Source organism: Nocardia sp. NPDC046763 (assembly GCF_040645495.1).
Lineage (GTDB): Bacteria > Actinomycetota > Actinomycetes > Mycobacteriales > Mycobacteriaceae > Nocardia.
Map to the genome: position 1 here is coordinate 340,667 of NZ_JBEYYI010000003.1, position 114,412 is coordinate 455,078.

Sequence of the window (114,412 nt, forward strand, 5' to 3'; positions counted from 1 at the left end):
GAGCGAGGCGGTGCGGCGGCACCACACAGCGTTTGCCATATATTCGCTCATTGGGCCGCGACCATCTCGCCGTGAGTCGGTGCGGCACTGCGGCGCAAGAGCGACACACGGGGCAACCCATTGAGTTTCATCACATGGCACTTGTGGGCCACCCTGCCCCAACACTTCTCGACCACGTCGAGCCCGTCCCCTTCGATAGTCCAGGCCTTCCGCGGATCTGGCAAGGACGCTGGTCAGGCGTGTTGAATCTTGTAGCGGGGAGGTCGCTCGTGGCGGAAGATCCACGGCAGTAGGGCCGGGGTGGTCGCTGCGAAGCCCCTGAGCCACCAGGTCGGCGAAGGTGCGCGCCAGGGGAGCGAGCGCCTCCCAGCGGCGCACCGCCCACCCGACCGTCAGCGGGGACGGGAAGGGCAAGGGCAGGAACCGCACCGGTCTGTCCGCAGCGGCGTCGTAGCGAAGCGCGGGCACGAGGGCATGACCGAATCCCGGTGCGGCCAGCGGGACCGCCGTATTCCAGCCGGCGGCACCGGCATCGGCCGGGGTGATCCCGAGGCGGGTGAGCGCGGCGTCGAGATGAACGCGGGACACGGGCCGTGCACGCCGCCTGCGCGCGGCGCCAGGTGTGTTTACTGGCATCATGTCACTGTTCGCTCGAATGGTTTCCGCCGGTGCGCAATTCGCGAACCGCCGTGGCGTCTATGCCGGGCGTCGATCCACGAAGGTCCATGTCCGCGTCTATCGGTGGTCGCGGGGGAGGCTGGGTGGGCACCTGCCCGGTCGCCGTGGCGCGCGGATTCTGCTGCTCGATCATGTCGGGGCGAAGAGCGGTGTGCGGCGTGCGTCGCCGGTGATCTACGTGGAGGCCGGGGACGCGGTGGCGATCGCGGCGTCCAAGGCCGGCCAGCGCGTTCATCCGGCCTGGTTCCACAATCTGAAGGCCAATCCGGACACCGTGATTCAGATCGGCGGCCAGGTGCTGCCGGTGCGGGCTCGGGTGGCCGATCCGGGCGAACGGGACCGGCTGTGGCCGGAGTTCGTCGCGGCGGTACCGGATTTCGCCTTCTATCAGCGGCAGGCGGGACAGCGGGTGATACCGATCGTCCTTCTCGAACCCAGGTGACGCCGGCACGACCCGGCAGGTGTGGAACATGGTTGGTCGGCCTGCTGGGGCCGGGTCTGGCCTAGGCTGCTCCGGGTGAGTGCCGCCGCGTCGCGAACGATTGCCTTGCCGCACTGCCGGGTGAGCTACGCCGAGTACGGTGCGGGAGCTGGAATACCGGTCCTGTACTGCCACGGCGTACCCGGAACACATTTGGAGGGTGAGGCTTTCGACGCGGCCGGGATAGCGGCGGGAATTCGCGTCATCGCGGTCGACCGGCCCGGAATGGCGGAATCGTCGCTGCCCGCGGGGGATCGGGTGGCGGACTGGGTCGGCACGGTGGCCGCGCTGGCGGATCGGCTGGGGCTGGGGCGATTCGGGGTCGTCGGGGTGAGCGGCGGCGGGCCGTTCGCGCTGGCCGTCGCGGCCGGGCTGCCCGGCCGGGTGACGGGCGTGGCGCTCGTTTCCGCGCCCGCGCCGTTCGGTGAACAGGCCGAAGCCGCGGACCTCGATCCGGTGGCGCGCCGGCGTCGGCGCGGGCTGAATGTCCTGCGGCGGGCCCCCTTTCTGGTGCATCCGATGGCGATGGAGATGTCGCTGGTGATCCGTCGGCGGAAGGGGGTCGCGGGATTGGTCGCGCAGATGTCGGACGTGGATCGCGAGCGGGTCGAGGGCGATCCCGAACTGGCCGGCAAGCTGGAGGCCAATCTGCGGCGCAGTTTCGAGCAGGGCAGCCGAGGCTTCGCGACCGACATTCGCCTGGTCTTCATCCGTGAATGGGGATTCCGGCTGTCCGACGTGACCGTGCCGGTGCAGGTGTGGCACGGCGAGGCCGACGGTAATGTCCCCGCCGACGATGCCCGGCGGCTCACCGCGGCGCTGCCGGACGCGCGGCTGCACCTCGTGCCCGGCGCGGGCCACCTGCTGTTCGTCGACCGCCCGGCCGACATCCTCGCCTCCCTCGAAATCGGCAGGGCGCCGTGACCCGGCGGTCGTCGGGCACCGGTGCAATCGAGATGTGTTGGCGCCCTATCCCAGTGCGTGAGCGGTGGTGTAACCGAGCAGCGCCGCGCCGAGCCCCGCAATGACGCTCACGGCGACATTGAGCGTGGCGTACAGATACGAGCGCTGCTCGGCGAGACGAATGGTCTCGTAGCCGAACGTGCTGTACGTGGTCAGTGCGCCACAGAATCCGGTGCCGACGAGCGCGTAGGTGGGCGACGACACCGCGGCGCCGGTGAGCGAGCCCAGGATCAGGCAGCCAGTGAGATTGACCGTCAGTGTGCCCCAGGGGAAGACGCTGTCGTGGCGGGTCTGGATGGCGCGGTCGGCGAGATACCGTGCCGGGGCGCCGACCATCGCGCCGAGAATGACGAGCAGCGCGGTCATGCGGTGGCCTCCCGGCGTCGGGCGATCGGGTGGGTGCAGGCCGCGCGGGTGAGGCGGACCGCGGCCAGGGTCGCCAGCAGCGCGCACACCAGGGTGGCGGCCATGTAGGTGAATGCCGTTGCGACCGTGCCCGGTTGCAGCAGTCCGCGGGTCTCGTTGGCGTAGGTCGAGAAGGTGGTGAATCCGCCGAGGATGCCGACGCCGAGGAACGGGCGCACCAGCGGGTGTGGGGTGACGGTCTCGGTGACGATCACCATCAGCACGCCGATGAGGAAGCAGCCGGCCACATTGGTGAGGAAGGTGGCCCACGGGAATCCGGCGACCGGGGTGGGCCACTCCACCGCGAGCCCGTATCGGGCCAGCGCGCCGAGCGCCCCGCCGATCGAGATCACGGCCAGGATCGCGCCGTGCGATCGCGACAGTTCCTGTTGTTGCCCGGGTTGGTGCAGATCGACATCGGGGTCGATCGGCTCGAAGGTCTCGACTTCGAAGGTCTCGATATTGTCGGTCGAATCCAGCTCACTGCTCACACACGTCTCCTACTCCAGCGCACCCCGAGGGTGTCATGGTGGGGTAGGGACTGTTGGCGGTCGGTGGCCGCGGTTGTTCCGTGAGTCCGGAGCGGCGAGCCCCACCGCCGCATCACCGGACAGGATAGCGAGCCTGCTCCGGACTCCGCTGACGATGTGGGTGAGATCACGATCGCCGCGGGAGAATGGCCCAGCTGCGGGCGGTGAAATCGACGACTCGGAGCGCCGGGGTTCGCACGCGCCACCACCTCACCGAATCCGAGCGCGCCAACCTGCGCATGGCCCGCTCCCGGGTCGCGGTCCACACCGCCTCGCTGGGCGGTCACCCCTACCGCGCGTAGGGCCTCGCGGCCGCGGGCGACGTCCGCGGCCACGGCGGGACGGAGTCTTCACAGCGGTTTCTCAGCGGCCGGTCGGCACAGTGTCGGCGTGACAAACCATGTGACACTTCCCGATTCGGCCCGGGCCGGGCTGCCCGTCAAGGTTCCGCAGATCACCGCGCTGTTCTGGGTGATCAAGGTGCTCTCCACCGGAATGGGAGAAACCTTCTCCGACTTCCTCGTCAAGCATCTGCCGCCGCTGCTGGCGGTCGGTGGTGCGCTGGTGCTCTTCACCGTGAGCCTGACCGCCCAGATCCGCGCACCCCGCTATCGCGTCTGGACCTATTGGACCGCCGTGGTCATGGTGGCCATCTTCGGCACCATGGTCGCCGACATCGTGGATTTCGTGGTCGGAATTCCACTGGGCGTATCGACCGTGCTGTTCCTGGCCCTGCTCGCTGGCGTGCTGCTGCTCTGGTACCGCGTCGAGGGCACCCTGGACGTGCACAGTATCGATACCCGCCGGCGCGAAGGCTTCTACTGGACCACGGTCGTGGTGACCTTCGCGCTCGGCACCGTCGCCGGCGACTTCACCGCCGCGGCACTGCATTTGGGCTACCTGGTGTCGTCGGTGCTGTTCGCCGTCGCGATCGCGGTGCCGGCGGTGGCCTGGCGCTGGGGCGGGATCGATCCGGTGCTCGCCTTCTGGGCCGCCTACGTGGTCACCCGTCCGCTGGGGGCCTCGGTGACCGACTGGCTCGCCTCCGACCGCAGCGACGGTCTGAACCTGGGCACCGGCTGGGTCACCCTCGCCGCGGCCGTCCCCATGCTCGTGCTCATCGCGGTGCTCGCGCGCCATCCGGACCGGGTGCGGCCGGCCGGCGCGCACCCGTGACGTCGGGAAGGGCTGCAGCGCTGAGGGTTCGGGAAACCTGCCACGGTGTCGAATCGACGCGCGGCAGGTTTCGGGGCTGTTCGCCGATTCTTCAGGGCTGTTCGCCGATATTGCCGATGACCTGGTTGAGGTGGGCGCGGCCGTCCTCGAGCCGGTAGGTGACGCCCGCGATGGCACAGCGGCCGGCGTCGACCGCATGCGAGATGATCTGCGAGCGCTCCATCAGCACGCGGCTGGTCTCGGCCACGTGCCGGGCCTCGAGCTCGTCGACGGTGCTCAGGCCCTCACGGCGGCCGAGCAGGATCGACGGGGTGATGCGTTCGACGAGGCTGCGGATGAACCCGCCCGGGACCGCCCCGCCGTCGAGCGCGTCGAGGGTGGCCTTGACGGCACCGCAGCTGTCGTGGCCGAGCACCACGATCAGCGGGACATTGAGCACCTGCACGCCGTACTCGATGGAACCCAGCACCGAGCTGTCGATGACGTGCCCGGCCGTGCGGACCACGAACATGTCGCCGAGGCCCTGGTCGAAGATGATCTCGGCGGCAACCCGGGAATCGCCGCAGCCGAACAGAATGGCGGTGGGGTGCTGGCCGCCGACCAGTTCGGCGCGGTGACCGGCGCCCTGGCTGGGATGGACCTGGGTGCCCCGCATGAAACGCTCGTTGCCTTCGCGAAGAGATTTCCAGGCGCCGATCGGATTGGAGTGAGGCATATGTCCGATTCTGCACAGTGGTGATCGAGCGCGCCTACCCACCCCGTCCGTTCGTGTTCCGGACGCTCGGTCCGATGACGCGCGGATTTCGACGGGTGCGCGACCATCATTGCGTCTATTGGTTTGCGCAACAAAGGGATTCGTGACGCATCGAGACCGGTGTGTCGCCTGGCGTGGCGCGGTGAAGGTTTACCCACCTCCGCGATATCCATTACAATCTCTTTGGTTTCAGTCCCGTTCGGCCCGGCCGGACGCGGTGGAGTTGTTCGACGTTTTCGGCGCGCGGGATTGGAGACTGTGATGACGGTGTCGGCCGTGACCGATTCACCCCTCGACCATGGCGCGATTCGCGTGCGGATCGATGCCGCCCTGCACGAATTCCTCGACCGGAAGGCCGAATCGGCGGCGGCCTGCCGGCTGCCCGCGGACGTGGTCGGGGCGGTCCGCTCCTTCCTGTTCGCCCGCGGGAACCGGATCCGGTCCCTGTTCTGTGTCCTCGGCTGGTACGCGGGCGGCGGGATCGACCTGCCGGACGCGGTGGTGCGGACCGCGGCCGCGGTCGAACTCCTGCACACCGCCACGCTGATCCACGACGACCTCCTCGATGATCGCGACACCCGCGACGGGCGGCCCACCGTGCATCGCATCGCCGCCGACCGCAGCCGGCGGGTCCGGGACGGGCACGCGGCCGAGCGGTTCGGTGCGCGCAGTGCCATCGTCCTCGGCGACTGCGGCCTGGGCTGGGCCCAGGAGCTGCTGCACGGCGCCGGACTCTCCCCGGCGCAGAGCGCGGCGGCCGCGGCGGTGCTCGACACCCTGCGCACCGAGGTGAACTACGGCCGCTACCTGGAACTGGTCACCAGCGGCCGCCCGACCTCCGATCTGGATCAGGCGCTGGAGATCCTGCGCTATCGCACCGTGGCGTGCATGGTGGAGCGGCGCTGCACGTCGGCGCGGCGCTGGCCGACGCGGATGCGGACGTGATGGGGGCGCTGACCGCCTACGCCTGCCCGCTGGGGGAGGCCGCGCGGCTGCAGGACGAACTGCGCAACGTCTTCCACGATGTCGAACCGGTCGGTCACGCCGGCCTGCGGGATCTGCGCGAGGGCAGGCACACCGTCCTGCTCGCCCTGGCCCTGCGGCATGCCACCCCCGAGCGCCGCGACCACCTGATCGGGCTCGTGGGCAATTGCGCGCCTGGACGAGTCCGGCGCCGCGCTCTGCCGCGACATCCTCTCCGTCACGGCACGTTTCGAAGTGGAGCGGATGATCCGGCAGCGCCGGATCCTGATCGGGACCGCACTCGACGACACCCGGATCCCCGAATACGCGGTGGCGGGGCTGCGCACCGCCGCCGATATGATCATCGGCTGAGGCGCGGACGGCGGCCGCCTCGCAGCACGCGCCGCGCGCGAGTTCGCCGTTCTGGCTCGTTGCCGTCGCGGAGACCGGTTCCTCTGTTACCGTGGCGAGGCCGGTCCCGGGATCGGCTGGAGCACAAGAGAATTGACTGGTTATGACGCATGGCGGCATTGCCGACGGGGCACACGCCGTGGGTGGGGAATCACGCGTGCCGCTCTACTCACCCGAGTTCGCGGCGGATCCGCACCGTATCTATCGTGAGCTGCGGGCGCGGTTCGGAACGCTGGCGCCGGTGGAGCTGGCGCCGGGAGTGCCGGCCACGCTGGTGATCGGGTACCGGACCGCACTGCGAATCCTCAATGACCCGGAGCATTTTCCCGCCGATCCGCGCGTGTGGCAGCGCACCGCGCCGCCGGACAGCCCGGTCATGCCGATGCTCGAATGGCGGCCCAATGCGTTGCGCAGCAGCGGATCCGATCACCGGCGGTACCGGACGGCCAATGTGGCCGCACTCGACGCGGTGGATCCGCACGCCCTGCACGCCACCGTGGAACGGGTCGCGGTACCGCTGATCAACGCGTTCTGCGCGGACGGGAGCGCGGATCTGGTGTCGCAGTACGCGTTTCCGCTCGCGTTCCACGTGATCAACGCGCTGCTGGGCTGCCCGCCGGCCATCGGGCAGCGCATCGCGGCCGGTCAGGCGGCGATCTGGGAGGGCGTCGACGCCGAGGCCGGAAACCAGATGATCACCTCGGCCGTGCTGGAGCTGGTCGTGCTCAAACGTGCCCAGCCCGGCGACGATGTAGTGTCGCGGCTGATCGCGCACCCGGCGGAGCTCACCGACGAGGAGATGATCCACCAGATCGCCACCCTCTACGGCGCGGGCATCGAACCCGAGCAGAACCTGATCGTCAACACCCTGCGGCTCATGCTCACCGACACCCGGTTCGCGGGAAGCCTGCTGGGCGGCAGCATGTCCACCCGCGGCGCTCTCGACGAGGTGCTGTTCACCGACCCGCCCGGCGCCAACTACTGCGTCAGCTATCCGCGACATCCGATTCTCGTCGACGGCGTGTGGCTGCCCGCGCATCAGCCGGTGGTGGTGAGCATGGCGGCCTGCAACAACGATCCCGCGGTCGGCGCGCGCGAATTCACCGACAACCGCGCGCATCTCGCGTGGAGCGTCGGACCGCACGCCTGCCCGGCCCGGTCACCGGCCTACCTCATCGCCCAGGACGCCATCGACCAGTTGCTCGACGCACTCCCGGAACTGCGGCTCGCCGTGCCCGATGCCGAATTGATCTGGCGGCCGGGGCCTTTCCATCGCGCGCTGAGCCAGCTCCCCGTCGTTTTCCCGCCGGCCCTGCCCATGCACGTGAACTGAGGAGAACACCATGACCGCCGAACCCATCACCCTCGACCCCACCGGCGTCGACACCCAGGGCGAGATCGAGCGGCTCCGCGAGCGCGGGCCCGCCACTCTGGTGGAGCTGCCCGGCGGGGTGCGCGCATGGTCGGTCACCGATACCCGCCTGCTCGAACGGCTGCTCACCGATGCCCGCGTCTCCAAGGACCCGCGTCAGCACTGGCCCGCGTTCATCAACGGTGAGGTGCAGTCCGACTGGCCGCTGTTCGCGTGGGTGGCGGTGAACAATATGTTCACCGCCTATGGCGCCGACCACCGGCGACTGCGCAAGCTCGTCGCGCCCGCCTTCACCGCGCGCCGCAGCGCCGCCCTGCAGCCGCGGATCGAGGCCATCACCGCGGAACTGCTCGACGCGCTGGCCGCTCTGCCCGCCGGTGAGGTGATCGACCTGCGCGAGGTGTTCTGCTACCGGCTGCCCATCCGCGTCATCTCCGAATTGATGGGCGTCCCGGATGAAATGCTGCCCGACCTGCGAGTCTGCGCGGACGGGCTGTTCGACACCACCCTCGGCGCGGAGGAAGCGGCGGCCCACTACTTCGAGCTCTACCGCCTGCTCGGCGAACTCGTCGCCCGCAAGCGCGCCGAGCCCGGCGACGACCTGACCAGCGCGCTCATCGCCGCCCGCGACGACGAGGACGGCTCGCGGCTGGCCGAGCAGGAACTGGTCGACACCCTGCTGCTGGTCATCAGCGCCGGCCACGAGACCACCATCAACCTGCTCGACCAGGCCATCACCGCCGCCCTCGGCCACCCCGATCAGCTGAAGGCGCTGCGCGCCGGGGAGGTCGCCTGGCCCGAACTGGTCGAGGAGTCATTGCGTTTCGAGACCGCGGTCGTGCACGCCCCGCTGCGGTTCGCCGTCGAGGACATCGACTACGAGGACGTCCACATCGCCAAGGGTGACCCCATCATCGTCTGCTACGCCGCCCCCGGCCGTGACGCGAAGGTGCACGGCGACACCGCCACCGAATTCGACCTCACTCGGGAGAACAAGAGCCACATGGCTTTCGGTCACGGCGTCCATCACTGCCTCGGCGCGCCCCTGGCCCGCCTGGAGGCGAATATCGCGCTCCCGCAGCTCTTCCACCGCTTCCCGGATCTGCGCCTGGCCGTCCCGGTGGACGAACTCCCCGCTCTGCCCAGCTTCATCTCCAACGGGCACGCCTCGCTGCCGGTCCGTCTCACGGCCGACCGGTAGTCGGCGCAGGCGGCGGTGTCAGGGCACGATGACGGCGCGGCCGCGCAGCGTGCCCGCCGCCAGCCGCCGATAGGCTTCCGGGCCTTCGTCGAGACCGAAGCGCTCGGTCGCGATCTCGAGGACACCCTCGTGTGCGAGATCGATCAGCTCGATCAGCTCACTGCGTGAGCCCCAGTACGGGGCGGTGACCGCCGCCTCGTACGGGCTGATGCCGAATCCGACTCGCGCCGCCGACTTTCCGTCGCCGAGGCCGATGAGGGCCACATCGGAATCCACCCCCGCCACCGCCATCGCGATGTCGACGGTCGGTTGATAGCCGACGAAATCCAGCACCAGGCTCGCCCCGGCGCTGCCGGTGATCTTGCGGACGTTCTCGGCCGCCCGGTCGTTCGACAGCACCGCCTCGTGTGCCCCAACGGATTTCGCGAACTCGAGCTTGTCGTCGGAGACGTCGAGGGCGATGACGCGCGCCGGGGTCAGGTGCCGCAGCAACTGGATCGCGACGTGCCCGAGGCCGCCGCTGCCGATCACCACGGCCCACGAACCGGCGCGCACCTTGCCCAGCGACCGCTTGATCGCGTGGTACGGGGTGAGCCCGGCATCGGTGAGCGGCACCGTCGCCACCGGATCGAGGTCCCCGATCGGCACCAGATGCCGCGGCGAATCGACGATCATGTACTCGGCGATCGCACCCGGCGCGCCCAGGCCGGGCGGGAAGATCCCCAATTCGGCGGCGCGCGAACAATAGTTCTCCAGACCCTGCGCGCAGAACCAGCAGGCGCCGCACCCCCACGGGCCGTACACCACGACATTGGCGCCCAGTTCCAGCCCACGCACCCCGGCCCCGACCGCGGCCACCGTGCCCGCCCCCTCGTGCCCGAGGGTCAGTGGCAGCTCGAACCCGAATGCCTCTGCGGGCCGGGACATCACGAAATCATCGGAGTGGCACACGCCCGCCGCGGTCACCTGCAACAGCACCTGTCCGGGGCCGGGTTCGGGCGTGGGTATCTCCCGGACCTCCGGTTCCTTGCCCACGGTGACGTACTGCAAAGCCTTCATGGCGACTTCCTTCCGGTCGAGCGGCTCGGTCGTGCACGGTCGGGCGGGGCGGCAAGAACTCGGGCTGGTCCGGTCGATCTCGCGGAGGGACGCGCGGCCTCAGGGGAAGAAGCGGGCGATGGCCGGTCGGAGGCGGGCGGATTCGAAATCGTCGGTGGGCATGGCGAGTTGCTCGAGGACCAGGCCGTTGACGAGCGTGAGGAGGTCGGCGGCGGCGGCCTCGGGGTCGGTGGCGCCGGCGCCGCGGAGTTCTGCGGCGAAGGCGGTGCGCTGGGTGGCTCCCCATTCGTCGAGGCTGGCCCGGAGGTTGGGGCGGCGGGCGACTTCCAGGAAGAACTCGTAGCGGGCGATCGCGGCGTCGCGGTCCCCGGCCAGGGTTCCGGTCACGTAGTCGACGAGGCGTGAAATCCGTTGGGGGACATCCACATCGGGCAGGCCGTCGAACAGGGCGCGGACCTCGTCGATCTGCCGGGCGGCCAGTTGGCGCAGGGCTTCGTCGAGCAGTTGGTCGAGTGTGCCGAAGTAGTAGCGGGCGTTGCCGTGGGTGGTTCCCGCCTCCGCGGCGACGGCGCGGTGGGTCACGGCGCGGGCGCCTTCGCGGGCCAGTAGTCGGATCGCGGCCTCCAGCAGGGCCTCGCGGCGGGCGGCCCCCCGGGCCATCCGCGGCTCGCGCACGGACGTCGTCATGGGGGCCATCGTACCGTCGACCTCGATTCACAAAACTTCTCCAAATGGAGAAAACTTGAGGTACGGTGTGCGCGGTAGACACAACCGGTTGGCAGCGGAGGACAGCTATGACCAACACGATCATCACCGGGCGGGTACGCACGCTCGATCCGAACACCCCGGAAGCCGAGGCACTCGTGCTGTCCGGCGGACGCGTTCTGGCAGTGGGGGATCGCGACACCATGCGGGCGGCCGCGGGACCGGACGCCCGGCACGTCGAGGCCGGCGACGGCGTGGTGCTGCCCGGCCTCATCGACACCCACCCGCACGTCATGCACTTCGGGATGCTGGCGGGCGGGCTGGTGGATCTGACCGACGCGGTCGATCACGCGGACATCGTGGCGCGGATCCGGGCCAAGGCCGCGCACACGCCGCCGGGGCAGTGGATCATGTGCACGCCCGTGGGCGAGCCGCACTACTTCATCCGCCGTTCCGAGCGGGATCTGCTCGAGCGCCGCCTGCCCGATCGGTGGACCCTCGACACCGCGACCGACGCGCATCCGGTCCTCATTCAGGCCTGGGCGCCCCGCATGCCGAATGTGGTGGCGTTCAACACCGCCGGGCTGCGGGCCGTCGGGCTCACCGCGTTCATCCCGGACCGGGTCTGCGATGTCGAGATCGACAAGAACGACTCCGGCGACCTGACCGGGATCCTGCGCGGGCCGGTGACGAACTACTACACCTACGACCCCTTCTGGGGTCAGATCCTCACCAAACTGCCACCCCCGGACATGGCGAACGCCGTCGCCGGGACGACGGCGGAAATGGCCCGTTACTCGGCGCAAGGTGTGACCAGCGTGTACGAGGGTCACGCCCTGGAACCGGAACACCTTGCGCTGTACCGGCATCTGCGCGCCACCGATGCGCTGACCCTGCGTGTCCAGGCGACACTGGATGCCGAGTCGGTCATCTTCTATCCGTTCGATCCGCTGACCGGCGCCGAGTTCGACGACCGGCTGCACCACCTGGCCGAGCTGGCCTCGGATCTCGACGACGATCTGCTGCGCGTCGACGGTCTCACCCTGAGTCCCGGCGGCCCCTGCTTCTCGGGCTACTTCGCCACCTACGAGAAGTACTCCGATCCGTTCGGCCGACCCACGCGCGGTGTGCGTTTCGTGTCGCTGGAGAAGGAGGAGGCGTTCGTCAGGTTCTGCGCCGCCAACGACATTCGCGCGAACCTGTGCCTGGGCGCCTACCGTGAGCACGACGACTTCCTCGACATCGCCGAACGCGTTGTGCGCGAACACGACTTCCGCGACCGGCGCTGGATTCTGCAGCACGCCATGACGATCACGCGGCGGCAGGCCCGCCGCTACGCCGACCTCGGCTTCCAGGTCACCACCAGTGCGGGCTTCGCGTGGGGGAAGGGCGCGATGTACGGCGAGCGGATGGGCGAGCACGTCTGGCGCGACCTGGAACCGCTGCACCGGTTGACCGAATGCGGCCTGGATCTGGCGGGCGGATCGGATTGGGGACCGAAGAACCCGTGGGAGCAGATCGAACTCGCGCACACCCATCGGTTCGCCGGCAGCGACCACCGCAATGACGGACCCGACCAGAAGGTGTCCCGCGCCGACGCGCTGCGCATGTGGACCACGGGCGCGGCGAAGGTGCTCGGCTGGCCCGGAATCGGCTCTCTCGCACCGGGAAACCACGCCGATGTGGTGATCGTGGATCGCGATCCGGTGACGTGCCCGATCGACGACCTGCGGGACACCCGGGTGCTGCGGACCTATCTGGGCGGCACGGTCGTCCACGACAGCGGCGATCTCGCCGCGCCGGCGGCCGCCGAGACGCAGGGGGTGCACGCGTGAACGCCCAGGCGACGGATCGTGTGCTCGCTCGGATCGACGGTCTGCGTGACGAATTGGTGGCCGCGCTCGCCGAGGCCATCGCCATCCGCAGCGTGAACCCCACCTACCCGGACCAGGACTACGAGGACCTGGCCGGCGGCGAATCGGCGGTCTCCGGGCTGCTGGCCGGGCTGTACCGGCAGGCCGGGGCGGAGACCGAACTGTTCGGCAAGGCCCCGGGCCGCGACAATGTCGTCGGGGTGGTGCCCGGGCGCGGCGGCGGGCGGTCACTGATCTTCAACGGTCATGTCGATGTCGTTCCGGCCGACGACACCGCGCAGTGGACGCACGACCCGTTCACCGCCTTCGTCGACGACACCCACGTGTGGGGCCGAGGCTCGGTGGACATGAAGGGCGGCCTGATCGCGCAGGCGTTCGCCGCCATGGCATTACGGCAGGCCGGGGTGCGGTTGCGCGGCGACCTGATCCTGCAGGGCGTGGCGGGCGAGGAGAATCTCGAACACCACATGGGGACCTCCGCGGTCCTCGAGCGGGGCTTCACCGCCGACGCGGCGATCATCGCCGAACCGACCGGCGCCCGCGTTCCGCTGACCGTCATGCCCGCCACGCCCGGCGTGCTGGTCATGCGCATCTTGGTGACCGGGCGTTCGGCGCACGCGTCGATGCGGTCCCACCTGCGGGCCGGGCATCCCGGCGAACCGGTCGCCGCGAGCGCCATCGACGCGGCCCTGCGCATCCACGACGGGTTGCGCCGACTGGAGGACGAGTGGGTGGCGAGCCGGGTCGATCCGCTGTTCGACAAGGGCCAGTTCACCATCGGTCTCGATGTGATCGACGGCGGTGCGCGCGGCAGCCGCAATGTCGCGTTCATTCCCGACGAGACCACTCTCGACTACGCGATCTTCTATCCGCCGGCGGTGCCGGTGGCGGAGATCCAGTCGGAGATCGTGCAGACGGTCACCGGCATCGCGCAACAGGACCCGTGGCTGCGCGCCAACCCGCCGCGCATCGACTGGCCCATGCACTATCCGGGCGGGCGCACCAACGAGGATCATCCGTTCACCCGGACGGTCTGCGCGGCTCGTGAACGGGCCACGCTCGACACCGCCTTCGCGGGTGTACCCGACGTGCGGCCGTTCCCGTCGGCCACCGATCTCACCTGGTTCACCGCCGCCGGCATCCCCGCCGTCGGACTGGGGCCGGGTCGACTGGTCATGGCGCACGCGGTGGACGAGCGGTGCGCGATCGATGAACTCGTCTGTGCGGCAAAGACATACGCGGTCGCCGCGATCGACTGGTGCGGGACGGATTGAACGCCCCCAAGCCCCGCCTCGTCGTCGGCATCTCGGGGTCGAGCGCGCCGCAGCTGGGCATCACCCTGCTGCGCGCGCTGGCCGAATCCCGGGCGGTGGAAACGCATCTGGTCATCTCGCACGGGGCGCGGCGCTGCATCCGGCTCGAAACCGGTTCGAGCGTCGAGGAGGTGGCAGCGCTGGCCGATGTGGTCCACCACCCCGCCGACCTGGCCGCCGCCATCGCCTCGGGGTCGTTCCGGACCCTGGGCATGGCCGTGGTGCCGTGTTCGGCGCGCACGCTCGCGGCCGTGGCCACCGGACATGGCGACAACCTGCTGGCCCGGGCGGCGGATGTCACCCTCAAGGAACGCCGCCCCCTGGTGCTGGCGGTGCGCGAGACACCGCTCAACCTGATCCACATCCGGAACATGGAAACCGTCACCCTCGCCGGAGCGACGGTGCTGCCACCGGTGCCGGCCTTCTATCACCGGCCCCGGACCATCGACGACCTGCTCCGGCAGACCGCCGGCAAGATCCTCGACCAATTCGGCATCGACCACCACCTTTTCGCCCGCTGGCACACTCCCGAAGGGGACCGATGAACCACGCCCGCACCGATTTCCGAGCATTTCTGGACACCCTCACTGCCGCTGGGCTGATGCATGGCATCGACGAGCCCGTCGACTGGTACCTCGAGGCCGGCGCGATCAACCGCCACCTCCTCGAATCCGGGCTGCCCGGACCGATCTACAGTCGCGTGAAGGATTCGATTCCAGGAATGCGCTTGGCGGCCAACATGTTCGCGACCTTCCCTGGGGTCGCGATCGCGCTCGGCCTGCCCGCCGACACCGATGTGCACGACATCATCGACTGCTATCGCGAACGATTCGGCCGCACCACCGAACCCGTCGTCGTCGCCGAGGGGGCGTGCCAGCAGAATGTCCTGCTCGGTGACGACGCGGACCTCACCGGACTGCCCGCCATCCACGGCCACCCCGGTGACGGCGGCCGGTATCTGGGTACCTTCGGCGTCAGCGTCACCAAGGACCCCGACAGCGACTGGACCAACTGGGGCATCTACCGCGGCATGATCCACGGGCCCCGAGCGCTCGGCATCACGCTGCATCCGCAGATCAACCACGGCGGCCGGATCATGGCCGCCTATCACCGCGAAGACCGGCCCATGCCGTACGCCATGTTCTTCGGCGGTGACCCGATCTACACGATCCTGGGCGGTCCGGGCGCGCCGCCCGGAGTCTCGGAGGTCGACATCGCGGGCGGAATGCGCGGCCGCCCAGTCGAACTCGTGCGGTGCAAAACCGTCGATCTCACTGTCCCCGCCGATGCCGAGATCGTGGTCGAGGGCACGGTGTCCCCGGGCGACGTCCTGCCCGAGGGGCCGTTCGCCGAATACCCGGGCTACCTGGTCTCCGATCCGGCGCCGGCCCCGGTCGTGCGCGTCACCGCCGTCACCTACCGGCACCGGGCGATCCTGCCGACGTGCAGCATGGGCATCCCGATGGACATGGTGTTCCCGCAGATCCAGATGGCGGCGAACTTCAAACGCGCCCTGCTGCAGGCCAGACTGCCCATCGACAAGGTCGGTGTGCCCCGCGCCGGCAATGGGATGGCCGTCGTCGTCTCGACCGACACCCCGATCGCGGGACTCCCGCAGCGCATCGCCGCCACCATCTGGTCCGACGCCGCCGGCAGCAAACTCACGCCCTACGTCATCGTGGTGAACACCGACGTCGACCCCATGGACACCGACGCCGTCCTGCACGCGGTCGTGGCCAAATGCCATCCGGCACGGGACATTCACGTCTACCCCGGCTTCTACAACGCCCCCTTGCAGCCCTACCTGCCGCCCGGCCCGCACCGCGCCCTCGGGTCCGGCGGTGCGAACGTCCTGCTCGACTGCACCTGGCCGATCGACCTTGCACCACAGGACATTCCACAACGAAGCGACTTCGCGACCAGCTATCCGGAAGACCTGAAACGGCGGATCGAACACCGCGTCGCCGCATGGAACCTCACCCCGATCGACCTGCGCGGAAAGAACTGAGGGGGTCGGTATGAGCACATTCGTGCTGATTCACGGTGGGAGCCATGGCGCGTGGTGCTGGTACAAGATCGTGCCGCTGCTCGAATCCCGCGGGCACACGGTCGTGACACCCGACCTGCCGGGCCACGGCAGGGACCGCACGCCCGCCCGGGGCCTGACCGGTGCCGCGTATCTCGACCGCGTGCGATCGGTCCTGAATCCGCTCGCGGACAAGGCGATTCTGGTCGGCCACTCGATGGGCGGTGTCACGGTGAAGGCGGCCGCGGAACACTGCGCGGACCGGATCGCGGGGGTCGCCTACGTCGCCGCCGACGTGGTCGCGGGCGGACAGTCCCTTGCCACCGATCCGGCCCTGGCGGACATCCTGGTGACGCTGGGTCCCCACATCTCGGCCGACTCCGACGCCGAGACCTTCGAGATCGAGCCCGAGGCGGCCACGCGATTCTTCTACAACGACTGCGACGCGATCGATATCGCCCTCGCGCTCCGGCTGCTCACCCCCGAGCCGACCGCGACCATCACCAGTCGCATCGACCACACCACCAGCCGATACCTGGCCCTCCCACGATTGGGAGTGATCACCTCGGAGGACGCGCTCCTTCCCGCCGATGTCCAGCAGACCCTCTACCGGCGTGACGGCATCACCGACACCGTCTCGCTGCCCACCGGGCACTCCCCATTCCTGTCCGCGCCCGCCGAGCTGACCGCACACCTGTTGAATTTCGCGGATCGGGTGGGATAGCTCGCCGATATCTTGATTCGCCGGATTCGGGGGCGCAACGCACAGCGCCGATCACCGCACCTGGAATGCTGGTCATGACAAGTTCCCCTGTCGAGCTCGGCTCCCGGTGTCTGCCGATGCGCATGGGACAGCAGCGTGGGCCGATGAGTTTCGGCGAGTGGCGCGGTCGGTAGAGGGGAATGACGAACCGCCGCCATGCTGGTGAGATGTGACGGGTCGATGGCCGGACCATCACCGCGCTTTCATCGGCAGGCGGCGCCGAGCTGGGAGGTTTCCTCGAGTGTCGAATGCTATGTCTCGTGACGAGTTGTGGGCCATGGCTCATGCCGAACGTGCGGCGCTGGCCGATGATCTCGCTGATCTGAACGATCGGCAGTGGGAAGCGCGGTCGCTGTGCGGACAGTGGACGGTGGAGGAGGTCGTCGCGCACCTCACGGCGGCGGCGAGTACCGGCCGAATCCGGTGGCTGGTCAGCGTTTTCGGGGCTCGCTTCGACTTCGAGGAACACAATGCCCGGCGGCTGGCCGAGCATCGGGGCGCGACTCCCGCGGAGACGTTGGACCGGTTCCGGGCGATCATCACCAGCACCACCGCGCCGTTCGGGCACCCGGCTGCCTGGCTCGGTGAGGTGGTCGTCCACGGCCAGGACATCCGCCGTCCGCTGGGACTGCCGCGCGAGCCCTCGATCGAGGCCGTCACCGAGGTCGCCCGGTTCTTCGCCAGCCGGGACTTCACCGTCCGCAGCCGCAGCGTGATCGAAGATCTGCGGCTGGAAGCGACCGACGGACCCTTTGCCACCGGAACCGGCCCCCTGGTCAGCGGAACAACCATCGCCTTGACCATGGCGATGGCGGGGAGAGCCGCCTATTGCGACGACCTCACCGGGCCCGGCTTGCCCACGCTGCGCAGCCGTCTCTGAATCGGTCCCGGACCGGCCACGCTGTCACGCTCAGGGCCTGAGGACGATCTTGCCGTGGGTGTGGCGGCGTTCGAGTTCGGTATAGGCCTCGCGGACCTGTGCCAGCGGGTAGACGTTCGCGATCGGGACCTCGAGGCGTCCGTCGGCGATCAGGCCGGCGAGCTCGGCGAGCACCGTGCCGCCGGGCCCGGCCTCCGCCCCGCCGTCGGTCTTCACCCCGTACTGCGCGGCTGCGGCGTAATCGGCGATGGTGTCGATCCGCTCGGTCGTGACGCCGAGGGCGAGGGCCAGCTCGACGTACCCGTTGCCGAAGGTGTCGATGAAGGCGTCGACACCTTCGGGGGCGGCGGCCTTGATCCGGTCCGCGACGTCGTCGCCGTACGCGATCGGGATCACGCCGTGGCGCTGCAGCCACGCGTGGTTGCTCTCGCTCGCCAGGCCGATGACCGTGGCCCCGGCACGTCGCGCGAGCTGGACGGCGAGCGAGCCCACGCCCCCTGCGGCCCCGGAGACGACGACGGTCTCGCCCTGTTCGAGCTGAACGGAACGCACTGCGCCCCAGGCGGTTACGCCCGCGACGTACAGGCCGCCGGCCACCTCCCATGGGACGCTCTCCGGCTTGCGGGTGAGGTTGGTGGCCTCGACGAGGACCAGCTCGGCCTGGGCGGCCCGGTTCTCCGAGAATCCGATCACCTCGTCGCCGGGTGAGTATCCGCCGACACCGGCGCCGACCTCCTCGATGACCCCGGCGAGATCGCTGCCCTGCCCGGACGGGAAGGTCGAGGGGAACATGTCGGCCAGCGCTCCCGTGCGGATGACCGCCTCGCTGGGGTTGATGCCGGCCGCCCTGACCCGGACGAGGACCTGCCCGTCACCGGGCATCGGGCGTTCGATTTCGTCGACCCGCAGCACGTCGATTCCGCCGAACTCGTTGTACCTGACTGCCTTTGCCATGATCTTCGATTCTCCTTCGGGTGGACTCGCCTGACAGCACCCCGGGCGGGCTTGCCTCGTCAGCGCCCGGATACGGAGTCAGCTTTCATTTCGCAAGTAGTTGTGCGGCAAGGCGTTCGGTGGCGTCCTCGGCGGTCGGTGGCCGCCCGAAGACTTCGGTTTGCCGCGTCGTGTCGGCGACGTACTGGCCGGTGTCGAACCAGCGAAGCATTGCGGCCATGTCTTTCAACGACGGCACGAACGGTCCCACGAGCGCACCGGCGGCACGGGTGACCAGCGGCGGGACCGCCCTGACCTTGATCGTCCGATCAGCGGCGCGACCCAGCAGCTCGGCCACTTCGGTGATGCTGGTGGGACGATCCCAGCCCAGGTCGATGCGTTCGCCGGGATGCAGGTCCGCGTCGACGGCGGCGGCGAGCTGGCCGGCGAGATCGGCGGTCAGCACGAAGGTCAGCGGTGTGCGGGCCTTGCCCATCCACAGAATGCGGCCGCTGGTGAGGGGGTTGCCGCCGATGGTGGCGATCTGATCGAGGAAGGCTCCGGGGCGCAGCGCGACGAACGGAACACCGAGGCGTTCGAGTGCGTCCTCGGCAAGTTTCTTGTGCCAGAAGTGCGGAACATCGGGAGTGCGGTCGCTGGTCAGGATGCTGGTGAGCACGAACCGGCGCACCCCGGCCTGCGCAGCGGCAGCGGCCAGGTTGGCATTGCCGACCGTGTCGATCTCGGTGGCGTTCTTGTTCGAGCCGGTGTATCCGGCGGCGGTGGTGATCACCGCATCCGCACCTTCCATGGCGGCGAGAAGGGAGTCCGGGTCGAGCATGTCACCGCGGGCGATCTGTACGCCCCGAGCTTCCAATCCGGTGGCATCGCTGGCGGGGCGGACCAGCGCGCGCACATTCTTGCCGCGGGCCGAGAGCTCGCCGACGACCTGGGATCCGAGATGACCGGTGGCGCCGACCACGAGGACGGGGCCGGCCGCATTCGATGACGCGGACATGGCGGCTACTCCCTTCCCGCCGGGCTGAGTTCGAGAACGGGAATGGTGCGCACGCCGGCGGTTTGACGTTCGTATTCGGCGAAGCCCGCGTACCGCCGCGCTTGCTCGGCGTAGATGCGATCGCGCTCAGCGCCGGGCACTTCGCGCACGGTCACCCGGTACGCCCGGGTTCCGCGTTCGATGCGGCCGTCACCGGCAGCGGTCAAGTTGTAGTACCAGTCGGGATTGGTGGGTGCTCCGCCCCTGGTCGCGAAGACGTAGATGATGTCCGGTTTCGTGTCGTCCGGGAGGTACATCACCGGGCTGACGTACTCTCGTCCGCTCTTGCGGCCGCGATGATGCAGCAGGACGATCGGTGCACCCTCGAACACTCCGCCGACCTTGCCGTCGTTCGCTCGAAACTCCGCGATCGTCTGTGCGTTCCAGTCGAGCGCCTCACTCATATCGAACTCCTGTCGTTCACGGTCCCTGGCGTGCGCCGGGATCGAGTGGTGGTGGCCCGGCCGGCCGTTGGCGGCGACAGTGCGAACTGCCTGCCGAACGGCGCGGCCCTCATCCACTGTTTGTTGCTATGTAAACAAATCCACCGTAGGCCGCTAAAGAGTTACATGTCAACAAAATGGGCAATCCCGGGTAGGCTCCCGGTCATGGATGAGGAGTCGCTGAACGAGCGGGAGACCCGCGCCTGGGTCGCGTTCCAGCACATGCGCATCGAGATCAATGTGGTGCTCGCCCGCATGCTGGTCCGCGACTTCGGGCTGACCGAGGCGGATTTCGTGATCCTGCTCAGGCTGTCCAATACCCCGGGGCACAGGTTGCGCGCCCGCGACATGGCCGCCGCCCTGCAGTGGGAGCGAAGCCGCCTCTCTCGCCAGGTCTCTCGGATGGAGACTCGCGGCACGGTCGAACGCGCACCCAGTCAGGGTGACGCCCGCGGCTACGACGTCGTGCTCACCGATGCGGGCAGGGCCGCATTCCAGGCCGCCTGGCCTTCCTATGTGGCGGGCATTCGCCACTGCTTCGCCGACGTGCTCTCCCCGGAACAACTCGACGCCCTCACCGGCATCGCCCGGACGATCGACCGCCACTTCACCGCGGAGCACTACCCGGGCGGACTCGACGACCCGGCCAAGGTTCCCGGCGCCCACGCGACACCGGCCGGTCTCGAGCACTACACGGCGGAAGAATCGCTCGAATCAGCTTCCTGAGGACACGATGGTGTCCGTCCCCGTGCCCCGATTGTCAGCGGGCCGAGCTCGTTTGGACCGAGCGCCTGACTCTGTGCCCGCGACATTTCGGTGCACGCCGAACCTTTTCGGCTCTAGCGTGATGATCATGTTGGATCTTCCGGTACCGCCGGTTTCGCCCGGCGAGCATGGTGTGGCGTGGTTGCGTGCGCAGGTGGCGCGGTTCAGTGATGGGGACGAGCATTCCCGGCGCCGCGCGATCGTGGAGCGTGAGTTGGCGGCGGTGGACGCGGTTGCGTTGCGTCGCGGGCGTGGGCATTACGTCGCGGAATTGGCTGTGGCGCTGGGTGTTCGGGTGTCGGTGGCCGATGTCGAGGCGGTCGCGGAGTGCTATCAACCGCATCGGCCGGTGAGCGCGGCCGCTGATGCGGCGGTCGATCGGCTGGTCGCCGCGTTCGGGGGAGTCGCCGACGAGGTGACCGCGAATCGGATCGGGATTCTGGTGCAGGCGTGCTCGGCGACAGCAGCGCTGATCGCCGGTGAGAATCCGCCGGTGCCCAGCACTCGTCGCCTCGATGAGACGGGTGAGCTCATCGAGGTCGATCTGACCGGCCGTCCCTTTGGATCCGGTCGCCATGCTTGCCCGGGCCGGGTGCACGCGCTGTCCTTGGCCGCGGCGGCGGGCCGCTTCCATCAGCTGCACTATCGGGACGAGCCGCTGCTGCTGCCCAATGTCTGGGATTTCGCCACGGCGGCCGCGCTGGTCGCGGACGGGTACCCGGCGATCGGCACCACCAGTCTCGGCGTGGCCGCGGCGCACGGACTGCCGGACGCGGCCGGGTCGACGCTGCGTGAAACTCTGGCGCTGGCAGGCGTACTCGTGCGGCTCCCCGTCCCGGTGACCGTCGACATCGAATCGGGGTTCGGCGCCGATCCGCGTGAACTGGCCGCGCGACTGTGGGACCTGGGCGTGGCCGGGGTCAACGTGGAGGACGCGGCCGGCGATGCCCGCGCACACGCCGACCTGGTCCGTGGACTCAAGGACGGTGCGCCCGGACTGTTCGTCAATGCCCGCGTCGACACCTACTGGCTGGGCCGCGACCACGACACCACCCTCGATCGCGCGCACCGCTACGTCGACGCCGGCGCCGACGGCATCTTCGTGCCCGGCGTCATCCGCGACGACGACATCACCGCGCTCGTCCGAGCAATTCCCGTGCCGCTCAACGTCCTTGCCCAACGCCCACTCGCCGACCTGGCGAGCCTCGGCGTCAAGCGCGTCAGCACCGGCTCCCTCCTCTACCGCGCGGCCCTCGACGCGGCCGTGACCGCCGCACGCACGGTCCGCGCCGGCGGCCGAGTCGAACCGGCGACAACCTATCGAGACATCGCCACCCTGATACCCACTCCGCCGGAAGAGGATTGAACCGCACCCGCCGCAGAACGATCGCGGACCGTGAGAGCTGATTGGCCTCCAGCGGGTGAACTGGGGTTATAGTGTTTGCCACGCAGTCAGGGGTGTGCCGATTGGCTTGGTCTATAGTCGAAGGGTGACCCCGGAGCTGCGCCATCTGCGGTATCTGCTCGCCGTGGCCGAGCACGGGAGCTTCACGCGCGCTGCCGAGGATCTGCATGTCTCACAGCCCACGCTCTCGCAACAGATTCGGCAGCTCGAGCGGCTGGTGGGTGCGCCACTGCTGGATCGGACCGGGCGTGCTGTCCGGCTCACGGACGCGGGGGAGGTGTATGCCCGCCACGCTCGGCTCGCGCTGGCCGAACTCGATGCGGCCGATCGGGCTGTGCACGATGTCGAGGATCTGTCGCGCGGCCATCTGCGGCTGGCCTACACCCCGACCTTCGCGGCCTATCTGATCGGGCCGCTCATCGCCGAATTGCGCGCCCGGCATCCCGGCATCACCCTCGACATTCGCGAAACAAATCAGGACGTGATCGAATCCGGGCTGCTGGCCGACGATATCGACGTCGGGATCGGGTTCGCGGGCGGGCACCTGCCGGGTATCGAGGCCGCCACCCTGTTCACCGAGACGCTGAGCCTGGTCGGCGCCGATCGCCGGACTCGGCGTTCGCGCCTGCCGGCCGCGAAGCTCGCCGAATACGATCTCGCCCTGCTCAATCGGGAATTCGTCACCCGGCTGCACATCGACGCCTATTTTCGCGAGCAGGGTGTGCGCCCGCGAATCCTGGTGGAGGCCAACTCGATTCACGCGGTCATCGAGGCGGTTCAGCTCACCGCGCTCGCCACCATCCTGCCCGACGGCATCGCCCGCGACCATCCGCGCCTGACGGCCGTGGCGCTGGATCCGCCGCTGCCAACCCGGGTCGCGGTGCTGCTCTGCCGCGAGAACGCCTATCGCACCGCGGCCGCGCGCGCCTTCTTCGGGCTCGCCCGGGACTGGAGCGCCGGCCGGTCCGTGTGAATCCCGCCTGCCGGTCAGACGTTCTGCCGATGGACGGCATCGGCGCGATCTATACCCGCCGGTCATGGTAATGGCGAGGGTGAACGGGACGGGGCCGGCCGATTGACGATCGGTGTTGTGTCAACAGACACTCGGAGACCAGCCCGTCCTGGAAAACTCCTTCCGCCATGCGAAATCGAGGATCTACCCATGCTGGTTCCCGACGACACCGCCCGGCTCGTATCGCCGGTGGGTGACAGTGCGATCGCGGCGAATCCCCGCCCGGCGGACGCGGCCGGCGTCGCCTTCGCGCCCGGCCTGAGCACCCGCCTCTACAACCGGGACCTGGCTCCCACCCGACGTGCCGGCCGGCGCTGGTCGGGCTACAGCATCTTCACCCTGTGGGCCAATGACGTGCACAGCCTGGGCAATTACGGCTTCGCGCTGGGGCTGTTCGCACTCGGTCTGGGCGGCTGGCAGATCCTGCTGGCGCTGGGCCTGGGCTCGGCGCTGCTGTTCGTGCTGCTGAGCATCACCGGGTTCATGGGCTACCGGACCGGCGTCCCGTTCCCGGTGATGACCCGCATCGCCTTCGGTGTGCGGGGCGCGCAGATTCCGGCGTTGCTGCGCGGTGGTGTCGCGGTGGCGTGGTTCGGAATCCAGACCTACCTGGCCTCGCTGGTGCTGCGCGTGCTGATCATCGCGCTCGTGCCCGGAGCGGCGGATTGGGACCGCAATTCGATCCTCGGGCTGTCGACGCTCGGCTGGATCGCCTTCGGATCCCTATGGGCCGTACAGACTTTCCTCGCGCAGCGGGGACTGGAGATGATCCGCAAGTACGAGGCGTTCGCCGGACCGGTCATCCTCGTCACCATGGCCGCACTCGCGGTGTGGGTCTTCACCAAGGCGGGCGGCTCGATCGCCCGGTCGGTCGACCACCCGCTCACCGGGTTCGCCATGTGGCACGAGATCTTCGCCGGGGCGGCGCTGTGGGTGGCCGTCTACGCCACCTTCGTGCTCAATTTCTGTGATTTCACCCGGGCATCGAAAAGCCCCGGTTCGATTGTGCGGGGCAACTTCTGGGGCATCCCGATCAACGTACTCTTCTTCGGTGCCATCGTCGTCGTCATGGCGGGCGGCCAGTTCAAGATCGATGGCCGGGTGGTCGAGAGCCCCGCCGACATCGTGCACGCCATCCCGAATACCGCCCTGCTGGCGCTGGCGTCGCTGGCGCTGCTGGTCCTGACCGTGGCGGTGAATCTGATGGCGAACTTCGTCGCACCGATCTACGCGCTGACCAACCTGTTTCCCCGGAAGCTGAACTTCGCCCGCGCCGGACTGGTCAGCGGCATCATCGGGCTGGTCATCCTGCCGTGGAATGTGTACAACAGCCCCGCGGTCATCGAATACTTCCTCGGCGGGCTCGGCGCGCTGCTCGGCCCGCTGTACGGCATCATCATGGCCGACTACTGGCTGTTGCGTCGCGGCCGCATCGACGTCCCCGCGCTCTACAGCGAGGATCCGGCGGGCGCGTACTTCTATCGGGGCGGCGTCAATCCGCGCGCCCTGGGCGCCTTCGTCCCGGCTGCCGCCGTGTCGCTGCTCATCGCGTTCATTCCCGCGCTCGACGCGGTGTCACCGTTCGCGTGGTTCATCGGCGCCGGATCCGGGGCCCTGATCCATCTCCTGATCGCCGACCGCAAGGCGGCGTTCGAGGACATCTCGGGCGAGCCGATCGCCGTCGAGTGCACCCACTGAACCCACTATCCGGGAGGTAATCCGAGATGCGGATTCTCGTCGTCAATGTCAACACGACCGCGTCGATGACCGACGCCATCGCCGCCCAGGCCCGCGCGGTCGCGGCCGAGGGCACCGAGATCGTCGGTCTCACACCGAGATTCGGCGCCGAATCGGTCGAGGGCAACTTCGAGAGCTACCTCGCGGCGGTCGGCGTGATGGACGCCGTCGTCAACTACCCGGAGCCGTTCGACGCGGTCGTGCAGGCCGGTTACGGCGAGCACGGGCGCGAGGGCCTGCAGGAGCTGCTCGACGTCCCCGTCGTCGACATCACCGAGGCCGCCGCCATGACGGCGATGCTGCTCGGCCATGCCTACTCGGTCGTGACCACCCTCGACCGGGCCGTGCCGATGATCGCCGACCGGCTCAAACTCGCGGGCCTGGACGCGCGCTGCGCGTCCGTTCGCGCGAGCGGCCTGCCGGTGCTGGCCCTCGAAGAAGATCCGGCGGCGGCGGTCGTCGCCGTCGTCGACCAGGCCGAGCGCGCGGTCCGCGAGGACGGCGCCGAGGTCATCTGCCTGGGCTGCGGCGGCATGGCGGGCCTGGACCGCCGCATCGCCGAGCGCTGCGGCGTGCCCGTCGTGGATGGCGTGAGCGCTGCGGTCAAGCTCGCGGAATCGCTTGTCGCCCTGGGCCTGTCGACCTCCAAGGTGCGGACCTTCGCGGCGCCGCGCCCGAAGGCGGTCACCGGCTGGCCGCTGTCGGGAGCCGCTGCCGAGCTCCTGTCCACCCTCCGCGCCTGACGCTCGCGCGGTATCGTTCCGGCGATATCGCGGGGAATGTCACGCGTCCGTGCGCTGCTCAAATGGGTCATTGGCATGAAAGCGGCTCCGCGCGCGAGGCATTCAGAGTGAAACGTGCGTAACTCACCGGTAGTGTGAATCCCCGTGACCCGATTGTTATCGGGTTCGATTCAGACTATTTGGAGATCGATGACTTCCATGAAGTACACAAAGTTCGTGGCCACCGCATTCATTGCCGCCGCCGCGACCGGTATCGCCGCGGGCACCGGTTACGCCGTCCCCGTCGACCCCGCTCCGGCGGTGGAGCAGTCCCCGTCGGCGCTGAACGGCAGCCAGCAGGGCGTCGACTACAGCGTGGCGCTCACCGACGCGAACGACATCGTCACCCGGGTGACCGGCGGCCAGTTCACCCTGGATGCGGCCAGCCAGACCGTGTTCCTGAAGAACCGGGCCGGCGATGTGGTGACCCAGGTGCCGCTGAACGGCACGCTGGCGGGCAAGCAGTACGGCCTCACCGCCGCCATCGACACCGCGGGCACCCAGCTGACGCTGACCCCGGTTTCGGCGCCGGTGTCGACCGCCAAGGACATCGACTCGCAGGCCGACTTCTTCGGTCAGCTGCAGCACGCCGCGCTGGGCGGCATCATCGGCGGCATCCTGGGCGCCTTCCTGTTCGGGATCGGCGCGATTCCCGGCGCGATCATCGGACTGCTGATTGCCGGCGGACAGCCGCTGATCGACTCGGGCTCGGCCTATTTCAGCGGGCAGCCCTGAAAACGCTGATTCTCGGCGGCACCCGGGAAGCCCGGGAACTCGCCGATATCGCGTCGGGCGAGCGAGGATTCGACATCGTGTCCTCGCTCGCCGGGCGCGTGCGCGACCCCGTGCTGCCGGTCGGCGAGGTGCGTGTGGGGGGCTTCGGGGGCGTCGGCGGACTGCGGGAGTGGTTGCGCGGCAATGGAATCGAGCTCGTGGTGGATGCCACGCACCCATTCGCCGGGGGAATCACCGCCAATGCCGCGGCCGCGGCCGCGAGTCTCGGGATACCGGTGCTGCACGTGCGGCGGCCGGGATGGACCGAGCAGGCCGGGGATCGGTGGATGCGCGTTCCGGATCTGGCGCTCGCGGCGGAAGCCGCCGCGGCCCTGGGGAAACGAGTCTTCCTCACCATCGGCCGCCAGGGCGTGGCCGCGTTCGCGCACTCGGACGCGTGGTTCCTGATCCGGGCCATCGACCCGCCCGACGGGGCGATGCCGGTCGATCACGAATTGCTGCTCGCCCGTGGGCCTTTCAGCGTCGCCGACGAGACCGCACTGCTGACCGGGCAGCGCATCGACGTCATGGTGACCAAGGACAGCGGGGGAGCGCTGACCGAGGCCAAACTCATCGCCGCGCGCGAGCTCGGCATACCGGTCGTGATGATCGACCGGCCGCCACTGCCCGCGGGCGCGGAGCAGGTGGAAACGGTTGCGGCGGCCTGGGATTGGCTGCGCGCCCGGCGTGGTCCGGCACACTGAGCCGACCGACCCCGCTCGGAACCAGGCTGACCGGCCCGGCTCGGGATCGGGCCGGCCGATCCCTGTTCGGAGCAGCGGCCCCTCGGCCCCGGCTCAGGACAGGCGGCTGGTGCGGTCGAGCAGCTCCGGCAGCCGATCGAACCACTCCAGCACGGCGCGCTCGTAGCGGATGCCGAAATCGAGGGTGGCCCGCTCGTAGGGTGACATGCGCTGCTCGTCGTGGCCGGACAGGTAGCTGGACAGGCGCTGCTCGTGGACGGTGCGGCCGGCGGCGACGATGCGTTCGAGCCGCTCGGGATCGATGAACTCGCCGAACGAGAGGGTCAGCAGCAGCGGCACCCGGATGGTCTCCGCGCCGGGATCGCGGGCGATCCATTCGGCGAAGGCTTCCCGGCCGTCCTCGGTGATCCGGTAGGGGGTGCGGTCGCGGGCGCCCGCCGCACCCTTCTCCACGAGTCCGTGCTGGTGCATGGTGGCCAGTTCGCGGTAGACCTGGCTCTGGGTGATGGTCCAGAAGTCGCCGATGCGGTCCTGGGCCAGCGCCACCAGATCCCACCCGGACAGTTCGCCCTGGTGGAGGAATCCGAGTAGGGACGCGGCCGTCGAGTTGAGCGGGCGTCGAGCATGGTCTTCAGGCACCGGCACTCCTTCCAGCCTACGTTCTACATTGGAATATTAGTCGCCGTAGCGGCGCGACGTGAACACCCGGGGTCCACCGGCCGCGTCGAACACCGTGGTGGTCGACGCGCCGATGATCAACAGGGTCCGCATGTCCACCTCGGCCGGATCCAGCTCGGCCAGCGTCACCACCCGCACCGACTCGGCCGGGCCGCCCACATCGCGGCCGATCACCACCGGCGTCTGCGGCTTGCGGTGCTCGAGCACGAGATCGCGCATGGCCGCCACCTGCCAGGTGCGCTGCGACGACGCCGGGTTGTACACGGCGAACGCCATGTCCGCCGACGCCACCGCCGAAATCCGTTGCGCCACCGTCTCCCACGGCTTGAGCCGATCCGACAGCGAGATCATGGCGAAATCGTGCCCGAGCGGCGCGCCCATCCGGCTGGCCACCGCACTGGCCGCGGTCACGCCGGGCAGCACCCGCACCGGCACCTCCCGCCACTGCGGATCCGCTGACTCCTCGATCACCGCCGCCGCCATCGCGAACACACCCGGATCGCCCGACGAGACGACCACGACCTTCGCGCCCTGCTTGGCCATGTCCAAAGCCATTCCGGCGCGCTCGGATTCGACCCGATTGTCACTGGCATGCCGCCGCTGCCCCGGCCGCACCGGCACCCGATTCACATAGGTGGTGTACCCGACGATGTCGGTCGCCTCGGCCAGCGCCTGCCGAACCTCCGGTGTGGTCCACACCTCCGCGCCCGGACCGAGACCCACCACGACGACCTCGCCGACCTGTCCCGATTGCGTCGCGCGGGGTTCGGCCCCAGTGCTGGCCGCCGCGGGGGAGTGGGCGGCCGCGGCGCGGACACCGTCCGCGACTCGGCTGCCGGCGGCCGTGGCCCGCAGCCGGCCGTTGGTCGCGGCAGCGATACCGGAATCCGTAGTGGCACCGATTATTTCGGAGGACGCGGGCGCGCCGTCGGGTGTCAGTGCGATGCGCGTGGCGGGTTCGGGGCCCGGCACGATCGTGATCGCGAAGTAGGGGACGCTCGCTTCGTCCACCTCCGCGGCGCGCAGCACGCGCTGGCGGGACGAGCTGGCGCGTTCGACGTAGTAGGCGTCGGCGAGGCGGCCGGAGTCGGAAAGGGCCTGGCGGACACCGGGGTAGGTGCGGCCCAGCTTCATGATGGCGGCCGCGTCGGTTTCGCGCAGGCGGCGGGTGAGTTCCTCGGTGGGCATGGTGCCGGGCAGGACGGTGAGGACCTGGTCGCCTTCCACCAGAGGGGTGCCCAGGGCGGCCGAGGCGGCGCTGACCGAGGTGACGCCGGGGATGATCTCGGTGTCGAAGCGGTCGGCCAGGCGGCGGTGCATGTGCATGAACGAGCTGTAGAACAGCGGGTCACCGGCCGCGAGCAGCGCGACGGTGCGGCCCGCGGCGAGATGGCCCGCCAGCGCCGTGGCCGCGCGCTCGTAGAATTCGTCGATCGCGCCCTGGTAGCCGCCCGGGTGGTCGGTGGTCTCGGTGGTCACCGGGTAGACCAGGTGCTCCTCGAGCTGACCCGCACGCATGTACGGGGCCGCGATGGCGCGGGAGATGCTGCGGCCGTGGCGGGCGCTGTGGAAGGCGATGACATCGGCCTCGCCGATGATCCGCGCGGCCTTGACCGTCACCAGTTCCGGATCGCCGGGTCCGAGCCCGACACCCCAGAGCTTGCTCATTCTTGTTCGCTCGCAATCGCATTGAGGGCTGCGGCGGTGATGGCGCTGCCGCCGCGCCGGCCGCGCACGGTCAGGAATTCGACGCCGCCGTATTCGGCCAGGGCCTGCTTGGATTCCGCGGCCCCGATGAACCCGACCGGAATGCCGAGCACGGCGGCGGGCCGGGGTCCACCCGCGTCCAGCATGTCCAGCAGATGGAACAGCGCGGTCGGCGCATTGCCGACGGCCACCACCGCACCATCCAGCCGGTCGCTCCAGAGTTCCAGCGCCGCAGCCGATCTGGTGTTGTCCATGCGGGCCGCCAACTCCGGTACCCGGGGATCGTCGAGCAGGCACAGTACGTCGTTGTCGGCCGGCAGCCGCTTGCGGGTCACGCCCGAGGCGACCATCTTGGCGTCGCACAGGATCGGCGCGCCGACCTGCAGCGCGGCCCGCGCCTTGGCCACCACATCGGTACTGAACTCGACGTCACCGGCCAGATCCACCTGCCCGCAGGCGTGGATCATGCGCACCACCACCTGCGACACGTCCGCGGGGAACCGGGCCAGATCGGCCTCGGCCCGGATGGTCGCGAACGAGCGCCGATAGATCTCGGCCCCGTCTTTGAGGTAGCTGGCACGCACGTCGGACATGGTGTCCACCCTAGATTTCGCCGTCGGGGCCGCGCTGAGCGGGTCGCGTGCCGACACCTCGCGACCGGGTTCGAGCCGCCTCACGACGGGGTTCGGCTGCCACAGTGGACCGTTCACGGCCGGGCCGGATCACGTGCGGGGCCGTTCGAGCAGCCGGGACATGACGATATTGCTGCGAGTGCGCCCGACCCGCGCGTTCTCGCGAATACGCTCGACGGTCGCCTCGATCTCGGCCATATCGGTGGCCATCACATGCACCAGGGCATCGGCCTCACCGGCGATCGTCCACACCCCGACCACCTGCGGGATGGGTTCGAGGCTGCGGCGCAGTTCGGCGGGGGAGATGTTGTCGCGGTAGAAGACTTCGACATACGCCTCGGTGCGCCACCCCAGCGCGGCCGGGTTCACCACCGCGGTGAACCCGGTGATCTGCCCGCCCGCCACCATCTTGTCGACCCGGCGCTTGACGGCGGGCGCGGACAGGCCGATCTCGGAGCCGATGTCCTGGAACGAGGCGCGCGCGTACTTGAGCAGGTGCGCCAGGATCCGCCGGTCCAGGTCGTCCATGCTCGCCCCTTCGCAATGATGCGCACGCACGGGTGTGTTGCGCAACGAATCGCCGTTGGCACTGATACAAACGCAACGATTCGCTATTTCGAGCACAACGGTACGCCACTTACCTTCAGGACAGCCCCGTCCGCGCCGCTTCCGAGGGAGTCTCGTTGACGTCCGTAGCCACGCTGCCCGCCCGTGATCCCGCCGCCCGCCGGCCCGTTCCCCGCCGCTACCTCATGTGCCGCCCGGAACACTTCGACGTCACCTACGCCATCAATCCGTGGATGGACACCTCCGACCCGGTGAACCGCGCCCTGGCCCTGGCCCAGTGGGACGGGCTGCGCGCGGCGTACGAGGCGCACGGGCATCGGGTCGAGGTCATCGAACCGATTGCCGGACTGCCCGATATGGTGTTCGCCGCCAATGGCGGACTCGTCATCGGGGACCGGGCGCTCTCGGCCCGTTTCGCCAATCCCGAACGCGCACAGGAAGGCCCGGCCTTCCACGCGTGGATGGCGGCCCGTGGATTCGCCGCCGTGGCCGCCGCCCGCGAAACCAATGAGGGCGAAGGCGATTTCGCCATCGCCGCCGACCGGATCCTCGCCGGGACCGGATTCCGCAGTGCTCCCGGCGCGCACGAGGAGGTGGCGGAGTTCTTCGGATTACCGGTCGTCTCGCTGGATCTGGTGGATCCGCGGTTCTATCACCTCGACACCGCGCTCATGGTGCTCGATGACACCATCGCCTACTACCCGGGCGCTTTCAGCGGGCCCAGCGCCCGGCTGCTGGCCGGCCTGTACCCGGACGCCATCATCGCCGACGAGGAGGACGCGAATGTGCTGGGCCTCAACGGCGTCTGCGACGGCTACCACGTCTTCCTCACCGAGAAGGCCGTCGGCCTGGCCGAGCAGCTGCGGGCCCGCGGCTACCAGCCGGTCGGGATCGATCTGTCGGAGTTGCTCAAGTCCGGCGGCAGCGTGAAGTGCTGCACGCTCGAATTGCACAGGGTCAGAACGGCAGCCGGGTCCGGAACGGACTGACCCCCGGATCGTTGAGCGGGTGCGCCAGGATGAGGAAGCGCAGCAGCATCACCGCGCCGGTGATCTGCAACAGCGCCAGCGGGATCTCACCGATGACCGCCGTGCCCGCCGACACCCACACATCCCCGGCCTCGGCGGTCAGGATGTCGAACCAGGCGTCCACGAGCAGCAGGAGCCCGGTGCCGAAGGCGGGGAGCAGCAGCACCACCCGATGCTTCCAGCCCAGGTAGGCGGTGGCCGCCATCATCAGCACCAGGGCGATGTCGAACCCGATCCAGGCCAGCGACCAGTTCCGCGCGTGATACTCCGCCGGCAGCGAGAACCCCAGGTAAACGATCCACGGAATCAGCGCGAGACAGCCGCCGACCATGAGCGCCAACCGAACCCGCCGATGCACCCGCACCACCTCCGGCCGCGGCAGCCACCGCTCGGGCGGCAGCCGCAGCCGCCGGATCAGCTCCCGGCGCTCATCGTCCGACATCGCCGCGATCTCCTCATCGCTGAGCTTCGGCACAGCCATGACCGCCTCCCGTCTCCGATACTCGCCGCTGCTCCGATCAACCCACTGTGCACCAACATGCGCGATGAGCCGCACCGGCATGCCCGGGCTTCGCGGCAACTCGGCCTGCGGGGGCATGCGGGCCGGACGTGCGGTCTTTCTCGGCGACGACGACCTCGGCCTACCGGGACGGGACTATCCGGTAGCCGTCGACCGTGGCGATGACGTCGGTGACCGCGCCCTTGGGACGGCCGCAGCCGCGGTCGCAGCCGGACCAGTGTTGGCGGCCAGCGGCGACGACCTCCCCGGCGTCCAGACCTTCGCGTGTGAATTGTGGTGCGCCGGTGGGGACTACGCGACCGGTGTCCACGGCCTCGGCGGCGTCGGAACGGACGTCGGTGAGGGATTTCGCACAGCCGGGCCTGCCTGCGCAGGCGCTGACCAGCAGCCACGGGGAGTTCACGTCGAAGATCAGGCCCATCGGGGCGAGGACGCGGACCACCTGCTCGGCCGCCCATTCGTCGAGATCGGTGAGGACCAGGCTGCGCCACGGGGTGAGGTAGACGGGACGCTCGACGGCGGCGATGAATTCGGCGGTACGGGCGGGCAGCGAGCCGAGGCGGACGCCCGCGCCGAGTGCGACGCGGGCGTCGTCCTGATTCAGCCAGCCGATCGGAATGTCCTGGCGCACCGGCAGTTCGAGGGGGTCGCCGGACGCGTCGAGGCCGGGCCGGATGGTCAGCAGGTGATCGGTCAGTCGGGCGCCGCCGTCCGGGATCTCGTGCAACCGCCACTGGCCGTCGCGCAGCTCCAGGAAACCGTGCGCTGCAGCGAGCATGAGATCCACCGCGTCGGCAGGGGATACGCGGATACCGGAGTCCTTGCCTGCCAACAGGAGTGCGTAGGTGTTCTCGTCGAGCGCATGCACACCGATATCCCCGCCCAGCCCGCTGACATCGCCGCGACCGTCGTCGAGGGTGAACAGCACCCGGCCGGGCAGGTCGGCCAGCCGCGGATGCGCGCGCAGACCTTCATCGAGCGCCGGAACCAGCGGATGCACATCGGTCCACCCGCCGACCCGCCCGGACAGCGGAGAGGCGACGATGTTCCGTACCCGATCATGCGTCGCGCTGGGTAGCAGGCCCGCGTCGGTCAACCGCTCGGTGAGCGCAGCCGCATCCCGAACCTGCCGGAACTGCACGTTGCCCCGAGAGGTGAGCTCGATATTGCCGTCGCTCAGATCGACCGCCGCGGCGGCCAGGGTCTGCACCTGGCCGGGGGAGAGCTGTCCGCCCGGCACCCGGATGCGAGCGAGGGGACCATCGGCTGCTTGGTGCAGGCGGAGCACGCCCGGGCAGGAATCGGGATCGGTTCGCGTCATGACGCCCCCAGCCTACGGAGGATGCCGAGGTCGGGCACCTGCGGGCCGGGAACAGGACAGACCAGCTCTCCTGAGTATCCACATCTAGAGATATTGCGATCTGAGCATGGATTGCGCGCAGGTCGGTCCGTGGCCAACCAGAAGCATCGATCACGGAGCCGCGGTTGGTCTTTCGAGGAGGGGATGAGCGCGGCGCGGAGTGCGGGCCCGGGACAGCAGGATTCCGGGGTGTGTGCCCCGGAATCGTGGTGGGAGGTCGGATGGGTCAGCACATGCGGCGGGGTTCGATGGCCTTGGGGGCGCCCCGGCGGCGGGCGAAGGCGGGGGTGGTTTCCCAGGTGTCGTTGAGAAGGCTGGGGACGTTGTGGTGGTCCACGTGGTCGCGGTGGACGGTGGTGGTCATGACCGTGATGCCGAACAGGATGGTCGCGGTGCAGATGATGCCGGCGAGCATGGCCCACTCGCTGTGACCGGAGCCGGCGGCCGTGAGGGCCATGGCCAGCGTTGCGAAGGCAACCAATGAGCAAAAGTACCCCGACCAGGCAGCAAAGCGGTTCCGCCTGACCCATCCTGGAGTGGTTGGCATACGGGCAGCGTACGTGTGGCCCGGTTGGTCTCGCAGGCGTGCGGAGGAGCCTTTGCCGCACTGTGATCCGGGGCGCGATACCGGGCCGGTGCCGCCGGCGCGATAGCATCGGCGAGCTCGTCGAACGGAAGAATCCGGTGCAATTCCGGTGCGGTCGCGCCACTGTGACAGTCAGACCTTCCCGGCGGGCGCCGAACCGTGCTGGGCGCGTCACCCTAGGAAGGCCTGAAACCTGTGATCCTGCTGCTGTCCACCTCCGACACCGACCTGCTGAGCGCGCGGGCGAGCGGCGCCGAGTACCGGCTCGCCAATCCTGCGCGCCTGCTGCCGGAGGACCTGCCCGCCCTGCTCGACGGGGCCGAGCTGGTGATCGTGCGCATCCTCGGCGGCAAACGCGCCTGGGAGCCGGGGCTGGAGACGGTGCGCGCCAGCGGGATTCCGCTGGTCGCCCTCGGCGGTGAGATCGCGGCGGACGCCGAGCTCATGGAGTGCTCCACGGTGCCGGGCGGCGTGGCCGCCGACGCCCACAACTACCTGGCGGCGGGCGGCCCGCGAAACCTGCTGCAGCTGCACAACTTCCTGTCCGATACGGTGCTGCTCACCGGGCACGGTTTCGAGCCGCCGGTGGAGATGCCGAGCTGGGGTGCGCTGGAACGGGATTCGCGCCCGGTCGCGGCGGATGCCCCGACGGTGGCGGTGGTCTACTATCGCGCCCAGCATCTGGCCGGGAACACCGGCTATATCGACGCGCTGTGCTCGGCCATCGAGGACAAGGGCGCGCGGGCGCTGCCGGTGTACTGCGCCTCGCTGCGCACCGCGGAACCGGAACTGCTGGCCGAACTGCGCACGGCCGACGCGCTCGTGGTGACGGTGCTCGCGGCCGGTGGCACCAAGCCGGCGACCGCGTCGGCGGGCGGGGACGACGAGGCGTGGGATGTGGGCGCACTCGCGGATCTGGATGTGCCGATCCTGCAGGGCCTGTGCCTGACCAGTGGCCGCGAGCAGTGGGAGGCCAATGACGACGGCCTGTCCCCGCTGGATGTGGCAACGCAGGTGGCGGTGCCGGAGTTCGACGGGCGCATCATCACGGTGCCGTTCTCGTTCAAGGAGTTCGACGCCGACGGGCTGTCGACCTATGTGCCCGATTCCGAGCGCGCGGCGCGGGTGGCGGGCATCGCGGTGCGGTATGCGCGGCTGCGGCACATTCCGGCGGACCGGAAGAAGGTCGCCCTGGTGCTGTCGGCGTATCCGACCAAGCATGCCCGCATCGGCAATGCGGTCGGCCTGGACACGCCCGCCAGCGCCATCCGGCTGCTCACCGAAATGCGGCTCGCCGGTTACGATCTCGGCGCGGCGGGGGAGATCCCGGGCCTGGAAGAGGCCGATGGCGACGCGCTGATCCACGCGCTCATCGCCGCGGGCGGACAGGACCCGGACTGGCTCAGCGCCGAACAGCTGGAGGGCAACCCGATTCGCATCGGCGCGGACCTGTACACGCGGTGGTTCGAGACGCTGCCGGAGGATCTGCGCACGGCCGTGATCGAGGCGTGGGGACCGCCGCCGGGCGAGCTCTATGTCGACCGGTCCGCGGATCCGAAGGGCGAGATCGTCATCGCCGCACTGCGTTTCGGCAATGTGGTGCTCATCGTGCAGCCGCCGCGCGGGTTCGGGGAGAATCCGGTGGCCATCTACCACGACCCGGACCTGCCGCCGAGCCACCACTACCTGGCCGCCTACCGGTGGCTGGCCGCGCCGGAGGGCTTCGCCGCCGACGCCGTGGTGCACCTGGGCAAGCACGGCAATCTGGAGTGGCTGCCGGGCAAGACCCTCGGCATGTCGGCCTCGTGCGGCACCGATGCCGCTCTCGGCGACCTGCCGTTGATCTACCCGTTCCTGGTGAACGATCCGGGCGAGGGCACCCAGGCCAAGCGCCGCGCCCACGCCACGCTGGTGGACCACCTGATCCCGCCCATGGCGCGCGCCGAAACCTACGGTGACATCTCGCGTCTGGAGCAGCTGCTCGACGAGCACGCCAATATCTCCGCGCTCGACCCGGCCAAGCTGCCCGCCATCCGCCAGCAGATCTGGACGCTCATGCGCGCGGCCAAGATGGACCACGATCTGGGGCTCACCGAGCGGCCGGACGAGGAGTCCTTCGACGACATGCTGCTGCATGTCGACGGCTGGCTGTGCGAGATCAAGGACGTGCAGATCCGCGACGGCCTGCACATTCTCGGCCGGGCCCCGGCGGGGGAGGCGGAGGTCGACCTGGTGCTGGCCATGCTGCGCGCCCGCCAGCTGTGGGGCGGCGAGGTCAATGTCCCGGGCCTGCGAGAAGCGCTGGGGCTCAGCGAATCCGGGGACGAGGTCCGCGAACGGGTGGATGCGTTCGAGAAGCTGGCGCGCGAGCTGGTGCTGACCATGCAGGAGGTCGACTGGGATGTCGACTCCATCGACGCGGTCAGCGAGACCCTGCTGGGCAGCGAGCTCGCCGACGCGGCCGCGATCACCGATGTCCCGGCTCGCCTGGCCGAGGTGCGCAAGGTACTGGGGTTCGCGGCGACCGAGGTGGTGCCGCGGCTGCGACAGACCGGCGTCGAGATCTCGCGAATCCTGCACGCGCTCGACGGCGGCTTCATTCCGGCCGGACCGAGCGGGTCGCCGCTGCGTGGCCTGATCAACGTGCTGCCGACCGGCCGGAACTTCTACTCGGTGGACCCCAAGGCGGTGCCGTCGCGGCTGGCCTGGGAAACCGGTCAGGCGATGGCGGATTCGCTGCTCGCACGGTACCTGGCCGATCACGGTGAGTACCCGCGCTCGGTGGGCCTGTCGGTGTGGGGCACCTCGGCCATGCGCACCTCCGGCGACGATATCGCCGAGGTGTTCGCGCTGCTGGGCGTGCGGCCGGTGTGGGACGAGGCCAGCCGCCGGGTCACCAGGCTCGAGGCCGTCTCGCTCGAGGAGCTGGGCCGTCCGCGCATCGACGTGACCGTGCGCATCAGCGGCTTCTTCCGCGACGCCTTCCCGCATGTGCTGGCGCTGCTGGACGACGCGGTGCGATTGGCCGCCGAGCTCGACGAGCCCGCCGAATCCAACTATGTCCGCGCCCACGCCCAGGCCGACCTGGCCGAGCACGGGGACGAACGCCGGGCCACCACACGGATTTTCGGTTCCAAGCCGGGCACCTACGGTGCGGGCCTGCTGCAGCTCATCGATTCCAAGAGCTGGCGCACCGACGACGATCTGGCGCAGGTGTACACGGCCTGGGGTGGTTTCGCCTACGGTCGCGACCTCGACGGCGCACCCGCCGCGGACGACATGCGCACGGCGTACCGGCGGATCGCGGTGGCGGCCAAGAACACCGACACCCGCGAGCACGACCTCGCCGACTCCGACGACTATTTCCAGTACCACGGCGGCATGGTCGCGGCGGTGCGCGCGCTGACCGGCAAGAATCCCGAGGCCTACATCGGCGACAGCACCCGCCCGGACGCGGTGCGCACCCGCACCCTGTCCGAGGAGACCACCCGGGTGTTCCGGGCGCGCGTGGTGAATCCGCGCTGGCTCGAGGCCATGCGCCGCCACGGCTACAAGGGCGCGTTCGAAATGGCCGCCACCGTCGACTACCTGTTCGGCTACGACGCCACCACGAATGTGGTCGCCGACTGGATGTACGAGAAGCTCGCGGAATCCTATGTTTTCGACGAGACCAATCGAAAGTTCATGGAACAGTCGAATCCCTGGGCGCTGCACGGTATTGCGGAGCGGTTGCTGGAGGCGGCGGAGCGGAAACTCTGGGAACAGCCCGAGAGTGACACCCTGGATCGGCTGCGGCAGATCTACCTGGAAACCGAAGGCGAACTGGAGTAATCGAATTCGACCGGTCCGTTCGATCGGTCGCGGCGTGCCGGGGTGACGCGCAGGACAAGGGCGGACAACCCCGGCACCTCGGTCTTCCCCGCGCTCGTCCTTGGGGGATCATGAGAATCGTCCCGGTGTCGCGTTCGAGGCGGACTTCGTACTCGTCGCCAGGCACCGGGTCACCCGCTGACGTTCCAAAGGCGTTCTCGGGTCAGATAATTCGATGTGGAATTTCCCCGATTCGCCGCACCCTCGCGTATGCGTAATCGAGTTGCGGTGTTCCGGCGCATCCCGGTGGATGCGCCTGCTGGGCCCTGCGGTGAATCGGCTCTTCTATCACAGGGAACCGTCATGAGAATTGCCAGAATCGCCGCTACCACTTTACTTTCCGTCGCCGCCCTGTGCGCCGCTACGGTGACCGCGCACGGTGAACCCGCCGTCGCCGCCCCCGGAATCAGCGGTGCGGACCGGGGTGTCGATTACTCCATCGCCCTGGCCCAGGACCGCAGCTCGGTCACCACCACGCTCACCGCGGGTCACTTCCAGCTCACCGGCGGTACCGTGAACATCGTCGCGCCCACCGGGGAGACCATCGCGTCGCTGCCGCTGGTCTACCAGACCGCGGGCCGCACCCTCGACGTGATACCCGAGGTGAACGCGGCCGGGACCGAATTGACGGTGCGGCCGTCGGATGCGGCCGATATCGCCGCTCCGAACGGGGATGTCGCGGCCCTGCAGAATGTGGCCGACGCCGGGTCGATCGTGGCCGGGGCATTCATCGGCTGCGTCGTCGGCGCGGTGATCGGGGTGTGGTTCTTCCTGGTCGGCGCCATTGTCGGCTGCGGTGTCGGCGGACTTCTCGGCGCGATCATCGCCGGAGATCAACCGTAGCTCGAACCCTGGGCGGAACGTGCACGGCCACCGGGCGGGCCGGCGGCCGTGTCGTGCACGAAGACCGTTACGCCGGAACGATTTCGATGCCGATGGTGCCTGCGCTGCCGCGACGCACCTTGCTCAGGGTGATGCCCAGCCAGCCCTGAATGCCGTAGCGGCGCTTGATGAGATCGCGCACTCGCTCGGTGCCGGCCGCGTCGAGCACGGTCGCGCTGCCCTTCACGATCTCGCCGCGGGTCTTGCCCCGCAGATCGCACGCCTGCACCGTGACCTCGGGACTGCGGCGGACGCGCTTGACCTTCCAGCTGTCGGTGACGGTCCAGACGTAGAGGCGGCCATTGTCGAGTGCGGCCCACACCGGGGTGCCGACCGGCGTGCCGTCCTTCTTGTAGGTGACGAGATTGACGTAGTTCGCGGTGCCCACGGGCCCGAACGGGTTGTCCACGTTCGCAGCCTAGCCCGAACCGGCGGGCGACGCGGATCACGCGCCGCGCCATAGACGGGCACACGGAATTCAAGACCGCGCTGCGTGCCCGCTACGGCCGGGTGCCTGCGTGCCGAATCCCACGCCTCACCCAGTTCGGTCCGGGCAGACCCGATTCACCCGCATCGACCCGGTCGGCAATGTCGTCGTTCATGTCCAGCGCGACGAACCCCACCCCGAATACGGCGGTGCGAAGGGACTCGCAGGCCGGGCCCGGGTGATCGACAATGCCCGCATCTTCCGTGACTTCGAGAACGACGACGCCACCGCCGTGCGGATCCCGGAAACCGGTCTGCGCCGATACAGGGACACCGCCCCGGCCCGGGACAAGGCGCGGGTTCTGGCCATGATCGCCGAAATCACCGGTGCGGCAAGCGATTCCGGAGAGGGTCGACCCGGTCGGTGCCTACTGCGCCGCGGCGGCTTCGCGGGCCGCCGCGAAGTCTGTGACCAGGTCGGCGAACGTCGCGGCATGCGTGAGCGGCAGATAGTGGCCCGCGCGCGGCACGACCAGCAGTCGGCCGTTCGCGCAGGCACGCAGGAAGCGCTGCTCGCCCAGGCGGAAGTGGTCGTGACCGCCATTGATCAGGCGAACCGGCCCAGGGTAGGTTGCCAGCGCGGCAAGGGAATCGAAACCGGACAGGGCGGCGAACACATCCGGAATCACCTCGGTGGCGATTCCTCCGCGGGCGATCGCCGCGGCCACCCGCGGCGGCACCGCACGGTCGAAGACCTGCTCGCTGAGGGCCTGCCCGCCGTCGGGCCGGGACGACAGGACGCGATGCATGAGCCGGAACGGGGCCGCCAGCGCGGGCCCCGGGACCACGGTGGCGCCCGCGAGCACCACGCCCGCCACCCGGTCCGGATGGGCCGCCGTGGCCGCGATGGTGGCGACGCCACCCAGTGAATGACCCACGACCAGCGCGGATCCGCCGAGTCGATCGATGCCCGCTCGCACGGCCTCGACCGCCCCGGGCAGCGTGAAGCGCTCACCGCGGCGGGTGCCGTGGCCGGGTAGATCGATCGCCAGGACCGGGCGCTGCGGGCCGAGATGCTCGCCCACCTCCACCCAGCAGGTGCTGCTCAGCCGAAGGCCGTGGACCAGCAGGACCGGAGTTCTCGTCATGGCTACCTCCCGAATAGAAATGCAACGCTGCGTTGCGTTTCCATGAAAGCAGTGCCGGAAGCGCAACGCAACGTTGTGTTGTATTTTGAGGAGGTGACGACACCGGGACGGCGATCGGCGGGCAGGCCGCGACAAGCCGAGGCGATTTTCGGGGCGACCCTGGACCTGCTGGCGGTGAAGGGTTATGACGGGCTGACCATGGAGGCCGTGGCCGAACGGTCGGGGGTGAACAAGACGACGCTGTACCGGTGGTGGCCGGCCAAGGACGCGTTGCTGGCCGCGGCGCTCACCGACTCCGAGGTCCTGGCCTTCTCGGTGCCGGACACCGGCAGCCTGCGGGGTGATCTGCTGGCGCTCGCGCAGGCGATCGCCGGGCTGCTGACCGCCGAGGCGACCGCACCCATCGCGACCGCCGTGCTGGCGGCCGCGCCCGCGCGCCCGCACCTGGCGGCGGTCGGGGCATCGTTCTTCGCCGACCGGCTCGGCCGCGAACAGCCGGTGTTCCAGCGCGCGATGGCCCGGGGCGAACTGGCCGCGACCTGCGATCCGGCGGCGATCATGGATCTGCTCGCCGGGGCGATCTGGTTCCGGCTGCTGCTGCGCGGTGAGCCCCTGACGCCCGAATATCTCAGCGGCGCAGTCGATCTGGTGGTGGATGGCCTACCCGGGGGCGGTCGGACGCACTAGGCGGGATTCGCCCCGACCATCCGCAGCGCCAGCATCGCGTAGTCGGCGCCGATCTCCTCGGGGGAGCGGCGGTAGTTCTTCTGGTACCAGCGCGCGGTGTCCACGCACAGCGACATCAGCGCCAGCGTGACGGCATTGGTGTCGGAGACGTCGAAAGTGCCGTCGGCGAGACCGTGGCTCACGAGATCGCGGACCAGGCGGTGAATGGCGACCTGGAGGTCGACGACCTCGGACCGGTGCTCGGGGGTCAGATCGGTCATGTGGTGCAGGACCACGCGCACCGAGGCGGCGTGCTCGGCATGCCAGACGGTGAGATCGCGCACTACGGCGCTGAGATGGTCGGCGGCACTGCCGGAACCGGCGGACGCGGCCACCGCGACCTGGTGGGTCAGGCGCATGGACGACAGCGAGATGCGGTAGAGCACTTCCTCTTTGGAGCCGAAGTGCACGTACAGGCCCGCGGGGCTGAGCCCGGCGCGGGCGGCGATGTCGCGGGTGGTGGTGGCGTGGAAGCCGCGTTCGGCGAAGGCGTCGATGGCGGCCAGGAAGATCCGGCGCTGGCCCTCGGGGAAGCGGCGCTGGGTGAGCTCCAGATGCGCCACCGCGGCGGTGCCGCGAGTGCCGTCGGCGGCGGTGCCGCGAGTGCCGTCGGCGGCGGTGCCGCGAGTGCCGTCGGCGGCGGTGCCGCGGGTGCCGTCGGCGGCGGTGCCGCGGGTGCCGTCGGCGGCGGTGCCGCGGGTGCCGTTCCCGGTGATCGGCGCGATGTCGTCGTTACCCATCGAATGAGTATCTCCCAGAGAGTGTTTCATCCGATCACCGGCCGGGTGCGACGGACGCCCGGCCGGTGGGGGAGGGCCGGGCCCGTGATGATGGGGCGGACCGGGCGCGGGCTCGGGTCGGCTCGCCGGTTTGGGGGCGGGTGAACGGGGCGTTGATGGTGGTGACGTACCCGCACCGCGGCGGCGATCGCGGCCGGGGCGGTCACCAGCAGCTGTCGTGGAAACCCGACGTGCCGGCCGGGTTTCCGCGCCCAGGCCGGACCGGTCACGCCGCGCGGGTGAGGACCTGCGCGTCCGCGTCGGTGATGGCGATCGTGTGCTCGGAGTGCGCGGTGCGCGAACCGTCGGCCGAGCGCAGGGTCCAGCCGTCCGGATCGGTGACGATGCGGTCGGTGCCGCGCGCGAACCAGGGCTCGATGGCGAGGGTGAGGCCGGGGCGCAGCCGGAAACCGCGCCCGGCGCGGCCGTCGTTGGGCACGTGGGGGTCCTCGTGCATGGTGCGGCCCAGGCCGTGACCGCCGAATTCGGTGTTGATCGGGTAGCCGCCGGCGCGGGCGACCTGCGCGATGGCGGCGGACAGGTCGCCGATGGTGTTGCCGGGCCGTGCCGCCGCGATGGCCGCGTCGAGGGCCTGCTCGGTGGCGCGGACCAGGCGCGCGTCCTCCGGATCGGAGGTGCCGACAATGGTGGTGACCGCGGAGTCGGCGACCCAGCCGTCGATGCTCACCGCCAGATCCATGCTCAGCACGTCGCCGTCACGCAGCGTGTAGTCGAACGGAAGTCCGTGCAGCACAGCATCGTTGACCGAGAGGCAGACGGTGTTGCGGAACGGGCCGCGCCCGAACGAGGGGGAGTAGTCCCAGTAGCAGGAGACCGCGCCGCGCTCACGGATGCGGTCGCGCACTACGGCTTCCAGTTCCAGCAGATTCACCCCGATCTGCGCCTTCTCCCGCAGTTCACTCAGCACCCCGGCCACGAACTGCCCGGTCACCCGCATGCGTTCGATCTCGGCCGGGCTCTTGAGTTCCACCATGACAATCTCCTCGTTTCGGTATTTTTATACCGACCATAGCGGGTTGCGGTATTTAAATACCAACCGTAGGGTGGCGGGCATGGTCCGACTGCCCCTCACACCCGCCCAGCTCGAAGCCGGTCGCCGCCTGGGCGCCGCGCTGCGTGCCGCCCGTGGCGGCCGGGAGCTGCTGGAGGTGGCCGCGAGCGCGGGTATTTCGCCGGAGACGCTGCGCAAGATCGAATCGGGCCGGCTGCCCACCCCGGCGTTCGGGACCGTGGTGGCCCTGAGCCGCGCACTGGACATCCCGCTCGACGAGCTCGCCGAGATCTGGCAGCCGGGCGACGCCGCCCACCGTTCGGCCTCCTGACGCCGGGCAGCGCTCGGCCCTTTGAAGCCGGGCAGCGCTCGGCCTTCTGGCACCGAGCCGCCGATTCAGTCGGCGGTCAGTTCCACCGGCACCGCGATGACATCCACCATCGCGCCGTTGCGCAGCACCGTCACCGGCAGCGAGCGGCCGATGGCGTCGGCGAACAGCTGGCGCTGAATTCCTTGTGCGTCACGGATTTCGGTGCGCGCGACGCTGAGCATCAGATCCCCGCGCCGCAGTCCGGCGCGCTCGGCCGGGCCGCCGCGCACCACCTCGACGATGCGCAGCCCGGCGTCCTGTCCGGTGCGGGCGGCCACGGCGGTGGGCAGCGGTGCGGGCACTCCGACCACGCCGAGGTAGGCGCGCCGGACCCGGCCCTCGGTGAGCAGGGTGCTGATGATGCGGTGGGTGGTGGCATTGATCGGAATGGCCAGGCCCAGCCCGATTCCGGCGACCGCGGTGTTGATCCCCACCACCCGGCCGGCCGAATCTGCCAGCGCCCCACCGGAATTGCCGGGGTTGAGGGCGGCGTCGGTCTGGATCACGTCCTCGATCACGCGGGCGGCCCGGCGATTGCCCACCGGCACCGATCGGCCCAGCGCGCTCACCACGCCCGCCGTCACCGACCCGGCCAGCCCGAGCGGGCTGCCGACGGCCACCACCAGCTGGCCCACCACCAGGGTGTCGGCGTCGCCGAGCCGCACCGCGGTCGGCGCGCCGCCGCGGGCGCGCAGCACCGCCAGATCGGAGAGCGGATCCACGCCCACCACATCGAATCTCGATTCCAGCCCGTCGGCGAACACCACGGTTCCCTCGCCCGCCTCACCCACCACGTGCGCGTTGGTGAGCAGGAAGCCGTCGTCGGTGAAGACCACCGCCGAGCCCCCGCCGCGGCGGGTCTGCACGCTGGCGACGTGCGGTGTCACCGATTTGGCGACCGCGATCACCGTGCGCGAGTAGGAGTCCATTGCCTCGGCGTCGGGGGTTCCGAAGCCGGGCTGCGGGGTCGATGCCGCTGAGTTCGCGTTCTCGTCCATCGACGAGAGGGCAGCTTCGTCGTCCACGACGACCACCATCCCGATTACATGATTACGTTGCCTCAACCCAGGATGCGCGCGAAACGACCGTCACGACAACCGGTTCGCCGACAGCGCAACCACGCCTCGCGCAGGCGGAGGTCAGCGCCTCAGGCCAGGCGGTACCGGAGGTGGGTGACGCGGGTACCGGCGACGATCTCGGGATCCTCCAGCAGTACCGGCGCGTTCGAGAGTTCACCCAGCAGCGGGACGCCGCCGCCGAGCAGTACCGGCACGATATCGACCCAGATCTCGTCCAGCAGACCCTGTTCGAGGCACTGGCGGGCGACATTGCCGCCGCTGACGCCCACCATTTTCGCGCCGGCGATGCCGCGCGCGACGTCCACAGCCTCCTTCACGCCGCCGGTGACGAAGGTGAACGGCGCATCGGGGTGCCGAGCGATCCAATCCTCGGGAACCGTGTGGGTGACCACCACGATCGGCTTGTCGGCCGGATGCACGCCACCCCAGCCGTCGGTGAGCGTGAACAGCCGCTTGCCGACGATGTACACGCCCACGCCGTCGAGCCAGGCCCGCAGGTAGGCGGCGTCCTCGGGGGTCAGGGTGAACGGGATCTCCGGGTGCGTGCTCGGGATCGGCACCTCGCCGCTCTGGTACCAGGCGAACAGGTGTTCGAAGCCCGTCTCGGCGGGGCCTGCGATGTATCCGTCGAGGGACATGCTCGCGCCGGTGACTACCTTGCTCATTTCGCTACTCCTTCTCTGGGAACGATGCGGCGGTGTTCGCCGTCTCTGCGAAGAGGTCGGAGTCGGGGGCGGCGGATCGTCGCATCCGCGCGAGAAATTCCTTCGCCCTAGGTCGCCTGGCTCACCGAGGACATGTGGAAGTCCGGGATTCGCAAGGGCGGCATGGCCGTCCGGGTGAACCAGTCCTTCCATTCGCGCGGCAGGGTGATCTCGGTGCGGCCCGCTTCGCTGACCCGGCGCAGCAGGTCCAGCGGGCTCTCGTTGAAGCGGAAGTTGTTGACCGCCGCGGTGACCTCACCGTTCTCGACCAGGTAGACGCCGTCGCGGGTGAGGCCGGTGAGCAGCAGTGTGGCCGGATCGACCTCGCGGATGTACCACAGGCAGGTCAGCAGCAGACCGCGTTCGGTGCGCGCGATCATGTCCGGCAGGGTGGCTTCGCCGCCGCCGCCGGTCATGAGCAGGTTCTCACCCGGCACCGTGACGGGTGCGTCGAATTCGGCGGCCGTGGCGCGCGGGTAGACCAGCGACTCGATGACGCCCTCGCGGATCCAGTCGGTGCGCTGCGCGGTCAGGCCGTTGTCGAACACCGAGAGCGACTCCGACGACGACACCGTCGCCACGAACGGCCGGTACTCCAGCCCTGCCGCGCTCGGATCCGAGGACAGGGTGAGCGGAATCCCGGTCAGCCGCTCTCCGATTCGGGTGCCGCCCGCCCGCGAGAACGCGGTGTGGCCCTCGTGCGCGCCGCGGCCCTCCATGGACCAGGCCATGTAGATCATCAGGTCGGCGACCGCCGAGGGCGGCAGCAGCGTCTCGTAGCGGCCCGCGGGCAGGTCGACGTGGCGCTTGCTCCAGTCGAGGCGGCGCGCCAGCTCGGCCAGCAGGCCGGGGGTGTCGACGTCGGCGAAATCAGTGGTGCCGGTGCCGACCCAGGCGCTGGCCAGCTCCGCGCCCGCGCCCCGTTTGCCATTGATCTCCACCGAACCGGTGGGCTGCACCCAGCGCCGCCGCAGACCGGTGGAGGTGCCCAGCCAGGTGGAGTGCATCTGGTGGTGGGCGAAACCGTAGAGACGGTCGGCGCCGTCGAAGCCGGCGGCGAGATCGGTTGCCAGCGTGGTGAAGACGCCGATGTCGGTGGTGGCCGGGTCGCCGTCCCAGTCGAGCAGCTTGTCGAGGGTGTCGGCGTCGACGGCGTCCGGGTCCAGCAGCGGCATGGCGTCGCGCGCGGGTTCGGCGGTGCGGGCAGCGGTTTCGCTGGCGCGGACCACGGCGTCGATGTCGGCGGGATCCACGCTGGTGGAGCTCACGCTGCCGACCCGGGCGGTATTCGGGCCGTCACGGAACACCGAGACGACCGCCCAGTCCCGCGAGACCGAGGAACCGTTGGTGGTCATGGAATTTCCGGCCCAGCGCAGCGACGCCTCGTGGGCGTCGGTGACGATCACCATGGCCTCGTCCGCGCGGGAGGCCCGCAGCGCGCGGTCGACGACCTCGGGGGCGGGGAGCACACTCACCGTGTCGGTCCTTTCCTACTGTCCGGCTTCGGCGCGGGTATTGAGAATATTGATGCCGCGCACCAGGACCGAGGGGCAGCCGTGCGAGACCGCCGCCACCTGACCGGGTTGCGCCTTACCGCAGTTGAACGCCCCGCCCAGCGCCCAGGTCGAGGATCCGCCGACCGCTTCCATCGAACCCCAGAAGTCGGTGGTGGTGGCCTGGTAGGCGACATCGCGCAGCTGCCCGGCCAGCTCGCCGTTGCGGATACGGAAGAAGCGCTGACCGGTGAACTGGAAGTTGTAGCGCTGCATATCGATCGACCACGACTTGTCGCCGACGACGTAGATGCCGTTCTCCACCCGGGAGATGAGCTCGGCAGTGCTGGTGTCGCGGTCCGGATCGGGTTGCAGCGACACATTGGCCATGCGCTGGATCGGCACGTGATGTGCGGAATCGGCGTAGGAGCAGCCGTTGGAGCGCTCGAGACCCAGGCGGGGCGCGAACGCGCGATCGAGCTGATAGCCGACGAGCACGCCGTCGCGCACCAGGTCCCAGCGCTGCCCGGCCACGCCCTCGTCGTCCCAGCCGACCGTGGCCAGGCCGTGCTGCTGGGTGCGGTCGCCGGTCACGTGCATGATCGGGGTGCCGTACTGCAGTGTGCCCAGCAGGTCGGGGGTGGCGAACGAGGTGCCCGCGTAGGCGGATTCGTAGCCGATGGCGCGGTCGTACTCGGTGGCGTGGCCGATGGACTCGTGGATGGTCAGCCACAGATTGGTCGGGTCGATGACCAGGTCGGTGGGACCGGCCTGCACGGTGGGGGCCTTCACCTTCTCGGCCAGCCACTCCGGCATCCGCGCGAGTTCGCCCGCCCAGTCCCAGGTTCCGTCCGCGCCGGTCACGTACTCCCAGCCGCGCCCGGCCGGGGCGGCGAGGGTGCGCATGGTCTCGAACACGCCCGCCGACGGGTCGACGGTGATGGCCTCGAACTGCGGGTGCAGCCGGACCCGCTGCTGGATGATGCGGGAGCCGAAGCTGTCGGCGTAGAAGGTCTGCTCCTTGACCTGCAGCACCGATGCCGTCACGTGATCCACGCCGTCGGCGGCCGTCAGGCGGTCCGAATAGTCCAGCAGCAGCGCCACTTTCTCCGGCGTCGGCACCTCGAAGGGGTCCACCTCGTACACGGAGACGTACTCCACGCCGTCGTAGCGCGGCTCCGGGGCCAGTTCGACGCGCTCGCGATTGAGTGCGCGCAGGGTCTGCGCCACGGTGACCGCGCGGCGCGCCACCTCGGCGGTGGTGCCGGTGGTGAGGTCGGCGTGCGAGGCGAAACCCCAGGTGCCGTCGACGATCACGCGTACCGCGAACCCGAGATCGGTGCTGTCGGACACCGATTCGACGCGTCCATCGCGCAATCGGATGGACTGCTGCACGAGTCGATGCACGCGCAGGTCGGCGTACTCGGCGCCGGCCGCGCGTGCGGCGCCGAGCGCGGCGTCGGCCAGCGCGGACAGCGGCAGCGCGCGGAACTGCTCGTCCACGACCTTGGTAGCGATGCTCACCCGCACCACGCTAGAGGCCGACACGCCGGGCATTCAAGAAACGACTCACCTCGAACCGAATTCATTCGCCGCAAAAGTGCATACGCTGCAACGATGCACGAAGTGTGAACCAGCACAGCCTGAAACGCCGCGCACGACAGCCGGACATGCCACGTTTTGCTGACCCGATGCCGTACTGTCTGCCCGCGTGCCGCCATCCGCACTCCGCGATCGCAAACGGGAACGCACCCGCCGAGCCCTGCTCGAAGCCGCCGTCGAACAGTTCGAGAGCCGAGGTTATGAGGCGACCACCGTCGCCGATATCGCGGCCGCCGCCGAAGTCGGCACCCGGACGTTCTTCAACTACTTCGCCAGCAAGGAGGAACTGCTGTTCCCCGAGCCGGACGAACGGGTGCAAGCCGCCGTGCGCGCCATCGCCACCCGCCGTGCCGGGGAACGTCCCGTCGAGGTGCTGCTGCGCGCCCTGCGCGCTGCCGGTGACAATCCCGGCGACCACCTCGGCGACACCCTCGCCGCCCGCATCGCCGTCCTGCGCGCGCAGGTTTCGCGCACCGTGCCCGCCGTATCGGGTCGCGCCGCCTACGCCCAGCTCGCCTCCCAGCAGGAGATCGCGCGCCAGCTGCGGGCCGCCTTCCCCGAAGAACTCGACGACGTCGGCGCGGCCGCGCTGGTGGGCGCCGTGGTCGGAGCCGTCTCGGGCGCGCTCACCGTGCTGTTCCAGCGGCCCGGCCTCGAGGACGGCGAAGCGCTGCAGCGCAAGATCCAGGAGACCACCTCGAAGGTGCTGGCCCCGTGGCTGACCCAGCCCGAGACCGCCGCGCCGCGCGAATTGCCGGGGGAGCAGACCGCATTGCTGTCCGACGGGCCACTACGCCAGGAGCCCGACGCCTTCCGGCCGGTGGCCACCGTGCACCGGCTCGGCCCGGAGTCCTTGCAGCGCTCCGCCTTCGACGGCGGCAGCCCCCGCTCGCTGCCGGGCGGCCACCGGCCCGCCGAGGACGCCCGCGTCTGACCGTTGCGGGTCCGGGGTCAGCCGCCGAACTGCTGCCAGCCCAGGCGGATCACCATGGCGACGACCACCACCAGCAGGACGGCGCGGACGAAGCCCGCGCCCTTGGCCAGCGCCATGCGCGAGCCGACCACGGACCCGGCCACATTCGCCACCGCCATGGACAGGCCCAGCGCCCACAGCACGTGCCCGGTGCTCGCCAGGAAGATCAGCGAGCCCAGGTTGGATCCGCAGTTGATGACCTTCGCCATGGCGGCCGCGCGCACGAACTCGGTGCCGAGCAGGGTGGCGAAGGTGATGATCAGGAAGGTCCCGGTGCCGGGGCCGAGAATGCCGTCGTAGAGCCCGATCAGGCCCGCGGCCAGGGCGATCACCAGGATCGTCTTGCGGCGGGTCGGCGGATGGGTGGCCATGGTGACGCCCACCGAGGGGCGTACGGTCACGAAGATCGCCACGCCGACGAGCACGACCATCACGATCGGGACGAAGTACTTCTTGTCGATCAGCGCCACCGCCGCGGAACCGCCCGCGGCCGCGATCGCGGCGATGACCGCACCCGGGATCAGGACCTTCCAGCGCATCGGAACCCGCCGGGCGAAGGTGAGGGCAGCGGCGCTGGTGCCGGAGAACGCGGCGATCTTGTTGGTGCCCAGGGCCGTCTGCGGGGCCAGGCCGGGCAGCACCACGAACAGGGTGGGCAGCACGATCAGGCCCCCGCCGCCGACCACCGCATCGACCCATCCGGCCGCCGTCGCCGCGGTCAGCAAGACCGCCCAATCCGCAAGGCTCACAGGGCGACCCAACCAGAAACCCCGCAGCAAGATCAAACGGTTGAGTGCCGGGGGCGAGCCGACCCGAGACCACCCGCGGGCCCGACCGTAGGGTGGACGGGTGCGCCGGTTCAGTTTGTGGCTGCGCGGCAAGCCGCTGATCACCGATTCCGTGGTGGCGCTGCTGCTGCTCACCATCGATGTGCTCGCCCTGAGCAACAGTCATCACAAGCCGACCTACCTGGTCTTCAGTGTGCTGCTGCCGCTGCCGATCGTGTTCCGCCGCACCCACACCCGCGCCGCGGCGCTCGCAGTGGTGCTGCTGTCCATCGCGACCTCACTGGTGCACGGGGCGGTCGGCGACACGTCCGTCCATCCGGCGCTGCTCGGGCTGGGCATCATGCTCTACACCCTGGTCGCGTATGTCGGCCGCCGCCAAGGTCTGCTCTACCTTGGCATCCTGCTGCTCGACAGCCTCATCTCGGCGGCCACCATCGGCAAACCGTCGGGCACCGACATCGCCTTCACCGCCCTCTATTACGCGCTGTGCTGGACGCTGGCCGAATTCGTCGGCGCCCGCCACGCCTACGACGCCGAGGTCGCCGCCCGCCTCGCCGTCGCCGACTACGACCGCGAACGCCGGGCCCACGATGCGGTCGCCGCCGAACGCACCCGTATCGCCCGCGAACTGCACGACGTGGTCGCGCACGCGGTCAGCGTCATCATCGTGCAGGCCGACGGTGCCCGCTACGCCCTGCGTCACGACCCGGACACCGCCGAACAGGCGCTCGCCACCATTGCCGGCACCGGTCGCGACGCCCTGCGCGAACTGCGCCGCACCGTCGAACTGCTGCGCACCGAGCATGCGCCCGAACAACTTCCGCAGCACGGCACCGCCGGCATCGCCAAGGTCGTCGACATGATGCGCAGTGCGGGCCTGGACGTCTCCCTCGAACTCAGCGGCGAACTGGACACCGTCACCCCCGAGGTCAGTCTGGGCATTCACCGCATCGTCCAGGAATCGCTCACCAACACCCTCCGCCACGCCGGCCCCGACCCGCACGCCGAGGTCCGCGTCACCCGCCGCGCCGCCGACGTCCTGCTCGACATCACCGACTCCGGCGGTGCCCCCGTGGAGCCCGCGACCAGCCCCGGCGGCTGCGGATCCTCCAGTGCCCCAACCACACTCACCGCCCTCCCGCCCCCGTCCCGCATCCCCGGCAGCGGCCTCGGCCTGGTCGGCAAGCGCGAACGCATCGCCGTCCTCGGCGGTACCCTCACCGCGGGCCGAAACCCCCACGGCGGCTGGACCGTCCGCGCCACCATCCCCCTGGACCGTGACGTCCCCGACTGATCGCCCCTCACCTGCGACGACCGGAGCGTGCCGCGATCGGCCCCGGCCCGCGCACACCACCGCACCGGGCGGCCGGATAGGTTGTGAGGGTGCCGATCACCGTTCTCGTTGTCGATGACCAGGAGCTCATGCGGGCCGGACTGCGGATGGTGCTCGGTGCGCACCCCGACCTCGAGGTGGTGGGGGAGGCGGACAACGGGGCCACCGCCATCGCGCGGGCGGGGGAGCTGCGGCCCGATGTCGTGCTGATGGATGTGCGGATGCCGGTGACCGACGGGGTGACCGCGACGGCGCGGATCATCGAATCCGGGTGCGGGAGCCGGGTTCTGGTGATGACCACCTTCGATCTCGACGAGCACGCACTGGGCGCGCTGCGCGCCGGGGCCAGCGGCTTCCTGCTCAAGGACACGCCGCCGGAGGATCTGATCTCCGCGATTCGCAGTGTCGCCGCGGGGGATGCGGTGGTCTCGCCCAAGGTGACCAAGCGGCTGCTGGACCGCCTCATCGCCGAGGACCCGGCCGCCGGGCGCGATCCCCGCGTCCTCGACGTGCTCACCGCCCGCGAACGCGAGGTCCTCGAACACATCGCCGCCGGACGCTCCAACGCCGAGATCGCCGGTGCGCTGTTCCTGTCCGAGGCCACGGTGAAGACCCACGTCGGCCGGGTGCTCACCAAACTCGGCCTGCGCGACCGGGTTCAGGCCGTGGTGCTGGCCTACGAGACCGGGCTGGTGCGGCCGGGCAGCGCCTAGCGGGTGTGACCGGCGACGCATCCGGGAGAAAATCCGCGGCGTCGCGCGTTGCACGGGTAGATCGATCGAAAGGATCGCCCGATGCCTGCCCTCTTGTTCCTCGCCTGGTTCGTCGCCGAGATCGCCACCCTCGTCGTGGTCGGCCACTTCATCGGCGTGTTCCCGACCATCCTGCTGCTGCTGGCGGGCTCGGCCGTGGGTCTGGTGCTGGTGCGCTCGCAGGGCCGGCGCGTGTTCCAGAGCTTCCGCCGCGCGGCCCGCGGTGAACTCGAACCCAGCGCCGCCGTCGCCGACGGTGCCCTGGTCGCGGTCGGCGCGGTCCTCATGTTCGTGCCCGGCCTGCTCACCACCGCCCTGGGTCTGCTCGCCCTGCTGCCCTTCACCCGCTTCCTGTTCCGCCCGGTCGTGGCCGCCTTCGCCGCCCGCCGCCTGAGCCGCGTCGCCACCGCGGTCGGCCCCTACGGCTACCGCAATGTCGTCATCGACCCCGACGGCGAGGTCATCGACGCCACCGTCGTGACCGAGTACTACGACGACGGCCAGGGCAACGGGTACAAGATGATCGACCCCCGCTGACCCACACCGCTCTCCCTCACCCCGGTGCGTCCCGGCCTCGGAGCCGATCGCGCACCGGGGTGATGACATTCCCGAGCAGGAGTCGTGGGGGCCGTCCGGCGACGAGCGGCTAGAGGTCGAAACGAGCTCGCAGCGCCATTCGCACATTCTCGAGCGTTGCTGGATCGAGCATCCCGATCTTCTCGAGGAACAAGGACGCGCTGAAGGTGGCGAGCCGGAAAACAGCCACGGCCTGATCGGTGCCTGCGATCGGAACGGTCAGTAGCGCACGGGGATTGGGGGCCTCGCGGGTGGGTATCACCATCGCCACCGCGATGAGGCCGCCCCGGACGACGTGTGGCACCGAGTCGAGTACGACGACCGTGTGCACGATGTCGCGGATACCGCTCAGCTTCCAGATCTCACCCTGGATGCCGGGGACGTCACTCATCGGCGGCCCAGGCCTCGGATGACGCCGCTTCGGACGCTTCCGCAAACACGTCGGCCTCGGTGTCGGGCGTCAGTGCGGCCAGTTCCTCGGCCACGAGCATGCGGCGAGCGGCACGATAGAGGAAATCCGATACGTTCGGCTGTTGCTTGATCAGCTCGGTCACACGATCATCGGGAAGTGAGACGGAGATCTTCATGCCACGAAGGTAGCACCAAGGTACTACCGGGGTGGGGGTCTCCGGTGTGCAGTGCGGTTGTCGGCGCGGCAGGCGCGTCGGGCAGACTGGAGACCCGTGAGTACCCAGTTGCTTGTCGGCGGTCGTGTCTACAGTTCGAGCAATCCTGACGCGACGGCCATGGCCGTCAGTGACGGCACCGTGGTGTGGGTGGGGTTGGACAAGCCGGGGCGGGCATTGCATCCGGACGCCGAGATCATCGAGCTGGACGGGGCGTTCGTGGCGCCCGGGTTCGTGGACCCGCACGTGCACGTGACCGCGCTGGGGCTGAAGCTCACGGGACTCGATCTGGCACAGGCCCGTTCGCTGAGCGAATGCCTGCAACTGGTGCGGGAGTTCGCCGCTGCGCACCCGGACGGGGTGATCCTCGGCGAAGGCTGGGACGAGACCACCTGGGCCGACGGCCGGCCGCCGGCACGCGAGGAGATCGACGCCGCCGCGCCGGGACGCCAGGTGTACCTGGCTCGCGTGGACGCACATTCGGCGGTGGCCTCCACCGCACTGCTGGCCGTGGTACCCGGCATCACCGAGGCGACCGGGTTCACCCGCGGTGAGCCGCTGCGCGCGGACGCCCACCATCGCGTGCGCGGGGCCGCGCTGGGCGCGCTGAACCGGGCACAGCGGAATGCCGCCCGGCAGGTCGCGCTGGACGCGGCGGCCGCCAATGGTGTTGTGGCCGTGCACGAATGCGCGGGACCCGAGATCTCCGGCGTCGACGACGTGCGGGAACTCCTCGAATTCGGGCACGGCGTCGAGGTACGCGCCTACTGGGGACAGGCCGTGCGCACCGCCGACGAAGCCCGCACGCTGGTCAAGGAACTCGGCGTGCACGCCCTCGGCGGCGATCTGTTCGTGGACGGGGCGCTCGGCTCGCACACCGCGTGGCTGCGCGAACCCTATGCCGACCGCGACACCACCGGCACCGCCTACCTCGACACCGAGGCCATCGCCGCGCACGTGTTCGCGTGCACCGAGGCCGGCATCCAGACTGGCTTCCACGTCATCGGCGACGCCGCCATGGACGCGGTCGTCGCCGGATTCGAGCGGGTCGTGGGCGAGCTCGGCGGCCCGGCCGTCGCCTCCCGGGGGCACCGCCTCGAACACGCGGAGATGATGACCGCCGACCAGATCGAGAAGCTCGCCGCCTGGGGCGTGATCGCCAGCGTCCAACCGGGATTCGACGCCGCCTGGGGTGGCCCGCACGGCATGTACGCCACCCGCCTCGGCGCCGAACGCGCCGCCACCCTCAACCCGTTCGCCGCCATGGCCGCCGCGGGCATCTCCCTCGCCATCGGCTCCGACGCGCCGGTCATCGCCCTGAACCCGTGGGAGGCCATCCGCGCCGCGGTCAACCACCGCACCCCGGGCCATCAGATCTCTCCGCGGGCCGCCTTCGCCGCGGCCACCCGCGGCGCCTGGCGCGCCGGCGGCGTCCGCGACGGCGTCGCCGGCACCCTCGTCCCGGGAGCCCCTGCCTCCTATGCCATCTGGGACGCCCGCGAGCTCGTCGTCGCGGCCGCCGCGGATACCGTGCAGCGCTGGTCCACCGACCCCCGCTCCCGCGTCCCCGGCCTCCCGCCCCTCACCCCGGACGCCACCCTGCCGCGCTGCCTGCGCACCGTGCACCGCGGAGTCACCATTCATGAAGCCTGAGCCCGACTCCGAGAACCGCACCGCCGCACAGCATTCCACCGGACCGGCCACGCCGGATCCCGGAGCTCCCGAGGCCGACGGTCCCGGCCCCGAAGCAACTACCGGCTCGGGACCATCGGCCGCCGGCAATGCGGACACGGTCTCTCGGACCGGCACATCCGACGAGGATCAGGATCCCGTGGCGGCTTCAGGGGCCGAGCGTGACGGAGATCGCGCCGTCGACGCGGCATCGGAAGGCGATGAGGGCGAGGGCATTTCGACGGTCGCACGGGCCGTGGTCGCGTCCGCGCCGGAGTCTCGGCCCGGGGTGGCGGCGCGAGCGATCGCAGTAGCGACGGCGTGGCCCCGGCTGACGCGTTTGCTGTCTGCGGCCGTGGCGGGGCTGCTGCTGTACGCGAGCTTCCCGCCCCGGACGCTGTGGTACCTGGCTCCGGTCGGGATCGCCGTGCTGACCCTCGCCGTACGCGGAACCTGCCGGGCGCGTGGGGGATTCGGGTTCGGGTTCATGGCCGGACTGGCGTTCTTCCTGCCGCTGCTGCCGTGGACCGGGATCTACGTCGGTCCGGTGCCGTGGATCGCCCTGTCGACCGTGTGTGCCGTGTATGTAGGACTGTTCGGGCTGCTGACGCGGTGGGTGGCGACGCTGCCCGGATGGCCGCTGTGGGTGGCGACGGTGTGGTCGTTGACCGAGTGGGCGCGGGCCAGCTTCCCGTTCGGCGGGTTCCCCTGGGGGAAACTGGCTTTCGGTCAGGCCGACGGGTGGTATCTGCCCTTCGCGATGGTGGGTGGCGCGCCGCTGGTGAGCTTCGCGGTGGCACTCACCGGCGCCGGGCTGGCATGGCTCGCGCTGAGTTTGCTGCGCCGCCTCACAGCGGATGCGGAGGATGGTGGGGAGGCGATCGCGGCCACCTCTGATTCTCCCAGATCGGGGGCTATCCGTCCCACATCCTGGAACCGGATTGTTGCTGCGGCAATGCTTGTGGCTATAGTTCCCCTCACCGGAGTGATCCTCCGGACCGCGCTGCCCGGCCCGGAGGACGGCAACCGGCCGATCACGGTCGCCGCCATCCAGGGCAGCGTGCCGCGCCTGGGCCTGGACTTCAACGCCCAGCGTCGCGCGGTTCTCGACAATCACGTCAAGCGCACCGAGGAACTGGCCCGCGACATCGCGGCCGGCCGGGCCCCGCAGCCGGACGTGGTGATCTGGCCGGAGAACTCCTCCGATATCGATCCCCTGCGCAACGACGATGCGGCCCAGGAGATCTCGCAGGCGTCCAAGGATGTGAAGGCCCCCATCCTGGTCGGCGCGGTGCTCGTCAACGACGACCGCACCACCACCAACTCGGTCATCGTCTGGAACGCCGACGCCGGACCGGGGGAGCGGCACGACAAGAAGATCATCCAGCCCTTCGGCGAATACCTCCCGTACCGCAACTTCTTCCGGCACTTCTCCGAATACGCGGACCGTGCAGGCTATTTCGTCCCCGGAAAGGGCGACGGCGTGGTGCGCGCGCAGCCGTTCACCGGCGGCGCCCCGGTCGCCATCGGTGTGGCCACCTGCTACGAGGTGGTCTTCGACCGCGCCTTCGAGGAATCCGTGCGCGCCGGCGCGCAGCTGCTCGCGGTCCCGTCCAACAACGCCACCTTCGGCCGCAGCGAGATGACCTATCAGCAGCTGGCCATGTCACGGGTGCGGGCGGTGGAACACGGGCGCGCAGTGGTGGTCTCGGTGACCACCGGTGTCAGCGCGATGATCACCGCCGACGGCGTGATCCGGCAACAGACGCCGCAATTCGAGCCTGCGGCACTGGTAGCGACGTTGCCGTTGCGGAACAACACGACATTTGCCACTCGTTTCGGGCCCGCGCCGGAGGCAATCATGTGTATCCTTGCCGCGGCTGCCACTGCGGCGGCGCTGATCAGGCGGCGGGCACAGCACCTGTGACCCCGATCGACCGGATCTGATCCCGGAGGCTATTCCGGCGTATTACCCGCGGGCACGTGTGAGAGGGCCGTCCCGCATCGGCGAGAGAGATTCGCCAGTTCATTGCCAGGGCTTGTTGGAGTCTCCACCATGTCTGTGGTCGTGCTGTTTCCTTAGGCGGGTTAAGTAATTCTCGTGAAGGTTGCTATTAGGTAACTGAACTTAATCTTCGCGCCGTCAACGCCTGTTCGTTGCGGACGACTCGAGATCACCACCGATCCACTCGGCGGGATGCTCCGAATCATAGGACGTGGATCACGTCCTACGGCTTGCGCATGCGCGCGATCGCGGGGCCATCGGGGACGGGCCGTGATCGATTTTCGGGGCTAGGGGAGTTGCGTCTACAGCGGCAGAACGGAGTTCTTTGATGAGTTCATTGGCCACCGACCATGTCGACCAATGTTCTTCGGGTGAATTCTCGGCTCAACCCTTCGCGCTCTCTCCCGCGCAGTCGGCTCTCTGGTACGCCCAGCGCATCCGGCCCGACATCCCCCTCACCATCGCGCAATACGTCGAGATTCACGGCGATCTGGACGTCGGCCGCCTGCTATACGCCATCGAGCGCTACGGAGCCGAGACCGAATGCGGGCACGTGCGCCTGCTCGAGATCGACGGGGTGCCGCACCAGCTGGTCGACTTCCACTGGCGGCCCGGCTGGGCCCGCTACGACCTGCGCGCCGAAGCCGACCCGCGCGCCGCGGCCCTCGCCTGGATGAACGAGCACGCCAGCTCACCCATCGACATCGAACGCGACCCGCTCACCACCAATGTGGTGCTGCAGGTCGGCGACTCCGACTGGATCTGGTACAGCCGCGGCCACCACATCGTCATCGACGGCTACGGCGCCATGAACGCCACCGCGCGCGCCGCGGAGATCTATACGGCCCTCGAAGCTCACGACGAGCCGGCGAACTCCCGGGCCACCCCGCTGGCCACCATCTACTCCGACGAGAACCGCTACCGCGAGACCAGCCGCTTCGTCACCGACAGCGACTACTGGCGCCAGCAGCTCGACGGGGCCGGCGAGCCGATCACCCTGTCCAGCAACGGAATGCTGCCCGCGGTGTCCGACGCCGGCCGCCGCAGCACGACCGCCGTGCTCGCCGATGATGCCCAGGCCGCCGTCGAGGCGGCCGCGACCGCGTTCGGCTCCAACAGCTCCGCGCTGTTCGTGGCCGCCCTGGCCGGTTACGTGCGGGCCGTCACCGGCACCCAGGACGTGGTGCTGAGCCTGCCCGTGTCCGCGCGCACCACCGTGGCGCTGCGCCGTTCCAGCGGTGTGGTCTCGAACGTGGTGCCCATCCGCGTGCAGTTCACCGACACCCACACCGTCGCCGACACCGTGCGCGCGGTCGAGCTGCAGATCACCGGCGCCCTGCGTCACCAGCGCTATCGCAGCGACGACATCCGCCGGGACTGCGGCTATTCGCGCGACGCCCGCGGCTTCTTCGGCCCCATGGTCAACCTCATGCTCTTCCACAGCGAGCTGAAGTTCGGCAGCCTGATGGGTTCCATCAACGTTCTGTCCACCGGCCCGGTCGAGGACCTGTCGATCAACCTGTACAACGGTCTCGGCGGTCACATCCACATCGACTTCGAGGGCAACCCGCGCCTCTACAGCGATGCCGAACTCACCGCGCACCACAGCCGGCTGCTGGATTACCTGGTCCGCTTCGTGTCCGCCGACCCGGAGACGCCGGTCGTCGACATGCCGGTGCTCACCGATCCGGAACGCGAACGCGTACTGCACGAATGGAATTCGACCCAGGTGGCCCGCCAGGAGGGCACCTTGGCCGGGCTGTTCGCCGACCGGGCCGCCGCCTCGGCCGACCGGATCGCGCTCGACTACGAGGGCGTGACCCTCACCTACGCCGCCTTCGACGAGCGCGCCAACCAGCTGGCCCGCGAACTCATTGCTCGCGGCGCGGGACCCGACACCCTGGTCGGCCTGGCCGTCCGCCGCAGCCTCGACCTGCTGGTCGGCATGTACGCCATCGTCAAGGCGGGCGCCGCCTACCTGCCCATCGACCCCGACCACCCGGCCGACCGCATCGGGGCCATCCTCGACCAGGCCCGGCCGCTGTGCGTACTCACCGCTTCGCGCGACAAGCTCGACATGCCCGGCACCGCACCGCGATTCGACATCGACACCGCGGATGTGTCGCGGCACCCGGGCCACCCGGTCACCGACACCGATCGGACTGCGCCGCTGCGTCCCGACCACCTCGCGTACGTCATCTTCACCTCCGGCTCCACCGGCGAGCCCAAGGGCGTCGGCATCACCCATGCCGCCATCGTGAACCGGCTGCGCTGGATGCAGGACGCTTACCCGCTCGACTCCTCCGACGTGGTATTGCAGAAGACCCCCGCCACCTTCGACGTCTCGGTGTGGGAGTTCTTCTGGCCCTTGCAGATCGGGGCCCGCTTGGTCATCGCCGTCCCCGACGGGCACCGCGATCCCGCGTATCTGGCCCGCATCATCAATGAAAAGGGCGTCACCACCGCGCATTTCGTGCCGTCCATGCTGTCGGTGTTCCTCACCGACACCGATGTGCGGGGCTGCACCGGACTGTCGCGGGTCTTCTGCTCCGGTGAGGCGCTGCCCGCGGCCACCGTCGCCGATTTCCACGCCGCCCTCGGCACCGGTGCCAGCGCGCCGGAGCTGCACAACCTGTACGGCCCGACCGAGGCCGCCGTCGACGTCACCGCCTGGCACTGCACTCCGGGCAGCACCGACGTTCCGATCGGCTCGCCCATCTGGAACACCCGCACCTATGTGCTGGACGCCCGACTCCAGCCGGTCGCCCCGGGCGTCGTGGGTGAGTTGTACCTGGCCGGTGTGCAGCTGGCCCGGGGCTATGTGGGCCGCGGCGCCCTCACCGCCGACCGTTTCGTGGCCAACCCGTTCACCCCCGGCGCCCGCATGTACCGCACCGGCGACCTGGTGCGCTGGCGCGGCACGGGCACCGCCGGCGTCCTGGAATACCTGGGCCGCAGCGACTTCCAGGTCAAGGTGCGCGGCCTGCGGATCGAACTAGGCGAGATCGAGGCCGTCCTGCTGGCCGACGCCCGCGTCGCGCGCGCCGTGTGCGTGGCCCGCCGCGGCCGCAGCGGGGACGAGCTTCTGGGCTACGTCGTGGCCGCGCCCGGCGTCGGCGCCCTCGACGCCTCCGACCTCACCGCCGCGTTGCGCCGGACCCTACCCAGCTACATGGTGCCGTCGTTCCTGATGGTGCTCGACAAACTACCGCTCAGCGCCAATGGCAAGGTGGACCGCAAGGCCCTGCCCGCACCCGAGGCGGGCGCCCGCCGCCCGGCCCGGCCCGTTGCCGCCCCCCGCACCGCCATGGAACGCCAGCTCACCGCCATCTTTGCCGAGGTGCTGGGCACCGACGAATTCGACGTCGAGGACAGCTTCTTCGACCTGGGCGGCAACTCGCTGACCGGCGCCCGGGCGGTCGCGCGCGTGAACGCGGCCCTCGGCGCGTCCCTCACCATCCGCGATCTGTTCGAAACGTCGACCGTCACCGCGCTGGCCACACGGCTCTCGGCCGAAGAACCGGAGAACACCTCCCCGAAACTGGTGGCCGGGCAACGGCCGCAACAGATTCCGCTGTCGCTGGCCCAGCAGCGGTTGTGGATCCTGAACCGGTTCGCCGAGCACGCGGCGGCCTACAATATGGCCTTCGCGGTGAAACTGACCGGGCCCCTTGATATTCCGGCGCTGCGGGCCGGCCTGGTGGATGTGCTGGAACGACACGAGAGCCTGCGCACCACCTTCCCCGACACCCCTGACGGGCCCTGCCAGCGGGTGCACCCGGCCTCGGAGATCCCGCTCACCCTCGATCCCATCGACGCCACGGGCGGGGACGCCGTCGCGCTGGCGAGCGAATTCGCCGGGTACGGCTTCGATCTGCGCAGCCAGGCCCCGGTCCGGGTGGCGCTGTACGCCACCGGGCCCGGCACCCACCTGTTCCTGGTGGTGTTGCACCACATCAGCTGCGACGGCTGGTCCATCGCCCCCTTGAGCCGCGACATCATCACCGCGGTCGCTGCCCGCGCCCAGGGCGTGGCGCCGCAGTGGACGCCGCTGCCGGTGCAGTACGCGGATTTCGCACTGTGGCAACGGGAACTGCTCGGCGACGAGGCCGCCCCGGCCAGTGCCCTGGCCCGGCAGCTCGCCTTCTGGCGCGCCGCGCTCGCCGACCTACCCGACCAGCTGGACCTGCCACTGGACCGCCCCCGCCCGCGGCACCGCAGCACCGCCGGCGGCACCGTCGAGTTCGGCATCTCCGCGCAGACCCGCCGGGCCCTGGCCGGCGTGGCCGCCGCACGCGGGGTCAGCACCTTCATGGTCCTGCACGCCGCGCTGGCCACGGTGCTCGCGCGCCTGTGCAACACCACCGACATCGTGATCGGCACCCCGATCGCCGGGCGCAGCGATCCGGCGCTCGACGATCTGGTCGGCATGTTCGTCAACACCCTCGTGCTGCGCACCCGGGTGGACCCGGCTGCCGGCTTCGACCGCATGCTCGCCGAGGTCCGCGAAACCGACCTCAATGCCTTGGCCAATGCCGACGTGCCCTTCGAGCGGCTCGTCGAGGTGGTCAATCCCGAGCGCTCGGCCGCCCGCCACCCCCTGTTCCAGGTGATGCTGTCCTACGACAGCAATGCCGAGCCGGACGTCGACCTGCCCGGTGTGGAGGCCGAGGTGGTGCCCCTGGCCACCGACGTCGCCAAGTTCGATCTGCAGCTGACCGTCCACGAACCCGCCGGCATCCCCGCGAAGGACGCCGGATTCACCGCCGAATTCGGTTATGCCGCCGATGTTTTCGACCGGACCACGGTGGAGACCATCGCGCGGCGCTTCGGCGCGATACTGGCCGCCGCCGTCGCCGAACCGTCCACGCCGGTCGGCGACCTGCCGCTGCTGGACGGCCGGGAGATCGCGAAGCTGGTGCCCATCATGGGTGCCCCCGCCGAGCCCAGCATCACCCTGGCCCGGCTGCTCAGCGACACCGCCGAGCGCGTGCCCGACGCGGTCGCGGTCCGCTACCTCGGCGTCGACACGACCTACCGGGAGCTGGACGAACGCTCGAACCGCCTGGCGCGGGTGCTGATCGAGCACGGCGCGGGCCCGGAGGTGGTGGTGGCGATCGCGCTGCCGCGCAGCCTGGAGAGCATCCTCGCGGTGTGGGCGGTGGCCAAGACCGGTGCCGCGTACGTGCCCGTCGACCCCGACTATCCGGCCGACCGCATCGCCCACATGCTCGCCGATTCCGGCGCCATGCTGGGCCTCACCAATGCCGAACGGCACGAGAGCATGCCGACCACCTGGCCCGGCAATCGGGGCCGCCACCGCAAGAGCTACGTCGACTGGCTGCTGCTCGGCTCCGAGCAGCTCGCGCAGGAGTGTGCGCAGTTCCCCGACACCCCGGTCACCGACGCGGACCGGCACCACCCGCTGCGCGTCGGCGGCCCGGCCTACCTGATCTACACCTCGGGTTCAACTGGCAAGCCCAAGGCCGTGGTGGTCACCAACGGGGGCATCGCCTCGCTGGCGCACGAGCAGATGCACCTGTTCAAGGTCACCGATTCGGCTCGCACCCTGCACTTCTCGTCGCCCAGCTTCGATGCCTCGGTGCTGGAGCTGCTGCTCGGTTTCGCGGCCGGGGCCACCATCGTGGTGGTGCCCGCGGGCGTCTTCGGCGGCGCCGAGCTGGCGCGCATCTTGCGCGAGGAGCATGTGACGCACGCCTTCGTCACGCCCGCCGCCCTGGCCACCGTACCCGCCGGCGACCTGCCGGAGCTGGAGGCCGTCATCGTCGGCGGGGAGGCCTGCCCCGAGGACCTCGTCGAGGTCTGGACCGCACCGGACTCCCGGCCCGGACTCCCGGCGCGGCGCATGCACAACATGTACGGGCCCTCCGAGGCTACGGTCGCCGCCACCGCAACCGGGCCCATGCTCGCGGGCCGGCCGGTGCCGATCGGCGGGCCGGTGCGCGGTATGCGGCTGTTCGTGCTCGACGGCCGCCTGCAACCGGTACCGCCGGGCGTGGCCGGCGAGCTGTACCTGTCCGGTCCCGGCCTGGCGCGCGGCTACCTGGGCCGGTACGGCCTGACCGCGCAACACTTCCCGGCCAATCCGCACGGGCGGCGCGGTGAACGCATGTATCGCACCGGCGATCTCGTGGTCGCCGACCGGGAGGGACAGCTGCGCTTCCTGGGCCGGGCCGACGATCAGATCAAGATCCGCGGCTTCCGGATCGAACTGCGCGAGATCGACCACGTGCTGGCCACGCATCCGGGAGTCACCTTCGCGCTCACCATCGTTCACCACGACGAGCGCGGAATCCCGCGTCTGGTGGCCTATCTCACCGCCGACACCGAGCTGGACCCGGCCGCGGTGCTCGAGACCGCGCGCGGACGGCTGCCCGGCTACATGGTGCCCGCCGCGGTCACCGTGCTCGATGCCCTACCGGTCTCCCCGACCGGCAAGCTGGACCGCAAGGCGCTGCCCGCACCGGAGTTCGTGGCCGCCGCGCCCACCCGCGCCCCGGAAACCGAACTGGAGCAACAGGTCGCACTGGTCTTCGGCAGTGTGCTGGGCGGCATCACGCCCGGTGCGGAGGACAACTTCTTCGAGATCGGCGGCAACTCCCTGCTGGCCACCCGCCTGACCGCGGCCCTGCACAGCGAGTTCGGGGTGGAGCTGCCGGTGCGCGACATCTTCGAGCTGCCGACGGTGTCCGGAGTGGCCGCACGGCTGGCGGAAGCGCCCCGGGCCCAGCGTGTAGCGCTGGCTGTGCGTACGCCGCGCCCGGAGCGCGTGCCACTGTCGCTGCCGCAGCAGCGGCTGTGGTTCCTCAACAGATATTCCCCCGAATCCAGCGCTTACAACATCGCATTCGTGCTGCGGATCGATGGCGATCCGGATATCGGCGCGTTGCGGGCGGCCCTGGCCGATGTGGTGGAGCGTCACGAGGTGCTGCGCACCGTCTTCCCGGAGGACGATCAGGGCGCCTACCAGGTGGTGCTGGACCTGGCACGGTGCCTGCCGGCGCTGGACGTGGTGGAGACCGACGAGGTCGGCGCGCGTCACACCCTGCGCTCGCTGGCGCGCCGCGGCTTCGACCTGACCCGCGAGATCCCGCTGCGGATCACCTTGCTGCGCACCGGAACCCGCCGGCACCTGGTTGGCATCGCGCTGCACCACATCGCCGCCGACGGCTGGTCGCTGGGCCCGCTCACCCGGGACCTGGCCATCGCCTACACCGCCCGCCACGGTGGTGCTGCGCCCACCTGGACGCCGTTGCCGGTGCAGTACGCCGACTTCAGCCTGTGGCAGCGCGACATTCTCGGCACGGAGGACGACGCCGAGAGCGCCGCCGCCACCCAGCTGGCCTACTGGCGCACCGCGCTGGCCGACCTGCCCGGGGAGCTGCCGCTGCCCTACGACCGGCCCCGCCCGGCCGAACCCACCCAGCGGGCCGGATCGGTGCGGTTCGAGGTGCCGGAAGCCGTGCAGCGCAGGCTCGCCGAGGTCGCGCGGGCACACGGCGTCAGCCTGTTCATGGTGCTGCGCTCCACGGTGGCCGTGCTGCTGCGCGTGGTCACCGGCGGCCGCGACGTGGTCGTCGGTACCGCGGTGGCCGGGCGCACCGACACCCGCCTCGACGATCTGGTCGGCATGTTCGTCAACACGCTGATCCTGCGCTCGGATGTGGACCCCGACCGCAGCTTCGCCGAACTGCTGCAGGCCGACCGCGACACCGAACTCGCCGCCATGGCGCATGCCGAGGTGCCCTACGAGCGGGTCGTGGAGGAACTGCAGGCCGCGGACGCCCGGCAGCGCCGCTACGGCGCGAGCCCGCTGCTGCAGGTCGCGCTGACCGTGCAGGACGCCCCGGTGCCCGCGCTGCGGCTGCCGGGTTTGTCGCTGCAGGCCGAGGAACTCGATATCGCGCTGGCCAAGTTCGATCTGGAGCTGCGGGTGCTGCCCGGCGCGGGCGAGGACCAGCGGGTCTTCGAATTCGTCTACGCCGCCGAGCTTTTCGACCAGGCGACGGTCGGCACCCTGGTCGAGCGTCTGGTCAAGGTGTTCGGCGCCGTCACCGCCGACCCGCACGTGCGCGTCCGCGACATCGACGCGCGTACCGAACTCGAGCACAACATGTTCACCCCGGCCTGGGGTCCCGCGCCGGAACCGCAGTGCAGCCTGGCCGCCTACTTCGCGGCCACCGCGCACCTCAATGCCGACCGGGTGTTCCTGCGTTCCGACGACATCGAGCTCACCTACCTGGAATCCGACGTGTACTCGAACCGCTTGGCGCGGGCTCTGATCCACCGCGGCCTGGGCCCGGGGGACCGGGTGGCGCTGGGCCTGGTCCGGTCGGCGGAGTCGGTGCTGACGGCGTTGGCCGTCACCAAGTGCGGTGCGGCGTTCGTGCCGGTGGACCCCAACTATCCGGCGGACCGGGTGCAGCACATGCTCACCGACTCCAGCTGCCGGGTGGGTATCAGCATGACCGAGCACGCCGACCGGCTCCACGCCGCCGGCGGCGACGACAGTGTGCAGTGGCTGCTGCTCGACGACGCCGTACTGCTCGAAGAACTCGAGGCCCTCGAGGACGGCCCGATCACCGACGCCGAACGCACCGCCACCCTGTGGACCACGGATCTGGCGTACATCATCTACACCTCCGGCTCGGTCGGAAAACCCAAGGGCGTGGCCGTCACCCACGGCGGCCTGTCCAATTTCGCCGACGAGGTCCGCGAGCGTGCGCGGGTCGACCGTGACTCGCGGACCATGCATTTCGCGTCCCCGAGCTTCGACGCCTCCGTCTACGACCTGCTGTTCGCGATCTGCGCGGGCGCGACCATGATCATCGTCCCGCCCGATGTGTACGGCGGCGACGAACTGGCCGCGTTCATGGACCGCGAACAGGTCAGCCACACCTTCATTACCCCGGCCGCGCTGGCGACCATCGACCGGGACCGCTGGCCGCTACCGCACCTGCGCGCGATCATGGCCGGCGGCGAGGTCCTGGGACCGGAACTGGTGGCGCGCTGGGCCCCCGGCCGCATGATGTTCAATGTGTACGGCCCGACGGAGACCACCATCGTGGTCGCCATTGCCGGGCCGTTGAGGGTCGGCGAGCCCATCACCATCGGCAACCTGGTCCGCGGTGCCCGTGCCGTGGTCCTGGACGAGCGCCTGCGCCCGGTCCCGGTCGGAGTGCCCGGCGAGCTGTACATCGGCGGACAGGGTTGTGCGCGCGGCTATTTCGAGCGGTTCGATCTCACCGCCTCCCGGTTCGTCGCGGACCCGTACGGCCCGGAGGGCTCGTGCCTCTACCGCACCGGCGACGTGGTGCGCTGGACCGGCGACGGTGACATCGTCTACCTGGGTCGTAGCGACCACCAGGTGAAGCTGCGTGGTTTCCGTATCGAGCTGGGCGAGATCGACGGCGTGCTCACCGCCCACCGCGCAATCCGCTTCTCCCACACCGAGGTTCGTGAGATCGCCGGCGCGCGCCGCATCGTGTCGTTCGTGCTGCCCATGGACCTCGCCGCCGCGCCCGACCCCGAGGAGCTGCGTGCCCACTGCGCGGCGCACCTGCCGGCGCACATGGTGCCCAGCGCCCTCGCCCTGCTCGACCACATTCCGCTCACTCCGGTCGGCAAGCTCGATCGCGACGCGCTGCCGGAACCCAGGGCCGTCGTTGCCGGGGTCTCACGGGAGCCGGAGTCCGACACCGAGCGCCTGGTCGCCGAGGTGATGGGGGAGCTGGTCGGCACCGAGGCCCTGGGCGCGGACGACAGCTTCTTCGAGATCGGCGGAAACTCGCTGCTGGCCACCCAATTGGTGGCCCGGCTGGCCACCGCCACCGGGGTGCGACTCGAGGTGCGGTCGGTCTTCGCCGCGCCCACCGTGGCCGGACTCGCCGCCGCCCTGGATGCCGGATCCTCCTCGGCGGATCTGCGGCCGGAACCGCGCCGGCGCACCCGGCCCGCGCGGATCCCGCTCTCCGCGGCCCAGCGGCGGCTGTGGTTCCTGGAGAAGTTCAACGCCGGCGAGCACGGAGAAGCACTGGGCGCCTACAACGTTCCGGTTGCCCTGCGCCTGCACGGCGAGCTGGACATCCCGGCACTGCGCGCAGCCCTGCACGCCGTCCAGGACCGTCACGAGATCCTGCGCACCGTCTTCCCGGAGATCGACGGCGAACCCTGCCAGCGGATCCTGGATCCGGGCGAGGGGGTGGTCGGCCTGCCGGTGCGGACGGTCGCCGCGGACGAGGTGCCCGGCGAGATCCGCCGCGTCACCGCCGGCGGTTTCGATTTGGCCACCAGCGTGCCGGTGCGTGCGGCCCTGCTGCGCCTGACCGGCAGCAATTCCGAGCATGTGCTTGTGCTGGTCGTGCACCACATCGCCATGGACGGCTGGTCGCTGCAGCCGCTGGCCGCCGATGTGGCCGCCGCGTACCGGGCGCACACCGGCAAGCAGACCCCGGAATGGCCCGAACTGCCCATCCAGTACGCCGATTACACGCTGTGGCAGCAGGATGTGCTGGGTCGCGAGGATGATCCGGATTCGGTGATCAGCCGCCAGCTCGACTACTGGCGACGCGCCCTCGACGGCATGCCGGAACTGCTCTCCGTTCCCGCCGACCGGCCACGGCCGCCGGTGCCGACCTACCGGGGCGGCACGGTGGAGTGCAAGCTCGACGCTTTCACCCACCGCGAATTGCAGGTGCTGGCAGCCGAACACGGCGTCACCATGTTCATGGTGCTGCACGCGGCACTCGTCGTACTGCTGCATCGCCTGACGCACGGCGACGACATCACGGTCGGCACAGCCATTGCGGGACGCGGACATCCGAAGCTGGACCGCCTGGTCGGCATGTTCGTCGGCACCCTGGTGCTGCGCACCCACATCGACGGCGGTGCCGCATTCGGCGACCTGCTACGCGCGGTCCGCAACACCGACCTGGAGGCCTTCGCCAACGCCGACGTGCCGTTCGAGCGCCTGGTCGAGGTGCTGAATCCGGTGCGCTCCCAGGCACATCACCCGATGTTCCAGATCATGCTGTCGGTGCAGAACCAGCCCGCGCAGGTGCTGGAGCTGCCCGCCATGCGCATCGAGGCCGACGACGCCGACCCGGGCATCGCCAAGTTCGACCTGCAGTTCACCCTCACCGAATCCTGGACGCCGCGCCGCGAACCCGACGGCATCACGGTGTCGGTGAACTACGCGTCCGACCTGTTCGAGGCGGCGACCGCGCAGCGGCTGGCACAGCGCTTCGTGCGGCTGCTGGCCGCGGCCGCCGCGCATCCGGCCACCGCCGTGGGCGATCTGGACCTGCTGGACTCGGCCGAGTGGTCGGCGCTGGCACCGGTGCGCGGCACCGAGCCCGGCCAGTCCATCACCTTCCCGGAGGTGTTCGAGGCCGCGGCCAACCTCAACCGGTCCGCCATCGCGGTCCGCTCCGCCGGCACCCAGATCTCCTACGACGCTCTGGACCGCTGGACCAACCGGCTGGCCCGCGTACTCATCGGCTACGGCGTGGGCCCGGAAACCCTGGTCGCCATGGGGATTCCGCGTTCGGCCGAATCGGTGGCGGTGATGCTGGCCATCGCCAAGGCCGGCGCCGCGTTCGTGCCCGTCGACCCCAACTATCCGGAGCAGCGCATCAGCCACATGCTGCTGGATTCCGGTGCGGCCGTGGGCATCACGCTGTCCGGCTACCGGGAGCGCATGCCCGACGGAGCCAACTGGACGATGCTGGACGCGCCGTCGTTCCGGCGGCGGGTGCTCGCCACCTCCGACGCGCCGATCCATGACGCCGAACGCACCGTGCCGCTGCGCATGCACAACCCGGCCTACGTCATCTACACCTCCGGCTCCACCGGCATCCCCAAGGGCGTGGTCGTCACCCACGGCGGCCTGTCCAACTTCGCCGCCGAGACCGCGCAGCGCTTCGACGTCGGCCCCGGCTGCCGGGTCCTGCACTTCGCCACACCGAGTTTCGACGCCGCCATGCTGGATCTGCTGTTCGCTCTCGGCGGAGCCGCCACCCTGGTGATCAGCCCGCCGGGCGTGGTCGGCGGGCAGGAACTGGGGCAGGTGTTCATCGAGGAGGGCATCACCCATGCCTTCATCACCACCTCGGCGCTGGGCACCGTCGATCCGGCCGGCGTGACCGCGCTGCGGCATGTGCTGGTCGGCGGTGAGGCGCTGCCACCGGACCTGGTCAGCCGGTGGGCCCCGGGCCGCAAGTTCTACAACGTGTACGGGCCGACGGAGACCACCATCGTCACTGTGATCTCGCACCCCATGACACCCGGCGGGCCGATCACCATCGGCGGACCCATCCGCGGGGTCGGCGCGACCGTGCTCGACGCGCGCCTGCACCCGACCCCGGCCGGGGTCACCGGTGAACTGCACCTGGCCGGCGCGGCGCTGGCGCGCGGCTACCTGCGCCGCCCGGGCCTGACCGCCCAGCGCTTCGTGGCCAACCCGTTCGGCAAGCCCGGTGAGCGCATGTATCGCACCGGAGATCTGGTCCGCTGGCTCGAAAGCGAGGGCAGCGCAAGGGATCTGGAGTACTACGGCCGCACCGACCACCAGGTCAAGATCCGCGGCTTCCGCATCGAGCTCGGCGAGATCGACGCGGCGCTCGCCAAGCACCCGGAGGTGGAGTTCGCCACCACCATCGGGCACCGTACCCCGGCCGGCTCCACCGCGCTGGTGTCGTATGTGAAGCCGCGCACCGGAACCGCGCCCACCACCGCCGAGCTGACCGCGCACGTGGCCGCACTGGTGCCCAACTACATGGTCCCGCAGTCGATCATGCTGCTGGACCGGGTGCCGCTGTCCCCGGTCGGCAAGCTCGACCGGAAGGCATTGCCGGAACCGGTGTTCGCGGCCCGCGAGGGCTACCGGGCCCCCGCCACCCCGATGGAGGAGGCGCTGTGCACCGCCTTCGCCGACGTGCTGGGTGTCGAACAGGTCGGCGCCGACGACGGGTTCTTCGAACTCGGCGGCAACTCGCTGCTGGCCACCAAGGTGGTGGCCCAGCTGCGGGCTGGCGGCATCGACCTACCGGTGCAGGCCATGTTCGGCGAGTCCAGCCCGGCCGCCATCGCCGCGCGGCTCGCCGCCGCCGCGGGCGACGCGGGCGCCGCGCTGACCGCGGCCCTGGGCGCGGTGCTGCCGCTGCGGGCGGTCGCCGATTCCGGTGTGCCGCCGCTGTTCTGCGTTCATCCGGCCATCGGCCTGTCCTGGTGCTTCGCCGGGCTGCTGTCGCATCTGCCGCAGGAGCAGCCCGTATACGGCCTGCAGGCCCCGCACGTGGCCGGGGAGGACAGTCACCGCACCATCGCCGAAGCTGCGAAACACTATGTGGCGCACATGAAGTCGGTGCAGCCCACGGGCCCCTACCAGGTGCTGGGCTGGTCGCTGGGCGGGCTCATCGCCCACGAGATGGCCGTACAGCTGCAGGAGGCCGGTGACGAGGTCGCGCTGCTGGCCCTGATGGACAGCTACCAGCTGTCGGATCGGTGGCTCGAGGAGGCGGTGCCGTCGGTGGCCGCCGTGGTCGCCGAATTCGGTTCCGACCTGCTCGGCGGTGACGCCGACATCGATTCGCGCATGACGCTCACCGAGGCGGCCGAACTGCTCCGCGGGCGATCCGGGCCGTTCGCGGCGCTCACCGTCGAGCACCTGGAACGGCTCTACACCGGATACGAGAACGGCGCGGCGCAGGCGCACGGGTTCCGGCCCCGCGTCTTCGACGGTGATCTGCTGTTCTTCACCGCCGCCGACGACGAGATCAACCGGGCCGACCCGGACCGCTGTGCCGCGTCCTGGCAGCCCTACGTCACCGGTGCGGTGCACGATCAGCTGGTGCGCTGCACGCACGCCGGCATGACAACGCCCGAATCCCTCGCCGTCATCGGGCCGGCGTTGCGGGATCAGCTGGCAGCCATCCGAGCCCGGCGGGAGGGTATGCGATGAGTCTGGCCGTGGAAATCCAAGGGCTGGTGAAGTATTACGGCAAGGTGCGGGTGCTGGACGGTATCGATCTCGAGATCCCGTCCGGCACTGTGATGGGACTGCTCGGGCCCAACGGCGCGGGCAAGACCACCACGGTCCGCATCGTCACCACCCTGCTGCGCCCGAGCGCGGGCTCTGTGCACGTCACAGGAGTGGACGTGCTGAAGCATCCGGCCCGGGTTCGCACCCGGATCGGCCTGTCGGGCCAGTACGCGGCCATCGACGCCAATCTGTCCGGGTTCGAGAACCTGCGCATGGTGGCCCGGTTGTACGGCATGAACCACAAACGGGCCGCTGAACGCGCTACCGAACTGCTCACCGCCCTCGGCCTCGACCACGCGGCCGGGCGGCGGGCGGGCACCTACTCCGGCGGTATGGCCCGCCGGCTGGACCTGGCGGGGGCGTTGGTGTGCCGGCCCCCGGTGGTCGTGCTGGACGAGCCGACCACCGGTCTGGATCCGCGCGGGCGCCTCGACATGTGGCGTGTCATCGGCGAACTTGTCGACGACGGCACCACCGTGCTGCTCACCACCCAGTACCTGGAGGAGGCCGACCTCCTCGCCGACCGCATCACCGTCATCGATCACGGGCGGGTCATCGCCCGCGGTTCGGCCGACGAACTGAAGACGTCCATCGGCGGCGACAAGCTCACCGTCACCCTCGCTCCCGGGCAGGATCCTGCCCCCGCGCAGCAGGTGCTGGGTGAGGTGGGCATCGGCGAAGCCGAATTCGACGAGGGCGCCGTCGCGGTCACCGTGGTGGTCGGCGACGGCACCCGCACCATGGTGGAGGCGCTGCGCCGCCTCGACGACGCCGGGGTGCACGTGGTCGACGCCGTCGTGGACCGGCCCACCCTCGACGACGTATTCCTTTCCCTCACCGGCAAATCCGGCGAACGCAAGCCGGCCGTCCCCGCCCCCGAGTCTGTCCAAGAGGAGATCCTGTCGTGACGACCCTCCCCGCCGAACCGGAAGCCCCCGCGCCACCCGCTCAGGAGCCCGGCCGCCAGCGCGTCGAGGGGCCGATCATGCTGTTACCCCGGGTGGTGCGCGACTCGGCGATCGTGGCCTACCGCAACCTGCTGACCATCCTGCGGGTGCCGACCCTGCTGGTGACGGCCACCATCCAGCCGCTGATGTTCGTGTTCCTGTTCGCCTACATCTTCGGCGCGTCCCTGGGCGGCAGCCAGTACCGGGAGTTCCTGCTGGCCGGAATCTTCACGCAGACAGTCGCTTTCAATGCCGCGTTCACCACCGTCGGCCTGGCCAACGACCTGCACCAGGGCATCATCGACCGGATGCGGACGCTGCCCATGTCGCGGCTGGCGGTGCTGATGGGCCGCACCCTGTCGGACCTGGTGGTCAATGTCCTGGCGCTGGCGGTCATGGTGGTCTGCGGGTACCTGGTCGGCTGGCGGATCAACGGGTCGATCATGGACGCGGTGCTGGCGTTCGGGGTGATCCTGCTGTTCGCGTTCGCCATGTCGTGGGTCGGGGCGATCACCGGGCTCGTGTCGCCCAGCGTCGAGGTGGCCCAGAGTGCCGGTCTCATCTGGCTCTTCCCACTGACCTTCATCTCCTCGGCATTCATCTCCGGGGAGACGTTGCCCGGCCCGCTGCGCACGGTCGCCGCCTGGAATCCGATCACCGCGGTGTCGGCGGCCGGGCGCAAGCTGTTCGACAACGGCTCCCCGCCGTCGTTCAAACCGGCCACCGGCTGGCCCGCCGACCACTGCGTCGAATACTCCATCTACTGTTCGCTGGCCATCCTGGCGATCTCGGTGCCGATCGCCCTGCTGCAATACCGGAAGGTGGCCAGTCACTGAGCCGGCGCGGGCAGCGCACCGAGCTGCCCCAGCATGCTGAACAGGTCGAAGGAGCCACGGAATTCGGTGATCCGGCCGTCGCGGATGCGGTAGAACACGACGCCGGGCACCGCCACCTCACGGCCGGTCGCCGGAATGCCCTGGAATTCGCCGAGCTGCGTGCCGTGCCCGGTCCAGCGCTCCACCACCCGATCATCTTCGGCCACAAGCTCTTCCAGCGTCGAGTGCCAGTCGGGGAAGGCGGCGCGCAGGGTGGTGTTGAACTGCTGGAGGCCCTCGATGCCGCCGACCTCGGGGGCATGGATGACGACGTCGGCGACCATCAGCTCGTCGGCCGCCGCCAGTCGCCCGGCGTTCCAGAATTCGTTCACGAATCGCTCCACGAGTGCCTTGTTCTGCTCGGACATGATTTCTCCTCGGGTAGGTTCCGCGGCCCGCGCTGCCCGGGCCCTGTGCAGCCCACTGTGCGCCGCGCGCGGGGGCGGGGAACATTCCAGAAAAGTGGTATCTCGGAGACCCGGACGCGGTCGTAGCCTGAATCCGTGGGGATGAACCGATCGATGGATCGGGCACGACGTGACATCGTCCGTCTGTGCCATTCCGGCCTGGATGCCCGCACCGTCCTGAGCGAATCGCTGACCGCCCTGCGCGCCGCCGTTCCGATCGCGGCCTACTGGGCGGCGACCACCGACCCGGCCACGGTCCTGTTCACCGGTTCGGTCATCGACGCCATCCCGGAGTCGGCCACGCCCCTGTTCCTGGCCAACGAATTCCTCGACGCGGATGTCAACCGGTTCCGGGTCCTGGCGCACGCGCCCGACCCGGTGCGCTCCCTCTTCGACGCCACCCACGGGAGCCCGGACGACAGTGCCCGCTACCGGGACATCCTCGCGCCCCTCGGGATGGGGGACGAGCTGCGGGCGGCACTGCGGGTCGGCGACAGCTGCTGGGGTGTGCTGTGCCTGCACCGGGAACCGTCACCGCTGGGGTTCCGGGCCGGAGAGATCGATTTCCTGCACGCCGTGGCCCCGCATCTGGCCGAGGGCCTGCGCGCGGCCGTACTGCTGTCGGACCTGGGCGGCGGCGACGGGCATCTCGCTCCCGGTCTGCTGTTGCTCGACGACGCGGCGGCGGTGCTCGCCGTGACACCCGAGGCGCGCACCCTGCTGGCCGAGGTTGCCGATCAGCCCCCGCGCGCCGAGCTGCCCCAGGCGATCGTCGCGGTGGCCATGCGCCTGCGCAGCCTGGAACGCGACCCGAATTCGCCTGTGGTGCCGCGTATTCGCTTGCGCACCCGTTCCGGCCGCTGGCTGGTCGCGCACGCGTCCCGGTTGCACACTCTCGCCGACGCCGGCCCGGCCGGACCGATCGCGGTCATCCTCGAGCCCGCCCGCGCCCCCGAGATCGCGCCCCTCAAACTGGCCGCCTACCCGCTGACCCCGCGTGAGCACGAGATCGCCACGCTGGTGCTGGCGGGCAACTCCACCCGGCAGATCGCCGCCACCCTGGTGGTGTCGCCGTTCACGGTGCAGCAGCACCTGAAGTCCATCTTCGAGAAGTCCGGGGTGCGCAGCCGCCGGGAGCTCGTCGCCAATCTCCTTGCCGCCCACTACGGCTCACCGGGCTGACCCCGGCACGGGAAGGGCCCCGCACCGGTGTGGTGCGGGACCCTTCCCGTTCGTCGCTGTGCTCAGCCGCGGCGGCGGGTCTTGAGCAGCTCCATGCGCTCCTGCAGGAGCTCCTCGAGCTCCTCCTTGCTGCGACGCTCCAGCAGCATGTCCCAGTGGGTGCGGGGCGGCTTGACCTTCTTGGGCTCCTGCGTGGTGCCTTCGAGCAGGATGCCCTCCTGGCCGTTGCGGCACAGCCAGGTCGGAGGGATTTCGGCGTCGTCGGCGAAGGGAACGTCGAATTCCTCGCCGTTGTCGGTGCGGTACCGCGCCATCCGACGCGGCGCCAGGTCGTGGTCGCGGTCGGTCTCGTAGCTCACCGCTCCGAGCCGAGACCCCCGGAGTACGCGATCTGCCATGAGTGCGGTCCCTTCTCGCCTGTCGGCAATGTTCTACATCAGTGTTTCTGCAGCTGCGCTACCTACTGTCAACGCAGCCGCGCACGTGTCGGTTCCCGTGGGAGAACCCTGCCATCCTACTCGTCCGGCGCGCCCACTCCGTCGCGGCGTGCCCTTCCGCCCGGTCGCGGCCGCAAACCGCTAATGTGACGGACCATGTCTCGACGCGTGCTGTCCTGCTGCCAATGGTGCGGGCGGGAGATCGCCGAATCGGAGATCGGACGCCGCCGGCGGTACTGCCGGCAATCGTGTCGCCAGCGGGCGTACGAACATCGAAACAGCGTGAAGGGCACCGGCATTCCCGAGGATTCGGTGGTGCTCAGTGCCCAGGAGGTCTCGGACCTGTCCGATCGCTGGTTCGCCGCCCGCTGCGCCGCCGAGGACGTGGCCACGGCGGTCGCGGAGGGCGCCGAGATGATCGAACTCGCCGATCTCACCGCGACATTGGTGGCGTTGACGCGCGAGGCCGAACGGCTGCGCTGACCGCGGCGTGGCGGCCGGCGGGCAGGGTGCGCACGCTCAGTGCGTAGACGATGCCGATGCCGAGCGCGGTGACGGCGGCGACAAGGCCGAGGGCGGTGAGGGTTTCACCGTCGGGCCGGGTCACCGGCTGCCCGCGCAGTGCCTGCCACATCAGCAGCGCCACCAGAGTGGTGTAACCGAGCGCCAGCACCCCGATCAGCCGGGTGCGGGTGCGCTCGGTGCGCAGCCATGTCACCGCGGGGGCGAGGCGGGTCAGCACGATGGCCGCCACGATGAGCAGTTGGATGCCGTGCAGGCCCGCGAAATGCGCGATCCGCATGTCGCCGCCGGCGGTGCTCCAGTGTGTGATCGGCATGCCGGCGACACCGTCGCGGACGGCGGGCTGCCCGCTGACGAACGTGTGTCCCGCGCCCAGCCGCACCGGGTGCCCGTAGGCGTCGGTGGTCTGCTGTTCGCCGCTGAAGCCCATGGTGTAGCCCAGCGCCATGCCGAACACCGCGATGCCCAGGCCCGCACGGATGGCCAGCGAGGTGGGCCGGTCGGTGACGCGCTGCCACGAAAGGGTCACCGCGATCACCAGATTCGCCAGGAACAGTCCGGGCACGCCGGTCATGAACACCCACTGGCCGATGGTGTTGACCGCGTCGTGCTGGGTGTTGAAGTGGCTGAAGGTGCCGCGCGCGGCCTGCACCACCACGAAACCGACGTCCACGATGGCGGTGGCGGCGAAGACGGCGCCCATCCACCAGGTCAGCCGCTGCCCGCGGTGCGGGAACGACACCAGCCATGCGAGGGTGCCGCAGTAGAGGACCATGGCGATGGCGAACTTGAGCGGTTTGAGCCACACCGATTCGCCCAGCAGCATGCGGTCGTCGAAGACCATGGCGCCCAGGGAGAACACGGCCAGGGCCGCCATGGCCGCGGTGGTGACGAGCAGAGGGCGATGCAGCCGGCGCGCGGGGACGGTGGGGGTGAACGGCGCGAGCGGCGGACGATCGAGCGTGGTCATGAGGGTGACGCTAGGTCCGTGAGTCCGGCTGCCACGTCCCCCGGCGGAGGGGCGGGCAGGCAGTACCCGGGTATGAGAACAGCCGTGGCGGTATGAGCCGGGGCCGCAGTGGGGCCGCCCGCGCCTGGATCGCCGAGGCCGCCGCCGACGGGGCGTTACGGTGGCGGGATGGGTACGTCCGTCGTCGTCGAGAGTCCGCGCCGGGCAGTGCTACCCGGCTGGTCGGTGCCGCTGATCTTCATCGCGGGCGGTGTCTCGCAGTATCTCGGCGCGGCGATCGGCGTCCATCTGTTCGGCACGGTCGAGCCCGCGACGGTGGCCTGGCTGCGCGCCGCGGCCGCGGGCGTCGCCCTGCTGGCGTGGCGGCGGCCCTGGCGCCAGCGCTGGACCCGCCGCTCGATCGGGGTGGCCGCCGGGTTCGGCGTGGTGACCCTGGGCATGAATATCGCCTTCTACGAGGCGATCGCGCGGATCCCGCTCGGCACGGCGGTCGCCATCGAATTCCTGGGACCGGTCGCGGTGGCCACTCTCGGGTCGCGCCGCGCCCGCGATCTTCTCGCTGTCGCCCTGGTGGTCGCCGGTGTCGTCCTGCTGGCGGGTGTCTCGTCCGATGCCCGGCCGGCCGGTGTCGCGTTCGCCTTGCTGGCGGCGGCGCTGTGGGCGGGTTACATCCTGCTCGGCAAGCGGGTGGCCGATGCCGGTTCGGGCCTGGACGCCCTGGCCGTCGGCATGGCCGCCGCCGCACTCCTGCTGGCCCCGATCCTGGTGACCCGCCAATGTGTGCTCGCCCCAGCCGCTTTCGCGGACCCGGGCACCTGGCTGCTGGGCGTCGGTGTCGGCGTCCTGTCCAGTGCTGTCCCCTATGCCCTCGACCAGCTGGTCCTGCGTACGGTCGGCCGCGCCCGTTTCGCCTTGCTGCTGGCCCTGCTCCCGGCCACCGCGGCCGTGATCGGCGCGGTCGCGCTGGCCCAGCGGCCCGCTGTCCCCGAACTCGCGGGCATCGCGCTGGTGATGGTGGCCCTGACTCTCAGTGCGACGCAACGCAATAGCCGTCCGCGGTTACGTGGGAACGCGCGACCGTCCGAATCGCGGGAATGAACGCGGGCGTGATCTCAGCGGGTTCGCCGGGCGAACCCCCCGAGAGCTCAGAGAACCGGACTCACCCCACGCGCCGGTAGGTCTGCTGGGCGCGGCGGTCCAACCCGGTGCCGGGCCAGGGGCGTTTGCGCAGTTGCTTGTCGACGGCGTTGGCGACCTCGGGCACACCGATTTTCAGCAGTCCCGGGTCGATGTCGTCGGCGTCCGGATCGCCGGTCTGCCCGGCCCAGAGCACCGCGTGGCGGCCGAGCAGGTGCGGGGGCGGGCCGCTGCGGCTGGGCGGGTTGGGGCCGAAGAGCAGGACGGTGCGGGTGCCGAAGGCGGTGGCCAGGTGGGCGACGCCGGTGTCGCCGCACACTACGAGGGCGGCTTCGGCGACGGTGGCGGCCAGTTCGATGAGGTTCTGCTGGCCCGCGAGGACTCGCGCCGATGAGAGTCCTGCACGGGTGGCGACGCCGAGCGCGGTCTCGCGTTCGGATTCGTCACCGGTCACTACGACGTCGCGATCCTGTACCAGCAGATGCCGGACCACGGCGGCGAACCGGTCGGCCGGCCAGCGCCGGGCGGCCGCGCCGGCTCCGATGTGCACGACCACGGCGTCGCGGTGGCTGGTGGTGGCCACCGGCGGCACCAGGCCGAGGTTGCGGCGGTCGGCGGCGATGCCGTCGAATTCGAGCAGATGGCACCAGCGGTCCACGTCGTGCATGTCGGGCTGCCAGTCCGGGCCGGGCAGGTCGGGGAAGGCCGGATTGCGGTAGGTGAGAATGCGTTCGGGTTTGGTGCGGGAGAGTTCGACGATGCCCTCGGCGCCCGCGCCGTCGAGGTTGACGGCCAGGGCCGGCGATTCGCCGTCCCAGCGCAGTCCGACGGTGTCGTAGACCGGGACCATTTCGTCGACGGAGGCGATGAGGTCGACGATCGGTTTCAGGCGATGGGGTGCTGCCAGTGCGATGTGGTCGCCGGGCCGGGCCCGGCGCAGGGCGCGCAGCGCGGGAACGGCGGTGAGGAGATCACTCAATCCACGTGCTCGCAGCACTAGTACAACCGCCACCTGAATTCTCCTAGCCGGCCACGCTGCCCACGACGCTGCGGTCCGCCACCGGACGTGCGGGGACCTTTGCGTGAGGACTACCCGGCCTGTACGGGGGTGAAACCCTGGGGACCGGTCCGTGCGACGGCGGAAAACCGCGGGTACTACCGGCTGTCGTTGTCGCGGGTGGATGGATTACCGTGTGCAGTCATGACGGTCGTCTACAACCTCATGGTCACGGCTCATCTGCTCGGTATGGCGGCGGTGGTCGGCGGGTACGTCGCCTCTCAGCCGCGTGTGTCGGAACTGATGGTGTGGGGCGCGCGTGTGCAGATCCTCACCGGGGTGATCCTGCTCGGCATGGCCGAGTCGATCCATTCGCTGGGCAAGGACCCCAATATGGCGAAGATGATCACCAAACTCGTGGTGGCGGTGCTGGTCGCGGCCTTCGCGGAAATGGGGCGCGCGGACGCCAAGCGCGGCAAGGAGGTGGCGTGGATGACCCACGCGGCCGGCGGGCTGGCGATCCTGAACGTCTTCATCGCGGCGCTGTGGAAGTGACCGGGCGTGAAACCGTGAGCGCGACAACCGCATAGCGTTTTCCTGCGTGAAAGGCGATGCCGCACAGGGTGCATGACTGCACCGTGTGCGGCATCGGGCGTTCGCGGGTCCCGGCTCAGGGGTGCCGCACCAGCTCGGGCGGGAGTTCGCGGGCGGTGTGGCGGGCCAGGTTCTTGGCGATTTCGGCGGCGACCACCGCGTGCCCGGCCATGGTCAGGTGGATGAGATCGGCGGAGAGCCAGTCGGGGCGCAGTCGCGCCGGGTGGTCCCAGAATTCGGTGAGGATGGCGTCGTGGCGGTCGGCGACACAGGAGATTTCCGATCAGCGGCGGCTCGAGGGGGCGCGTGCCCGCGCGACCATCGCCCGTCATGCCGCCGACGTGGCCTCGGTCGAGGGATTGACCGGGCTGAGTCTCGGCCGGCTCGCCGGGGATCTGGGGGTTAGCAAGTCGGGGGTGGCGACGCTGTTCGGCGGCTGCTTCCGTTGCGCGAGCGTGCCCGAGTTCGACAGCCGCCCGGGCCCGGTGCGCGACGCCCTGGCGGCCGACCGCGACGACTGGTTCGCGGTGCTGGAGAAGGAGATCGGCCGCGCGCAGGAGCAGGGCTATCTGGCCGGGCTGGACCCGCACATCGTCGCGTTCCAGCCGGATGCGGTGGTGGCGGCGGCGAATACGGCCGCGCGGATGGGTGACGACACCGCCCTGCCCACCGCCCGAGCCATCGTCGAGGGGCTGCTCGGGTCGACGCTCGAACGCTGATCGTGGCCGTGACCGGCGCAAACCCGTATTCTGTTCTCGCACCGCAATTCTGCATCGACTGCAAGGGTGCGGTCATCCCGCCGTTCTGCGTGGCATGCGTGAATGCAGTTCGGGCGCAGCCGGTTTCACGTGGAGCAACGCTCCCGCGTATCCTGCTCCCGCGTGTCTCACGCCGAGCGTGGCGCGTACATGATGAGCCCGACCCCGGCCAGGCACACCAGTGCGCCGATCACATCCCAGCGGTCGGGCCGGAAGCCGTCCAGCGCCATGCCCCACAGCAGCGACCCCGCCACGAAGACGCCACCGTAGGCGGCGAGGATGCGCCCGAAGTGGGCGTCGGGTTGCAGGGTGGCCACGAACCCGTAGCAGCCGAGTGCCACCACGCCCGCCCCCATCCACAGCCAGCCGCGGTGCTCGCGCACTCCCTGCCAGATCAGCCACGCGCCACCGATTTCGGCGACGGCTGCCAGCCCGAAGAGCACGATCGATCGCAAGACGGTCATGGCAGCCCACCCTAGAGTCCGTGGCCGGTGTCCGGTCGGACCGCCCCGGGTGCGGTTCGACCGGACCGGTCATCGTTGGGCGTCGACGCTCCCGAACAGTTGCTGTCCGAGGTAGCCGCCCGGGCCGGGCACGCCGGGCGGGACGGCGAAGACCGCCGAGCCGACCGGTGTGGTCCATTGGTTGAGGGCGTCGAAGTCGGCCAGTCGCTGCTGCACCGGCAGGTACTGGGCGTCGATGTCACGCTGGAAGGACGCGAACAGCAGGCCCGAGTTGGAGAGGTGCCCGGGGGCGGGCGCGTCGTCGTAGTTGTAGCCGCGGCGCAGGAACCGCTCCCCGGCGTGGGCGTGGTGGGCGCGGGCGATGTGGGAGGACGGCGGGATCTTCGGGATGCCGTACTGGTCCACGGCCGCGAAGTCGGGTTCGTCGAATTCCCGGGTGCCCGACAGGGGCGCCCCGTGCTCGACGGTCCGGCCGACGGTGATGGCGCGCCCGTCGGCGTCGAGTTCGTCCCAGGTCTCGAGGTTCATGGCGATGCGCCGCAACACCATCGAGGTGCCCCCGGCCAGCCACGGCCGCACCGATCCGTCGTCCCACACGAGGCGATCGAAATCGGTTGTCCCGGGCGCGATATTGACCGTGCCGTCCACCGAGCCCATGAGATTGCGCATGGTCCGGCCGCGAGCGGCATTGCGGAACCCGCGCTGCACCCATTTCACCGTGACCAGCGATTTCACATGCTTGGACAGCACCCGCACCGCGTGCGAGACCGTGGTGGCCTCGTCGGCGCAGATCTGCAGTAGCAGATCACCCCCGCACCAGGCGGCGTCGAGTTGGTCGATGCCGAAGGGTGGCAACGGTTTCAGCCAGTGCGGGCGCTGGTCCTCGAGTCCGGCGACCGTGAACAGCCGCGGCCCGAATCCGACGGTGACGGTGAGCCGGGCGGGCCGGGCGGCCAGTTCCGGTTCGGTGTCCGCAAGTGCCGGTTTGCCCTGGGTGAGCCGGGAGGCGTCGTCGGTCCAGATCTCGAGCAGGCCGATGATGTCCTCGCGCTGTGCACCCGCCACCAGGTCGAAGGCGACGAAGGCCGCGTGGAGCGGCGGATCCGTCGCGATGCCCGCCTGATGAGGGCCGTGGAAGGCGACCGTGTCCAGCGCGGGATCGCGGTCGTGGTCGCGGTGGGTGAGTGTGGCCGCGCCCCAGCCGATTCCGGCGGCCCCGGCGGCGCCCGCCACGGCGGCGCCGCCGCCGAGCAGTCGGCGCCGGGACAGGCGGGGGTGCGGTTGCGGCCGGTCAGCCACCGTGGGCGGCGTTGTCGCCGGAGGGCTGGTAGTTCTCCTTGCCGCCCGCGAAGTCGCGTACCTGCGCGGTGACGGTGGTGCTGGAGCCGTCGGAGAAGGTCAGCGTGATGGGGGTGTCCGCGCCGGTGCGCAGCGGGGCCTTCAACCCCATGAACATGAGGTGGTCGCCGCCGGGCTTCAGGGTCGCGCTGCCGTGGGCGGGGATGACGATGCCACCGGCCTTGGGTCGCATGGTCTTCTCTCCGGCCCCGTCGGGAACGACCTCGTGGATCTCCACGGTCGCCGAGGCCGGGCTGGTGGCCGCGACCAGGTTGATCGGCTTGTCGGAGGTGTTCGCGAGGGTGCCGAAGGCGGCGGACATGCCGCTGTCGGCGGCCTTGATCCACTGATCGGTCATGGTGATCTGGTCGGCGGCCTTGCCGGCGGCGTCCGAGGCGGTCTGCGAGGAGGAGCAGGCGACGGGCAGCAGCGCCAGGGTCGCGACGGCGGCGGCCGCGCCGACGCGGCGCGCGAATCCGCCGGTGCGCAGGCGGAAGCTGTGGCAGGAGGGCATCTGGGACATGGGAAACGGACTCCGTGTGTCAGGGGAAGGGAGGTCACCCCGGACCGTTCACGGCGACACCCGTTCGGCGCAGGCCTGATTCGGCTCTGCGCGGGCATGCGTCGCGGATCTATGCCGGAGCGAGGTGTGAGAACGGTGCGTCGGCCCGGGGCGGGCCACGACGCCCTATCCCGGGACTGACGAGCAGGCGTCGCGCCTCGGCGCGATCGTCGGCGAGGCACGGGCGCAGGCGCGCCGCGGGCGGCCGCAGGATCGAACCCAGCGCGAGGATGAACCGCCGCACGCTGGTGATGGCCCGGCGCATGCCGGCCTCGGCGGCGCGAATCACGAGCGCGCCCACCGGAATTGCGACCAGGTGGGCCAGCAGCGTGGACGGTGAGGAGCCGTGATGGTGGTGGCCCGGCGACATCGACAGCGCCGCATGCCCGATGGACTGCCCGGCCGCCAGCATGGCCATGGTTCCGGCGATCCCGTAGCGGGGGCGCAGGGTCGCCACCACGACCCCGATCAGCGTGCACGCCGCGAACAGCAGGGCGAGCGCGGAACCGTCGAGCAGGGTCGCGCCACCGCCCAGTCCGTGCGCGAGAATCGCCACCGCGCCGGAGGATGCGCCGACGGCAGCGCCGCGCAGGCGCGCGGTGTGATCCGTCGGTGAGCGCACCGGGCCATTCTACGACGCCGTGTCGCAGACGATGCTTCGAGTGTCGCCGTCACCCTGAACGCTCGGGCGTGCCACCGACTGTCAGGCGGCCACCATGCCCATCGTTCGTCGGTCGATCCGACATCGGGCCAATTTGAAGCATGATAATTTCACTTGGTCGAGGTGATCTTCGGATCACGCCCGAATGTCCGTGCGGGCACGGGCATTTCGCAGTGGAAGGTATCTCATGACAACTCCTCGGATGCGTAGCGCCGGGCTCGGTGCCACGGTGGTCGCGGGGGCCGGTGCGGTCTTGCTGGCCCTGATGCCCAGCGCCGCGGCCGACACCGGATTCGGCAACGTGGCGATCGAAGGCAGTGCGAATCCGCAGGTCGGGTGCAGCTACACGCTGACCAGCGGCGATCTGGTGGGTGGCGGGAGCAGCACCCTGAACGGGCAGCCTGTCACCTTTTTCGACAACGGGGCCACCATCGGCACCGGAAAGATCAGTGAGAGTCTGATCCCGGGACCCGCGAAGGTGTCGTGGACGCCCAAGACCGCCGGACAGCACGTCCTCACCGCGACCATGGGTTCCAGCGCGGTCGCCCTGACCCCGCTGACCGAACAGGTCAGCCCCTCCACCTCCACCGGGAGCGCGGGCTGCCCGCTCCCCAGCATCTCGGGCTAGCCGGCATTTTCCTCGCAACGGAACTGCCTGCGTAGCAACAGCTCTCGCGGGCGGTTTTTCGTTGTGCGGCTACGTGCACGTCGAGTTCGACCGCCAGGTCGCGCAGCAATGTGCGCGGGGTCTCCGCGGCCTCCGGGCTCGCTACCGGGTCGGGTCCGCGTGGTATGACCAGCGTCTCCACAGGACCTTCACATTCGACGCGAACCCTCTCCACGGCGGTTGCCTAATGTCACCTGCATGGAAACCAGTGCGCGCCGGATCCTCGTCGTCGAGGACGAGCCGACCATCGCGGAATCCCTCGCCGCCCGCCTGCGCGCCGAGGGATACGCAGTCGACATCGCGCACGACGGGCCCGCGGCCGTGACGGCCGACGCGGCCGGGGACCCGGATCTGGTGGTGCTGGACGTCATGCTGCCCGGCTTCGACGGGCTCGAGGTCTGCCGCCGCATCCAGGCCCGCCGGCCGGTGCCGGTGCTCATGCTGACCGCCCGCACCGACGAAACCGACATGCTCGTCGGCCTCGGGGTCGGCGCAGACGACTATCTGACGAAACCGTTCTCCATGCGCGTGCTCACCGCCCGCGTGCACGCCCTGCTGCGCCGCGTGCACCGCACCACCGCCCCGGTCGCCGCCATCGTGGTCGGTGATCTGCGCATCGACACCGACCAGCGGCGGGTGTGGCGCGGCGACGCCGAAACCCAGCTCACCCCACTGGAATTCGAGCTGCTGGTGCACCTGGCCCGCCGGCCGCGCACCGTGCTGGCCCGGGAGCGACTACTCAGCGAGGTGTGGGGCTGGGCCGATGCCTCGGGTACCCGCGCCGTCGACAGCCACATCAAGGCGCTGCGCCGCAAGCTCGGCGCGGACCTGATCCGCACCGTGCACGGCGTGGGGTACGCGCTGGAGGCTCGATGAACGGCGATGGGCGCGGATCGGCGAAGGAGCGGTGAGCGTGCGAGACGGGTTGCGGGCGGCCGGGAATCGGGCGGCGGCGTGGCTGCCGCGGCCGCTGGACCGGGTGCGGTCGATCAAGCTGAAGCTGGCCATCCTCATGGTCGGCTCGGGCGCGGTCGCGTTCGGGTTCTTCGCCTCACGCATCGGATGGCTGCCGCCGCGCACCACCATCGCGGCCACACTGCTCGCGCTGCTCTTCTCGCAGGCACTCGCCCACGGCATGACCCTGCCGCTGCGGGAGATGACCGCCGCCGCCAAACGCATGGCGCAGGGGGACTATTCGCGGCGGGTGCGCGCCACCTCCCGGGACGAGGTGGGGCAGCTGGCGGCGGCGTTCAATCAGATGGCCGCCGATCTGGCCGCCGCCGATCAGCAACGGCGCGAGTTCATCGCCAATGTGTCACACGAACTGCGCACCCCCATCGCGGCGCTGGGGGCGGTGCTGGAGAACCTGGTCGACGGTGTGGCCGAACCCGATCCGGCGACCCTGCGCACCGCCCTCGCCCAGACCGAGCGGCTGAGCCTGCTGGTGTCGGAGCTGCTGGCACTGTCGAGCGTCGAGGCGGGCGCGGTGGCGCTGGACCGCGAACCCGTCGCCGTGGAGCCGCTGCTGAAAGAGGTTGTCGCCGAAGCGGAGGTGATGGCGGCCGCGGTCGACCGGCCCGTCCGCTTCACCATGGTCACCGCCCCCGACCTCACCGTGCACGCCGATCGTGCCCGCCTGCACCAGGTCCTGCTCAATCTCCTGGACAACGCCACCCGTCACGGACCCGCCAGCGGTGAGGTCCGCATCCACGCCCACGCCGACCACACCGGCACTGTCATCGATGTCTCCGACGACGGCCCCGGCATCCCGATCACCGACCGGGCCCGCGTCTTCGAACGCTTCACCCGCGGCGGCCGCGCCACCGGCGGCGGCACCGGTCTCGGCCTGGCCATCGCCCGCTGGATCGTCGACCTGCACGGCGGCACCATCGCCGTCGCCGCCCCCGGCTCCCGCATCCGCATCACCCTCCCCGCTTCCTGACCCTCACCCCCCATCCATAACTCGCAGCGCCCCGCGTTCCGGGGTCGCTCCCGCACACCTATCGGAGGGCTTGCCATGCCCGAAAACCCTTCCGCCGCACCCTCTCCCGACGACCACCCGCCTGCGCCCGCCGCACCTGAGCCAGGCTGGAACTACGCGCGTGCCACGGCCCGTCGGTGATCAGAAGCCGAAGCTGAGGTGATCAGGAGCCGAAGCTGACCGGGGTCCAGGTGCGCCCCGCGTCCTGGGTGGCGAGCATCGTCGTGGCCAGGTGCTTGGACCCGGCCTGCGACAGGATCACGAAACCGGTTGTCTCGGTGACGAAATGGCCCGAGCTCTCGCGCCAACCCTGGGCGGGTGCGCGGTAGGTCGTGGTCCATGTTGCGCCGCCGTCGGCCGAGGTGAGCAGGTGGTCGTCGAGAGCGGCGACCAGATGGGTGGGGTCGGCGGGGATGAGCGCGGCACCGGCAGACAGCGTCGGCGACAGCTGCCCGGTCTCGGTGAAGGTGGCTCCGCTGTCGGTGGAGGTCATGAGCCGGGTGGCGGTGCCGCCGTCGGAGTACGGGCCGGATCGGCCACACAGTGCGATGAGCCGCTTCTCGGAGAAGGGGTGCCAGTCGGCGGGACCGTTGCCGCCGCAGGGCAGTTTCCACGGTGTCCAGGTGCCGTCGACCAATCGGGCACCATCCTCGCCCCGGTTGGTGACGACCATCCAGGCCCGGCTGCCGAGAACGGTGACAGCGGCCGAGGGGTCCGGGCCGCCGCTGCCGGGTACCGGGATCTCGGTGGGACCGGTCCATGCATCACGGGTGACGGGGCTGGTGAACAACACGGTCCGTTCACCGGGCTGCACGGTGGCGATGTACACGCTGTCGTCGGAAATCGTGAACGACCAGACGTCGACGGACGGATCGATGTCGAGATCGATCTCACGCCAGGTCTTTCCGCCGTCGTGGGTGGCGAACAGCTTGTCGCCGGCCCGGATCCAGCCATTGCGGGCGTCGGCGAACTTCAGCCAAGGGCCCTTGGACCCGGGATCGCGCAGCGGGGCCGGGAGCGGGGCCTGCTGCCATGTCTGCCCGCCGTCGGTGGTGTGCTGCAGCGTCAGGCACGGTTCGCTCGTGCACGGATAGGTCCGGCCCAGCACCCAGCCTTCGTCGGCGGAGATGAAGGTGATCGAATCCGGTTGGAAGCCGACCGGATCCGGCGCTGCGGCCTCGGTGGTGCCGGGCGGCATCGAGGCCGGCCCGGTGGTCGTGGCTGTCGCGGGGGCCGTCGTCGTGTCGGTCGTCGCCGAGTCCGCGCCGCTCTCACCGGTTTTGATGGTGAGCGCCGCGACCACCCCCGCCGCCAGGACCGGTACTCCGACTCCGACGACTCCGGCCAGCACGACCGGATTCCGCAACCCCACCGGCCCGGACTCCCTTCAGCACATCGCCGGGGCCGGTGTTCCGGGCGGTGTCGCCCGGCGGCCCTGCGGCACAACGGGATCGAGTATGCCCGGTGGCCGCCCGATTCGCCCACCCGGCTCAGGTCTCGCCGGAACCGGCTTGATCGCCGGCGCGCCGGGCGGCCAGCGGGCAGAGATATCGCCGATGAGCCGGTAGGGGACCGGCGCATCCGGCAGTGCTGAGCGGATGGCGTCGCGTCGCTGCGGATGGCGTCGCGTCGCTGCCGGAGAGTGGCCCGGGTCGGCGGCGGGCCGGACCGCGTGGCCGGTTCAGCCGCGCAGCCGGGCCAGCAGTTGCAGGGCGGCGTCGAGCATGCCGTCGAGGGAGTCCGTGACGTAGAGCAGGTCGATGAAGAAGTCGTCGAAACCGGTGTCGGCGGCGACCTTCTCGATGGTGGAGGCGACGAGTTCGAGGTCGGTGCCCGCGGCGACGTTCACCCGCAGCACGGTGCCGATGTCCTTCGGATCGCGGCCCGCGGCGACCGCGGCCTCGTCGATGACGCCGCGCAGCTTCACCAGCTGCCGACCCCAGGCGGGCGGGCCCGGCACCGGCACCACGGGCAGCCAGCCGTCGCCGCGGCGGCCGATGCGAGCCAGTCCGGCCGGGCTGAACGCGCCCAGATAGATCGGCGGCCGCGGCCGCTGCACGGGCTTGAGCTCGCTGCGATGTTCGGGCACCGACACATAGCGGCCCCGATATCCGGCGGGGTCGGTGGTCCAGATGGCTTCCAGCGCATCGAGGGTCTCATCCAACCGCGCGCCACGATGGGTGAAGGGGACCTCGGCGGCCTCGTACTCCTCCGGCGACCACCCGATGCCGAAGCCGGGAATCAGCCGGCCGTTGCTGACCACGTCGACCGTGGTGAGCGCGCGGGCCAGCTGCGCGGGCCGATACAGCGGCGCGATCAGCACATTCGCGCCGAGGGCGACCCGCTCGGTCACCGCGGCCGCGATCCCGAGCAGTAGCAGCGGGTCGAGCACCGAGTTGAACTCGTCGGGGATGGTGTCCTTGCCCGCGTAGCCGACCTTCGGGTTGGTGGCGGCGATGAGCCGCTCACCCACCCAGAGACTGTCGGCCCCCGCCTGCTCCAGGGTGGTGGCGTAGTGCGCCACCCGCGCGCCCTCGCGGGCCTGTGAACCATGCTGAGGAAGAGCGAAGCCGATTTTCACCCTTTCGGTGATACCAGACACGCGATCACATCCGGCCGGGGGATCGCGGACAGGATGGGCGGGATGGGAGAACACAAGGACCGCATGCTCGCCGGAGAGCCGTACCGCGACAACGACCCCGAACTCGTCGCCGAACGTCTCCGCTGCCAGGGGCTGCTCGACCGGTTCAACGCCACCCGCGCCGGTCAGGACGTCCAGCGTCGAAGCATCCTCGAGGAGCTGCTCGGCGAGATCGGGGAGGGGTCCTGGATCATGCCGCGCTTCCAATGCGACTACGGGTATCTGATCCGATTGGGGCGCAACAGTTTCCTCAACTACGACGCCATCGTCATGGACTGTGCGCCGGTCACCATCGGCGACGACGTCTCGATCGGCCCGCGCGCCCAGCTGCTCACCGCCCTGCACCCGATGGACGATCACGCGCTGCGCCGGGACCGGTGGGAGACGGCCGCGCCCATCACCATCGGCGACAATGTATGGCTCGGCGGCGGGGTCATCGTCTGCCCGGGAGTGAGCATCGGCCCGAACGCAGTGGTCGGGGCGGGTAGCGTCGTCACGCGCGACCTGCCCGAAAAGGTGTTCGCCGCAGGCAATCCCGCGCGGGTGATCAGGCCGCTGTGAAGCCGATCCGGCGCGACTTCATTCGGGCAGGCCGGCCAGTTCGGCGCACAACCGATGCAGGCGGGTGGCGGCCGCATCGTCCTGGGCGGCGGGGGAGGGCGCCTTGACACGGTTGCGCTCGAAGTAGCAGCCGGATACGCAGGAGACGTCGGGGTTGGTCGCCAGGTAGGTGAGGGTCTGCGCGGCCGTGCCGGCGTCGGTCATGAACAGGCGTTTGCCGAGTGCCAGCGCGGGCCTGGCGAACCAGGGTGCGGCGTCCCAGATGCCCGTGGCGACGACCCCGGGGTGGAAGGCGTTGGCGGTCACCCGGGTTCCATCCAGCCGCCGGGCCAAGTCGCGCGTGTAGAGGATGTTGGCGAGCTTGGCGCGGCCGTATGCGGTGGCGCCCCTGTAGCCGTACCGCAGCTGCAGGTTCTCGAAGTCGAGGGCATTGCCGTAGTGCATGACCGACGAGGTGAACAGGATCCGCGCCGGGGCACTGCGGCGCAGCAGATCCAGCAGCAGTTCGGTGAGCAGGAATCCGGCGAGATGGTTCACCGCGAAGGTGGCCTCCAGGCCGTCCCCGGTTTCGGTGCGCGACATGTGGAATGCGCCCGCATTGTTGGCCAGTACGTCGAGCCGGTCGTATCGAGCGGCGACGGTGCCGGCAAGCCGCCGTACCGCATCCAGGGAGGAGAGGTCGCATTCGATGGCATCGACCGGGGCGGTCGCGGTCGCACGCACCAGCTCGGTAGCGGCGCTGAGCTTTCCGGGATTGCGGCCGACCAGGATGACACGGTGCCCGGCCGTCGCGAGCTGCCCCGCCGCCGCCAATCCGATGCCCGACGTGGCCCCCGTGATCAGCATGGTCTTCATGCCCGGCCAGCCTGCCACACCCCCGTCACACTGTCGCGGCACGCCGAGCCGTGCCTCCGGAACCGAACCGCTGTCCGACTTCGGGACGGTCAGACCGCGGCGGGAATCTCGCTCAGGCTCAGATAGATTCGCTTGCCCTCCGCGCGCGCCTGCGCCACCATCCGATCGGCACCCTCGGACGGACCGCCGATGCGCAGCACCGCGTCACAGCGGGAGAGCAGCTGCTCGGCGACGGGATGGAAGATCTCGTCGTAGAGCGGGTCACCCGGGCGCGTACTGCCGGCGGTCTCGAGCAGCGGCAGCGCCAGTGCCTCACCGGTGACCGGGAGGTGCCCGGCGCGGAAGAGGGTCAGGGCCGTCTCGTTCATGGCGCGCACGTTCGCCGCCAACTTGACCGGATCATCACCGGTACCCGAGCGGTACGGGCCCGCGACCAGGATCATCTGAGAATTCGACACGGTAGCTCCTTCGATCATCGGTTGATACGCCAATTCGGTTCACGCCGTATGGAGAACGACGCCCGCCTCACGCAGGGCATCGAGGGTCTGCGGTCCGGCCGGATGGATCGCCGGGTCGGCCGCGGAGCGGTCGGTGACGAAGTCGTGCGCCGCGCCCAGCGCCGCCACCTGGCTGAAGGCCCGCACCCCGAGCTTGGTCGCATCAGCGACCGCCAGCACCCGGGCCGACTGGGCGATCCCGGCCTGCTTGACCGCGGCATCGTCGAGACAGAACTCCGACCAGCCGTACTCGGCATGCACCCCGCCGATCGACATCACGAACACGTCGAATGCGAGTGACTCCACCGCCCGCAAAGCCAACGGGCCGACCAGGGACTGCTCACCCGGCCGGGAACGCCCACCCGCCACCAGCAACTCGATCCCGGGACGGTCGGCCAGGCACACAGCCGTCTGCAGGCTCAGCGCGGTCACCGTCAACGGGCCGCGCTCGGCCAGCGCCCGGGCCACATGCACGGTCGTCGTGCCCGCGTCCAGCAGCACCCGCGACCCGAGGGGGATGAGGTCCGCGACGGCCGCGCCCAGCCGATCCTTGGTCGCGGCCGACCAGCCCGCGCGATCGGCGAACCCGCCTGCCTCGGTCCGCGCCCGCGTCGCCACCGCCCCGCCGTGCACTCGCCGGACCAGGCCGCGCTGCTCGAGCGCGTCCAGGTCGCGGCGCACGGTCATCTCCGAAACACCGAGACGCTGCGCCAATTCCGCCACTGCCGCCCGCTCGGCGCCCTGCACCAGGCGCAGCGTCACATCCAACCGTTCACCGGCATCCACCCCACATTTCTAACAGAGTCGTGTGCGAATGAACAGATACAGTTTCGATCTGATCGATTGCTCTCCAGGCGCGGAGACGATTACCTGCCGAGTAATGGATTGCAGTGGTTGATCATTCGTACGATCGCCTCATGGCGACACACACGGCAGGCGACCTACTCCGGCACTGGCGCACTACCCGGCGGCTCAGCCAGCTCGAACTCGCCGGCCGCGCCGAAACCTCGACCCGCCACCTCAGCTTCATCGAAACCGGCCGTGCCACCCCCAGCCGCCAGATGCTGCTGCACCTCTCCGACGAACTCGACATCCCCCTGCGGGAACGCAACCGCATGCTCCTGGCCGCCGGATACGCCCCCGTCTACGCCGAACCCGAACTCGACACCCCCGCCATGCAATCCGTCCGCGACGCCCTCCGTCGGATTCTCACCGGCCTCGAACCGCACCCCGCCCTCGCCATCGACGCGAACTGGACCATGGTCGACGCCAACGCCGGTATCGGACTGTTCCTCGACGGCATCGACCCCGCCCTGCTGGCGCCGCCCGTCAACGCCCTGCGCCTGACCCTGCACCCCGACGGCTTCGCCGCCCGCATCATCAACCTCGCCGAATGGCGTGGACACCTCTTCGAACGCCTGCAACGCCAGATCGAGGTGACCGGATCGCCCGAACTCACCGCGCTGCTCGACGAATTGCGCGCCTACCCCGGCGGCGAGGAATCACCCGGCCTGCCCGAACCCGACCAGGCCGTCGTCCCCCTGCGCGTGCGCCTCGACGGCCACGAACTCGCCTTCCTCAGCGTCACCACGGTTTTCGGCACACCCATGAACGTCACCGTCGCCGAACTCGCCATCGAAGCCTTCCTCCCCGCCGATGCGGCCACGGCCGCCCACCTCCGCGACCGCCTCACCGTCCCGGGAAACTGACCCCCACAACTCGATCCAGCTAGTCGGTCCGCGCGGGCCGGTCGATACCCCACAATGAGATTCCATGGACGTGCCCGCGCACCTCACCCACCTCACCGGCGCACCCATCACCCGCATCGACCACCTCGGCAACCGCCACGCCTGGACCCTCCACCGCGCCCACACCGCCGACGGCCGCACCCTCTTCGTCAAAGCCGTCCAGAATGACACCGCCTCCGCCGTCCTCACCGCCGAAGCCGCCGGCCTCCGCTGGCTGGCCGTCGGCCACCCCACTCTCGTGCCACCCGTCGTCGCCGCCGACCCCCACATGCTCGTCCTGCCCTGGCAGCCACCCGAACCCGCCACCCCCACCGCCGCCGAACACCTCGGCCGTGACCTCGCCACCCTCCACACCGCCACCCCGCCCACCTACGGCGCCCCCTGGGACGGCTACATCGCCACCCTCCCCCTGAACAACACCCCGACCACCGGCGACTGGGGTCCCTGGTACGCCGAACACCGCCTGGCCCCCTACATGTCCGCCGCCGCCCCCGAACTCGGCCGCGACGGCACCCGCCTCCTCGACCGCGTCATGGACCGCATCGACGACCTCGCCGGCCCACCCGAACCACCCGCCCGCATCCACGGCGACCTCTGGTCGGGCAACATCTTGTGGTCGGGCGGCCGCGCCGTCCTCGTCGACCCGGCCGCGCACGGCGGGCACCGCGAGACGGATCTGGCCATGCTCGCCTTGTTCGGCGCACCCCACCTCGACCGCATCCTGGCCGCCTACCAGGAAGTCACTCCCCCGAGTTCAGGCTGGCGGCAACGGATCCCACTCCATCAATTACACCCGCTGCTGGTGCATGTGGTGCTGTTCGGTGGCTCGTATCGCGGGATGCTGCTGGCCGCAGCGGCCTCGGCGCTGGCGGGGTAGCTGTGCGCCTGTGTTGGGGGAATGGGGCCCGGGTGCAGGCGGTGGGAGTCCGGCGGCGACGCAGTAGTGACCCCGGATATAACGAAAGTGGTTGTCGCTGTTGCTATTTCTTGTCGGCCCGGCCGGTGTCGACCCCGGCCGAGGCATATTGATGATGCGAAGTTCATCGAACTCACGGAACCACCGCCCGGCCGCACCCGCTGTGCCGCCGTCATCACGGAAGGGCGGTCGGCTAGCGTCGGGGGAGTGGAGCTGCTGCGGGTTCATCATGTCGCGATCATTGCCTCGGACTATGAGCGGTCGAAGGCGTTCTATACCGAGGTGCTGGGATTGCGGGTGATTGCGGAGAACTATCGGGCCGAAAGATGTTCGTACAAGCTGGATCTCGCGTTGCCCAATGGTGGGCAGGTGGAGTTGTTCTCATTTCCGGAACCACCGGCACGGCCGTCGAGGCCTGAAGCTGCCGGGTTGCGGCATCTGGCGTTCTCGGTGACGGATGTGGGGGCGGCGGTGGCCGAGCTACGCGGCAGGGGAGTGGTGGTGGAGGAGGTACGGGTTGATGAGTACACGGGGAAGCGGTTCGTGTTCTTCGCTGATCCGGATGATCTGCCGCTGGAGCTGTATGAAGCCTGAGGTCAGCGCCTCCGTCGGAGGTCGTCCAATGGAACATCAAGAAATGGAAATATGCGCATCTACGCATGTGGCTCTGTGTCGAACAAACCCCGACACTCACGACCGCGCACACCTTCCTGACCACACCCATCACCACCCAACCTCGAAGAGGGGAGCGGCTATTCGATGCCGCTCGGTCGCTGGGTTGGGGGCTCCCATACGATGGTCCACATGACCAAAGTGCTCCTGAAGACCTCCGCCGGGGACATCACCCTGGAACTTGACGAGGCCAAGGCACCCAAGACCGTCGCCAACTTCGTCGACTACGTCAAGGCGGGCCACTACGCGGACACCGTCTTTCACCGGGTGATCCCGAACTTCATGATCCAGGGTGGCGGCCTGACCGCCGACATGCAGCAGAAGGCTGCCAAGCAGACGGTCGAGAACGAGGCCGCCAACGGCCTCAAGAACGACAAGTACACCGTCGCCATGGCGCGCACCTCGGCCCCGCACTCGGCCAGCGCGCAGTTCTTCATCAACACCAGCAACAACGCCTTCCTGAACTACCCGGGCCAGGACGGCTTCGGGTACGCGGTGTTCGGCAAGGTCGTCGATGGTGCGGCCGTCGTGGACGCCATCGAGGGTGTGCGCACCGGCAACAAGGCCGGCCACCAGGATGTGCCGGTCGAGCCGATCACCATCCTGTCCGCCGAACTGATCTGATCAGTCCCCGCGGCATCTGAACGAACGGCCCGGAACCGAATGGTTCCGGGCCGTTGTCGTTGCCGCGTAGCGGGTTTCGGGTCAGGCGTCGAGGACGCGGGCCTTGCGTTCGACCACGGGCGGGAGCACGGACCAGGGGAAGTTGATCCACTTGTCGGTGCGTTTCCATACGTATTCGCAGTCGACCTCGGAGTGCGGCTTCTGGTAGATGACCGCGCAGCGCACCTCGGCGACGTGGTGGGAGCAGAAGTCGCGCACGAGTTTCAGGGTCTTGCCGGTGTCGGCGACGTCGTCGGCGACCAGGACGGTCGCGCCGGTGAGGTCGACGGCGCTGGGGACGGGCGGCAGCATGACCGGCATGGCGAGGCGCTGGTCGACGCCGGTGTAGAACTCCACGTTCATGACGTGGAGGTTCTTGACGTCGAGGGCGTAGCCGAGGGCGCCGGCGACGAAGAGCCCGCCGCGGGCGATCGACAGGATGAGGTCGGGTTCGAAGCCGTCGTCGGCGATGGCCTGGGATAGTTCGCGGCTGGCGTCCCCGAACAGCTCCCAGCTCAGTTCCTCGCGATCGCTCATGCCCGACTCCGTTCTGCCTGCTGCGGTGGTCTTCGGATCATACGAGCCGAGTTGCCGGTCGTTGCCCGGTCCGGCGACCCGTTGGGCTCACGGATGGTGGGTGAGGGTGTACCAGAGCAGGGCGAGGGTGCCGAGGGCGAAGAGGGGGACCAGCACCATGGTCTCCATCTTGTTGCCGGTGTGGTCGATGATCGGGATGCGGGTGCGGATCTTCAGTGGCCACAGCAGCCGGCAGCCGCGGTCGGTGAGGCAGTCGCCGATGAGGTGGGCGAGGGCGCCGAGTCCGACGGAGAAGGGCAGCCAGGCGGGTTTGTCGCTGATCCAGTGGTCGATGGCGAAGGTGCCGCAGATGGCGAGGACGACGACTGTGCCCCAGGATTTGAGTCCGTCACCGGTGGGCGCGAAGCCGAGCGCCTTGATGGCGAGGGCGAGCAGGAAGAACACCAGCGAGAGCGTGAAGTAGCGGCCGAGCAGGTGTTCCCCGGCCCAGGTGCCGTAGGTGACGGCGGCGACGAAGGCGAAGGAGTGGGTGCCGTGGCGGTGGCCGCCGGAGATCCACGAGATGAACTTGCACGCGTAGTGCGAGATCGGCCCCAGCACATGGGAAATGGTGCCGGAGGGGTGATCGGCATCGGGCAGCAGCGCGGCGCCCGCGGTGAGGAAGGTGCCCATCACCAGATCGACGGAGCCGATGGCCCCGGATTGAACTGCGGGATAGGTCAAGACGGTGAACGGTAGCGCCGCGGCCGCCGCCGACCAGGCGAGCGCGCCACTGGTCGCATGTGAATGTCCTAGCACCGCTTGAAGGTTAGCGGATGTAACCGACAGGTCTTTTCGGCCGCGTGGTGCGCTGAGGGGCCGTGCTGGGCAGCGGATTCCGGTAGGGCGAGGCAAATATGTTTCAGGACAGTCGGTTTGGTGTGCGGAGCGCTCTCCCGGTCACATTCGGGTGGCCCGTGTGCGGCCGGTCGGCGGCCTGAAATAGTCTCGGATCGATTGCGCTTTCCGCTCAGAGAGGAACGGACATGTCGGTAGCGTCCGCGGTGAAGGATCAGATCCAGCAGATCGGTGGGGGATTCATGTTCTCCCGGGAAGCCCGAGCCTTCGCCGACAGCACCGGTGTCCCCGGCTTCATGCCCGGCTACACCCGCGGTCGCGCTGGCGTCCTGGGTGATGTGGACGCCGATGTGGTGACCGCGGCCTTCGGTTTCTTCCGTCCCGAGGCGATCCGGGAGGCATGGGAGGCCACGGCCTCGATGCCGGCCGCGGCAGCAGCCGAGGGGTATCTCAGGGCGTGCCAGGACTTCGGGCGCCGGAAGCTGGCCTCCTTCGAGGACTCCGGGCGCCTGGCCGAGCTGCTACAGCGGGTGGTGGCGGCCGCGAATCCGGTGGGCGCGCCGCTGTTCGCGGGCTGGCGTGCCCTGCCGCAGGCCGAGGACTCGCCGGGCCTGGTGCTGCAGCTGATCCATGTACTGCGGGAATTGCGTGGCGGCCTGCACCTTATCGGCGTGCTGGGTAGTGGGCTGACCCCTTTGCAGGCGGTGCTGATCGCGGGCTCGCCGCTGAAGACGGGACCGGATCAGGCCCGCAATTTCGGCTGGCCGGAGCCATTCGACGAGATCACCGCGGAGCTGAAGGGCCGTTGGATGCAGGCGGAGTCGATCACCGAGGATCTGATCGCGCCCGCGTTCGCGGTCCTCGACGACAAGGAGGGCGAGGAGCTGGTGACGCTGCTGAACGCCTGCCAGGCGGCGGTGTTCGGCGGCCGCTGACCCGCCGCCCGGGTGGGCTGGTGAGCCCACCCGGGAATCCTGCTCAGCGGTGCAGGAATTCGAGGGTGACGCGTTCGAAGGCCTCCTTGGCCTCGTACATCACCCAGTGTCCGCACTTGGGGAACACGTGTAGCTCGGCGTTGGGGATCTGCCGCAGCGGGATGAGCGCCATATCGGTGGGGCATTGGCGGTCGTCGGCGCCCCAGGTCATCAGCACCGGGCTCTTGATCTTGTGCAGCATGGACCAGTAGGGCGGGGTGGGGGAGTTGTCCAGGAACTGTTGTTGCAGCGCAAGCGCTTCGGACCCGTACATGGCCTGGAGGCTGGCCTGGGCCGCTGGTTCGGTCGCGGCGGCCCAGCGTTCCTCGATGATGCTGTCGGTGATCATCTTGGGGTCGTAGATCATGCAGCGCAGCCAGCGCTCCAGGCCCTCGCGGCTGGGGTGGTCGGCGAATTCCGACAGCAGGCGGGTGCCCTCGCTGGGGTTGGCGGCCAGCAGGCTGTGGCCGACACCGCCGATGGCGACAATCTTCTCGACCCGCTGCGGGTGGTGCATGGCGACATTCACCGCGACGACGCCGCCCATCGAGTTGCCGATCATGGCTGCGGAGTCGATGTTCAACGTGTCCATGAAGCGGACGACGGAGTCGACGGCGGTGAGGACCGGGTGCCCGGGGACCGGGTCGCTGACGCCGAAGCCCGGGAATTCCAGGACGTAGCAGTGGAAGTGGTCGGCGTAGAAGCCGAGGTTGTCGCGGAAGTTGCGCCAGCCGTTGACGCCGATTCCGGAGCCGTGCAGCAGAATCAGGGGAGGACCGTCGCCGGCCTCATGGTAGCGCAGGACGCCTTTGTCGGTGGCGATTTCGCGTCGGGTGTTCTCATAGGTGACATCCACGCCACCCACAGTAGAACAGGTTTCATTTTTGGAGGCCGATGGTCGAGTTCGGAATCCCGGTGGGCGAGGTGACGGTCGCCGACGGCGGAGTGGCGACCGCGCTCGAAGCGCGCGGGCACGATCTGTCCGACGCGCTGTGGTCGGCGCGACTGCTCGTGGACGCGCCCGACGAGATCCGAGCCGTGCACACCGCGTTCTTCCGGGCGGGCGCGGTCATCGCGACCACCGCGAGTTACCAGGCCTCGTTCGGGGGATTCGCGGCGCGCGGGATCGATCGTGAGCAGACCGCCCGGTTGCTGCGGCGCAGTGTCGAGCTCGCGCGCACGGCGCGAGACGAGATCGACGACGGCCGTGAACGCTGGATCGCCGCCTCGATCGGCCCCTACGGTGCGGCCCTGGCCGACGGTTCCGAATACCGTGGCCGCTACGGGCTTTCCCTGACCGAGCTGAAGCGCTGGCACCTGCCGCGGCTGGCAGTGCTCGCCGATTCCGGGGCGGATGTGCTTGCGCTGGAGACGATTCCGGATATCGACGAGGCGGAGGCACTGGCCGGGCTGCTCGACGGCAGTGGTGTGCCCGCCTGGCTCAGCTACACCATCCACGGCGACCGGACCCGCGCCGGGCAGCCGCTGCGGGACGCGTTCGCGATCGCCGCGGGGGTTCAGGAGATCGTTGCGGTGGGAGTGAACTGTTGCGCGCCGGACGATGTCGCGCCCGCGATCGCTCTGGCCCGGGAGGTGACGGGGAAGCCGGTGATCGTCTATCCGAACAGCGGGGAGACGTGGGACGCCGTACAGCGGTGCTGGGTGGGGGAGGCGCGGTTCCCGGCCGGCCTGGCGGAGGAGTGGGCGGGGCTGGGTGCGTCCATCATCGGTGGATGCTGCCGGGTGCTGCCCGCCGATATCGAGCGGCTCGCCGCCGTCGTCGCCGCGGGTTAGACGGCAGACGCCCAGGTCCGCCCAATGATGAATGTCCACATGCAGACATGTGCATGTACAAACGTTGTTTGCATGTGGCGAACAAGAACAAGAACAGCCAGGACAGAACAGTGTCGGCACCCGGCACGGCCCGTCGTGGTTCCGTTCGGTCGGTGTCCGGGAGGAGCCGGACACGATGCTGATCAGCTTGTCGGGGACCAGAATCGCCGGTGTTTTCGAGGTCGCGGCCGATGCCGAGTTGCCGGAGGTGGTCGCCGGTCTCGACGGCACCGACCCGGCCCGGGTGCGTGCGGTGCTGATCGGCGGCTGGCATGGCACCTGGATTTCCGGGTTGGCCCTGCCCGGAGCCGCGTTGTCGGCGAAGGGGCTACGGCATCTGCATGCCGTCCCCGGCGCGGGGGTGGTCCGGGTACTGCCTCACGGTGAGTGCGGGTTGCGTGTCACCGCCGAGATCGCACGGGCGGCCCGGCTGGTCGAGGGCAGGGGAGCCTGCCATCACCCCGACGGGACGGCGCGCATGGCGCGGTCCGCGCCGGAGGTGTTCGCCGACGAGGTGGCTCGGCATCGGCACGGTCACTGTATAGCGGCTGCGCCGGCCCGGACAGGAGCATTGCGATGAGCGAACCGCTTCGCATGCACATCGATTGGACCCGCTGCGACGGCCGGGGCGTGTGCAGTGAACTGCTGCCCGGCACCTTCGCCCGCGACGACTGGGGGTTCCCGCTGACCCGCGATCACCGCGACCCGGTGCTGGAGCGCGCGGATCTGCCCGCCGCTCGCGATGCGGTGCGGCTGTGTCCGCGCCTGGCTTTACGGCTGCTGCCGCTGGCATGATCGGGTCGACAGCGTCGGAAGGGGAGGGCATGGCTACGGCGATGATGGGCCGAATCCAGCGGCTGCGCGGTCTCATCGAGCATCCGCGCACCGGGCAGGCGGAGCGGGCGGCCGCACAGCGCATGCTGGACCGGTTGCTGAGCAAGACCGGCGGGGATGCGCGCCGGACCGGAGACCGCACCTACGGTGCGTGCCACGATCGTCCCGGCCGACACGCGAGCCTGTCCCGCATCGCCGACATGATCGGCGAGGACATCGCCCTGGCCCGGATTCTCGCCCTGCCCGACGGCGATGGCGACCTCGCCACCCGCAGTGCCCTGCGCGATGCCCCCGACCAGCTCACCTACACCGTTGAAACCCCTTACGACGCAGGCATTCTCATCACGGTCGGCAATATCCCACCCGGGTGGGCCACCGACCCCGGCGGCTTCGACACTCCGGCGCTGCGTGCGCTGGTCGAGGAACTGACCGACCTGATGAACGCCTACAACCACGATGGCACCGACATCGCCCGCCGCTTCCTCGGCCGCGTCCGCACCGAGACGTCCGCCGGTTAGCCTCCTTCGCCTCCCCGAAACGCACGATGCCCCCGAACCGGTCGGTTCGGGGGCATCGTCCTACTGGTTCAGACGGTCGTCATCACGCCAGGTCGAAGCGGTCCAGCTCCATGACCTTGGTCCAGGCGGCCACGAAGTCGTTGACGAACTTCTGCTTGGAGTCGTCCTCGGCGTACACCTCGGCCAGGGCCCGCAGCTGCGAGTTCGAGCCGAACACCAGGTCGACGCGGGAACCGGTCCACACGGTCTTGCCGGTGGCGCGGTCCTTGCCCTCGTAGGTGCCGTCATCGGCGGACGACGGGCCCCACTTGGTGGACATGTCGAGCAGGTTCACGAAGAAGTCCGTGGTGAGCGCACCCGGCTTGTCGGTGAACACACCCAGCTGCGAACCCTGGTAGTTCGCACCCAGCACGCGCAGACCACCGACGAGGACGGTCATCTCCGGCGCCGACAGGGTCAGCAGGTTGGCCTTGTCCAGCAGCAGGTACTCCGCCGGGATGCGGGTGCCCTTGCCGACATAGTTGCGGAAGCCATCGGCGGCCGGCTCGAGCGCGGAGAAGGACTCCACGTCGGTCAGCTCCTGGGTGGCGTCGCCACGGCCGGCGCGGAACGGCACCTCGACATCGAAACCGGCGGCCTTGGCGCCCTGCTCGACGCCGACGTTACCGGCCAGCACCACCAGGTCGGCGAAGGAGACCGGCTTGCCGAAGGACTCCTGGATGCCCTCGAGCACCCGGATGACCTGCGCCAGCTCGTCGGGCTGGTTGACCTCCCACCCGGCCTGCGGTTGCAGGCGGATGCGGCCACCGTTGGCACCGCCGCGCATGTCCGAGCCGCGGAACGACGAGGCCGCCGCCCACGCGGTCGACACCAGCTGCGCCACCGTCAGACCCGACTCCGCGATCTTGGCCTTCAGCGCCGCGACATCGGCGGCGTCGACGAGTTCATGCTCGACGGCCGGGATCGGGTCCTGCCACAGCAGGGTCTCGGCCGGCACCTCGGGGCCCAGGTAGCGGACCTTGGGACCCATGTCGCGGTGGATCAGCTTGTACCAGGCCTTGGCGAACTCCTCGGCCAGCTCTTCGGGGTGGTCGAGCCAGCGGCGAGTGATCTGCTCGTAGATCGGGTCGATCCGCAGCGACAGATCGGTGGTCAGCATGGTCGGCAGGTGCTTCTTGGACCCGTCGAACGCGTCGGGGATGATCTCCTCGGCGTTCTTGGCGACATACTGGTGCGCACCGGCGGGCGACTCGGACAGTTCCCACTCGTAGCCGTAGAGGGTCTCCAGGAAGGAGTTGTCCCACTTGGTCGGGGTCGGGGTCCAGGTGACCTCGATGCCGGAGGTGATGGCGTCCTTGCCGACACCGGTGCCGAACGTGGACTTCCAGCCCAGGCCCTGCTGCTCGAGCGGGGCGGCCTCGGGCTCGGGACCGACATTGTCGGCCGGGCCCGCACCGTGGGTCTTACCGAAGGTGTGGCCACCCACGATGAGCGCCGCGGTTTCGACGTCGTTCATGGCCATCCGGCGGAAGGTCTCGCGGATGTCGACGGCCGCGGTCAGCGGATCCGGGTTGCCGTTGGGGCCTTCGGGATTGACGTAGATCAGACCCATCTGGACCGCGGCGAGCGGGTTCTCGAGGTCACGCTCGCCGGTGTAGCGGGCGTCGCCGAGCCACTCGGTCTCCGGACCCCAGTACACGTCCTGCTCGGGCTCCCACTGGTCGACGCGGCCGCCACCGAAGCCGAACGTCTGGAAGCCCATGTCCTCGAGGGCGACATTGCCGGCGTAGACGATGAGGTCGGCCCACGACAGTTTCTTGCCGTACTTCTTCTTCACCGGCCACAGCAGACGCCGCGCCTTGTCGAGGGAGGCGTTGTCGGGCCACGAGTTCAGCGGAGCGAAACGCTGCATGCCGGCACCGGCTCCACCGCGGCCGTCGTTGATGCGGTAGGTGCCCGCGGCGTGCCAGGACATGCGGATGAAGAACGGGCCGTAGTGGCCGAAATCGGCCGGCCACCAGTCCTGCGAGGTACGCATGACCTCGACGATGTCCTGCTTGACCGCGGCCAGGTCCAGGGTCTTGAATTCGGCGGCGTAGTCGTAACCCTCGTCCATGGGGTTGGCGACGGCCGGGTTCTTCTGCAGGATGCTCAGGTTCAGCTGGTTGGGCCACCACTGACGGTTGGCGTTACCGCCCTCGGCCGGGTCGTTGAGCCGGCCATGTGCGACGGGGCAGCCACCGGCGGGTTCGGTATTGGCTTCACCGATGGGCGGGTGTTCATCAGGCACGGTGTGTCCTTTCAGTGAGTGATCAGCTGTCGGCCACGATTGTGGCCGCTACTTGTCTTGTGTCGCAGCAGTTTTCGAGCATTCGGGGCACAGGCCCCAGTAGATGACCTCGGCCTCGTCGAGCGCGAAACCGTTGTCGTCGGAGGCGGTCAGGCAGGGCGCGTCGCCCACGGCGCAGTCGACATCGGCGATCACGCCGCACGACCGGCACACCACATGGTGATGGTTGTCCCCGACGCGCGTCTCGTACAGCGCCACGGACCCCATCGGCTGAATCCGGCGAATCAGCCCCGCACTGGTCAGGGCCTTCAATACGTCGTACACCGCCTGATGCGAAACCCCACCCAGCGTCTCGCGCACGAACCCGAGGATCGAGTCCGTGTCCGAGTGCGGGTGAGTGTGCACCGCGGTCAGCACCGCCAGCCGCGGTGCGGTCACACGCAATGCGGCCCCGCGCAACATGCGCTCGAAATCCGTAGGCGTGGGCACAACCCGAAGTCTGCCCCTTTTTCTGGAATCAATCAAGTCTTTGCGCCGGATCGGCGCCCGAAAAAAATGATCACCCTGCGCGGGCCCCTACCATCGACCCATGATCACCCGCGACGAGATCCGCGCCCGCTCCGCCCGTCACGACAACCGATACCCGCTGGTGACCGTCGCAGAGTTCTTCGAGGGCAACACCCTCGAAGACGCCATCGCCCCCAACCAGTACGGCGAGGGCCGCCCCGGCCTCGCCGAGATCGCGGCGCGCCTCACCGCCCTCGACGCCGACCCCGCCGTCGCCTGGATCCGGGTGCAACTGCACGAGGAGATGTTCGACGACGAGCACGGCGGCATCGCGGCGGAATCGGTGGCGATCTGTACGTCATTGCCGCCCAGCGACATCGACAACCGACTCGAGGTGGGGGAGTTGTACGCGGAACCGGTCTGGGAGGGCTGGTCCTACGACGAGGACGCCTACTGCGACATCCCCGCCATTCCCGACGGTCACCGCGTCCTCACCCTCGTCTGGGACTGACCATCCTCGTCGCCCCGGGCGCCTCACCGCTGCACGCACGCCTGCCGAATCCGGAACGTCCCTGCGCCCCCGACATTCTGGGCATGAGCGGGTCTGCCAACAGCGGATGAGCTCGTCGGGGGAAAGGGCCCGACATCTCCACGACTTGACATAATGTTGATTATCGGCGCGGTTACGGGCAGGGCAGTTGATCTTGAAACCCGCAGTGTGGCAACGGTTATTCGCTCCAGCAAAAGGTGAGAGCAATCCGCGGGACATGAGAGTGCTTCGGCGATGCACGGCAATCCAGGAAGACCTGGGTGTTGGCCCGTGTTTGATTCATATCTCCGCATACTCATTCATGGTTCAGTTTCGTCACTGTGACGTTTGAGTCTGATGTGGACTTTGTTCCACTTGTAGAACCACGACTCGCCGACCTCGAGACCGAGGCAGGAAACGGCATGCGGCACACCATTGTTCGGTTCTCTCGGAGGCGATGAACCCGGCTACGCCCACTTGGTCGCCTCCTTCACCCACCAGACCACTGAGTCGGGTCGGTGCACATCCAGGGTGTGTACCGACGATCAGGCGGTGCGGCCGAGTTCGGTGGCGGTGTGGTCGAGTTCAGCCGCCGCGCGGCTGAGCTCGGCAGCGATCCGGGACAGGTCGGCGGCCGGTCCCTTGTGCTCGGCCTGTGCGAGGTCGCGTTCCATGAGTGAGCGAATGTATGCCGAGAACGACAGACCGAGATTGATGGCACGGGCGTTTCCCCGGCGCTTCATGTCGTCGCTCATCTTGACCGATCGCGGTTTCAGCTCCGTCGACTCGTCCTGGCCGATCTCCAGGGGCAGTTCGACCGGGTCGTCGGTGAACTCGAGGCGATCCAGCAGGGCGTTGACCTCGTCGGGCGTGGTGGGGTCATTGAATTCAGTCATTGGCGTTCTCCCATTTTTCGAAGTCGGTGAGCCGGCCACCGGTCAGGGCCCGTCCGGCGACCAGATATAGAAAGCGTCAACGACCTCGTCGATGTCGATTCCGGTGACACCGAGCAGGTAGGCGAGGCGATAGTGCCAATCGATAGCCACCTGCACAGCCTAGCGGGTATTACGCGGTAATACGGAAATGGACGTTCGCGGCATGCGCACCGGCCCGGTCCCGCTCCCCCAAGCCCACGGCCGTGGACCTGCGCCTCGACGAGTCGGCTCCTGCGAGCCATGGGCGCCGTTCCGGTTCCTCCCCCGATCCGACCCTGCCCGCGATCGCCTCGAGTCGGCGAGCAGCACCCACAGGATCGATTCGACGATCGGGTCAGTCGAGGGCTTTCAGAATCCCGGGTCGGGAAGTACGGCCGGTCGGTCTCTTGTGGCCCCAGTAGCTCGGTTTGTGGAAGGTGCGGGCCACCCAGCTCAGATCGTCGACGACAAGGCCACCGTGGCCGAGTTCGATCTGCAGACCGGACGGGCTGGCCACATAGGTCGAGGTCATCAGATCGTTGGTGTGGCGGCCGAGCGTCTGCATGGTTTCCACGCCGTGTGCCGCCTGCAAGTCGATTGCGGTGCCGAGGTCGTCCATTTCCTCGTACTCGAGCATCATGTGGTTGAACCCGATATGGCCGGGGTTCTGCGACAGCGCCAGGGAATGGTGTCGGCCGTTGATGTGATAGAAGCGCACATGGAAGCTGTCGCCGATGATCCGATCCGACAGGCGGAAGCCGAGCAGGCTCGAATAGAACTTGTTGGCCGCCTCGATATCGGGCACCTCGAATACGACATGCCCGAGGCCCTGGCCGCCGGTGACGAAGCGGCCCTTCATCGCTCGACCCGGCCGGAAGGACAAGGGCAGAGCGGCCTTGCCCCAGGTCAATTCGTGCCGCAGACCCCATGGATCGCAGAACCAGGCCAACTCGGCGACCTGCCGCTCCCGGCACAGTCGGGCATCGCCCCACTGCACATCGATACCTTGTTCGGTCAGCTGATCGACGTAGGCGCGCAGATCGGTCTCGTTCGCCAAACCCCATCCTGCGTAACGGAATTCGTCTTCAGTGCCGGGGTGGATGGCTATTCGGTAGTTGATGTCGTCGACGGCCAATCGCACGGCACCGTCGGGCCCATCCTCGGTGAGCATCGCACCGAGGAAATCCGTGCCGTAGGAACGCCACTCCTCGGCGCGGGGTGAGGCGATGCCGACATAGGACAACTCTTGAATCATGGTCGCCTCTCGAATGGGAAGGTGTGGATATACATGCGCGGACTGTAGGCATGGCGCCGCGAGTGACCTATTCCTCGCCCGCTGACTGGGCGGTAGTATCTGTCCACGGCTGATCAGGTTGTCCTTCAACCTCTTTCGGGGTATAGCTGGGGGCGTTCACCGAGACCGGAAGCCGAGTCGCAGTCCCCGTATGGATTCGGCGTGTCAGTGTCAAATCGCTTCCCATACAAGAAGACTCGCAGTGCGCACGTGGGCGGCGATGGGCAACATTGCCGCATGCGCTTACCGAAGCTTGGTGTCCGGACTCGAATATTGGCTATCGCCGTCGTGCCCAGCCTGGCGTTGGTGGTCATCGGGGTGGGTGCGGCAGGGACATTGGTGGACCGGTCCGATCGGGCGCGGACCTGGGCCGACGAGTTGCGTGCGGGGATCGCTCCGGCACGGGAGATGATCGAGGCGGTGCAGGCGGAGCGGCAGCTCACGCTGTGGCGGGTCGCCGGGGCCGGGACCGATCCGCAGGAATTGGCGGCGGCGCGGACTCGGCTCGATGCCGCGCTGCGCGGGCTCGCTCCGGTGCAGTCACGGCTGTCGCAGATCGGACCACAGTCGCTGGGAGCCCGAACCGATGCGTTCGGCGCGTTGAGCCGGCAGCTGGCGGTGATCCGCACCGGCGTGGACACTCGGACCATCTCGGTCGGTGACGTCTACCAGTTCTACAGCGGGATGCCCGAACTGATGCTGGCAGGTATTCGGATCGCCGAACAGACGGCGCCGGATTCGGCCACCGCTGTCGAACTCGCCGATTCGGCCGAGGTGCTGCAGAGCCTCGAGGCGATGAGCCGCGCGAATGCGCTGGCGGCGGCACTGATCGACGGGAGCGGGTTCACCCCCGAGCTGAATGCGGTGTTCGTTCAGCAGATCGGCTACTACCGCAATCGCGTCGAGCGGATTCTCACCGACCAGAACGCCCGGCATGCGGCCACCGCGAAAGACATTGTGACCGGCCAGGCATGGCAGCGACTCGGTGCGGTGGAGACGGCCCTGGCCCAGCAGGCGTTGTCGCGCACGGACGGCTCGACGAATGCTCACGCGGCGCTGCCGGTGACGGTCGAGGTGTGGCAGTCCGCCGCGGGCGATGTCCACCAGGCGCTGGCCGACCTGTGGCAGTCGGAGAACACCGAGGCGCAGCGCCTCGCCTCCGCCGCGGCCTCGGACACCACCCGCAAGTCGATGCTCGCCGGGGCGGGCATGCTCATCGTCAGCTTCGGCGCGATTGTGGTGGCCGTCGCGCTCGCGAACCGAATCATCCGCCGCCTCACGCGGTTACGTGATCGCACCTTCGCGCTGGCCGACGAAGAGCTGCCGGAGACCATGCGCAGGCTCGCGGCCGGCGAAGACATAGGGGATCGTTCCGAACCGCCTCGGCTGGACTTCGGGCGCGATGAGATCGGGCAGGTGGCAGAAGCTTTCGGACATGCTCACTCGGCGGCGGTGTCCGCGGCGGTGACCGAGGCCCGCACCCGCGAGGGTGTGAAGGCGGTGTTCCTGAATATCGCTCATCGCAGCCAGATCGTCATGCACCGCCAGCTCGAACTGCTCGACCAGGCTCAGTCTCGGCAGGAAGATCCAGAGCTGCTGGATACGTTCTTCCGGCTCGACCATCTCGCCACCCGTGAACGACGCAATGCCGAGAACCTCGTCATTCTCGGTGGTGGCCGCCCGGGACGTCAGTGGCGCAATCCGGTGCCGCTCATGGAACTGGTACGCAGCGCCGTCGGCGAGACCCTCGACTACACCCGCGTCCGAACCGGCCGCCTCCCCGACGCTTTCATCGCGGGCGTCGCGGTCGCCGACCTCATTCACCTACTGGCCGAACTCATCGACAACGCCACGACCTTCTCCCCGCCTCAGTCTCGGGTGGAAATCTCCGGGGCGTCGGTCGGCCGCGGTGTCGCCGTGGAGATCGACGATCAAGGAATGGGCATTCCGGTCGCGGAACTGGAGCGCATCAACGCGCTGCTCAGCGCACCACCGGGCTTCGGTGTGACCACGCTGTCCGCAGACTCCAGACTCGGTCTGTTCGTGGTCTCCCAGCTGGCCGCTCGCCACGGAATCACCGTGCGGCTGTCCGAATCCGATTACGGCGGCATTCGCGCGATCGTGCTGGTACCCGACGCACTCATCGCAGCCGAGGTCGCCCGCGGCGAATCGCCGACACAGCGATGGCCGCGCAATGGCCGGGCCGAATACCTCGATGCGCCAAGGGAATTCCCTGCGGTCGCGACACCGACCCAGCGCGCGGTCCCGGCCGCGGTGGACCGACCGTCTACGGAACCGTCCAACCACGCCGTGACCGAGCACGCCGCCGACCATCCGCCGACCATTCGACCCGCCCGAGCAGGAAAGCCGGCCCTGCCTCGGCGTCGCCGGCAGGCCAGCCTGGCACCGGAGCTCGCCCGGGACACACCCGTCGAAGGGCCCGCATCCCCGCCGCTTCGAGAACGCAGTGCCGAACAGGCCCGAAACCTGTTCTCCGCCATCGAAAACGGCACCCGGCAAGGCCGCCGCACCGATCCCGACACACAACGATTCCCAACGACACACGGACAGAAAGACGACGGTGAACGCCTCCCCTACTGATCTGAACTGGCTGCTCGATGATCTCGTCGACAAACTGGCAGGCGTCCGCCACGCAGTGGTGCACTCCACCGACGGATTGCTGCTCGGGTACTCCGGCCGGATGCCCCGCGAGGATGCCGAGCATTTCTCCGCCATGTCCTCCACCCTCTACGGGTTGTCTCGCAGCGCCGGCCATCGCTTCGATGGCGGTCGTGTTCGCCAGGCGGTCATCGAACTCGACCATGCAGTCCTGTTCGTCACTGCCGCCGGCGACAACGCCTGCCTGGCACTGCAGGCCGGCGCGGACGCCAATCTGGGCATGGTCGCCTACGAGATGAACATGACCGTTCAGCGGGTCGGCTCGTTCCTGTCCACGACCGCTCGCCGGCGAGACAACGGCTGAGCCGCCGCATGTTCCATGAAACACTCGCGCCGACAACCGATGGGCCGCTCGCCCAATCGGTCAAGATCCTCATCGCCGGCGGATTCGGGGTCGGCAAAACCACCATGGTGGCGGCGATCAGCGAGATCACCCCGCTGCGCACCGAAGAGGTCATCACCGAAAGCTCCACCGGCATCGACGATCTCACCGGCGTCGAGGGCAAGACGACCACCACCGTCGCCCTCGACTTCGGCCGCATCAGCATCGATCCCGGCCTGGTGCTGTACCTTTTCGGCACGCCCGGCCAAGATCGCTTCTGGTTCCTGTGGGACGAACTCGCCCGCGGTGCGCTCGGCGCAGTCGTGCTCGCCGACACCCGCCGCCTCGAATCCTCCTTCGCCGCCATCGATTTCTTCGAACGTCGCCACATCGGGTTCTGTGTCGGCGTCAACATCTTCGACGGCGCCCCGTACTACACCGCCGAGGAGGTACGCGAGGCCCTCGACCTGGACGACCGGGTCCCGATCCTGCTGTGCGACGCACGCGATCGCGCCTCCTGTAAGCGGGCGCTGGTAACCCTCGTCGAGTACCTGGTGGTCCGCTCGGGCGGCTGAGAATTTCGAGCGCGTGCATCGGCGAGGAGGTTTCGGTTACCGCTCATCGGAACTGTGCGAGCATCTGCGTGGAATCCGTTCGTAGCCTGTCGTAGTGGACGTGACGTACGAGAGCACACTTCAGACCATCCTGACCGACAAGGGGGTATTGCGATACCACGAAGCCGGTGAGGGACCGCCCCTGATCCTGTTGCACGGCTCCGGAATTGGTGTGAACGGCTGGCGCAACTTCGGTGGGAACCTGGCCGATTTCGCCGAGCATTTCCACTGCTACATCCTCGAGTTCCCCGGATTCGGGGCGAGCGACCCTGTACCCGGTCTGCACCCGGTGATGACCGCGGTCGACGCGGTTGTGCGGTTCATGGACGCCCTCGATATCGAATCCGCTGCGATGATCGGCAATTCGATGGGCGGAGTGGTCGGCGTCATGGTGGCCCTCGCCCACCCGTCCCGGGTGGACAAGCTGGTCGCCATCGGCGGAGTCGGAACGAACATCTTCAGCCCGGGACCGAGCGAGGGAACCAGACTGTTGCGCGAGTTCGCCGACAACCCCAGCCGAGATGCCCTGACGCGATGGCTGAACTGCATGGTGTTCGATCCGAAGTTGGTCACCGAGGACCTGATCGAGGAACGATGGCAGGCGGCCACCCGGCCCGACGCGTTGCAGACGTTGCAGGCCATGTACGGTTCGGAATCCGCTGCGCTGCAAGCACAATCACGGGCCCAATCCAAGACTCCCCCGTACTGGTCGATGCTGCACAACGTGCAATGCCCGACACTGATGATCTGGGGAGCCGACGACCGCCAATGCCCACTGGACATGGCGCAGCTCCCGCTGCGGCTGATCCCTCGAGCGGAACTGCACGTCCTGTCCGACTGCGGGCACTGGGTGTTCGTGGAAGCCAAGGACGCCTTCGAACGCATCAGCATCGAATTCCTGCAGCGGTAGGCCTGTTTCGATCTGCTCGCCACGACAATCGCTGCCGCCCAGGTTCTTTCGCGAGAGCCTGGGCCGACGGTGTCGAGCAAGCGGCCTCACAGCTGGTCGCGCAGCCACATGGCTATCTGGATTCGGGAGGTCAGACCCAGCTTCACGAGGATGTGCTCGACGTGGGTCTCGGCGGTGCGCACCGACACGACGAGCTCGGCGGCGATGCGTTTGTTGCTGTAGCCCGTGGCCACCAGACGTGCGACCTGATGTTCGCGCCGCGTCAGCGCGCGGTGCTCCGGTTGGCGCGCGGTGTCCGGTCGCTGGTCGGAGGCGGATGTGGCGGTGCGTCCGAGGGCGTAGTCGATCGCCTCGGTCAATCCGAATCGAGCGCCTCGATCATAGGCGCCGCGGAACGCGGTGGGGGTGAGCATCTTCCGCAATTGCCTGCGGACATCGGCGCCGATGGCACCGGTGAGAGCGTCGGCCATGGTGAGGGCGTTCCGGTCCAAGGTTTCGGCGGCGCCGAGCAGAGTGGCAGCACGCACGTACTCGGCGTGTGAAACCGCCGTCCAAGCCAAGCCGTCGAAAGCGGAAGCGAGCCAGACGCAGCGGCCGAATCGCGAGAACCGTTCGACGGCACAGCGCAGGAAGATGTCCGCGGTGTCGGCATGGCCGCTGCGCCACTGCGCGATCCCGGCACACCAGTCGGCGAGTCCGCCGAGCAGCTGCGGCCCGTGTTCGGCGGTACATGCGATCAAACGATCTACTAATGGTCTGCTCGCCGGATCGTTCATGACGACGGCGCACACGATGGCGAGGGACAGACTGTCCATCTCGATTGTCGGCTGAGCGGATCGCCGTGCGAGATCCGCGGCGGCGACGGCGGATTCCAACGCGTGCGCTACGTCGGCATCCACTACCGCGACCATGGCGTGGTCCAGCGCCAACTCCGGCAGTAGGTCGGCTTCTCCGAGATCCGCGGTGAGCGCGCGGCATTCGTCGATCAGCCGGACCGCTTCGGCGCGTTGGGACAGCATCGCAGCGACCGAGGCGGCCACCGCCAGACCTCGTGCGCGCGCTGTGCTCGGGTCCGGATTGCGTGCCAAGGCTTCGGTGAGCCAGCCCATCCCTTCCGAGAGGTGGCGATTGTGCTCCCAGAACGGCCGCAACGCCGCCGCCATCTCGAGCGCCCACACCGGGTGGTGGTGATCCAACGCATACCGCAGCGCCGCACGCACATTCGGGTGCTCGTCGGTGATCGCCCGGAACCAATCGAGGTCACCACGACCGCCGTAATCGATGTGCCCGCGCAGCGCGACGTCACGGTAGTAGCGCAGATGCCGCGTACGGGTGTGTTGCTCGGCTCCACGGTCGGACAGGCGACGACGCCCGAATTGGCGCAGGGGTTCCAACATCGAATACCGGCCGGTGTCGCGATGCAAGGTCAGCACCGACTTGTCGACCAGGCCGATCAGTGCGCTCAGCAGCGTCGCTCCGGGCACGGGCTCACTGACGGCATCGGCGGCGTCGAGAGCGAAAGCGCCGGCGAAGACCGAAAGCTGTTCCCACACTCGCTGTTCGGCGGGCTCGCAGAGGTCGTAGCTCCAGCGGACAGCGGCTTCGAGAGTGCGCTGGCGCTGAGGCGCGGTCCGCGGCCCGGTGGTCAGCAACTCCAACGTATCGTCGAGCAGAGCCAGCACCTGCGCCGGTGTGAGGGCTCGCAGCCGCAGCGCCACCAACTCCACGGCCAAGGGAATTCCGTCCACACGCACGCAGATGGCCGCCAGCGTGGCGCGATCCGGTCCCGTGACCGCCAGTCCAGGGGCCGCCGCGGTAGCTCGGTCGATCAGCAGCGACACGGCGTCGCCGTCGCCGGTGCCGTCGTGCACGGACAGCGGCGGCACATCGAAGACCCGCTCACCGGGAACACCGATCACCTGGCGACTGGTCGCCACGATGCGGACATCGGTGGTCGCGCTGACGATTCGCGTCACCAGGTCCGCGCAGGCCGGTATCAGATGCTCGCAATTGTCGAGGACGAGCACGAGTCGCCGGCCGGTGAGGAACTCCGTGAGCCGCGTCGAAGGCACGACGGCGTCGTCACGGAGTTCGAGTGTCTCGGCGACAGCGACGGCGACCAGAGCCGGGTCACGGACCTCGGCCAATTCCACCAGCCACACGCCATCGGGGAAGGCCCGCACGACGGCGGCGCCCAGTTCCCGGGCCAGTCGTGACTTCCCGACGCCGCCCGGGCCGGTCAATGTCAGCACGCGCGTGGTCTGCAACAGCGATCTCGCGGCGGCCAACTCGGCGCGGCGGCCGACGAAACTCGTCACCTCGACCGGCAGGTTACCTCGCGCGCGCCGTGTCACCGCCTCCTCCTGACCCGGTCGGCCCAGGCTGTGACGCTCGGGGTCAACCGATGAACGAGCCGCCGCCGTCGGCCATGATGGTGCATCCGGTGACGAATCCGGCGTCGGGGCCTGCGAGGAACACCACGGCCCGGCCGACATCGTGCTCGGCGTCGCCGTCGCGTGGAATGGACAGCTGATTCATCGCCCAGTCCAGCTCCTCGGGATGAGTCGCGTAGTACTGCTTGGCCGCCGGGGAGAGCACGAACGGGCACACGGCGTTGACGTTGACGCCCTTGCGTCCCCATTCGCGTGCGGCAGTGCGGGTCAGTCCGCCGACCGCTGCCTTGGCGGGTACGTAGGCGCCGAAACCGACGATGCCTTCCACCTCCGAACCCGACCGGATATTGATGACGCGGCCACCGCCCTGCAGGAAGGGGAAGGCGGCGCGCATGAAGTACGCCGTCGCCATCGGGCCGGTGCGGTAGGACAATTCGATGTCCTCATCGGTGAGTTCCTCGATCGGCACACCGAACTTCGTCGCCATCGCGTTGTTGACCAGGATGTCGACGCCGCCGAACGTGTCGACCGTGTGGAGCACGGCCGCGTCGACCTGAGCCGAATCACGGATATCGCAGACGATCGCCGTGGCCGTCCCGCCGCGGTTCTCGATCTGGGTCACGGTGTCCTTGGCGGTGTCCTGGTTCAGATCCACCACCGCGACCTTGGCGCCCTCGGCGGCCAAGGCGAGCGCGATCCCCTGCCCCACCCCCTGTCCGGCACCAGTGACGATTGCTGATTTATCCTGTAGTACACCCATTTTTATTCGCCTTCCGTCGGGTCTTTCAACGCTGTTGTGCGTACGGGTCTCGTCTCGATCCATCGGATGCTCCAGGCGCGGTGCGTGATTCGCCGCTGCCCGTCGTCGCGCCGGTAGGTGTCGGGGTCGGGCGCGACGGTCACGGCTCGAGCTCCAGCCGCTGCGCGCAGGCGGTGAGCTCGGCCAGCGCGACGTCGAGATCGGAGGTGGGCGAGGGCGCGAGCATGACGCGATCGGCACCGAGTTCGGCGAGCGCGTGGGCGCGCTCCGGCGTGATCCGCGAAACCATATGTCCCAGCGTCAGTTCCAACCGGCGCGGATCGCGTCCGCACGATTCCGCCTCCGCATGCATGGCGTCCACGAGCCGATGCAGCCGATCGCCGCTGACCCCCAGCGGTTGCAGTCCTGCGCCATAGCGGCCCGCGCGGCGGGCCGCGGCCATGCTGTGACCGCCGAAGTGCAGGGGAATGCCGTCGGCGCGTGCAGGTTTCGGGTAGCTGAAGGCCTTCTCGAAGGCGAAGAACTCGCCGCTGTGGTCGGCCGGGCCCGCACTCCACAGTTTGTCGAGCACCTCGAGCTGTTCGTCCGCGCGCCGACCACGGCTATCGAAATCCACGCCGCATGCCTGAATTTCCTCGGCCATCCAGCCCATTCCGACGCACAGCCGCAACCGTCCCCCGGACAGGGCGTCCACCGTCGCGGCCCGCTTGGCCAGCACCACCGGATGATGATTCGGCAGCACCAGCACCCCGGTCGCCAATCCGATCCTGCTGGTGCGCCCGGCCAGGAACGCCAGCAGGTCCAACGGATCCGGAATCGGGCAGTCGTCGCCCAATTCCATCTTCCCCGAGCTGTCGTAGGGATAGGTGCTGCGGTAACCACCGATCACCACCGTGTGCTCGATCGCCACGAGCGATTCGAATCCACATGCCTCGGCATGCTGGGCGAACCCCGCGATCCATCCGGGGTCAGCGCAACGAGTAGAAGCGGGGGGCAGCAGCACAGCGAATTTCATACCTCGATGCTGGACGCGACATCGAACGCGGCGCGACCACCTTTCCCGGTGACCGAGACCACATCGGCCTTTTAATCCGTATGAGACACAAGCTGGTTCACAGTCGAGATCACTACGGAGGAATCACCGCATGGGCAAGGCACTGGCAGGCAAAACCGCACTGATCATGGGCGGCGCGGGCGGCATCGGCGGCGCCGCCGCCCGGGCCCTGCTCGCCGACGGCGCCTCGATCACCTTGTTCAGCCGCGACGAAACCAAGCTCGCCGCCTTCGCTGCCGAACTGACCCCACAGACATCGGCCGACGCCACCGTTTCCTACGTCGCCGGTGACGCCCAATGCGAACCCGATGTCGAGGCCGCCGTCGCCCACGCGAGTCACGATGGCGCGCTCGACATCTGTGTCAGCACGGTGGGCCGCGGCCACACCGTGCCGCTGCTGCTCAACGACGCCGACCGATTCACCGACGAACTGCGCGTCA

At 69.4% G+C, this 114,412-nt stretch carries 107 protein-coding genes and 2 pseudogenes (1 of these 109 only partly in view); 59 read left to right on the top strand and 50 right to left on the bottom strand.

Features of this window, described 5'->3' with window-relative positions:
* Positions 1–637: 637 nt before the first annotated feature.
* Together ABZ909_RS06655 and ABZ909_RS06660 are read left to right on the top strand one after the other, a co-directional pair.
* Positions 638–1,120: a nitroreductase/quinone reductase family protein gene (locus ABZ909_RS06655; RefSeq protein WP_356996663.1), complete on the top strand. Its 483-nt coding sequence runs from the start codon at positions 638–640 to the stop codon at positions 1,118–1,120.
* Between the two features lie 75 nt (positions 1,121–1,195).
* Positions 1,196–2,083: an alpha/beta hydrolase gene (locus ABZ909_RS06660; protein ID WP_356996665.1), complete on the top strand. Its 888-nt coding sequence runs from the start codon at positions 1,196–1,198 to the stop codon at positions 2,081–2,083.
* 45 nt (positions 2,084–2,128) lie between these two features.
* Here ABZ909_RS06660 and crcB read toward each other — a convergent pair whose 3' ends face one another.
* Positions 2,129–2,488, bottom strand: coding sequence for a fluoride efflux transporter CrcB (gene crcB / locus ABZ909_RS06665; RefSeq protein WP_356996667.1), 360 nt, complete (start codon positions 2,486–2,488; stop codon positions 2,129–2,131).
* Positions 2,485–3,018: a CrcB family protein gene (locus ABZ909_RS06670; RefSeq protein ID WP_356996669.1), complete on the bottom strand. Its 534-nt coding sequence runs from the start codon at positions 3,016–3,018 to the stop codon at positions 2,485–2,487. Before ABZ909_RS06670 ends, crcB begins: the two co-directional genes overlap by 4 nt.
* Before the next feature lie 203 nt (positions 3,019–3,221).
* On the opposite strand from ABZ909_RS06670, the gene ABZ909_RS06675 reads away from it, so the two are divergent.
* Positions 3,222–3,359 carry a hypothetical protein gene (locus ABZ909_RS06675; protein ID WP_356996670.1) on the top strand — a complete coding sequence of 46 codons (138 nt, stop codon included), beginning with the start codon at positions 3,222–3,224 and terminating at the stop codon, positions 3,357–3,359.
* 88 nt (positions 3,360–3,447) lie between these two features.
* The gene (locus ABZ909_RS06680) at positions 3,448–4,233 is read left to right on the top strand and encodes a hypothetical protein (RefSeq protein ID WP_356996672.1); all 786 of its coding nucleotides are present in this window, start codon (positions 3,448–3,450) and stop codon (positions 4,231–4,233) included.
* A gap of 91 nt (positions 4,234–4,324) precedes the next feature.
* Here ABZ909_RS06680 and ABZ909_RS06685 read toward each other — a convergent pair whose 3' ends face one another.
* Positions 4,325–4,948 (bottom strand): carbonic anhydrase, encoded by a 624-nt coding sequence (locus ABZ909_RS06685; RefSeq protein ID WP_356996673.1) that lies wholly within the window; start codon positions 4,946–4,948, stop codon positions 4,325–4,327.
* Between the two features lie 315 nt (positions 4,949–5,263).
* Between ABZ909_RS06685 and ABZ909_RS06690 the strand changes: the two genes are divergently transcribed.
* The 4 genes and pseudogenes from ABZ909_RS06690 (at position 5,264) to ABZ909_RS06705 (ending at position 8,934) form a co-directional block, all read left to right on the top strand.
* Positions 5,264–5,932 (top strand): polyprenyl synthetase family protein, encoded by a 669-nt coding sequence (locus tag ABZ909_RS06690; protein WP_356996674.1) that lies wholly within the window; start codon positions 5,264–5,266, stop codon positions 5,930–5,932.
* Positions 5,932–6,075 (top strand): annotated as a pseudogene (locus ABZ909_RS06695) (polyprenyl synthetase family protein); the annotation flags it as partial. The gene ABZ909_RS06690 and the pseudogene ABZ909_RS06695, both read left to right, overlap by 1 nt.
* A gap of 389 nt (positions 6,076–6,464) precedes the next feature.
* Positions 6,465–7,694, top strand: coding sequence for a cytochrome P450 (locus tag ABZ909_RS06700; RefSeq protein WP_356996675.1), 1,230 nt, complete (start codon positions 6,465–6,467; stop codon positions 7,692–7,694).
* A gap of 10 nt (positions 7,695–7,704) precedes the next feature.
* Positions 7,705–8,934 carry a cytochrome P450 gene (locus ABZ909_RS06705; protein WP_356996677.1) on the top strand — a complete coding sequence of 410 codons (1,230 nt, stop codon included), beginning with the start codon at positions 7,705–7,707 and terminating at the stop codon, positions 8,932–8,934.
* A gap of 18 nt (positions 8,935–8,952) precedes the next feature.
* Here the strand turns inward: ABZ909_RS06705 and ABZ909_RS06710 are convergent, their stop codons facing one another.
* Both ABZ909_RS06710 and ABZ909_RS06715 read right to left on the bottom strand, forming a co-directional pair.
* Positions 8,953–9,993, bottom strand: coding sequence for an NAD(P)-dependent alcohol dehydrogenase (locus tag ABZ909_RS06710; protein ID WP_356996679.1), 1,041 nt, complete (start codon positions 9,991–9,993; stop codon positions 8,953–8,955).
* A gap of 99 nt (positions 9,994–10,092) precedes the next feature.
* A complete protein-coding gene (locus ABZ909_RS06715) occupies positions 10,093–10,680 on the bottom strand; it encodes a TetR family transcriptional regulator (RefSeq protein ID WP_356996681.1) in 588 nt (195 codons plus the stop codon).
* Positions 10,681–10,787: 107 nt separating this feature from the next.
* Here ABZ909_RS06715 and ABZ909_RS06720 point away from each other — a divergent pair, with 107 nt between their 5' ends.
* From ABZ909_RS06720 to ABZ909_RS06745, 6 genes are all read left to right on the top strand, one after another.
* Positions 10,788–12,533, top strand: coding sequence for an amidohydrolase family protein (locus tag ABZ909_RS06720; protein ID WP_356996682.1), 1,746 nt, complete (start codon positions 10,788–10,790; stop codon positions 12,531–12,533).
* Entirely contained in the window at positions 12,530–13,846 is a 1,317-nt protein-coding gene (locus tag ABZ909_RS06725; RefSeq protein WP_356996683.1) for an ArgE/DapE family deacylase, read from the top strand. The genes ABZ909_RS06720 and ABZ909_RS06725 overlap by 4 nt, the downstream gene beginning before the upstream one ends.
* Complete coding sequence (locus ABZ909_RS06730) at positions 13,831–14,430, top strand: UbiX family flavin prenyltransferase (protein WP_356996685.1); 600 nt, start codon at positions 13,831–13,833, stop codon at positions 14,428–14,430. Before ABZ909_RS06725 ends, ABZ909_RS06730 begins: the two co-directional genes overlap by 16 nt.
* A complete protein-coding gene (locus ABZ909_RS06735) occupies positions 14,427–15,893 on the top strand; it encodes a UbiD family decarboxylase (RefSeq protein WP_356996687.1) in 1,467 nt (488 codons plus the stop codon). The genes ABZ909_RS06730 and ABZ909_RS06735 overlap by 4 nt, the downstream gene beginning before the upstream one ends.
* 10 nt (positions 15,894–15,903) lie before the next feature.
* Positions 15,904–16,635, top strand: coding sequence for an alpha/beta fold hydrolase (locus ABZ909_RS06740; protein ID WP_356996689.1), 732 nt, complete (start codon positions 15,904–15,906; stop codon positions 16,633–16,635).
* A 292-nt stretch (positions 16,636–16,927) separates the two neighbouring features.
* Positions 16,928–17,554, top strand: coding sequence for a maleylpyruvate isomerase family mycothiol-dependent enzyme (locus ABZ909_RS06745; protein ID WP_356996690.1), 627 nt, complete (start codon positions 16,928–16,930; stop codon positions 17,552–17,554).
* 30 nt (positions 17,555–17,584) lie between these two features.
* Here the strand turns inward: ABZ909_RS06745 and ABZ909_RS06750 are convergent, their stop codons facing one another.
* From ABZ909_RS06750 to ABZ909_RS06760, 3 genes are all read right to left on the bottom strand, one after another.
* Positions 17,585–18,508, bottom strand: coding sequence for an NADP-dependent oxidoreductase (locus tag ABZ909_RS06750; RefSeq protein ID WP_356996692.1), 924 nt, complete (start codon positions 18,506–18,508; stop codon positions 17,585–17,587).
* 85 nt (positions 18,509–18,593) lie between these two features.
* Positions 18,594–19,505 carry an SDR family oxidoreductase gene (locus ABZ909_RS06755; RefSeq protein ID WP_356996694.1) on the bottom strand — a complete coding sequence of 304 codons (912 nt, stop codon included), beginning with the start codon at positions 19,503–19,505 and terminating at the stop codon, positions 18,594–18,596.
* A 5-nt stretch (positions 19,506–19,510) separates the two neighbouring features.
* Positions 19,511–19,948 (bottom strand): nitroreductase family deazaflavin-dependent oxidoreductase, encoded by a 438-nt coding sequence (locus ABZ909_RS06760; RefSeq protein ID WP_356996696.1) that lies wholly within the window; start codon positions 19,946–19,948, stop codon positions 19,511–19,513.
* Positions 19,949–20,152: 204 nt separating this feature from the next.
* Here ABZ909_RS06760 and ABZ909_RS06765 point away from each other — a divergent pair, with 204 nt between their 5' ends.
* From ABZ909_RS06765 to ABZ909_RS06795, 7 genes are all read left to right on the top strand, one after another.
* Positions 20,153–20,713 (top strand): MarR family winged helix-turn-helix transcriptional regulator, encoded by a 561-nt coding sequence (locus tag ABZ909_RS06765; protein ID WP_356996698.1) that lies wholly within the window; start codon positions 20,153–20,155, stop codon positions 20,711–20,713.
* Between the two features lie 127 nt (positions 20,714–20,840).
* Entirely contained in the window at positions 20,841–22,118 is a 1,278-nt protein-coding gene (locus ABZ909_RS06770; RefSeq protein ID WP_356996699.1) for an isocitrate lyase/phosphoenolpyruvate mutase family protein, read from the top strand.
* 124 nt (positions 22,119–22,242) lie between these two features.
* A complete protein-coding gene (gene cynR, locus ABZ909_RS06775) occupies positions 22,243–23,130 on the top strand; it encodes a transcriptional regulator CynR (RefSeq protein ID WP_356996701.1) in 888 nt (295 codons plus the stop codon).
* A 189-nt stretch (positions 23,131–23,319) separates the two neighbouring features.
* The gene (locus ABZ909_RS06780; RefSeq protein ID WP_356996703.1) at positions 23,320–24,867 is read left to right on the top strand and encodes an NCS1 family nucleobase:cation symporter-1; all 1,548 of its coding nucleotides are present in this window, start codon (positions 23,320–23,322) and stop codon (positions 24,865–24,867) included.
* A 26-nt stretch (positions 24,868–24,893) separates the two neighbouring features.
* Positions 24,894–25,649, top strand: a complete 756-nt coding sequence (locus ABZ909_RS06785; RefSeq protein WP_356996705.1) for an aspartate/glutamate racemase family protein — start codon at positions 24,894–24,896, stop codon at positions 25,647–25,649.
* A 198-nt stretch (positions 25,650–25,847) separates the two neighbouring features.
* A complete protein-coding gene (locus ABZ909_RS06790; RefSeq protein WP_356996707.1) occupies positions 25,848–26,423 on the top strand; it encodes a hypothetical protein in 576 nt (191 codons plus the stop codon).
* The gene (locus ABZ909_RS06795; protein ID WP_356996864.1) at positions 26,420–27,166 is read left to right on the top strand and encodes a cobalt-precorrin-6A reductase; all 747 of its coding nucleotides are present in this window, start codon (positions 26,420–26,422) and stop codon (positions 27,164–27,166) included. The genes ABZ909_RS06790 and ABZ909_RS06795 overlap by 4 nt, the downstream gene beginning before the upstream one ends.
* Before the next feature lie 93 nt (positions 27,167–27,259).
* Here ABZ909_RS06795 and ABZ909_RS06800 read toward each other — a convergent pair whose 3' ends face one another.
* From ABZ909_RS06800 to ABZ909_RS06815, 4 genes are all read right to left on the bottom strand, one after another.
* Positions 27,260–27,805 carry a PadR family transcriptional regulator gene (locus ABZ909_RS06800; RefSeq protein ID WP_356996709.1) on the bottom strand — a complete coding sequence of 182 codons (546 nt, stop codon included), beginning with the start codon at positions 27,803–27,805 and terminating at the stop codon, positions 27,260–27,262.
* 36 nt (positions 27,806–27,841) lie between these two features.
* Positions 27,842–29,512, bottom strand: coding sequence for a precorrin-3B C(17)-methyltransferase (cobJ, locus tag ABZ909_RS06805; protein ID WP_356996710.1), 1,671 nt, complete (start codon positions 29,510–29,512; stop codon positions 27,842–27,844).
* On the bottom strand, positions 29,509–30,144 hold the full coding sequence (locus tag ABZ909_RS06810) for a precorrin-8X methylmutase (RefSeq protein WP_356996712.1): 636 nt from the start codon (positions 30,142–30,144) through the stop codon (positions 29,509–29,511). Before ABZ909_RS06810 ends, cobJ begins: the two co-directional genes overlap by 4 nt.
* Before the next feature lie 129 nt (positions 30,145–30,273).
* Positions 30,274–30,711 carry an Lrp/AsnC family transcriptional regulator gene (locus tag ABZ909_RS06815; protein ID WP_356996713.1) on the bottom strand — a complete coding sequence of 146 codons (438 nt, stop codon included), beginning with the start codon at positions 30,709–30,711 and terminating at the stop codon, positions 30,274–30,276.
* 155 nt (positions 30,712–30,866) lie between these two features.
* Here ABZ909_RS06815 and ddaH point away from each other — a divergent pair, with 155 nt between their 5' ends.
* On the top strand, positions 30,867–31,739 hold the full coding sequence (gene ddaH / locus ABZ909_RS06820) for a dimethylargininase (RefSeq protein WP_356996715.1): 873 nt from the start codon (positions 30,867–30,869) through the stop codon (positions 31,737–31,739).
* On the opposite strand, the gene ABZ909_RS06825 is transcribed toward ddaH, so the two are convergent.
* The 3 genes from ABZ909_RS06825 to ABZ909_RS06835 form a co-directional block, all read right to left on the bottom strand.
* Positions 31,708–32,259, bottom strand: a complete 552-nt coding sequence (locus ABZ909_RS06825; protein WP_356996717.1) for a hypothetical protein — start codon at positions 32,257–32,259, stop codon at positions 31,708–31,710. The two genes, ddaH and ABZ909_RS06825, sit on opposite strands and share 32 nt — an antisense overlap.
* 160 nt (positions 32,260–32,419) lie before the next feature.
* Positions 32,420–33,619 carry a precorrin-3B synthase gene (gene cobG, locus ABZ909_RS06830; RefSeq protein WP_356996719.1) on the bottom strand — a complete coding sequence of 400 codons (1,200 nt, stop codon included), beginning with the start codon at positions 33,617–33,619 and terminating at the stop codon, positions 32,420–32,422.
* A 265-nt stretch (positions 33,620–33,884) separates the two neighbouring features.
* Positions 33,885–34,139, bottom strand: coding sequence for a hypothetical protein (locus tag ABZ909_RS06835; RefSeq protein WP_356996721.1), 255 nt, complete (start codon positions 34,137–34,139; stop codon positions 33,885–33,887).
* Between the two features lie 300 nt (positions 34,140–34,439).
* On the opposite strand from ABZ909_RS06835, the gene cobN reads away from it, so the two are divergent.
* Positions 34,440–38,075 carry a cobaltochelatase subunit CobN gene (gene cobN / locus ABZ909_RS06840; RefSeq protein WP_356996723.1) on the top strand — a complete coding sequence of 1,212 codons (3,636 nt, stop codon included), beginning with the start codon at positions 34,440–34,442 and terminating at the stop codon, positions 38,073–38,075.
* A 342-nt stretch (positions 38,076–38,417) separates the two neighbouring features.
* Positions 38,418–38,957 carry a hypothetical protein gene (locus ABZ909_RS06845; RefSeq protein ID WP_356996725.1) on the top strand — a complete coding sequence of 180 codons (540 nt, stop codon included), beginning with the start codon at positions 38,418–38,420 and terminating at the stop codon, positions 38,955–38,957.
* Positions 38,958–39,024: 67 nt separating this feature from the next.
* Here the strand turns inward: ABZ909_RS06845 and ABZ909_RS06850 are convergent, their stop codons facing one another.
* A complete protein-coding gene (locus ABZ909_RS06850) occupies positions 39,025–39,405 on the bottom strand; it encodes a PPOX class F420-dependent oxidoreductase (protein ID WP_356996727.1) in 381 nt (126 codons plus the stop codon).
* 445 nt (positions 39,406–39,850) lie between these two features.
* Positions 39,851–40,570: an alpha/beta hydrolase gene (locus ABZ909_RS06855; protein ID WP_356996729.1), complete on the bottom strand. Its 720-nt coding sequence runs from the start codon at positions 40,568–40,570 to the stop codon at positions 39,851–39,853.
* A 93-nt stretch (positions 40,571–40,663) separates the two neighbouring features.
* Here ABZ909_RS06855 and ABZ909_RS06860 point away from each other — a divergent pair, with 93 nt between their 5' ends.
* A complete protein-coding gene (locus ABZ909_RS06860) occupies positions 40,664–41,257 on the top strand; it encodes a TetR/AcrR family transcriptional regulator (protein ID WP_356996731.1) in 594 nt (197 codons plus the stop codon).
* Here ABZ909_RS06860 and ABZ909_RS06865 read toward each other — a convergent pair.
* Together ABZ909_RS06865 and map are read right to left on the bottom strand one after the other, a co-directional pair.
* Entirely contained in the window at positions 41,254–42,036 is a 783-nt protein-coding gene (locus ABZ909_RS06865) for a TetR/AcrR family transcriptional regulator (protein WP_356996733.1), read from the bottom strand. The genes ABZ909_RS06860 and ABZ909_RS06865 overlap by 4 nt on opposite strands.
* 265 nt (positions 42,037–42,301) lie before the next feature.
* Positions 42,302–43,069 (bottom strand): type I methionyl aminopeptidase, encoded by a 768-nt coding sequence (map, locus tag ABZ909_RS06870; RefSeq protein ID WP_356996734.1) that lies wholly within the window; start codon positions 43,067–43,069, stop codon positions 42,302–42,304.
* Positions 43,070–43,148: 79 nt separating this feature from the next.
* Here map and ABZ909_RS06875 point away from each other — a divergent pair, with 79 nt between their 5' ends.
* Positions 43,149–43,418 (top strand): helix-turn-helix transcriptional regulator, encoded by a 270-nt coding sequence (locus ABZ909_RS06875; RefSeq protein WP_356996736.1) that lies wholly within the window; start codon positions 43,149–43,151, stop codon positions 43,416–43,418.
* Between the two features lie 65 nt (positions 43,419–43,483).
* Here ABZ909_RS06875 and ABZ909_RS06880 read toward each other — a convergent pair whose 3' ends face one another.
* The 4 genes from ABZ909_RS06880 to ABZ909_RS06895 form a co-directional block, all read right to left on the bottom strand.
* Entirely contained in the window at positions 43,484–44,386 is a 903-nt protein-coding gene (locus ABZ909_RS06880; protein ID WP_356996865.1) for a trypsin-like peptidase domain-containing protein, read from the bottom strand.
* A 218-nt stretch (positions 44,387–44,604) separates the two neighbouring features.
* The gene (locus ABZ909_RS06885; RefSeq protein ID WP_356996738.1) at positions 44,605–45,201 is read right to left on the bottom strand and encodes a dihydrofolate reductase family protein; all 597 of its coding nucleotides are present in this window, start codon (positions 45,199–45,201) and stop codon (positions 44,605–44,607) included.
* Between the two features lie 107 nt (positions 45,202–45,308).
* Positions 45,309–46,709: a TldD/PmbA family protein gene (locus ABZ909_RS06890; protein ID WP_356996866.1), complete on the bottom strand. Its 1,401-nt coding sequence runs from the start codon at positions 46,707–46,709 to the stop codon at positions 45,309–45,311.
* Positions 46,710–46,730: 21 nt separating this feature from the next.
* Positions 46,731–48,290, bottom strand: a complete 1,560-nt coding sequence (locus ABZ909_RS06895) for a TldD/PmbA family protein (RefSeq protein ID WP_356996740.1) — start codon at positions 48,288–48,290, stop codon at positions 46,731–46,733.
* A gap of 154 nt (positions 48,291–48,444) precedes the next feature.
* Between ABZ909_RS06895 and ABZ909_RS06900 the strand changes: the two genes are divergently transcribed.
* Entirely contained in the window at positions 48,445–49,269 is an 825-nt protein-coding gene (locus ABZ909_RS06900; RefSeq protein ID WP_356996742.1) for a helix-turn-helix domain-containing protein, read from the top strand.
* A 17-nt stretch (positions 49,270–49,286) separates the two neighbouring features.
* Here the strand turns inward: ABZ909_RS06900 and ABZ909_RS06905 are convergent, their stop codons facing one another.
* Complete coding sequence (locus ABZ909_RS06905; protein ID WP_356996743.1) at positions 49,287–50,057, bottom strand: TSUP family transporter; 771 nt, start codon at positions 50,055–50,057, stop codon at positions 49,287–49,289.
* Positions 50,058–50,157: 100 nt separating this feature from the next.
* Here ABZ909_RS06905 and ABZ909_RS06910 point away from each other — a divergent pair, with 100 nt between their 5' ends.
* The 3 genes from ABZ909_RS06910 to ABZ909_RS06920 all read left to right on the top strand — a co-directional run bounded on the left by ABZ909_RS06910 (position 50,158) and on the right by ABZ909_RS06920 (position 52,718).
* Complete coding sequence (locus ABZ909_RS06910; protein ID WP_356996745.1) at positions 50,158–51,390, top strand: histidine kinase; 1,233 nt, start codon at positions 50,158–50,160, stop codon at positions 51,388–51,390.
* Positions 51,391–51,479: 89 nt separating this feature from the next.
* Positions 51,480–52,142: a response regulator transcription factor gene (locus ABZ909_RS06915; protein ID WP_354832289.1), complete on the top strand. Its 663-nt coding sequence runs from the start codon at positions 51,480–51,482 to the stop codon at positions 52,140–52,142.
* A gap of 81 nt (positions 52,143–52,223) precedes the next feature.
* The gene (locus tag ABZ909_RS06920; protein WP_356996748.1) at positions 52,224–52,718 is read left to right on the top strand and encodes an FxsA family protein; all 495 of its coding nucleotides are present in this window, start codon (positions 52,224–52,226) and stop codon (positions 52,716–52,718) included.
* A gap of 109 nt (positions 52,719–52,827) precedes the next feature.
* Here the strand turns inward: ABZ909_RS06920 and ABZ909_RS06925 are convergent, their stop codons facing one another.
* Together ABZ909_RS06925 and ABZ909_RS06930 are read right to left on the bottom strand one after the other, a co-directional pair.
* Positions 52,828–53,148: a hypothetical protein gene (locus tag ABZ909_RS06925; protein WP_356996750.1), complete on the bottom strand. Its 321-nt coding sequence runs from the start codon at positions 53,146–53,148 to the stop codon at positions 52,828–52,830.
* On the bottom strand, positions 53,141–53,344 hold the full coding sequence (locus ABZ909_RS06930; protein ID WP_356996751.1) for a hypothetical protein: 204 nt from the start codon (positions 53,342–53,344) through the stop codon (positions 53,141–53,143). The genes ABZ909_RS06925 and ABZ909_RS06930 overlap by 8 nt, the downstream gene beginning before the upstream one ends.
* A 96-nt stretch (positions 53,345–53,440) precedes the next feature.
* Between ABZ909_RS06930 and ABZ909_RS06935 the strand changes: the two genes are divergently transcribed.
* The 5 genes from ABZ909_RS06935 to ABZ909_RS06955 all read left to right on the top strand — a co-directional run bounded on the left by ABZ909_RS06935 (position 53,441) and on the right by ABZ909_RS06955 (position 72,904).
* On the top strand, positions 53,441–55,036 hold the full coding sequence (locus tag ABZ909_RS06935; RefSeq protein ID WP_356996753.1) for an amidohydrolase: 1,596 nt from the start codon (positions 53,441–53,443) through the stop codon (positions 55,034–55,036).
* Complete coding sequence (lnt, locus tag ABZ909_RS06940) at positions 55,026–56,981, top strand: apolipoprotein N-acyltransferase (RefSeq protein WP_356996754.1); 1,956 nt, start codon at positions 55,026–55,028, stop codon at positions 56,979–56,981. The genes ABZ909_RS06935 and lnt overlap by 11 nt, the downstream gene beginning before the upstream one ends.
* A 406-nt stretch (positions 56,982–57,387) precedes the next feature.
* Positions 57,388–71,040, top strand: coding sequence for an amino acid adenylation domain-containing protein (locus ABZ909_RS06945; RefSeq protein ID WP_356996756.1), 13,653 nt, complete (start codon positions 57,388–57,390; stop codon positions 71,038–71,040).
* Positions 71,037–72,029 (top strand): ATP-binding cassette domain-containing protein, encoded by a 993-nt coding sequence (locus ABZ909_RS06950; RefSeq protein WP_356996758.1) that lies wholly within the window; start codon positions 71,037–71,039, stop codon positions 72,027–72,029. Before ABZ909_RS06945 ends, ABZ909_RS06950 begins: the two co-directional genes overlap by 4 nt.
* A gap of 92 nt (positions 72,030–72,121) precedes the next feature.
* Positions 72,122–72,904: an ABC transporter permease gene (locus ABZ909_RS06955; RefSeq protein WP_356996867.1), complete on the top strand. Its 783-nt coding sequence runs from the start codon at positions 72,122–72,124 to the stop codon at positions 72,902–72,904.
* On the opposite strand, the gene ABZ909_RS06960 is transcribed toward ABZ909_RS06955, so the two are convergent.
* A complete protein-coding gene (locus ABZ909_RS06960; protein WP_356996760.1) occupies positions 72,898–73,311 on the bottom strand; it encodes an ester cyclase in 414 nt (137 codons plus the stop codon). The two genes, ABZ909_RS06955 and ABZ909_RS06960, sit on opposite strands and share 7 nt — an antisense overlap.
* A gap of 153 nt (positions 73,312–73,464) precedes the next feature.
* Here ABZ909_RS06960 and ABZ909_RS06965 point away from each other — a divergent pair, with 153 nt between their 5' ends.
* Positions 73,465–74,532 (top strand): helix-turn-helix transcriptional regulator, encoded by a 1,068-nt coding sequence (locus ABZ909_RS06965; RefSeq protein WP_356996761.1) that lies wholly within the window; start codon positions 73,465–73,467, stop codon positions 74,530–74,532.
* Positions 74,533–74,594: 62 nt separating this feature from the next.
* Here the strand turns inward: ABZ909_RS06965 and ABZ909_RS06970 are convergent, their stop codons facing one another.
* Positions 74,595–74,930 carry an RNA polymerase-binding protein RbpA gene (locus ABZ909_RS06970; protein ID WP_040857934.1) on the bottom strand — a complete coding sequence of 112 codons (336 nt, stop codon included), beginning with the start codon at positions 74,928–74,930 and terminating at the stop codon, positions 74,595–74,597.
* Between the two features lie 195 nt (positions 74,931–75,125).
* Between ABZ909_RS06970 and ABZ909_RS06975 the strand changes: the two genes are divergently transcribed.
* Positions 75,126–75,452 carry a hypothetical protein gene (locus ABZ909_RS06975; protein WP_040857932.1) on the top strand — a complete coding sequence of 109 codons (327 nt, stop codon included), beginning with the start codon at positions 75,126–75,128 and terminating at the stop codon, positions 75,450–75,452.
* On the opposite strand, the gene ABZ909_RS06980 is transcribed toward ABZ909_RS06975, so the two are convergent.
* The gene (locus tag ABZ909_RS06980; RefSeq protein WP_356996763.1) at positions 75,403–76,461 is read right to left on the bottom strand and encodes a hypothetical protein; all 1,059 of its coding nucleotides are present in this window, start codon (positions 76,459–76,461) and stop codon (positions 75,403–75,405) included. The two genes, ABZ909_RS06975 and ABZ909_RS06980, sit on opposite strands and share 50 nt — an antisense overlap.
* A gap of 168 nt (positions 76,462–76,629) precedes the next feature.
* Here ABZ909_RS06980 and ABZ909_RS06985 point away from each other — a divergent pair, with 168 nt between their 5' ends.
* Positions 76,630–77,559 carry an EamA family transporter gene (locus ABZ909_RS06985; protein WP_356996765.1) on the top strand — a complete coding sequence of 310 codons (930 nt, stop codon included), beginning with the start codon at positions 76,630–76,632 and terminating at the stop codon, positions 77,557–77,559.
* A 61-nt stretch (positions 77,560–77,620) separates the two neighbouring features.
* Here the strand turns inward: ABZ909_RS06985 and ABZ909_RS06990 are convergent, their stop codons facing one another.
* On the bottom strand, positions 77,621–78,610 hold the full coding sequence (locus ABZ909_RS06990; RefSeq protein WP_356996767.1) for a glycosyltransferase family 9 protein: 990 nt from the start codon (positions 78,608–78,610) through the stop codon (positions 77,621–77,623).
* Between the two features lie 189 nt (positions 78,611–78,799).
* On the opposite strand from ABZ909_RS06990, the gene ABZ909_RS06995 reads away from it, so the two are divergent.
* Positions 78,800–79,150 carry a hypothetical protein gene (locus ABZ909_RS06995; protein WP_354832313.1) on the top strand — a complete coding sequence of 117 codons (351 nt, stop codon included), beginning with the start codon at positions 78,800–78,802 and terminating at the stop codon, positions 79,148–79,150.
* 115 nt (positions 79,151–79,265) lie between these two features.
* On the opposite strand, the pseudogene ABZ909_RS07000 reads toward ABZ909_RS06995, so the two are convergent.
* Positions 79,266–79,457 (bottom strand): annotated as a pseudogene (locus tag ABZ909_RS07000) (hypothetical protein); the annotation flags it as partial.
* On the opposite strand from ABZ909_RS07000, the gene ABZ909_RS07005 reads away from it, so the two are divergent.
* Positions 79,435–79,908, top strand: coding sequence for a TetR/AcrR family transcriptional regulator (locus tag ABZ909_RS07005; protein WP_356996769.1), 474 nt, complete (start codon positions 79,435–79,437; stop codon positions 79,906–79,908). The pseudogene ABZ909_RS07000 and the gene ABZ909_RS07005 overlap by 23 nt on opposite strands.
* Positions 79,909–80,075: 167 nt before the next feature.
* Here the strand turns inward: ABZ909_RS07005 and ABZ909_RS07010 are convergent, their stop codons facing one another.
* The 4 genes from ABZ909_RS07010 to ABZ909_RS07025 all read right to left on the bottom strand — a co-directional run bounded on the left by ABZ909_RS07010 (position 80,076) and on the right by ABZ909_RS07025 (position 82,933).
* A complete protein-coding gene (locus ABZ909_RS07010) occupies positions 80,076–80,411 on the bottom strand; it encodes a YnfA family protein (protein WP_356996771.1) in 336 nt (111 codons plus the stop codon).
* 69 nt (positions 80,412–80,480) lie between these two features.
* The gene (locus tag ABZ909_RS07015; RefSeq protein ID WP_356996772.1) at positions 80,481–81,710 is read right to left on the bottom strand and encodes a Dyp-type peroxidase; all 1,230 of its coding nucleotides are present in this window, start codon (positions 81,708–81,710) and stop codon (positions 80,481–80,483) included.
* A complete protein-coding gene (locus ABZ909_RS07020) occupies positions 81,703–82,272 on the bottom strand; it encodes a copper chaperone PCu(A)C (RefSeq protein ID WP_356996774.1) in 570 nt (189 codons plus the stop codon). The genes ABZ909_RS07015 and ABZ909_RS07020 overlap by 8 nt, the downstream gene beginning before the upstream one ends.
* A 109-nt stretch (positions 82,273–82,381) precedes the next feature.
* The gene (locus tag ABZ909_RS07025) at positions 82,382–82,933 is read right to left on the bottom strand and encodes a hypothetical protein (RefSeq protein WP_356996776.1); all 552 of its coding nucleotides are present in this window, start codon (positions 82,931–82,933) and stop codon (positions 82,382–82,384) included.
* 226 nt (positions 82,934–83,159) lie between these two features.
* On the opposite strand from ABZ909_RS07025, the gene ABZ909_RS07030 reads away from it, so the two are divergent.
* The 3 genes from ABZ909_RS07030 (at position 83,160) to ABZ909_RS07040 (ending at position 85,581) form a co-directional block, all read left to right on the top strand.
* Complete coding sequence (locus tag ABZ909_RS07030) at positions 83,160–83,600, top strand: hypothetical protein (RefSeq protein ID WP_356996777.1); 441 nt, start codon at positions 83,160–83,162, stop codon at positions 83,598–83,600.
* Between the two features lie 237 nt (positions 83,601–83,837).
* Positions 83,838–84,515, top strand: coding sequence for a response regulator transcription factor (locus ABZ909_RS07035; protein ID WP_356996778.1), 678 nt, complete (start codon positions 83,838–83,840; stop codon positions 84,513–84,515).
* A gap of 136 nt (positions 84,516–84,651) precedes the next feature.
* On the top strand, positions 84,652–85,581 hold the full coding sequence (locus ABZ909_RS07040; protein WP_356996868.1) for an ATP-binding protein: 930 nt from the start codon (positions 84,652–84,654) through the stop codon (positions 85,579–85,581).
* A 202-nt stretch (positions 85,582–85,783) separates the two neighbouring features.
* Here ABZ909_RS07040 and ABZ909_RS07045 read toward each other — a convergent pair whose 3' ends face one another.
* Both ABZ909_RS07045 and ABZ909_RS07050 read right to left on the bottom strand, forming a co-directional pair.
* On the bottom strand, positions 85,784–86,992 hold the full coding sequence (locus ABZ909_RS07045; RefSeq protein WP_356996779.1) for a hypothetical protein: 1,209 nt from the start codon (positions 86,990–86,992) through the stop codon (positions 85,784–85,786).
* Between the two features lie 309 nt (positions 86,993–87,301).
* Positions 87,302–88,222, bottom strand: coding sequence for a TIGR03619 family F420-dependent LLM class oxidoreductase (locus ABZ909_RS07050; RefSeq protein WP_356996780.1), 921 nt, complete (start codon positions 88,220–88,222; stop codon positions 87,302–87,304).
* A gap of 42 nt (positions 88,223–88,264) precedes the next feature.
* On the opposite strand from ABZ909_RS07050, the gene ABZ909_RS07055 reads away from it, so the two are divergent.
* Positions 88,265–88,822 (top strand): sugar O-acetyltransferase, encoded by a 558-nt coding sequence (locus tag ABZ909_RS07055; protein ID WP_356996781.1) that lies wholly within the window; start codon positions 88,265–88,267, stop codon positions 88,820–88,822.
* A gap of 18 nt (positions 88,823–88,840) precedes the next feature.
* Here ABZ909_RS07055 and ABZ909_RS07060 read toward each other — a convergent pair whose 3' ends face one another.
* The 3 genes from ABZ909_RS07060 to ABZ909_RS07070 form a co-directional block, all read right to left on the bottom strand.
* A complete protein-coding gene (locus ABZ909_RS07060) occupies positions 88,841–89,677 on the bottom strand; it encodes an SDR family NAD(P)-dependent oxidoreductase (protein ID WP_356996782.1) in 837 nt (278 codons plus the stop codon).
* Positions 89,678–89,766: 89 nt separating this feature from the next.
* The gene (locus ABZ909_RS07065; RefSeq protein ID WP_356996783.1) at positions 89,767–90,135 is read right to left on the bottom strand and encodes a hypothetical protein; all 369 of its coding nucleotides are present in this window, start codon (positions 90,133–90,135) and stop codon (positions 89,767–89,769) included.
* Positions 90,136–90,174: 39 nt separating this feature from the next.
* The gene (locus tag ABZ909_RS07070; RefSeq protein WP_356996784.1) at positions 90,175–90,960 is read right to left on the bottom strand and encodes a DeoR/GlpR family DNA-binding transcription regulator; all 786 of its coding nucleotides are present in this window, start codon (positions 90,958–90,960) and stop codon (positions 90,175–90,177) included.
* 131 nt (positions 90,961–91,091) lie between these two features.
* Here ABZ909_RS07070 and ABZ909_RS07075 point away from each other — a divergent pair, with 131 nt between their 5' ends.
* The 4 genes from ABZ909_RS07075 (at position 91,092) to ABZ909_RS07090 (ending at position 94,134) form a co-directional block, all read left to right on the top strand.
* Complete coding sequence (locus tag ABZ909_RS07075; protein WP_356996785.1) at positions 91,092–91,883, top strand: helix-turn-helix transcriptional regulator; 792 nt, start codon at positions 91,092–91,094, stop codon at positions 91,881–91,883.
* A gap of 64 nt (positions 91,884–91,947) precedes the next feature.
* A complete protein-coding gene (locus ABZ909_RS07080; protein ID WP_356996786.1) occupies positions 91,948–92,799 on the top strand; it encodes a fructosamine kinase family protein in 852 nt (283 codons plus the stop codon).
* Between the two features lie 246 nt (positions 92,800–93,045).
* Positions 93,046–93,432: a VOC family protein gene (locus ABZ909_RS07085; RefSeq protein ID WP_356996787.1), complete on the top strand. Its 387-nt coding sequence runs from the start codon at positions 93,046–93,048 to the stop codon at positions 93,430–93,432.
* A 201-nt stretch (positions 93,433–93,633) separates the two neighbouring features.
* Positions 93,634–94,134: a peptidylprolyl isomerase gene (locus ABZ909_RS07090; RefSeq protein ID WP_356996788.1), complete on the top strand. Its 501-nt coding sequence runs from the start codon at positions 93,634–93,636 to the stop codon at positions 94,132–94,134.
* 81 nt (positions 94,135–94,215) lie between these two features.
* Here the strand turns inward: ABZ909_RS07090 and ABZ909_RS07095 are convergent, their stop codons facing one another.
* Entirely contained in the window at positions 94,216–94,710 is a 495-nt protein-coding gene (locus ABZ909_RS07095; protein ID WP_356996789.1) for a phosphoribosyltransferase, read from the bottom strand.
* A gap of 87 nt (positions 94,711–94,797) precedes the next feature.
* Positions 94,798–95,508, bottom strand: coding sequence for a metal-dependent hydrolase (locus tag ABZ909_RS07100; RefSeq protein WP_356996790.1), 711 nt, complete (start codon positions 95,506–95,508; stop codon positions 94,798–94,800).
* 227 nt (positions 95,509–95,735) lie between these two features.
* Here ABZ909_RS07100 and ABZ909_RS07105 point away from each other — a divergent pair, with 227 nt between their 5' ends.
* Complete coding sequence (locus tag ABZ909_RS07105; RefSeq protein ID WP_356996791.1) at positions 95,736–96,482, top strand: hypothetical protein; 747 nt, start codon at positions 95,736–95,738, stop codon at positions 96,480–96,482.
* Between the two features lie 43 nt (positions 96,483–96,525).
* Here ABZ909_RS07105 and ABZ909_RS07110 read toward each other — a convergent pair whose 3' ends face one another.
* A complete protein-coding gene (locus ABZ909_RS07110) occupies positions 96,526–97,377 on the bottom strand; it encodes an alpha/beta hydrolase (RefSeq protein ID WP_356996792.1) in 852 nt (283 codons plus the stop codon).
* A gap of 38 nt (positions 97,378–97,415) precedes the next feature.
* Here ABZ909_RS07110 and mmuM point away from each other — a divergent pair, with 38 nt between their 5' ends.
* From mmuM to ABZ909_RS07130, 4 genes are all read left to right on the top strand, one after another.
* Positions 97,416–98,315: a homocysteine S-methyltransferase gene (mmuM, locus tag ABZ909_RS07115; RefSeq protein WP_356996793.1), complete on the top strand. Its 900-nt coding sequence runs from the start codon at positions 97,416–97,418 to the stop codon at positions 98,313–98,315.
* A gap of 175 nt (positions 98,316–98,490) precedes the next feature.
* Positions 98,491–98,934 (top strand): hypothetical protein, encoded by a 444-nt coding sequence (locus ABZ909_RS07120; protein WP_356996794.1) that lies wholly within the window; start codon positions 98,491–98,493, stop codon positions 98,932–98,934.
* A complete protein-coding gene (locus tag ABZ909_RS07125; protein WP_356996795.1) occupies positions 98,931–99,149 on the top strand; it encodes a ferredoxin in 219 nt (72 codons plus the stop codon). The genes ABZ909_RS07120 and ABZ909_RS07125 overlap by 4 nt, the downstream gene beginning before the upstream one ends.
* Before the next feature lie 29 nt (positions 99,150–99,178).
* Positions 99,179–99,706 carry a hypothetical protein gene (locus tag ABZ909_RS07130; protein ID WP_356996796.1) on the top strand — a complete coding sequence of 176 codons (528 nt, stop codon included), beginning with the start codon at positions 99,179–99,181 and terminating at the stop codon, positions 99,704–99,706.
* A gap of 82 nt (positions 99,707–99,788) precedes the next feature.
* Here ABZ909_RS07130 and katG read toward each other — a convergent pair whose 3' ends face one another.
* Together katG and ABZ909_RS07140 are read right to left on the bottom strand one after the other, a co-directional pair.
* Positions 99,789–101,996 (bottom strand): catalase/peroxidase HPI, encoded by a 2,208-nt coding sequence (gene katG / locus ABZ909_RS07135; protein ID WP_356996797.1) that lies wholly within the window; start codon positions 101,994–101,996, stop codon positions 99,789–99,791.
* A 48-nt stretch (positions 101,997–102,044) separates the two neighbouring features.
* Positions 102,045–102,485, bottom strand: a complete 441-nt coding sequence (locus tag ABZ909_RS07140; RefSeq protein WP_356996798.1) for a Fur family transcriptional regulator — start codon at positions 102,483–102,485, stop codon at positions 102,045–102,047.
* 100 nt (positions 102,486–102,585) lie between these two features.
* Here ABZ909_RS07140 and ABZ909_RS07145 point away from each other — a divergent pair, with 100 nt between their 5' ends.
* The gene (locus tag ABZ909_RS07145) at positions 102,586–103,014 is read left to right on the top strand and encodes a hypothetical protein (RefSeq protein WP_356996799.1); all 429 of its coding nucleotides are present in this window, start codon (positions 102,586–102,588) and stop codon (positions 103,012–103,014) included.
* Between the two features lie 563 nt (positions 103,015–103,577).
* Here the strand turns inward: ABZ909_RS07145 and ABZ909_RS07150 are convergent.
* Both ABZ909_RS07150 and ABZ909_RS07155 read right to left on the bottom strand, forming a co-directional pair.
* Positions 103,578–103,928, bottom strand: a complete 351-nt coding sequence (locus tag ABZ909_RS07150; RefSeq protein ID WP_356996800.1) for a hypothetical protein — start codon at positions 103,926–103,928, stop codon at positions 103,578–103,580.
* Between the two features lie 373 nt (positions 103,929–104,301).
* On the bottom strand, positions 104,302–105,201 hold the full coding sequence (locus tag ABZ909_RS07155) for a VOC family protein (protein ID WP_356996801.1): 900 nt from the start codon (positions 105,199–105,201) through the stop codon (positions 104,302–104,304).
* Between the two features lie 312 nt (positions 105,202–105,513).
* Here ABZ909_RS07155 and ABZ909_RS07160 point away from each other — a divergent pair, with 312 nt between their 5' ends.
* The 4 genes from ABZ909_RS07160 to ABZ909_RS07175 all read left to right on the top strand — a co-directional run bounded on the left by ABZ909_RS07160 (position 105,514) and on the right by ABZ909_RS07175 (position 109,765).
* Complete coding sequence (locus ABZ909_RS07160; protein WP_356996802.1) at positions 105,514–107,841, top strand: nitrate- and nitrite sensing domain-containing protein; 2,328 nt, start codon at positions 105,514–105,516, stop codon at positions 107,839–107,841.
* Positions 107,822–108,223, top strand: coding sequence for a roadblock/LC7 domain-containing protein (locus ABZ909_RS07165; protein WP_356996803.1), 402 nt, complete (start codon positions 107,822–107,824; stop codon positions 108,221–108,223). The genes ABZ909_RS07160 and ABZ909_RS07165 overlap by 20 nt, the downstream gene beginning before the upstream one ends.
* An 8-nt stretch (positions 108,224–108,231) precedes the next feature.
* Positions 108,232–108,816: an ATP/GTP-binding protein gene (locus ABZ909_RS07170; RefSeq protein WP_356996804.1), complete on the top strand. Its 585-nt coding sequence runs from the start codon at positions 108,232–108,234 to the stop codon at positions 108,814–108,816.
* Between the two features lie 94 nt (positions 108,817–108,910).
* Positions 108,911–109,765, top strand: coding sequence for an alpha/beta fold hydrolase (locus ABZ909_RS07175; protein WP_356996805.1), 855 nt, complete (start codon positions 108,911–108,913; stop codon positions 109,763–109,765).
* An 86-nt stretch (positions 109,766–109,851) separates the two neighbouring features.
* Here the strand turns inward: ABZ909_RS07175 and ABZ909_RS07180 are convergent, their stop codons facing one another.
* From ABZ909_RS07180 to ABZ909_RS07190, 3 genes are all read right to left on the bottom strand, one after another.
* The gene (locus tag ABZ909_RS07180; protein WP_356996806.1) at positions 109,852–112,119 is read right to left on the bottom strand and encodes a LuxR C-terminal-related transcriptional regulator; all 2,268 of its coding nucleotides are present in this window, start codon (positions 112,117–112,119) and stop codon (positions 109,852–109,854) included.
* 43 nt (positions 112,120–112,162) lie between these two features.
* Positions 112,163–112,981 carry an SDR family oxidoreductase gene (locus ABZ909_RS07185; RefSeq protein WP_356996807.1) on the bottom strand — a complete coding sequence of 273 codons (819 nt, stop codon included), beginning with the start codon at positions 112,979–112,981 and terminating at the stop codon, positions 112,163–112,165.
* A gap of 76 nt (positions 112,982–113,057) precedes the next feature.
* Positions 113,058–113,933: an LLM class F420-dependent oxidoreductase gene (locus tag ABZ909_RS07190; protein ID WP_356996808.1), complete on the bottom strand. Its 876-nt coding sequence runs from the start codon at positions 113,931–113,933 to the stop codon at positions 113,058–113,060.
* Between the two features lie 130 nt (positions 113,934–114,063).
* On the opposite strand from ABZ909_RS07190, the gene ABZ909_RS07195 reads away from it, so the two are divergent.
* Positions 114,064–114,412 carry the start of an SDR family oxidoreductase gene (locus ABZ909_RS07195; protein ID WP_356996809.1) on the top strand. 509 nt of this gene lie beyond the right edge of the window, so only the first 349 of its 858 coding nucleotides appear in the window; it begins with the start codon at positions 114,064–114,066; its stop codon lies off the right edge, out of view.

Bases quoted from the DNA above. Each gene is read 5' to 3' on its own strand.
- ABZ909_RS06655 (WP_356996663.1), top strand. From the start codon at position 638: ATGTCACTGTTCGCTCGAATGGTTTCCGCCGGTGCGCAATTCGCGAAC.
- crcB (WP_356996667.1), bottom strand. From the start codon at position 2,488: ATGACCGCGCTGCTCGTCATTCTCGGCGCGATGGTCGGCGCCCCGGCA.
- ABZ909_RS06685 (WP_356996673.1), bottom strand. From the start codon at position 4,948: ATGCCTCACTCCAATCCGATCGGCGCCTGGAAATCTCTTCGCGAAGGC.
- ABZ909_RS06700 (WP_356996675.1), top strand. From the start codon at position 6,465: ATGACGCATGGCGGCATTGCCGACGGGGCACACGCCGTGGGTGGGGAA.
- ABZ909_RS06705 (WP_356996677.1), top strand. From the start codon at position 7,705: ATGACCGCCGAACCCATCACCCTCGACCCCACCGGCGTCGACACCCAG.
- ABZ909_RS06710 (WP_356996679.1), bottom strand. From the start codon at position 9,993: ATGAAGGCTTTGCAGTACGTCACCGTGGGCAAGGAACCGGAGGTCCGG.
- ABZ909_RS06715 (WP_356996681.1), bottom strand. From the start codon at position 10,680: ATGACGACGTCCGTGCGCGAGCCGCGGATGGCCCGGGGGGCCGCCCGC.
- ABZ909_RS06720 (WP_356996682.1), top strand. From the start codon at position 10,788: ATGACCAACACGATCATCACCGGGCGGGTACGCACGCTCGATCCGAAC.
- ABZ909_RS06735 (WP_356996687.1), top strand. From the start codon at position 14,427: ATGAACCACGCCCGCACCGATTTCCGAGCATTTCTGGACACCCTCACT.
- ABZ909_RS06740 (WP_356996689.1), top strand. From the start codon at position 15,904: ATGAGCACATTCGTGCTGATTCACGGTGGGAGCCATGGCGCGTGGTGC.
- ABZ909_RS06745 (WP_356996690.1), top strand. From the start codon at position 16,928: ATGTCTCGTGACGAGTTGTGGGCCATGGCTCATGCCGAACGTGCGGCG.
- ABZ909_RS06750 (WP_356996692.1), bottom strand. From the start codon at position 18,508: ATGGCAAAGGCAGTCAGGTACAACGAGTTCGGCGGAATCGACGTGCTG.
- ABZ909_RS06755 (WP_356996694.1), bottom strand. From the start codon at position 19,505: ATGTCCGCGTCATCGAATGCGGCCGGCCCCGTCCTCGTGGTCGGCGCC.
- ABZ909_RS06760 (WP_356996696.1), bottom strand. From the start codon at position 19,948: ATGAGTGAGGCGCTCGACTGGAACGCACAGACGATCGCGGAGTTTCGA.
- ABZ909_RS06765 (WP_356996698.1), top strand. From the start codon at position 20,153: ATGGATGAGGAGTCGCTGAACGAGCGGGAGACCCGCGCCTGGGTCGCG.
- ABZ909_RS06770 (WP_356996699.1), top strand. From the start codon at position 20,841: ATGTTGGATCTTCCGGTACCGCCGGTTTCGCCCGGCGAGCATGGTGTG.
- ABZ909_RS06780 (WP_356996703.1), top strand. From the start codon at position 23,320: ATGCTGGTTCCCGACGACACCGCCCGGCTCGTATCGCCGGTGGGTGAC.
- ABZ909_RS06785 (WP_356996705.1), top strand. From the start codon at position 24,894: ATGCGGATTCTCGTCGTCAATGTCAACACGACCGCGTCGATGACCGAC.
- ABZ909_RS06790 (WP_356996707.1), top strand. From the start codon at position 25,848: ATGAAGTACACAAAGTTCGTGGCCACCGCATTCATTGCCGCCGCCGCG.
- cobJ (WP_356996710.1), bottom strand. From the start codon at position 29,512: ATGAGCAAGCTCTGGGGTGTCGGGCTCGGACCCGGCGATCCGGAACTG.
- ABZ909_RS06810 (WP_356996712.1), bottom strand. From the start codon at position 30,144: ATGTCCGACGTGCGTGCCAGCTACCTCAAAGACGGGGCCGAGATCTAT.
- ABZ909_RS06815 (WP_356996713.1), bottom strand. From the start codon at position 30,711: ATGGACGACCTGGACCGGCGGATCCTGGCGCACCTGCTCAAGTACGCG.
- ABZ909_RS06825 (WP_356996717.1), bottom strand. From the start codon at position 32,259: ATGGCTGTGCCGAAGCTCAGCGATGAGGAGATCGCGGCGATGTCGGAC.
- cobG (WP_356996719.1), bottom strand. From the start codon at position 33,619: ATGACGCGAACCGATCCCGATTCCTGCCCGGGCGTGCTCCGCCTGCAC.
- ABZ909_RS06845 (WP_356996725.1), top strand. From the start codon at position 38,418: ATGAGAATTGCCAGAATCGCCGCTACCACTTTACTTTCCGTCGCCGCC.
- ABZ909_RS06855 (WP_356996729.1), bottom strand. From the start codon at position 40,570: ATGACGAGAACTCCGGTCCTGCTGGTCCACGGCCTTCGGCTGAGCAGC.
- ABZ909_RS06865 (WP_356996733.1), bottom strand. From the start codon at position 42,036: ATGGGTAACGACGACATCGCGCCGATCACCGGGAACGGCACCCGCGGC.
- map (WP_356996734.1), bottom strand. From the start codon at position 43,069: ATGGTGGAACTCAAGAGCCCGGCCGAGATCGAACGCATGCGGGTGACC.
- ABZ909_RS06875 (WP_356996736.1), top strand. From the start codon at position 43,149: ATGGTCCGACTGCCCCTCACACCCGCCCAGCTCGAAGCCGGTCGCCGC.
- ABZ909_RS06880 (WP_356996865.1), bottom strand. From the start codon at position 44,386: ATGGACTCCTACTCGCGCACGGTGATCGCGGTCGCCAAATCGGTGACA.
- ABZ909_RS06885 (WP_356996738.1), bottom strand. From the start codon at position 45,201: ATGAGCAAGGTAGTCACCGGCGCGAGCATGTCCCTCGACGGATACATC.
- ABZ909_RS06895 (WP_356996740.1), bottom strand. From the start codon at position 48,290: ATGCCCGGCGTGTCGGCCTCTAGCGTGGTGCGGGTGAGCATCGCTACC.
- ABZ909_RS06920 (WP_356996748.1), top strand. From the start codon at position 52,224: ATGCCTGCCCTCTTGTTCCTCGCCTGGTTCGTCGCCGAGATCGCCACC.
- ABZ909_RS06925 (WP_356996750.1), bottom strand. From the start codon at position 53,148: ATGAGTGACGTCCCCGGCATCCAGGGTGAGATCTGGAAGCTGAGCGGT.
- ABZ909_RS06930 (WP_356996751.1), bottom strand. From the start codon at position 53,344: ATGAAGATCTCCGTCTCACTTCCCGATGATCGTGTGACCGAGCTGATC.
- lnt (WP_356996754.1), top strand. From the start codon at position 55,026: ATGAAGCCTGAGCCCGACTCCGAGAACCGCACCGCCGCACAGCATTCC.
- ABZ909_RS06945 (WP_356996756.1), top strand. From the start codon at position 57,388: ATGAGTTCATTGGCCACCGACCATGTCGACCAATGTTCTTCGGGTGAA.
- ABZ909_RS06950 (WP_356996758.1), top strand. From the start codon at position 71,037: ATGAGTCTGGCCGTGGAAATCCAAGGGCTGGTGAAGTATTACGGCAAG.
- ABZ909_RS06960 (WP_356996760.1), bottom strand. From the start codon at position 73,311: ATGTCCGAGCAGAACAAGGCACTCGTGGAGCGATTCGTGAACGAATTC.
- ABZ909_RS06965 (WP_356996761.1), top strand. From the start codon at position 73,465: ATGGATCGGGCACGACGTGACATCGTCCGTCTGTGCCATTCCGGCCTG.
- ABZ909_RS06970 (WP_040857934.1), bottom strand. From the start codon at position 74,930: ATGGCAGATCGCGTACTCCGGGGGTCTCGGCTCGGAGCGGTGAGCTAC.
- ABZ909_RS06975 (WP_040857932.1), top strand. From the start codon at position 75,126: ATGTCTCGACGCGTGCTGTCCTGCTGCCAATGGTGCGGGCGGGAGATC.
- ABZ909_RS06980 (WP_356996763.1), bottom strand. From the start codon at position 76,461: ATGACCACGCTCGATCGTCCGCCGCTCGCGCCGTTCACCCCCACCGTC.
- ABZ909_RS06985 (WP_356996765.1), top strand. From the start codon at position 76,630: ATGGGTACGTCCGTCGTCGTCGAGAGTCCGCGCCGGGCAGTGCTACCC.
- ABZ909_RS06995 (WP_354832313.1), top strand. From the start codon at position 78,800: ATGACGGTCGTCTACAACCTCATGGTCACGGCTCATCTGCTCGGTATG.
- ABZ909_RS07005 (WP_356996769.1), top strand. From the start codon at position 79,435: ATGGCGTCGTGGCGGTCGGCGACACAGGAGATTTCCGATCAGCGGCGG.
- ABZ909_RS07010 (WP_356996771.1), bottom strand. From the start codon at position 80,411: ATGACCGTCTTGCGATCGATCGTGCTCTTCGGGCTGGCAGCCGTCGCC.
- ABZ909_RS07020 (WP_356996774.1), bottom strand. From the start codon at position 82,272: ATGTCCCAGATGCCCTCCTGCCACAGCTTCCGCCTGCGCACCGGCGGA.
- ABZ909_RS07030 (WP_356996777.1), top strand. From the start codon at position 83,160: ATGACAACTCCTCGGATGCGTAGCGCCGGGCTCGGTGCCACGGTGGTC.
- ABZ909_RS07035 (WP_356996778.1), top strand. From the start codon at position 83,838: ATGGAAACCAGTGCGCGCCGGATCCTCGTCGTCGAGGACGAGCCGACC.
- ABZ909_RS07040 (WP_356996868.1), top strand. From the start codon at position 84,652: ATGGTCGGCTCGGGCGCGGTCGCGTTCGGGTTCTTCGCCTCACGCATC.
- ABZ909_RS07055 (WP_356996781.1), top strand. From the start codon at position 88,265: ATGGGAGAACACAAGGACCGCATGCTCGCCGGAGAGCCGTACCGCGAC.
- ABZ909_RS07060 (WP_356996782.1), bottom strand. From the start codon at position 89,677: ATGAAGACCATGCTGATCACGGGGGCCACGTCGGGCATCGGATTGGCG.
- ABZ909_RS07075 (WP_356996785.1), top strand. From the start codon at position 91,092: ATGGCGACACACACGGCAGGCGACCTACTCCGGCACTGGCGCACTACC.
- ABZ909_RS07080 (WP_356996786.1), top strand. From the start codon at position 91,948: ATGGACGTGCCCGCGCACCTCACCCACCTCACCGGCGCACCCATCACC.
- ABZ909_RS07090 (WP_356996788.1), top strand. From the start codon at position 93,634: ATGGTCCACATGACCAAAGTGCTCCTGAAGACCTCCGCCGGGGACATC.
- ABZ909_RS07095 (WP_356996789.1), bottom strand. From the start codon at position 94,710: ATGAGCGATCGCGAGGAACTGAGCTGGGAGCTGTTCGGGGACGCCAGC.
- ABZ909_RS07105 (WP_356996791.1), top strand. From the start codon at position 95,736: ATGTCGGTAGCGTCCGCGGTGAAGGATCAGATCCAGCAGATCGGTGGG.
- mmuM (WP_356996793.1), top strand. From the start codon at position 97,416: ATGGTCGAGTTCGGAATCCCGGTGGGCGAGGTGACGGTCGCCGACGGC.
- ABZ909_RS07120 (WP_356996794.1), top strand. From the start codon at position 98,491: ATGCTGATCAGCTTGTCGGGGACCAGAATCGCCGGTGTTTTCGAGGTC.
- ABZ909_RS07125 (WP_356996795.1), top strand. From the start codon at position 98,931: ATGAGCGAACCGCTTCGCATGCACATCGATTGGACCCGCTGCGACGGC.
- ABZ909_RS07130 (WP_356996796.1), top strand. From the start codon at position 99,179: ATGGCTACGGCGATGATGGGCCGAATCCAGCGGCTGCGCGGTCTCATC.
- ABZ909_RS07145 (WP_356996799.1), top strand. From the start codon at position 102,586: ATGATCACCCGCGACGAGATCCGCGCCCGCTCCGCCCGTCACGACAAC.
- ABZ909_RS07150 (WP_356996800.1), bottom strand. From the start codon at position 103,928: ATGACTGAATTCAATGACCCCACCACGCCCGACGAGGTCAACGCCCTG.
- ABZ909_RS07155 (WP_356996801.1), bottom strand. From the start codon at position 105,201: ATGATTCAAGAGTTGTCCTATGTCGGCATCGCCTCACCCCGCGCCGAG.
- ABZ909_RS07170 (WP_356996804.1), top strand. From the start codon at position 108,232: ATGTTCCATGAAACACTCGCGCCGACAACCGATGGGCCGCTCGCCCAA.
- ABZ909_RS07185 (WP_356996807.1), bottom strand. From the start codon at position 112,981: ATGGATCGAGACGAGACCCGTACGCACAACAGCGTTGAAAGACCCGAC.
- ABZ909_RS07190 (WP_356996808.1), bottom strand. From the start codon at position 113,933: ATGAAATTCGCTGTGCTGCTGCCCCCCGCTTCTACTCGTTGCGCTGAC.